The sequence below is a fragment of the Bacillus sp. LQ16 genome, from assembly GCF_057784645.1.
In genome coordinates this window covers 560,001-675,343 of the sequence record NZ_CM173491.1, presented here as the reverse complement: position 1 = coordinate 675,343, position 115,343 = coordinate 560,001, and the positions used below count along the sequence as shown (strand labels likewise).

At 34.8% G+C, this 115,343-nt stretch carries 90 protein-coding genes, 16 tRNA genes, 2 rRNA genes and 4 pseudogenes (3 of these 112 running past the window's edge); 25 read left to right on the top strand and 87 right to left on the bottom strand.

Translation table 11 applies throughout. The annotated features are described in order from the left end of the window. Positions 1 to 6 carry the 3' end of a GerAB/ArcD/ProY family transporter gene (locus tag AC3EMB_RS03360; RefSeq protein ID WP_088022957.1) on the top strand. It extends 1,101 nt beyond the left edge of the window, so 6 of the gene's 1,107 nt are visible here — the last part of the coding sequence; the start codon falls outside the window, past its left edge; the stop codon is at positions 4 to 6. Further along, a protein-coding gene (locus AC3EMB_RS03355; protein ID WP_488517461.1) for a Ger(x)C family spore germination protein crosses the window boundary here: on the top strand, positions 1 to 1,111 show its 3' portion. Its footprint begins 14 nt before the window's first position; 1,111 of the gene's 1,125 nt are visible here — the last part of the coding sequence; its start codon lies beyond the left edge, outside the window; it ends in the stop codon at positions 1,109 to 1,111. The genes AC3EMB_RS03360 and AC3EMB_RS03355 overlap by 20 nt, the downstream gene beginning before the upstream one ends. Before the next feature lie 31 nt (positions 1,112 to 1,142). On the opposite strand, the gene treC is transcribed toward AC3EMB_RS03355, so the two are convergent. From treC to treR, 3 genes are all read right to left on the bottom strand, one after another. Further along, the gene (gene treC, locus AC3EMB_RS03350) at positions 1,143 to 2,804 is read right to left on the bottom strand and encodes an alpha,alpha-phosphotrehalase (RefSeq protein ID WP_088022953.1); all 1,662 of its coding nucleotides are present in this window, start codon (positions 2,802 to 2,804) and stop codon (positions 1,143 to 1,145) included. Positions 2,805 to 2,817: 13 nt separating this feature from the next. Next, positions 2,818 to 4,245, bottom strand: a complete 1,428-nt coding sequence (gene treP / locus AC3EMB_RS03345) for a PTS system trehalose-specific EIIBC component (RefSeq protein WP_000513942.1) — start codon at positions 4,243 to 4,245, stop codon at positions 2,818 to 2,820. Positions 4,246 to 4,385: 140 nt separating this feature from the next. Continuing rightward, a complete protein-coding gene (gene treR, locus AC3EMB_RS03340; RefSeq protein WP_053565260.1) occupies positions 4,386 to 5,096 on the bottom strand; it encodes a trehalose operon repressor in 711 nt (236 codons plus the stop codon). A 449-nt stretch (positions 5,097 to 5,545) separates the two neighbouring features. Here treR and AC3EMB_RS03335 point away from each other — a divergent pair, with 449 nt between their 5' ends. Continuing rightward, positions 5,546 to 6,943: an amino acid permease gene (locus tag AC3EMB_RS03335; RefSeq protein WP_000448446.1), complete on the top strand. Its 1,398-nt coding sequence runs from the start codon at positions 5,546 to 5,548 to the stop codon at positions 6,941 to 6,943. Positions 6,944 to 6,974: 31 nt separating this feature from the next. On the opposite strand, the gene AC3EMB_RS03330 is transcribed toward AC3EMB_RS03335, so the two are convergent. Then, positions 6,975 to 8,678 carry a putative bifunctional diguanylate cyclase/phosphodiesterase gene (locus AC3EMB_RS03330; RefSeq protein ID WP_064532017.1) on the bottom strand — a complete coding sequence of 568 codons (1,704 nt, stop codon included), beginning with the start codon at positions 8,676 to 8,678 and terminating at the stop codon, positions 6,975 to 6,977. Between the two features lie 480 nt (positions 8,679 to 9,158). Then, positions 9,159 to 9,512 (bottom strand): hypothetical protein, encoded by a 354-nt coding sequence (locus tag AC3EMB_RS03325; protein WP_001106379.1) that lies wholly within the window; start codon positions 9,510 to 9,512, stop codon positions 9,159 to 9,161. A 214-nt stretch (positions 9,513 to 9,726) separates the two neighbouring features. On the opposite strand from AC3EMB_RS03325, the gene AC3EMB_RS03320 reads away from it, so the two are divergent. The 3 genes from AC3EMB_RS03320 to AC3EMB_RS03310 all read left to right on the top strand — a co-directional run bounded on the left by AC3EMB_RS03320 (position 9,727) and on the right by AC3EMB_RS03310 (position 14,164). Beyond that, on the top strand, positions 9,727 to 11,256 hold the full coding sequence (locus tag AC3EMB_RS03320) for a cardiolipin synthase (protein ID WP_023521037.1): 1,530 nt from the start codon (positions 9,727 to 9,729) through the stop codon (positions 11,254 to 11,256). A gap of 127 nt (positions 11,257 to 11,383) precedes the next feature. Further along, positions 11,384 to 12,277: an ATP-binding protein gene (locus AC3EMB_RS03315; protein WP_075718949.1), complete on the top strand. Its 894-nt coding sequence runs from the start codon at positions 11,384 to 11,386 to the stop codon at positions 12,275 to 12,277. Positions 12,278 to 12,280: 3 nt separating this feature from the next. Then, positions 12,281 to 14,164 carry a vWA domain-containing protein gene (locus tag AC3EMB_RS03310; RefSeq protein ID WP_488517460.1) on the top strand — a complete coding sequence of 628 codons (1,884 nt, stop codon included), beginning with the start codon at positions 12,281 to 12,283 and terminating at the stop codon, positions 14,162 to 14,164. Between the two features lie 37 nt (positions 14,165 to 14,201). Here AC3EMB_RS03310 and AC3EMB_RS03305 read toward each other — a convergent pair whose 3' ends face one another. From AC3EMB_RS03305 to AC3EMB_RS03295, 3 genes are read right to left on the bottom strand one after another with little or no spacing between them, the layout of a single operon-like run. After that, complete coding sequence (locus AC3EMB_RS03305) at positions 14,202 to 14,624, bottom strand: NUDIX hydrolase (protein WP_095691423.1); 423 nt, start codon at positions 14,622 to 14,624, stop codon at positions 14,202 to 14,204. A gap of 59 nt (positions 14,625 to 14,683) precedes the next feature. Further along, positions 14,684 to 15,649 (bottom strand): L-threonine 3-dehydrogenase, encoded by a 966-nt coding sequence (locus AC3EMB_RS03300; protein ID WP_000723125.1) that lies wholly within the window; start codon positions 15,647 to 15,649, stop codon positions 14,684 to 14,686. A 44-nt stretch (positions 15,650 to 15,693) separates the two neighbouring features. Next, complete coding sequence (locus AC3EMB_RS03295) at positions 15,694 to 16,884, bottom strand: glycine C-acetyltransferase (RefSeq protein ID WP_000095906.1); 1,191 nt, start codon at positions 16,882 to 16,884, stop codon at positions 15,694 to 15,696. A gap of 213 nt (positions 16,885 to 17,097) precedes the next feature. Here AC3EMB_RS03295 and AC3EMB_RS03290 point away from each other — a divergent pair, with 213 nt between their 5' ends. Next, a complete protein-coding gene (locus tag AC3EMB_RS03290) occupies positions 17,098 to 17,829 on the top strand; it encodes a class I SAM-dependent DNA methyltransferase (protein ID WP_000885974.1) in 732 nt (243 codons plus the stop codon). Positions 17,830 to 17,857: 28 nt separating this feature from the next. Here the strand turns inward: AC3EMB_RS03290 and AC3EMB_RS03285 are convergent, their stop codons facing one another. Genes AC3EMB_RS03285 through AC3EMB_RS03275 form a run of 3 tightly spaced genes read right to left on the bottom strand, consistent with a single transcriptional unit; the run spans position 17,858 to position 20,751 of the window. After that, positions 17,858 to 18,679 (bottom strand): ABC transporter ATP-binding protein, encoded by an 822-nt coding sequence (locus tag AC3EMB_RS03285; protein WP_488517459.1) that lies wholly within the window; start codon positions 18,677 to 18,679, stop codon positions 17,858 to 17,860. Positions 18,680 to 18,691: 12 nt separating this feature from the next. Further along, positions 18,692 to 19,750: a FecCD family ABC transporter permease gene (locus AC3EMB_RS03280; protein WP_000760057.1), complete on the bottom strand. Its 1,059-nt coding sequence runs from the start codon at positions 19,748 to 19,750 to the stop codon at positions 18,692 to 18,694. Further along, entirely contained in the window at positions 19,747 to 20,751 is a 1,005-nt protein-coding gene (locus tag AC3EMB_RS03275; protein WP_000925211.1) for a FecCD family ABC transporter permease, read from the bottom strand. The genes AC3EMB_RS03280 and AC3EMB_RS03275 overlap by 4 nt, the downstream gene beginning before the upstream one ends. A gap of 172 nt (positions 20,752 to 20,923) precedes the next feature. Between AC3EMB_RS03275 and AC3EMB_RS03270 the strand changes: the two genes are divergently transcribed. Next, the gene (locus AC3EMB_RS03270; protein ID WP_488517458.1) at positions 20,924 to 21,892 is read left to right on the top strand and encodes an ABC transporter substrate-binding protein; all 969 of its coding nucleotides are present in this window, start codon (positions 20,924 to 20,926) and stop codon (positions 21,890 to 21,892) included. 380 nt (positions 21,893 to 22,272) lie between these two features. Then, positions 22,273 to 23,622 (top strand): peptide MFS transporter, encoded by a 1,350-nt coding sequence (locus AC3EMB_RS03265; RefSeq protein WP_000338315.1) that lies wholly within the window; start codon positions 22,273 to 22,275, stop codon positions 23,620 to 23,622. 37 nt (positions 23,623 to 23,659) lie between these two features. Here the strand turns inward: AC3EMB_RS03265 and AC3EMB_RS03260 are convergent, their stop codons facing one another. Together AC3EMB_RS03260 and AC3EMB_RS03255 are read right to left on the bottom strand one after the other, a co-directional pair. After that, positions 23,660 to 23,839: an acid-soluble spore protein H gene (locus AC3EMB_RS03260; RefSeq protein ID WP_000382679.1), complete on the bottom strand. Its 180-nt coding sequence runs from the start codon at positions 23,837 to 23,839 to the stop codon at positions 23,660 to 23,662. Between the two features lie 191 nt (positions 23,840 to 24,030). Next, positions 24,031 to 24,318, bottom strand: coding sequence for an ArsR/SmtB family transcription factor (locus tag AC3EMB_RS03255; protein ID WP_000081428.1), 288 nt, complete (start codon positions 24,316 to 24,318; stop codon positions 24,031 to 24,033). Positions 24,319 to 25,137: 819 nt separating this feature from the next. Here AC3EMB_RS03255 and AC3EMB_RS03250 point away from each other — a divergent pair. Further along, positions 25,138 to 26,757, top strand: coding sequence for an L-lactate permease (locus tag AC3EMB_RS03250; protein WP_016083562.1), 1,620 nt, complete (start codon positions 25,138 to 25,140; stop codon positions 26,755 to 26,757). A 39-nt stretch (positions 26,758 to 26,796) separates the two neighbouring features. Here the strand turns inward: AC3EMB_RS03250 and aspA are convergent, their stop codons facing one another. The 3 genes from aspA to gloA2 form a co-directional block, all read right to left on the bottom strand. Then, on the bottom strand, positions 26,797 to 28,230 hold the full coding sequence (gene aspA, locus AC3EMB_RS03245) for an aspartate ammonia-lyase (RefSeq protein WP_064532002.1): 1,434 nt from the start codon (positions 28,228 to 28,230) through the stop codon (positions 26,797 to 26,799). Positions 28,231 to 28,403: 173 nt separating this feature from the next. Beyond that, the gene (locus AC3EMB_RS03240) at positions 28,404 to 29,702 is read right to left on the bottom strand and encodes a hemolysin family protein (protein WP_000353320.1); all 1,299 of its coding nucleotides are present in this window, start codon (positions 29,700 to 29,702) and stop codon (positions 28,404 to 28,406) included. Between the two features lie 108 nt (positions 29,703 to 29,810). Next, positions 29,811 to 30,197 (bottom strand): SMU1112c/YaeR family gloxylase I-like metalloprotein, encoded by a 387-nt coding sequence (gene gloA2 / locus AC3EMB_RS03235; RefSeq protein WP_001017676.1) that lies wholly within the window; start codon positions 30,195 to 30,197, stop codon positions 29,811 to 29,813. Positions 30,198 to 30,288: 91 nt separating this feature from the next. Here gloA2 and AC3EMB_RS03230 point away from each other — a divergent pair, with 91 nt between their 5' ends. The 3 genes from AC3EMB_RS03230 to AC3EMB_RS03220 all read left to right on the top strand — a co-directional run bounded on the left by AC3EMB_RS03230 (position 30,289) and on the right by AC3EMB_RS03220 (position 34,313). Then, a complete protein-coding gene (locus tag AC3EMB_RS03230; RefSeq protein ID WP_488517457.1) occupies positions 30,289 to 31,467 on the top strand; it encodes a NupC/NupG family nucleoside CNT transporter in 1,179 nt (392 codons plus the stop codon). Between the two features lie 332 nt (positions 31,468 to 31,799). Further along, the gene (locus AC3EMB_RS03225) at positions 31,800 to 32,816 is read left to right on the top strand and encodes an LCP family protein (protein ID WP_002153524.1); all 1,017 of its coding nucleotides are present in this window, start codon (positions 31,800 to 31,802) and stop codon (positions 32,814 to 32,816) included. Positions 32,817 to 33,050: 234 nt separating this feature from the next. Then, positions 33,051 to 34,313 (top strand): VanW family protein, encoded by a 1,263-nt coding sequence (locus AC3EMB_RS03220; protein WP_488517456.1) that lies wholly within the window; start codon positions 33,051 to 33,053, stop codon positions 34,311 to 34,313. 42 nt (positions 34,314 to 34,355) lie between these two features. On the opposite strand, the gene AC3EMB_RS03215 is transcribed toward AC3EMB_RS03220, so the two are convergent. Both AC3EMB_RS03215 and AC3EMB_RS03210 read right to left on the bottom strand, forming a co-directional pair. Continuing rightward, entirely contained in the window at positions 34,356 to 34,628 is a 273-nt protein-coding gene (locus tag AC3EMB_RS03215; protein WP_000288803.1) for a hypothetical protein, read from the bottom strand. 16 nt (positions 34,629 to 34,644) lie between these two features. Further along, positions 34,645 to 35,163 carry an RNase A-like domain-containing lipoprotein gene (locus tag AC3EMB_RS03210; RefSeq protein ID WP_000822706.1) on the bottom strand — a complete coding sequence of 173 codons (519 nt, stop codon included), beginning with the start codon at positions 35,161 to 35,163 and terminating at the stop codon, positions 34,645 to 34,647. Between the two features lie 398 nt (positions 35,164 to 35,561). Between AC3EMB_RS03210 and AC3EMB_RS03205 the strand changes: the two genes are divergently transcribed. Continuing rightward, positions 35,562 to 36,110, top strand: a complete 549-nt coding sequence (locus tag AC3EMB_RS03205) for a TVP38/TMEM64 family protein (protein ID WP_088022943.1) — start codon at positions 35,562 to 35,564, stop codon at positions 36,108 to 36,110. 63 nt (positions 36,111 to 36,173) lie between these two features. On the opposite strand, the gene AC3EMB_RS03200 is transcribed toward AC3EMB_RS03205, so the two are convergent. The 3 genes from AC3EMB_RS03200 to AC3EMB_RS03190 all read right to left on the bottom strand — a co-directional run bounded on the left by AC3EMB_RS03200 (position 36,174) and on the right by AC3EMB_RS03190 (position 39,447). Continuing rightward, positions 36,174 to 37,874 (bottom strand): M4 family metallopeptidase, encoded by a 1,701-nt coding sequence (locus tag AC3EMB_RS03200; protein ID WP_098126954.1) that lies wholly within the window; start codon positions 37,872 to 37,874, stop codon positions 36,174 to 36,176. Positions 37,875 to 38,041: 167 nt separating this feature from the next. Continuing rightward, a complete protein-coding gene (gene nprX / locus AC3EMB_RS03195) occupies positions 38,042 to 38,173 on the bottom strand; it encodes a quorum-signaling peptide NprX (protein ID WP_459245346.1) in 132 nt (43 codons plus the stop codon). Positions 38,174 to 38,175: 2 nt separating this feature from the next. Continuing rightward, a complete protein-coding gene (locus AC3EMB_RS03190) occupies positions 38,176 to 39,447 on the bottom strand; it encodes a helix-turn-helix transcriptional regulator (RefSeq protein WP_001187938.1) in 1,272 nt (423 codons plus the stop codon). Positions 39,448 to 39,645: 198 nt separating this feature from the next. On the opposite strand from AC3EMB_RS03190, the gene AC3EMB_RS03185 reads away from it, so the two are divergent. Beyond that, positions 39,646 to 41,109 (top strand): nicotinate phosphoribosyltransferase, encoded by a 1,464-nt coding sequence (locus AC3EMB_RS03185; RefSeq protein WP_000150179.1) that lies wholly within the window; start codon positions 39,646 to 39,648, stop codon positions 41,107 to 41,109. Positions 41,110 to 41,311: 202 nt separating this feature from the next. Here AC3EMB_RS03185 and AC3EMB_RS03180 read toward each other — a convergent pair whose 3' ends face one another. From AC3EMB_RS03180 to fdhF, 7 genes are all read right to left on the bottom strand, one after another. After that, complete coding sequence (locus AC3EMB_RS03180; protein WP_488517455.1) at positions 41,312 to 43,678, bottom strand: heavy metal translocating P-type ATPase; 2,367 nt, start codon at positions 43,676 to 43,678, stop codon at positions 41,312 to 41,314. A gap of 23 nt (positions 43,679 to 43,701) precedes the next feature. Next, positions 43,702 to 44,079 (bottom strand): ArsR/SmtB family transcription factor, encoded by a 378-nt coding sequence (locus tag AC3EMB_RS03175; protein WP_000918378.1) that lies wholly within the window; start codon positions 44,077 to 44,079, stop codon positions 43,702 to 43,704. A 315-nt stretch (positions 44,080 to 44,394) separates the two neighbouring features. Then, positions 44,395 to 45,810: an amino acid permease gene (locus AC3EMB_RS03170; protein WP_001284897.1), complete on the bottom strand. Its 1,416-nt coding sequence runs from the start codon at positions 45,808 to 45,810 to the stop codon at positions 44,395 to 44,397. Positions 45,811 to 45,913: 103 nt separating this feature from the next. Continuing rightward, positions 45,914 to 47,047, bottom strand: a complete 1,134-nt coding sequence (gene ald, locus AC3EMB_RS03165) for an alanine dehydrogenase (RefSeq protein WP_001219741.1) — start codon at positions 47,045 to 47,047, stop codon at positions 45,914 to 45,916. Positions 47,048 to 47,415: 368 nt separating this feature from the next. After that, positions 47,416 to 49,287: a glycerophosphoryl diester phosphodiesterase membrane domain-containing protein gene (locus tag AC3EMB_RS03160; protein ID WP_488517454.1), complete on the bottom strand. Its 1,872-nt coding sequence runs from the start codon at positions 49,285 to 49,287 to the stop codon at positions 47,416 to 47,418. 155 nt (positions 49,288 to 49,442) lie between these two features. Then, the gene (locus AC3EMB_RS03155) at positions 49,443 to 49,925 is read right to left on the bottom strand and encodes a helical membrane plugin domain-containing protein (RefSeq protein ID WP_001040540.1); all 483 of its coding nucleotides are present in this window, start codon (positions 49,923 to 49,925) and stop codon (positions 49,443 to 49,445) included. Positions 49,926 to 49,937: 12 nt separating this feature from the next. Further along, the gene (gene fdhF / locus AC3EMB_RS03150; protein WP_488517453.1) at positions 49,938 to 52,874 is read right to left on the bottom strand and encodes a formate dehydrogenase subunit alpha; all 2,937 of its coding nucleotides are present in this window, start codon (positions 52,872 to 52,874) and stop codon (positions 49,938 to 49,940) included. A 300-nt stretch (positions 52,875 to 53,174) separates the two neighbouring features. Between fdhF and fdhD the strand changes: the two genes are divergently transcribed. Both fdhD and AC3EMB_RS03140 read left to right on the top strand, forming a co-directional pair. Next, positions 53,175 to 53,981: a formate dehydrogenase accessory sulfurtransferase FdhD gene (gene fdhD / locus AC3EMB_RS03145; RefSeq protein WP_095691433.1), complete on the top strand. Its 807-nt coding sequence runs from the start codon at positions 53,175 to 53,177 to the stop codon at positions 53,979 to 53,981. Between the two features lie 226 nt (positions 53,982 to 54,207). Continuing rightward, entirely contained in the window at positions 54,208 to 54,714 is a 507-nt protein-coding gene (locus AC3EMB_RS03140) for a GNAT family N-acetyltransferase (RefSeq protein WP_000405868.1), read from the top strand. 357 nt (positions 54,715 to 55,071) lie between these two features. On the opposite strand, the gene AC3EMB_RS03135 is transcribed toward AC3EMB_RS03140, so the two are convergent. Further along, positions 55,072 to 55,194, bottom strand: coding sequence for a hypothetical protein (locus tag AC3EMB_RS03135; RefSeq protein WP_001085006.1), 123 nt, complete (start codon positions 55,192 to 55,194; stop codon positions 55,072 to 55,074). Between the two features lie 330 nt (positions 55,195 to 55,524). Between AC3EMB_RS03135 and AC3EMB_RS03130 the strand changes: the two genes are divergently transcribed. From AC3EMB_RS03130 to AC3EMB_RS03120, 3 genes are all read left to right on the top strand, one after another. Next, on the top strand, positions 55,525 to 56,196 hold the full coding sequence (locus AC3EMB_RS03130; RefSeq protein ID WP_063245908.1) for a response regulator transcription factor: 672 nt from the start codon (positions 55,525 to 55,527) through the stop codon (positions 56,194 to 56,196). A gap of 65 nt (positions 56,197 to 56,261) precedes the next feature. Further along, positions 56,262 to 57,707, top strand: coding sequence for a HAMP domain-containing sensor histidine kinase (locus AC3EMB_RS03125; RefSeq protein WP_095691434.1), 1,446 nt, complete (start codon positions 56,262 to 56,264; stop codon positions 57,705 to 57,707). Positions 57,708 to 57,852: 145 nt separating this feature from the next. Further along, the gene (locus AC3EMB_RS03120) at positions 57,853 to 58,365 is read left to right on the top strand and encodes a GNAT family N-acetyltransferase (RefSeq protein ID WP_000351212.1); all 513 of its coding nucleotides are present in this window, start codon (positions 57,853 to 57,855) and stop codon (positions 58,363 to 58,365) included. Between the two features lie 32 nt (positions 58,366 to 58,397). Here the strand turns inward: AC3EMB_RS03120 and pdxR are convergent, their stop codons facing one another. Next, the gene (gene pdxR, locus AC3EMB_RS03115; RefSeq protein ID WP_089170391.1) at positions 58,398 to 59,798 is read right to left on the bottom strand and encodes a MocR-like pyridoxine biosynthesis transcription factor PdxR; all 1,401 of its coding nucleotides are present in this window, start codon (positions 59,796 to 59,798) and stop codon (positions 58,398 to 58,400) included. Between the two features lie 120 nt (positions 59,799 to 59,918). Between pdxR and AC3EMB_RS03110 the strand changes: the two genes are divergently transcribed. Together AC3EMB_RS03110 and AC3EMB_RS03105 are read left to right on the top strand one after the other, a co-directional pair. Next, positions 59,919 to 60,845, top strand: a complete 927-nt coding sequence (locus tag AC3EMB_RS03110) for a DMT family transporter (protein ID WP_001059057.1) — start codon at positions 59,919 to 59,921, stop codon at positions 60,843 to 60,845. Between the two features lie 187 nt (positions 60,846 to 61,032). Continuing rightward, complete coding sequence (locus AC3EMB_RS03105) at positions 61,033 to 61,557, top strand: DUF4871 domain-containing protein (RefSeq protein ID WP_089170390.1); 525 nt, start codon at positions 61,033 to 61,035, stop codon at positions 61,555 to 61,557. Positions 61,558 to 61,842: 285 nt separating this feature from the next. On the opposite strand, the gene AC3EMB_RS03100 is transcribed toward AC3EMB_RS03105, so the two are convergent. The 20 genes and pseudogenes from AC3EMB_RS03100 to AC3EMB_RS03005 all read right to left on the bottom strand — a co-directional run bounded on the left by AC3EMB_RS03100 (position 61,843) and on the right by AC3EMB_RS03005 (position 82,310). Next, on the bottom strand, positions 61,843 to 63,042 hold the full coding sequence (locus AC3EMB_RS03100; RefSeq protein ID WP_000880781.1) for an NAD(P)-dependent malic enzyme: 1,200 nt from the start codon (positions 63,040 to 63,042) through the stop codon (positions 61,843 to 61,845). A gap of 59 nt (positions 63,043 to 63,101) precedes the next feature. Then, complete coding sequence (locus AC3EMB_RS03095; protein ID WP_000512722.1) at positions 63,102 to 64,448, bottom strand: 2-hydroxycarboxylate transporter family protein; 1,347 nt, start codon at positions 64,446 to 64,448, stop codon at positions 63,102 to 63,104. Positions 64,449 to 64,570: 122 nt separating this feature from the next. After that, a complete protein-coding gene (locus tag AC3EMB_RS03090; protein WP_000598666.1) occupies positions 64,571 to 65,278 on the bottom strand; it encodes a response regulator in 708 nt (235 codons plus the stop codon). Further along, positions 65,275 to 66,879, bottom strand: coding sequence for a sensor histidine kinase (locus AC3EMB_RS03085; RefSeq protein ID WP_488517452.1), 1,605 nt, complete (start codon positions 66,877 to 66,879; stop codon positions 65,275 to 65,277). The genes AC3EMB_RS03090 and AC3EMB_RS03085 overlap by 4 nt, the downstream gene beginning before the upstream one ends. Before the next feature lie 78 nt (positions 66,880 to 66,957). Beyond that, positions 66,958 to 67,776, bottom strand: a complete 819-nt coding sequence (locus AC3EMB_RS03080; RefSeq protein WP_432804035.1) for a methyl-accepting chemotaxis protein — start codon at positions 67,774 to 67,776, stop codon at positions 66,958 to 66,960. Positions 67,777 to 67,896: 120 nt separating this feature from the next. Then, positions 67,897 to 68,799: pseudogene (locus AC3EMB_RS03075) on the bottom strand (cache domain-containing protein); the annotation flags it as partial. A gap of 422 nt (positions 68,800 to 69,221) precedes the next feature. Beyond that, positions 69,222 to 69,971, bottom strand: a complete 750-nt coding sequence (locus AC3EMB_RS03070) for a C39 family peptidase (RefSeq protein WP_372587753.1) — start codon at positions 69,969 to 69,971, stop codon at positions 69,222 to 69,224. A gap of 13 nt (positions 69,972 to 69,984) precedes the next feature. Beyond that, on the bottom strand, positions 69,985 to 70,806 hold the full coding sequence (locus AC3EMB_RS03065) for a transporter (RefSeq protein ID WP_095691438.1): 822 nt from the start codon (positions 70,804 to 70,806) through the stop codon (positions 69,985 to 69,987). 233 nt (positions 70,807 to 71,039) lie between these two features. Further along, positions 71,040 to 72,290, bottom strand: coding sequence for a sensor histidine kinase (locus AC3EMB_RS03060; RefSeq protein WP_488517451.1), 1,251 nt, complete (start codon positions 72,288 to 72,290; stop codon positions 71,040 to 71,042). Continuing rightward, complete coding sequence (locus AC3EMB_RS03055; RefSeq protein ID WP_064532092.1) at positions 72,287 to 72,958, bottom strand: response regulator transcription factor; 672 nt, start codon at positions 72,956 to 72,958, stop codon at positions 72,287 to 72,289. Before AC3EMB_RS03055 ends, AC3EMB_RS03060 begins: the two co-directional genes overlap by 4 nt. A gap of 195 nt (positions 72,959 to 73,153) precedes the next feature. Next, positions 73,154 to 73,858, bottom strand: a complete 705-nt coding sequence (locus AC3EMB_RS03050; protein WP_488517450.1) for a metallophosphoesterase family protein — start codon at positions 73,856 to 73,858, stop codon at positions 73,154 to 73,156. A 453-nt stretch (positions 73,859 to 74,311) separates the two neighbouring features. Continuing rightward, positions 74,312 to 75,688 (bottom strand): ABC transporter substrate-binding protein, encoded by a 1,377-nt coding sequence (locus tag AC3EMB_RS03045; protein WP_488517449.1) that lies wholly within the window; start codon positions 75,686 to 75,688, stop codon positions 74,312 to 74,314. A gap of 21 nt (positions 75,689 to 75,709) precedes the next feature. Further along, on the bottom strand, positions 75,710 to 76,531 hold the full coding sequence (locus AC3EMB_RS03040; protein ID WP_340784812.1) for a carbohydrate ABC transporter permease: 822 nt from the start codon (positions 76,529 to 76,531) through the stop codon (positions 75,710 to 75,712). Continuing rightward, positions 76,528 to 77,460 (bottom strand): carbohydrate ABC transporter permease, encoded by a 933-nt coding sequence (locus AC3EMB_RS03035; RefSeq protein WP_064531968.1) that lies wholly within the window; start codon positions 77,458 to 77,460, stop codon positions 76,528 to 76,530. Before AC3EMB_RS03035 ends, AC3EMB_RS03040 begins: the two co-directional genes overlap by 4 nt. Continuing rightward, on the bottom strand, positions 77,460 to 78,557 hold the full coding sequence (locus AC3EMB_RS03030; RefSeq protein WP_000571382.1) for an ABC transporter ATP-binding protein: 1,098 nt from the start codon (positions 78,555 to 78,557) through the stop codon (positions 77,460 to 77,462). Before AC3EMB_RS03030 ends, AC3EMB_RS03035 begins: the two co-directional genes overlap by 1 nt. Then, a complete protein-coding gene (locus AC3EMB_RS03025; protein WP_064531964.1) occupies positions 78,554 to 79,120 on the bottom strand; it encodes a glycerol-3-phosphate responsive antiterminator in 567 nt (188 codons plus the stop codon). The genes AC3EMB_RS03030 and AC3EMB_RS03025 overlap by 4 nt, the downstream gene beginning before the upstream one ends. Before the next feature lie 308 nt (positions 79,121 to 79,428). Then, positions 79,429 to 80,109 (bottom strand): GNAT family N-acetyltransferase, encoded by a 681-nt coding sequence (locus AC3EMB_RS03020; RefSeq protein WP_095691441.1) that lies wholly within the window; start codon positions 80,107 to 80,109, stop codon positions 79,429 to 79,431. Between the two features lie 151 nt (positions 80,110 to 80,260). Beyond that, entirely contained in the window at positions 80,261 to 81,130 is an 870-nt protein-coding gene (locus tag AC3EMB_RS03015; RefSeq protein ID WP_000287335.1) for an ankyrin repeat domain-containing protein, read from the bottom strand. A 286-nt stretch (positions 81,131 to 81,416) separates the two neighbouring features. Next, the gene (locus AC3EMB_RS03010) at positions 81,417 to 81,920 is read right to left on the bottom strand and encodes a nitrous oxide reductase accessory protein NosL (RefSeq protein WP_098127423.1); all 504 of its coding nucleotides are present in this window, start codon (positions 81,918 to 81,920) and stop codon (positions 81,417 to 81,419) included. A 135-nt stretch (positions 81,921 to 82,055) separates the two neighbouring features. Next, on the bottom strand, positions 82,056 to 82,310 hold the full coding sequence (locus AC3EMB_RS03005; RefSeq protein ID WP_000857376.1) for a hypothetical protein: 255 nt from the start codon (positions 82,308 to 82,310) through the stop codon (positions 82,056 to 82,058). A gap of 254 nt (positions 82,311 to 82,564) precedes the next feature. Between AC3EMB_RS03005 and AC3EMB_RS03000 the strand changes: the two genes are divergently transcribed. Beyond that, a complete protein-coding gene (locus AC3EMB_RS03000) occupies positions 82,565 to 83,869 on the top strand; it encodes a CitMHS family transporter (protein ID WP_053565293.1) in 1,305 nt (434 codons plus the stop codon). A 46-nt stretch (positions 83,870 to 83,915) separates the two neighbouring features. Here the strand turns inward: AC3EMB_RS03000 and AC3EMB_RS02995 are convergent, their stop codons facing one another. From AC3EMB_RS02995 to colA, 7 genes and pseudogenes are all read right to left on the bottom strand, one after another. Continuing rightward, the gene (locus AC3EMB_RS02995; protein ID WP_000503468.1) at positions 83,916 to 84,608 is read right to left on the bottom strand and encodes a response regulator; all 693 of its coding nucleotides are present in this window, start codon (positions 84,606 to 84,608) and stop codon (positions 83,916 to 83,918) included. Positions 84,609 to 84,610: 2 nt separating this feature from the next. After that, a complete protein-coding gene (locus AC3EMB_RS02990; RefSeq protein ID WP_098126479.1) occupies positions 84,611 to 86,218 on the bottom strand; it encodes an ATP-binding protein in 1,608 nt (535 codons plus the stop codon). Between the two features lie 144 nt (positions 86,219 to 86,362). Continuing rightward, positions 86,363 to 87,223 carry a methyl-accepting chemotaxis protein gene (locus tag AC3EMB_RS02985; RefSeq protein ID WP_488517770.1) on the bottom strand — a complete coding sequence of 287 codons (861 nt, stop codon included), beginning with the start codon at positions 87,221 to 87,223 and terminating at the stop codon, positions 86,363 to 86,365. 81 nt (positions 87,224 to 87,304) lie between these two features. Further along, positions 87,305 to 88,339 (bottom strand): annotated as a pseudogene (locus AC3EMB_RS02980) (HAMP domain-containing protein); the annotation flags it as partial. A 249-nt stretch (positions 88,340 to 88,588) separates the two neighbouring features. Further along, positions 88,589 to 90,163 (bottom strand): flotillin lipid rafts scaffold protein FloT, encoded by a 1,575-nt coding sequence (gene floT / locus AC3EMB_RS02975; protein WP_000154999.1) that lies wholly within the window; start codon positions 90,161 to 90,163, stop codon positions 88,589 to 88,591. A gap of 12 nt (positions 90,164 to 90,175) precedes the next feature. Continuing rightward, entirely contained in the window at positions 90,176 to 90,724 is a 549-nt protein-coding gene (locus AC3EMB_RS02970) for an NfeD family protein (protein WP_098126481.1), read from the bottom strand. Positions 90,725 to 90,970: 246 nt separating this feature from the next. After that, positions 90,971 to 93,868, bottom strand: coding sequence for a collagenase ColA (gene colA, locus AC3EMB_RS02965; protein WP_488517448.1), 2,898 nt, complete (start codon positions 93,866 to 93,868; stop codon positions 90,971 to 90,973). Positions 93,869 to 94,114: 246 nt separating this feature from the next. On the opposite strand from colA, the gene opuD reads away from it, so the two are divergent. Continuing rightward, positions 94,115 to 95,665, top strand: a complete 1,551-nt coding sequence (opuD, locus tag AC3EMB_RS02960; RefSeq protein ID WP_488517447.1) for a glycine betaine transporter OpuD — start codon at positions 94,115 to 94,117, stop codon at positions 95,663 to 95,665. A 101-nt stretch (positions 95,666 to 95,766) separates the two neighbouring features. Here the strand turns inward: opuD and AC3EMB_RS02955 are convergent, their stop codons facing one another. The 13 genes and pseudogenes from AC3EMB_RS02955 to AC3EMB_RS02895 all read right to left on the bottom strand — a co-directional run bounded on the left by AC3EMB_RS02955 (position 95,767) and on the right by AC3EMB_RS02895 (position 112,542). Next, on the bottom strand, positions 95,767 to 96,630 hold the full coding sequence (locus tag AC3EMB_RS02955) for a GNAT family N-acetyltransferase (protein ID WP_000289531.1): 864 nt from the start codon (positions 96,628 to 96,630) through the stop codon (positions 95,767 to 95,769). Positions 96,631 to 96,787: 157 nt separating this feature from the next. After that, entirely contained in the window at positions 96,788 to 99,862 is a 3,075-nt protein-coding gene (locus tag AC3EMB_RS02950; protein ID WP_488517446.1) for an NEAT domain-containing protein, read from the bottom strand. A gap of 128 nt (positions 99,863 to 99,990) precedes the next feature. Then, the gene (gene yhbH / locus AC3EMB_RS02945) at positions 99,991 to 101,166 is read right to left on the bottom strand and encodes a sporulation protein YhbH (RefSeq protein ID WP_000503516.1); all 1,176 of its coding nucleotides are present in this window, start codon (positions 101,164 to 101,166) and stop codon (positions 99,991 to 99,993) included. 452 nt (positions 101,167 to 101,618) lie between these two features. Next, positions 101,619 to 103,514: a PrkA family serine protein kinase gene (locus tag AC3EMB_RS02940; protein ID WP_000353273.1), complete on the bottom strand. Its 1,896-nt coding sequence runs from the start codon at positions 103,512 to 103,514 to the stop codon at positions 101,619 to 101,621. A 391-nt stretch (positions 103,515 to 103,905) separates the two neighbouring features. Continuing rightward, a pseudogene (locus AC3EMB_RS02935) lies at positions 103,906 to 105,974 on the bottom strand (sensor domain-containing protein). A gap of 127 nt (positions 105,975 to 106,101) precedes the next feature. After that, positions 106,102 to 106,590 carry a tRNA (uridine(34)/cytosine(34)/5-carboxymethylaminomethyluridine(34)-2'-O)-methyltransferase TrmL gene (trmL, locus tag AC3EMB_RS02930; protein WP_000538147.1) on the bottom strand — a complete coding sequence of 163 codons (489 nt, stop codon included), beginning with the start codon at positions 106,588 to 106,590 and terminating at the stop codon, positions 106,102 to 106,104. A gap of 58 nt (positions 106,591 to 106,648) precedes the next feature. Further along, the gene (locus AC3EMB_RS02925) at positions 106,649 to 107,536 is read right to left on the bottom strand and encodes an amidase domain-containing protein (RefSeq protein WP_098630224.1); all 888 of its coding nucleotides are present in this window, start codon (positions 107,534 to 107,536) and stop codon (positions 106,649 to 106,651) included. Positions 107,537 to 107,580: 44 nt separating this feature from the next. Continuing rightward, on the bottom strand, positions 107,581 to 108,723 hold the full coding sequence (queG, locus tag AC3EMB_RS02920) for a tRNA epoxyqueuosine(34) reductase QueG (protein ID WP_050842518.1): 1,143 nt from the start codon (positions 108,721 to 108,723) through the stop codon (positions 107,581 to 107,583). A 202-nt stretch (positions 108,724 to 108,925) separates the two neighbouring features. Then, positions 108,926 to 108,999: transfer RNA gene (locus tag AC3EMB_RS02915), tRNA-Gly, on the bottom strand. Between the two features lie 115 nt (positions 109,000 to 109,114). Beyond that, positions 109,115 to 109,765, bottom strand: coding sequence for a DsbA family protein (locus AC3EMB_RS02910; RefSeq protein ID WP_000841308.1), 651 nt, complete (start codon positions 109,763 to 109,765; stop codon positions 109,115 to 109,117). Positions 109,766 to 109,952: 187 nt separating this feature from the next. Next, a complete protein-coding gene (locus AC3EMB_RS02905; protein WP_000664716.1) occupies positions 109,953 to 110,729 on the bottom strand; it encodes a transglycosylase domain-containing protein in 777 nt (258 codons plus the stop codon). 483 nt (positions 110,730 to 111,212) lie between these two features. Beyond that, on the bottom strand, positions 111,213 to 111,674 hold the full coding sequence (locus AC3EMB_RS02900; protein WP_000400463.1) for an NUDIX hydrolase: 462 nt from the start codon (positions 111,672 to 111,674) through the stop codon (positions 111,213 to 111,215). Between the two features lie 148 nt (positions 111,675 to 111,822). Beyond that, a complete protein-coding gene (locus tag AC3EMB_RS02895; RefSeq protein ID WP_000532949.1) occupies positions 111,823 to 112,542 on the bottom strand; it encodes a YebC/PmpR family DNA-binding transcriptional regulator in 720 nt (239 codons plus the stop codon). Positions 112,543 to 112,894: 352 nt separating this feature from the next. On the opposite strand from AC3EMB_RS02895, the pseudogene AC3EMB_RS02890 reads away from it, so the two are divergent. Beyond that, positions 112,895 to 113,215, top strand: a pseudogene (locus AC3EMB_RS02890) (DUF3884 family protein). Positions 113,216 to 113,375: 160 nt separating this feature from the next. Here the strand turns inward: AC3EMB_RS02890 and AC3EMB_RS02885 are convergent. The 17 genes from AC3EMB_RS02885 to AC3EMB_RS02805 form a co-directional block, all read right to left on the bottom strand. Beyond that, positions 113,376 to 113,457 (bottom strand) — tRNA-Leu (locus tag AC3EMB_RS02885). A gap of 10 nt (positions 113,458 to 113,467) precedes the next feature. Further along, positions 113,468 to 113,538 (bottom strand) — tRNA-Cys (locus AC3EMB_RS02880). A 14-nt stretch (positions 113,539 to 113,552) separates the two neighbouring features. Beyond that, positions 113,553 to 113,627: transfer RNA gene (locus tag AC3EMB_RS02875), tRNA-Gly, on the bottom strand. A 5-nt stretch (positions 113,628 to 113,632) separates the two neighbouring features. Next, a tRNA-Gln gene (locus AC3EMB_RS02870) sits at positions 113,633 to 113,707 on the bottom strand. 63 nt (positions 113,708 to 113,770) lie between these two features. Then, positions 113,771 to 113,846: transfer RNA gene (locus tag AC3EMB_RS02865), tRNA-His, on the bottom strand. 19 nt (positions 113,847 to 113,865) lie between these two features. Continuing rightward, positions 113,866 to 113,939: transfer RNA gene (locus tag AC3EMB_RS02860), tRNA-Trp, on the bottom strand. Between the two features lie 7 nt (positions 113,940 to 113,946). Next, a tRNA-Tyr gene (locus tag AC3EMB_RS02855) sits at positions 113,947 to 114,030 on the bottom strand. A 10-nt stretch (positions 114,031 to 114,040) separates the two neighbouring features. Beyond that, a tRNA-Thr gene (locus tag AC3EMB_RS02850) sits at positions 114,041 to 114,116 on the bottom strand. Positions 114,117 to 114,134: 18 nt separating this feature from the next. Then, positions 114,135 to 114,210 (bottom strand) — tRNA-Phe (locus tag AC3EMB_RS02845). A gap of 9 nt (positions 114,211 to 114,219) precedes the next feature. Next, positions 114,220 to 114,295: transfer RNA gene (locus AC3EMB_RS02840), tRNA-Asp, on the bottom strand. Positions 114,296 to 114,298: 3 nt separating this feature from the next. Next, positions 114,299 to 114,375: transfer RNA gene (locus AC3EMB_RS02835), tRNA-Met, on the bottom strand. A gap of 26 nt (positions 114,376 to 114,401) precedes the next feature. Next, positions 114,402 to 114,477 (bottom strand) — tRNA-Val (locus tag AC3EMB_RS02830). Positions 114,478 to 114,481: 4 nt separating this feature from the next. Then, a tRNA-Glu gene (locus AC3EMB_RS02825) sits at positions 114,482 to 114,556 on the bottom strand. Positions 114,557 to 114,573: 17 nt separating this feature from the next. Beyond that, positions 114,574 to 114,665, bottom strand: a tRNA-Ser gene (locus tag AC3EMB_RS02820). Between the two features lie 2 nt (positions 114,666 to 114,667). Further along, positions 114,668 to 114,742: transfer RNA gene (locus AC3EMB_RS02815), tRNA-Asn, on the bottom strand. A gap of 8 nt (positions 114,743 to 114,750) precedes the next feature. Beyond that, positions 114,751 to 114,866 (bottom strand): 5S ribosomal RNA (rrf, locus tag AC3EMB_RS02810). A 101-nt stretch (positions 114,867 to 114,967) separates the two neighbouring features. Next, positions 114,968 to 115,343 (bottom strand): 23S ribosomal RNA (locus AC3EMB_RS02805) (it continues 2,546 nt past the right edge of the window).

The following is a 115,343-nucleotide window of genomic DNA, read 5'->3' as shown; positions in this document are numbered from 1 at the left end:
AATTAAATTATGTAGCATATTGTGCGCTAGCTCACTTCTTTCTGGCTGTTGGGATCAAGAACCTTTAAGAGATGCGAGATTAGCTTATAGTATTGGCTTTGATATTACAGAAGAAAATAAACTGCAGCAAACCATTGAGCTCGTAAAGAGTTCGAGTGGGGATCAATCTTCATTTAAAAATGAAGTAAATTCAGCAACTGGCTATAACATACGTGATACAAGTGATTCTTTGAGAAAAAACGTTACTGGTAATATTCGTTATTTTAAATATGGAGTAGAACTATTGGGAACGAAAATCCAAAAGAAAGGCATACTCCCTTATTTAGACGTTGGATTTAGAGACCCAACAAATCCAACCGCATTAGTAAAACTTATATCAGTAGATGGGGAAACGGATAAAATACTTGCCCAAAAGAAGGTAGGAAATTTATTAATTGGAGACTTTTTAAAGAAAAAAGTACAGAGTTTAGAAGACATGAGTATATTTCCAGAGGAAACTTTAGAAACGGCCGCTACAAAAATGTTAGATCCTGGAAAAGATTTCACCCTCCCATCTATAAAGCTAAAAGGAAAAGAAGTTGTAACCAATGGGATAGCTTTATTTAACAAGGATAAATTAACTGGACTTTTACCTTTACGCCAATCGGTACTCTTCGTATTACTAACTGATAAAATGGGGAAAAGCGCTCGCATAACCCAAAAACTTACAAATAACGATTCATCTAGTACATCTGACTATCTTACAATTGAAGTAAGCAATCGAAAGTTAAAACGAGACTTAAAAATAACAACAGATAAAAAAGGAAATGTTTATGCTCACATTAAGCTCCAACTAAAAGTTATAGCGCTTGAAGCTCCGAGAGATAATCTTTACAAAATGGATGAAAGAAAAAAACTAAATAAAGAATTGTCTAAACAACTTACGAAAGAAGCTAAAAAGATAACGAAAAAGTTACAAAAAGCAAACTGTGATGCTTTCGGTATCGGCAGACACCTTATCGCCTATCACCCTGACTTATGGAAGAAGAAAAATTGGAATAAAGATTATGCAAAAGTAAAATTCAAACCTGAGGTAGAGGTAAACATTTTGTACAGTGGTGTCCTAAAATAAAAGGTTGTATGCCCATGCGGCATACAACCTTTTATTTCGTATATCGATACACAATTGATTCATATGGTCTTAAGTTAAGTTTTGCAATATCCTTGCTAGCATCTTTATAATTCGACAGTAGTACTTCTTGTTTCATTCCTTCTAATTGAACGTGCGCTGGTACAGAGTACGTTATTTCTTCTCCATAGAAGTTATTTATAACAAGTAGTACTTCACTTCCTGTAGTACGAGTATATGCCCAAATTTTAGGATCATTTTTATCCAAAATAGCATATTCTCCTTCTGTAATTACATCATATGTTTTTCTAAGTTGTATTAACTTTTTATAATGATAAAATACGGACTCTTTATCTTCTAATGCCTTCTCTACGTTTATTTCTTTAAAGTTTTCAGCCGCTGAAATCCAAGGTGTACTTGTTGTAAAACCACTGTTCATCTTTTCATTCCACTGCATTGGAGTGCGAGAGTTGTCACGAGATTTTTGCTTTAAAATCCCTACAATCTCTTCTTTTGATAGCCCTTCTTTTAGCTTTATATCGTATATATTTAACGATTCCACATCACGATATTGCTCGATGGACTCAAATTTAGGATTCGTCATACCGATTTCTTCCCCTTGATAAATATAAGGCGTTCCTTGCAGCATGTGCATGGCTGTCGCTAACATTTTTGCAGATTCGTTTCGGTACTTTCCATCATCACCAAAGCGTGACACGATGCGAGGCTGGTCATGATTACACCAAAATAACGCATTCCATCCTCCGCCTTTTTGCATTTCAATTTGCCAGTTAGACATAATCTCTTTTAATTTAATAAAATCAAACTCTGCTTTCGTCCATTTATCACCATTCGGATAATCTACTTTTAAATGATGGAAACTAAACGTCATGCTTAATTCATTACGCTCAGGATTAGAATATTTAATACAATTATCAATTGTCGTAGATGACATTTCTCCAACTGTAATTACATCTTTTCCTGCAAAAACATTTCGGTTCATCTCTTGTAAATATTCATGAACACGCGGACCATCTGTATAATACTTGCGTCCATCACTTGTCGCAGTACTACCTTCATCGTTTAAGAAGCATTGGTCTTTTGAAATTAAGTTAATGACATCTAATCGAAATCCTGTTACTCCTTTATCCAGCCAAAAACGCATCATATCATATACTTCTTCACGAAGTTTTTCATTTTCCCAATTTAAATCAGCTTGTGTTTCATCAAATAAATGTAAATAATATTGCTCCGTCTTCTCATCATATTTCCAAGCAGATCCACCAAACTTAGACTGCCAATTATTTTTTTCATCACGCCAAATATAGTAATTACGATATGGACTATTTTTATCTTCCTTCGCTTCTTTAAACCACTTATGTTCAGTCGAACTATGATTTACAACAATATCAAGCATAATCTCAATGTTACGTACTTTCGCTTCTGCTAAAAGTTCTTCAAACTCTTCCATCGTTCCGTAAGATGGATCAATGCTGTAGTAATCACTTACATCATATCCATTATCATTTTGTGGTGATTGGTATATCGGTGTTAACCATATATAATCCACTCCGAGTTCTTTTAAATAATCTAGTTTCTCTGTAACACCTTTTATATCCCCGGTTTCTCTATTGTAATAACTATTAAAGCTCTTCGGATAAATTTGATAGACTACACTTTTATGCCAATCCTTCATGTTTAACTTCCTCCTACTTCTGTTTGACTCTTTTTGCAAATAACCATGTTAAAGTAAATGGGATTACAACTGCAATAATCATTCCTACAATAAACATTGGAATCGATTTCGGAATGATAGAAATAAATGCTGGCAATCCGCCAATTCCGATAGCAGGTGCTAATACACCATTTAATGTAATGAATATCGCTGCCACAGCAGACCCTATAATCGCTGCATAGAACGGGAACTTATTTCGTAAATTCACACCAAACATCGCTGGTTCTGTAATACCGAAGTATGCTGAAATGGCTGATGTTGATGCCATACTTTTATCATTTTGATTTTTAGAAATCCAGAACATCGCAAGTGCCGCACTACCTTGCGCAATGTTAGAAAGAGCGATCATCGGCCAAATAAATGTACCGCCATGTTGTGCAATCAATTGTAAATCAATTGCAATAAACATATGATGCATACCTGTAATTACGAGCGGTGCATATAACGCTCCAAATAATACTGCTCCAACTACTGGTACTGTTTCATATACACCTACTAATCCTACTGTTAATAAATCTCCAATATGACGTGTAACCGGACCGATAATTCCTAATGCTAACACACCTGTCACAACGATTGTTGTAATTGGTACAACTAATAATTGAATTGCATTTGGTACATGTTTCTTTAAGAAAATTTCCACTTTACTTAATACAAATGCTGCTACTAAAACAGGTAAAATTTGTCCTTGATATCCTACCTTCTCAATTTGGAACAGTCCTAAAATGTTGAAGTACTCAATCTTTTGACCCTCTAAACCAGTCGCTGCTTTTCCATAGTCCCAAGCGTTTAATAAGGCCGGGTGCACAAGCATTAATCCCATAACAATCCCTAGTATTGGACTACCACCAAAACGCTTCGTTGCTGACCACCCGACAAGTGCTGGTAAGAATACGAATGCTGTATTGGCCATCATATTAATTAAATCCCAAAGCCCGCCTAAGTTCGGATAAACATCTAATAAATTTTTCCCATCAAAAAATAAGTCCTTTGCCCCTAATAAATTGTTAATACCCATTAGTAAACCAGCTGTTACGATCGCTGGTAATATCGGCATAAATACATCCGAAAATATTTTTACAAACTTTTGAGCTGGATTTAACTTCTGATTTCCAGAGTCTTTTACGTCAGCTACAGTCGATTCTTTCATACCTGCAAGCGTTATCAATTCAGCGTAAACACGATCTACATCCCCTGGACCAATTACAACTTGAAATATACCAGCGTTATGAAACGCTCCTTTCACTAATGAAACAGACTGTAATTTATCATTATCTATTTTACTTTCATCTTTTAAAGCGATACGGAGCCTCGTCACACAATGTGCAGCTTGTTCAATATTGTCTTTCCCACCAATATACTGCAACACTTCCTCTGCTGTTTTACGATAGTCTTTCCCCATATTCCCGTCCCTCTTTTCTTTTTTTGATACCGTTTACAATTACATATTAACTCGTATATATAAGTTAGTCAACACTCGTATATACGAGTTTGTGTTTTTTTTATAAAAAAAGAGATGAAACAATATTTTGTTCCACCTCTTTACTTCCTACGTGCCACATCCGAAAAGTGAAAAATATCTAAACGGTGGCGTGATTCTGTATATTCAAACTGACTTCCATCATACAAATGTGTAAAGTTTTTCACAACGACAACATAGTCTGTTCCATTTAAATCTAAATACTTTCTGTCATCCTCTGTACATGGCTGTACTTCAATTACCCTCTGCGAATAACTAATGTGTAGCCCAAGCTCTTTCTCGATGTATTTATAAATCGATGCTGTTGCAATTTCTTTCGTTAATCCTGGAATAAACTCAGATACAAAATGATTTATATCTAAAATTACTTTTTCTCCATCAATATTTCGTACACGTTTAATATGGTCAATCTCTGTTTTTTCTTTTACATTTAATAATTTCGCAATTTCTTTTGTGGCTTTTTCTTTGCCCATTTCCACAACTTCTGTAATACAATGACGTCCTAAACGTTCATTTTCTTCTTGGAAACTTACAATACCGCCAAAATTAAATTCAATATTCTTTCGCTTTAAAACAAAAACACCTTTTCCATGAATTTTTTGCACATATCCACGCTCTTGCAGTAAATCTACCGCTTTTCTTACCGTTCCTCGGCTTGCCTCATACTGCTTCATTAATTCTGTTTCTGATGGGATTTTGCATCCCTCTTTTAATTGTTTATTATCAATAGATTTACTGATTTCTGTATAAATTTGTTCATACTTACTCATCATCTACAATAGCCCCTTGTCACCTTCTAATTCTATATGTATTATAACATGCTTCACTCTTCTGCCAATCTCTCACTTATTTTCCAGTACAAGAAAAATATAGGTAAATATTTAATCTTTAAAACGTATTTTTATAAAAATTTTTATATTTTTCTTTTCATTCAAAAAAACATGTAGTATACTAACTTCAAAATCAGAGGAGAAAGGGAGCAAAGAACTATGCTTACTTATACAACAACTGTAGTTACATTTGCACAAAAACATCATCATCATACGTAACCCTTGAAACCTAGCGGAAAAATTACGCGTAGGTACAAGGGTTATTCCCGTTGTACCTACGTTAGGCAAAGAGCCATGTAGGTATTTTTTATCTACATGGCTCTTTTTTTATTGTCAAAAAGCTAGTAAAAAATGATGTTTAAGCAAAACTTACTACAAAGGAGTTAACAAAAATGGAAACGAAAAAATGGGGATTATGGGTTTTAACAGCATTTGTTATCGGGAATATGGTTGGCGGTGGCGTATTTATGCTTCCAGCAAATTTAGCACAAGTATCAGGGCCAATGGGTTCTACACTCGCATGGAGTATTACAGGCCTTGGCGTATTTATGATTGCACTTGTATTTGGAAATTTAGCGATTCGGAAACCAGAATTAAAAGCTGGACCACAAAGCTATGCTCAAGCGATGTTTCCTTCAAAAAAAGCTGGTAAAGTTGCAGGATATAGTATGGCATGGGGATATTGGGCTGCTAACTGGGCTGCAACAGCATCTGTTATTATTTCCTTTGCTGGATATTTATCAACATTCTTTCCAGTTTTACAAAGTAAGCAAATTCTTTTTTCAATAAATGGATTTTCACTGGAACTCGGAAAAGGGTTAACTTTCCTCGTATGTAGCCTTATGCTGTGGGGAATTCAATATATTCTTTCTCAAAATATTGATCGAGCTGGAAACATGAATCTACTTGCTACCATTGCAAAAATTATCGGATTTACAATGTTTATTGTAATTACATTATTCATTTTCAACGCCTCTAATTTCGGAGATGGTCAAACCTTTATGAATGAAGCTGGACAATCAATCTCATTAGGTGGACAAATCAATTCAGCTGCTATTGCAACACTCTGGGCATTTATCGGTATTGAATCAGCAGTTATGCTTTCTAATCGTGCAAAATCACAGCGCGATGTAAAAAAAGCTACGATTTTCGGATTAATTATCGCTCTTCTTATTTACATGTCAATTACTTTACTTACAATGGGAGCTCTTCCGCAAGATGCTTTAAAAGAGTCTCAAAAACCTTTAGTAGACGCATTAAATTTAGCAATTGGAAATAAAGGTGCATATATAATGGCTTTACTCGCTCTTATATCTTTATTTGGATCTACAGTTGGCTGGATTGTTGTTAGTTCAGAAGTACCTTACCAGGCAGCAAAGAATGGACTTTTCCCTAAGTTTTTCGGGAAAACAAATAAAAAAGGTAGTCCTTCAAAATCATTATTGATTACAAATGTAATGACGCAAATCTTCTTATTTTCAACGATTTCTGGTACTGTTTCAGAAGCGTATAGTTTCGCTATCGTCGTAGCAACATTAGCCTATTTAATTCCATACCTTGTTTCTACTCTGTACCAATTCAAACTGGTTATTACAGGAGAAACGTATGATATAATGCCTGGTTCTCGAATAAAGGACGGGATCATCACTACATTAGCATTTGTATACTCAATTTGGGTTATCAAAACAGGAACTGCTGACTTAAAAACGTTCTTCTTAGGAATTGGATTGTTCGTATTAGGTCTTATTCTTTATCCTGTACTAATGAAAGACTCACAAAAAACGGATTAAATAAAGAGAAGCTGCTGGCTTCTCTTTTTTATTAAAAATCTGTAATTAACTTTTCTTTTAGCTCTCCTACAGATAAAGGTTTCGCATAATAAAATCCCTGTACATAATCACAGCTCATTGATTGTAACAAACTCTCTTGCTCTACTGTTTCTACCCCTTCAGCAACTACTGCTAAATTTAAACTATGAGCAATTTCAATAACGGATTTTACAATCGTTCGTTCTGGTTGTGCGTGATCATAATGAAATTCACGAATAAAATTACGATCAATTTTTACAATATCCAGTGGTAGTTGTTTTAAATAATATAAGGAAGAATAGCCAGTTCCGAAATCATCCAAAGCAATTAAAACACCCATATTTCTTAATTCTTGTAATGTAGCAATAATATAATCAAAATGGCGAACTGCAATACTTTCCGTTATTTCTAATATTAAACGGTTCGGAGGAAAACCAGTCCTCTTTAAAATGCTACGTACAGACAAAATAAAACGTTTCTGCATTAATTGTTGTATAGATAAATTCACAGATAACTTTAGTCCTTCTTGGTAATTTGGCAATGTTTTAAACAATCGGCATGACTTTTCTAATACCCAGTCTCCTAGCTTTATAATAAGTCCAGACTCTTCAGCAACAGGGATAAATTCGCTTGGTGAAATAGGTCCGTCTTCTGTCATACAACGTACTAGAGCTTCTATACCAGAATATCTCTTCGTTTTCAAATCAATAATAGGCTGCAATGCTACATCTAACTCTTCATCACGAATTGCCTTTTGCAAAGCAAACTCAACTTTCATTCTACGATTTATTTTCGCGCGTAGCTCATCTGTAAAGAAACATGCAGCGTTTCTCCCCTGTTCTTTTGCACTATACATAGCTAAGTCAGAGTTTTTCAATAAAGTTTCCACATCTTGTCCGTCTTGTGGATAAGAACAAAGTCCTAGACTAGCTGAAATGTATACTTCATGGCCTTCAAGTATAAATGGTGCCTGGAAACATGACAACACAGATGTCGCTAACTGACTCATATCATCTTGTCTATGATTTTTTGTTAACAGCACAAATTCGTCGCCACCTAGCCTAGCCAGAACATCTTTCTCTCCTAGTACATAATGCAACCTTGAAGCAACTTCGCTTAAAAGTAAATCTCCTATCATATGACCTAACGTATCATTTACTAATTTAAAACGGTCCAAATCAAAGTAAATCATACCAAATTCTTTTTTATCTGCAATCAATTTATTAACGGTCGTTATTAATTGTAAACGGTTAGGCAAACTCGTTAAAGCATCGTGATAGGCAAGTTCCCTATAACGACTTTCACTTAGCCGTAATCTATGTTCCGCTTCTTTTCTACTACTAATATCATTTCGAATTGCGATAAACTGGTATGGCTCTCCTTTTTCATTTAAAAATGGAACAATTGTTGTTTTGACCCAATAATATGTACCATCTTTTGCTCGATTCCGAATCTCACCTGTCCATACTTTCCCATTCAAAATACGTTTCCATAAGTCTTGAAAAAAGGTTTTTGGATGATGTCCTGAATTTAAAATACGGTGATCTTTTCCAATTAATTCTTCTCTTTTGTATTTAGAGATTTCACAAAATTTATCATTTACATATGTAATAAGACCTTTTCGATCTGTAATTGCAACAATTGAAGACTCATCTAATGCTAACTTTAAATCTCGCAATGAAGAGTCATATAATGCATGACCTCTCTGTTCTAGCATGCGCATCTCTCCTTGCTTCTATCTGACTAAAACACAACCTGTTTCTCTTCATAGAAATAGAGATATTTCATTTTCTAATACTAGCCCATTACATAAATTATCTTTTTAAATAGACCGATTAAAATAACATAATATTATTTGTAATAAAAAGCAATATTATACCGTTCCAATTATAACTAGTAGCTTCTCATCTCCCTAATTATTTCGCGCCTTATTATACTGCAATCCCTTTAAGTGGCTCTATGCAAGCCTTGTTTCCAACTAATACCACTCACATCTGATCTCTTTGTTTTTAATAACGAAATAGAAATTAGAACATACTACATAACTATTCACGAATAATAATATAAAACTCTACATCAATGTATATGTTTTTGAATTACAATAACAAAATATTAACATATTTTCACCTTAATTTTGGAAGTATTTTATAAATAAATACCGTATTAAACTAAAAAAGAGGATAGCCTCTTTTTTAGTTTAATACGAATATGGTATTTGCTGATAACCTGGGTATGGCATTGGATACGTTACAGGGTATGGTGATGGATAAGCTACTGGATATGGAGCCGGATAATATCCTCCACTTGTTGCACCTGTTAATGCACCCGCTGTCAGTCCGCCTAATACTCCTCCTGCAAAGCTTCCAGGGAAAAATCCGCCTCCCCATGAACTACCACCACCCCAGCCCCATCCGCCTCCGTGATGATGATGGTGATCATAGTGATTGTGTCCTCCATGGTGATGATGTCCGCCGTTATGATTGTGCCCACCATGATTGTGTCCTCCATGATGATTCCGATAGTACAATCCATTATTTTCTATATAATTCATGTTTCTCCGCTCCTTTTCGATTTTTTCATTTTCATATGCGTTAAGAGTGAGATAAAAAATGGGATAGTACACTGTATGTAGGACAAATGCGGAAAGTATAGGTGAAATGTCTATATTTTGTAAAAAAAGCAAAACACCTTATAATAAAGATGTCATATTACATCTTCTATTTAAGAAGTCTATATTGAAAAAAGATTAGGGGAATTATATAGAAATGAAGAAGCCTATCGTTCAATTACTATTAATATTTACAATTGTATCTATCGTTCTGTTCCTATTAAATACATCGTATATCTCGTTATATACATTTGTCGGTGCTCTATGGTCCATCACAATCGTAGGAATTTCATTCGTTATTTTTATAGAAAATAGATCTCCACAAAGTACATTAGCATGGTTTTTAGTATTAGCACTTCTTCCTATTATAGGTGTGCTTTTATACGCTATTTTCGGACGCAGCCGCTGGAGAAGAAAAAAACATCTCCATCGTTCAGAAGAACAAAGAAAATTATTCCGTGAAATATTAGAAGGAAGAAGACTAGAGTTATTACTCACAGTCCCACTAAATGAACGTTCCTTACATTTAACAGAAGTCATACAAAAATTTGGAGGCGGTCCTGCCGCAGATAAAACAACTACAAAACTTTTAACAAACGGAGATCAAACATTTTCAGAAATTTTGCGAGCTATAGAGCAGGCAAAACATCATATACATATTCAATACTACATTTATAAATCTGATGAAATTGGTACAAAAGTTCGAGATGCTTTAATACAAAAAGCAAAAGATGGTGTTATTGTACGCTTCCTTTATGATGGCCTTGGAAGTAATACGTTAAGAAGACGATTTTTACAACCTATGAAAGAAGCTGGGATTGAAATTGTAGAATTTGACCCTATTTTTTCAGCTTGGTTACTTGAAACTGTCAATTATCGTAACCATCGAAAAATTGTTATTGTAGATGGAGAAATTGGTTTTACCGGAGGACTCAATGTCGGTGATGAATATCTTGGCCGTTCAAAGAAATTTCCTGTTTGGCGTGATAGTCATTTAAAAATAGAAGGAAAAGCATTATATAAATTACAAGCAATCTTTCTAGAAGACTGGCTCTATGCCTCTAGTGGTTTAAATACTTATTCCTGGGATCAATTCATGAATAGACAATACTTCCCAGGTAAAGAGATTTCAAATGCAGAAGGTGCTGTTCAAATCGTAGCCAGCGGACCAAGCTCCGATGATAAAAGTATTCGTAATACATTATTAGCTGTTATGGGCTCTGCAAAAAAATCAATTTGGATTGCTACACCCTACTTTATTCCAGATCAAGAAACTTTAACATTATTACGCTTAAGTGCAATTGCCGGAATAGATGTACGGATTTTATATCCAGGTAAAAGTGATAGCATCATTAGTGATCAAGCATCTCAATCCTATTTCACTCCGCTTTTAAAAGCTGGTGCTTCTATTTACAGTTATAAAGATGGTTTTATGCATGCAAAAATTGTACTCGTTGATGATACAATTGCAACTATTGGAACAGCAAACATGGATGTACGTAGCTTTGAATTGAATTACGAAATTATTAGCGTACTTTATGAATCAAAAACAGTTCACGATATTAAACGTGATTTTGAAGAAGACTTTAAACATTCAACTGAAATTAAATGGAACTCTTTCCAAAAAAGAAGTATAAAAAAACGCATATTGGAGTCTTTCATGAGGCTCATTTCTCCTTTACTGTAAGCAATCAACTTCATCTTGATTGCTTTTTCTTTTCCCTTTATCCTCCTTCCTTTTCTTTGCATACCATATTAAAACAAGTTATCATAAGATGTATTACTTTATGAAAATAATGTTAGGTGGGAAATACATGTTAGAACAATTTCATATACATTCTGATTTAAAACAACAGCTTTCTACGATTCATGAAAAGAATAAACAACAAGCTGGTGAAAATGCACATTTAATCGGAACGAAAATATATAAAGCGTCTGATAATAGCATTATTGAAGATGCGATTACAGCACTTCTTCTTGGCAAGAACATTCTATTAAAAGGACCGACTGGTAGTGGTAAAACAGTACTAGCGGAAACTCTTTCTTCTTTATTCCAAAAACCAATGCATAGCATTAACTGCTCTGTCGACTTAGATGTAGAAGGTATTTTAGGATACAACACACTACAAACGAAAGATGGTGCATCTGAAGTTTCATTCGTTAACGGTCCTCTTATGAAAGCAATGAAGAACGGTCACTTCCTATATATTGACGAAATCAATATGGCAAAACCTGAAACTTTACCGCTACTTCACGGCGCATTAGATTACCGTAAAATGATCACAAACCCATTTACACAAGAGGTTGTATACGGGGATGACGAATACCGTGTAATTGCTGCGATTAACGAAGGTTACGTTGGAACAAGTGAACTAAATGAAGCATTAAAAAACCGTTTCGTTATTATTGAAGTTCCTTACATTCAAGGTGACACATTAAAAGAACTATTATTAGCAGAATCAAAATTAAATGATGTTGCAACAATTGAAAAGTTTGTTGCATTTGCAAGCGACCTTATGCCTTTAGCTCGCGATGGACGTGTAAGTGAAGAAGCAGCAAGTATTCGTGGTATTATCGACGCATGTGATTTAGGTGTATATATTCCTGTTATGCGAGCGATTGAACGAAGCATAATTGCAAAACTTAATGATGAAACAGAACAAATGACTGTCCGTGAATTAGCAGAAAGTTATTTCTTTGAGGGATAATTTATGAGACAAATTTTTAGTGACAAAAAAATTGATGCGTCGCTGTTTCTACAAATGGAAAATTTAATGTATGCCCTTCTAAAAGAAGACGATGCCTATCTTGAATATGGCTATAAAGCATACTACGACGAAATTGAAAAGAAAGTTGTCATTAGTCACTTTTGGGATGATCGAAAAGAAGAAGATACAGTAATCGGATTAAAAAGCGAAGTGTTCTTAAAAGCACTTGGTAATAAACATTACTCGGACATGACTTTAATTCGTTCGTATGCGATTGAATTGCAAGAATCGCCCCTAAAAAAGTTTTTAACACAATTATTTGTTCTATTAGAAGATTTACGCGTTGAGGAAATCGTAAAGAACTTACGTCCTGGCACGAAGCATGTTTTTAAACGCCGAAAAGAAATGTACCGCAACTATTTCGGCTCTCAAAATGAAATAAACCGCGTTCGTAATTATCACGGTGATCGTCTATTTTGCCTATGCTATCTTTCATTAACGAGCGATAAATATGAAATGTTTAATAATGAATATTTTGAGCAAATTGAAGCGATTTTACATGAAACATTCCAAGCACGTAATACAGAAGATATTATGTATATCGTTGAGAAAATTCGCTATCGCTTAGAGGCGCTTCTTGAAAGTGATATGCTTAACAACTATTTCGGACATGCTCCACTTTACTTATCTGTCCTTGCAGACGAAAAGAACTGTCGCGTCGAAGATTTAGCAAATGATGATACGCAGCTTATAGACGACGATGAAAATAAAAACAAAATGGATGAAAGTTTCTCCACATGGCATCGTGAAAATAAAAATAACGAAAACGAGAACTTTTTACGCTTTGAATTAGAAAGCGGAACAAAAACAAACATGATGGGCGATACTGCTCGTGAATCAGAAGATGGCGACCAAGCACTTGGTTCTGTACAAGGTACTTCTCAAAAAAGTACACAATCCAACTTTGATGGCGCTGATACAGAAGAAGCAAGGGCTTCACACGCTTCTAGCCATCCCGACGGTGCATACGGTAAGTATAATGTAGGTGCTTCTCATACATTTAAAGAAGCTCGCAAAGCAAATATCGATGAGAAAAAAGATTACCAAGCTATCAAATCATTCGTCAATAAAGATGTAAAAGAATTAAAGAAAATTATCGAAAAAACGATTGAAAATAAAACGAATGCGAATAGTGATAAATATTACGGAAGACTTCGTAAGAAATTCCTTCGTATTTATACCGAAAAACAACCGCGTATGTTTTATAAAAAAGGACAAGAGTCACAAGAACTCGATGTTGCATTCCAACTGTTAGTTGACTGTTCTGGTTCTATGTATAACAAAATGGAAGAAACGAAGAAGAGTGTTGTACTATTCCATGAAGCTTTAAAATCTTTAAAAATCCCGCACGCTATTAGCGGATTTTGGGAAGATGCCTCTAGCGCTATACCTGAAGATAAGCCGAACGTTATCCATGAAGTTGTAAATTATAAAAACTCAACGTTACCAAACGTTGGTCCAGAAATTATGCAACTTCGTGAAGAAGAAGATAACCGCGACGGATATATTATTCGTATCGTTTCTGAAAAGCTTGCCAAAAGACCTGAGAAACATAAATTCTTACTAGTCTTCACAGACGGTGAGCCTTCTGCGCTAGACTATCAACAAGACGGAATTTTAGATACGCATGAAGCTGTTAAACTCGCGCGTAAAAGTGGTATGGAAGTAATCGGTATCTTCATCGAAGAAGGCGAAGCGAAAGAAGCAACTTATCAATTGATGAAAAACATTTATAACCATCACTTCTTAGTTGCAAATCACGCTGAAGATTTACGTCTAAAGATTAAACCACTATTGAAAAAATTATTACTGAAGACGATTGAATAGAAAATAGGAGCCTTGTGGCTCCTGTTTTTTCGTTCAATTACTTTGTTTCTGGTTGAAACTTGTATGGAATGGCTACTTCTAACAAAGATTCAAATCCTCCGTCATAGTATGAGAAGCGCTCATTCGCAATTGTTCGATCCACCCACTCTATTGCAGAAATTTCACCTTCATCTTCCGCAATAAGTTCACCTTTTACTACATTCACTCGGAATGTAAAAAATAGCGCATGATTCCCTGATTCTTCAAAGAATTTTTCATTAATCGCAACAAGTCCAGCTAACGCAGCAGTTAAACCTGTCTCTTCTTTCACTTCTCTTATTAGTGCTTCCTCTAATATTTCACCTTTTTCCACAGCCCCGCCTGGCAATGACCAAACGTTTTGTTCTACATTATGTACCATTAATATTTTATCTGTTTCTTCGTCATGTATTAGTGCATATACGACATCAACTCTCTGCATAAGGCTTCTCTCCCTCCAAAAATGATGAAGAGTCGATTCCTAAGAATCGACTCTTCCTATTAATTCATCACTAACTCAGCTGTGAGCTTTTTTTTTAACTTAGCCAGCATGTCAGTTGTCATTTTATCTAAATCGTATTCTGCTTTGAAGCCCCACTCTTTCATTGCTGCTGTTGCATCAATAGAGTTTGGCCAGCTATCAGCGATTGTTTGACGAGCTGGATCTACTGCATAATCCATTGTAAACGTCGGAATGTGTTTACGAATTGACGCTGCAATTTGCTCTGGCTCGAAGCTCATTGCTGTAATGTTAAATGCATTTCTATGCACTAGCTTACTTGGATCAGCTTCCATTAATGAAATGATCGCTTGTAAAGCATCAGGCATATACATCATGTCCATGTACGTTCCTTCAGCAATGTATGAGGTGTATGCACCTTTTTTAATCGCCTCATAATAAATTTCAACTGCATAATCAGTTGTTCCGCCTCCTGGAGGAGCTACGTAAGAAATTAAACCTGGGAAACGGACACCGCGCGTATCTACGCCAAATTTTTGATGATAATAATCACATAGTAATTCTCCTGCTACTTTGTTTACCCCATACATCGTAGTAGGACGCTGAATTGTATCTTGCGGTGTATTATCTTTTGGCGTCGATGGACCGAATGCACCGATAGAACTTGGCGTGAAGAACTTACAGTTTAATTCACGAGCTGCTTCTAGAGCATTTACAAGTCCACCCATATTTAAATTCCATGCAAATAACGGATTTTTTTCTGCTGTTGCTGAAAGTAAAGCTGCTAAATGAATAATTGTATCTACTTCATTACGCTTTGCGATATCATGTAGTTTTTGTCCATCTGTTACATCTAACGTTTCAAATGGACCAGACGTTACTACTTCACTGTCTGTTTCACGAATATCTGTTGCAATAACATTTGATGCGCCGTATACATCACGAAGTTTCATTACTAGTTCAGAACCAATTTGCCCTAAAGAACCGGTTACTAGAATTTTTTTCATTTTCCCCACTCCTCATTTGCAAGCTATTCAAAAGATGTCGTTACTTAAATGATGCCCATTTCTTTCCCTACTTTTTCATACTTACGAATTGCTTCATCTAACATTTCTTTCGTATGAGCTGCTGTAGGCATATTACGAACACGACCTGTTCCTTTTGCTACAGTTGGGAACACGATAGATTTTGCGTATACGCCTTCTTCATTTAGACGTTTACTAAATTCTTGTGTTAATACTTCGTCCCCAATAATACAAGGTGTAATTGGCGTTTCACTTTCCCCAATGTTAAAGCCAAGTTCTTTTAACCCTTGTTTTAAATAGCGACCATTTTCCCATAGACGATCATGTAACTCTGTGCTTTCCATTAAGATTTCAATTGATCTCATGCAAGCTGCCGCATCAGCTGGTGTTAATGCTGTAGAGAATAAGAATGGACGTGAACGAACTTTTAACCAGTCAATTAAGTTTTGTTTCCCTGCTACATATCCACCAATTACCCCAATTGCTTTTGATAATGTACCAATTTGGAAATCAACTTTATCAGAAAGACCGAAGTGCTTTACAGTTCCTGCACCTTTTCCAAGTACACCTGAACCGTGTGCATCATCTACGTATGTCATTAAATCTAACTCTTCTGCAATCTCAACAATTTCTGGTAGTTTTGCAACATCTCCATCCATTGAGAAAACACCGTCTGTAATTACCATTAATTTATTATAAAGACCTGATTCTTTCGCCGCGATTGCTTTTTGGCGTAAATCTTCCATATCAGAATGTTTATAAACAATAATTTTTGCTTTTGATAGACGACTACCGTCAATAATAGATGCATGATTTAATTCGTCTGAAAGAATCGCATCATTTTTATCCATAACAGCTGAAATCGCTGCCATATTACAGTTAAATCCTGATTGATAAGCAATCGCTGCTTCTGTATGTTTAAACTTTGCAATTGTTTCTTCTAACTTAATATGCAAATCTAAAGTACCGTTAATTGTACGAACAGCCCCTGCTCCAACACCGTACTTATGAATAGCACCAATTGCTGCTTCTTGCAAACGGCTATCTGTTGCTAATCCAAGATAGTTGTTTGAAGATAAGTTAATATATTCTTTTCCGCCAATTGTAATGATTGGTCCATTCGAACTCTCAAGCGGATCAATTACGTTATAAAGCCCCTTTGATTTTAAATCCTCTAAATTTTCTTCTAAAAATTTCGCAAGTGTTTTACTAGACATTGTGAAGCCTCCCATCGTTCATGTAAGCGGATTATTGTCTTAATAGTTCTAATAATCCCTCTACTAGCTTAACACGTTTTCAGAATTTATTATAGAAAAATAGTTTAAAGTAACCGCTTACAATTCTAGATTATATATGATTCATTACAATAAATCTATCATTTACTTTTCATATTTGATAGAATTAAAAAAATATTTAGGGAGGCTTCAAACATGGCATTTACAGAATCTGATGTATACAATAACACAGCATTTTTCGAACAATATATGAAACGAAGATACCGAGAAAATAGCCCAAATGAATCCATTGAAAAACCAGTATTCTTTCAGCTCATTGGTCATGTGCAAGGAAAACAAATTCTCGATTTAGGCTGTGGTGATGCTAAGTTTGGTGCGGAATTATTAGAGAAGGGATGCTACTCTTACACCGGCATTGAAGGCTCCGAGCTTATGTATGGAAAAGCTAAAAAACAACTAGAAAATAAAAATGGATCTGTTCATTTTTTAAACCTCAAAGATTATACCTATCCCTCTTCCACTTTTGATTTAGTAACCTCTAGACTTGCCTTACATTATATTGAACATCTTGATATCATTTTTCAAAATGTGTTTCAAACTTTAAAAACAAATGGCACCTTTACCTTTAGTGTTCAACATCCCGTTATTACTTCTTCATTTGAAAGCTTACAAACAAGTGGTAAAAGAACGAGTTGGCTCGTCGATGATTATTTTAAACTAGGCAAACGGGTTGAACCATGGATTGACCAAGAAGTTATTAAATATCATCGTACAACGGAAGAGTATTTCACATTATTACAGCAAGCCGGATTTACCATTACATCATTAAAAGAAGCTACACCAAATCCAACCTATTTTCAAGATGAAGAAGAGTATAAACGTCGCTTACGTATTCCTCTCTTCCTGTTATTTTCTTGTACCAAATAAAAAAAACGATGACTCACTCATCGTTTTTTTATCTCATTGCCTGAGCAACTTCTTTAATTACACGTCTTCCTCTTCCGTGAGGGATACAAAGCGGTGTTCCAAACAACGGATCCGTACTAATTTGACACTCCATTCGGAATACATCACGTACTAGTTTCTCATCTACCACTTCTTCAGGTTTACCTTGTGCATATATTTGTTTATCTTGAATTGCTACAATGTTATCTGCATAGCGGCATGCTAAATTCAGATCATGTAATACCATAACAATTGTTCTTTGTTCTGTTTCATTTAATTCGAATAATAAATCTAGCACTTCAATTTGGTGAGTCATATCTAAGTATGTAGTTGGCTCATCCAGTAAAATGATATCTGTATCTTGTGCAAGTGTCATTGCGATCCAAGCACGTTGACGCTGCCCACCTGAAAGAGCATGCACATCACGCTCAGCAAATTCTGTCATACCTGTTGCTGCAAGTGCCTTCTGTACCATTTCCTCGTCTTTTTCTGACCATTGCTTCAGCCATGTTTGATATGGATAACGCCCTTGCTTTACAAGTTGTAATACTGTAAGTCCTTCTGGTGCTTGTGGCCCTTGCGGTAAAATCGCCATTTGACGAGCAATTTGCTTCGTTTGCATACTTTGAATTGCTTGATTATCTAACAAAATATCACCATTTGTTGGCTTTAATAATCTGGCTAGTGAACGTAATAAAGTTGATTTCCCGCAACCGTTAGAACCAATAAAAATTGTAATTTCTCCTTTTGGAATTTCTAAGTTCAGCTCATCAATAATAATTGTTTCACCATAAGACAACGTCAAGCGTTTCGTCTCCAATGCTTTTTGCATATTCATCTCCCTTTATGAATTCCGACTTTTATAAAGTAAATAAATGAAATAAGGTGCACCAATTGCTGATGTAAATACCCCTGCTGGAATTTCAAGTGGTGTGAAAATTGTACGCCCTATTAAATCTGCAGCAAGTACTAGAATTGCACCGACAATAGCTGCAACTGGGAGTAATGCACCGTATAAAGAACCAACTAATCTTCGTGAAATATGAGGTGCCATTAAACCGACAAATCCAATCCCTCCGGCAAAAGCTACCGCACCACCAATTAAAGCTGTACTAAGTAATAACATAAATACACGCGACTTCGTTAAAGGAACCCCAAGTCCTACCGCTATATCATCCCCTAGCTCTTGTGCATTTAAATGCCTAGCTGCGATAAATGATATTACTGTTAAAATGAGAACCCAAGGCGCAAGTACCATAACATTTTGCCAAGAAGAGCCGTAAACGGTACCCGTAATCCATACATTCGCTTGGCTCGCTTGATAAATTGGTGCTAGCAACATAAATAACGTTGTCGCCGCCTTCGTTAATGCCCAAAATCCAACACCAATTAAAACGAGACTAATTGGTGATAATCCATCATTTTTCCATGCAAATAAGTATACAAAAACCGCTACAATCGTTGCTCCTGCAAAAGCTGCGAGCGGCATATAATGAATACTTACCGTTAGTGCATTATTTTTATCACTAAATAGCGCTAAAAATAATACAACTGCGACACTTGCCCCGCCCGTAATCCCGATGATATCAGGAGAAGCAAGTGGATTTCGAACGAGCCCTTGTAAAATACAGCCCGCTACCGCAAGCGCAATTCCTACGAGGATAGCAATTAAAATACGCGGCATACGAAACTTATTTACAACCATATTTGACATTGCATCGCCATTTCCGGTAATTGCTTGCCATACGTCATAAGGAGCAATTTTCATGTCTCCCATACCTGCGCTCGCAAAGAATAATCCTATTAAAACAACTAGTAAACTTAACAAGACGAGACAAGCTCGTTTATACATTAAAAACGAGAGCTCGCCTTTTCCTATACGAAACGGAATATATTTCTTCATTTGCTAAGCCCTCTCTTACGTGCAATATAAATAAAGAACGGTGCTCCAATAAATGCTGTCATAACTCCTACTGGTACTTCTTGTGGCATAATGACATATCTTGCTGCTATATCAGCCAATATTAGTAGTATTGCACCTAACAATCCGCTATAGGGCACTCTCCATCTGTGGTCAACTCCAACAAGAAATCTAGCAAAGTGCGGAGTAATAATTCCAATAAATCCAATTGGGCCAGCAACTGCAACTGAACCACCAGACAACAGTACAATAATAAGTAACACGAATGATTTCATTAAAATTGTTCGTTGTCCAAGTCCTTTCGCCACGTCTTCTCCCATCATCAATGTATTTACTTTCCCTGCCATCATAAGAGACGCAATCCATCCTATTAATAAATATGGGAATACAGATTGTAAAATTTCTAACTTTCTCCCTTGCACAGATCCGGCAAGCCAAAATAATACCTCTTCAAGTGCTTTTTCATTTAACACAAGTAATCCTTGTGTTAATGATGAAAATAACGCACTAATTGCGACCCCTGCTAACGTTAACTTCAGAGGAGTAGTCCCTTCTTTTCCTAAAGAACTAGAAGCAAATACAAGTACAGCGGCAACCGCCGCTCCTAAAAAGGCAATCCATGTGAAAGCTGATAATGATGTTACTGAAAAGATTACAATTGCTACAACTATGAAGAACGCAGCACCTGAATTTAATCCAATAAAATCTGGAGAAGCAAGTGGATTCTTAGTTAAAGTTTGCATAAGACAACCCGCGATGGCTAAACTAGCACCAACACTTGCTGCTATAAGTGCCCTTGGAAGGCGCACATTTTGAATAATAATATGTTCATTAGAACCATTAAAATGGAAAAAAGCATCTAGCGCTAATTTCCAGCTCGTATTTGTATATCCGAAAATAATACTTCCCCAAATACAAATAACGACTGCAATGATTCCAACAAATAATCCAATCCATTTTGCTTGATTTGTTTTTAATAACATGCAGCGTTTCCCCTTCAATGTATAATGATACGTTGTAAGTGTATTTCAACTTAATTCTTATTGTCAACGGAAATGAGAATTATTTTCAACCATATGTATTGACAATCAAAAGATAAAGGCTTAATATCATGCTTGCTATTGAAAAATATTCTCAACATGTAGGGGGTACATAATGAATTTCATGCGGAAGAAATCGTTTACAGTATTTGTATTTTTACTAGCATTTTCAATGCTTTTAAGCGCTTGTGGAAAATCAAATAACAAAGAAGAATCTACAAAAGAAGATAATAAAAAAGAAGTGGTTACTGTAGAACATGCAATGGGTAAAACAGAAGTTCCTGCTAATCCAAAACGTGTAGTTATCTTAACAAATGAAGGAACTGAAGCTTTACTTGAATTAGGTGTGAAACCAGTTGGTGCTGTAAAGTCTTGGACTGGTGACCCATGGTATCCACATATTAAGGATAAAATGAAAGATGTAAAAGTTGTTGGTGATGAAGGACAAGTTAACGTTGAAACAATTGCTTCTTTAAAACCAGACTTAATTATCGGTAACAAAATGCGCCACGAAAAAGTGTACGAACAACTAAAAGCAATTGCACCTACTGTATTCTCTGAAACATTACGTGGTGAATGGAAAGATAACTTCAAATTTTATGCAAAAGCATTAAATAAAGAAAAAGAAGGTCAAAAAGTTATATCTGATTACGAATCACGTATGAAAGATTTAAAAGGCAAACTTGGCGATAAAGTAAATCAAGAAATCTCTATGGTTCGTTTCATGCCTGGTGATGTTCGTATTTATCATGGTGATACATTCTCTGGTGTTATTTTAAAAGAGCTTGGATTTAAACGCCCTGGCGATCAAAATAAAGACGACTTTGCAGAGCGTAACGTATCTAAAGAACGTATTTCTGCAATGGATGGCGACGTATTATTCTACTTCACATTCGATAAAGGAAATGAGAAAAAAGGCTCTGAATTAGAAAAAGAATACATAAACGATCCTCTATTTAAAAATTTAAATGCCGTAAAAAATGGTAAAGCATACAAAGTCGACGATGTTATTTGGAATACAGCTGGCGGTGTAATGGCTGCTAACCTATTACTAGATGATATCGAAAAACGCTTTGTTAAATAATTTTATTCTAACCAGCTCTCTCTTTGATGGAGCTGGTTTTTTCATTTCACTGAAGTGTCACATTATTTCATTTTGTATTTTTATTCCCAATATGTTATATTATAAAAGTAAATAGAATATATTTTCTTTATATCAGAATAGATTTTTTAATCTAAATTTTCTGATTAATCACTATTTTATTTTCTTTTAGAATTCAATTATTACATTTGAAAACGCTTATCATCTCGTTTTCAGGGCAAAATACAGTAACGGTTGAAGAAAAATAGAACTTTTTTAGAAATTTTCTTTCTATTTCCATATAATTCTATTGACTTCTAAATATTTTGTAAATTAAAATGATTACATAAATATCCGTTATACAGGATTAGGGGGAAACAAACATGGATGCAGCTTTAAAATTAGACAAAGCTGGAGAGCAACAATCACCAAAAAAACATCCACCAGGGTTATACTTGTTGTTCTTTACAGAGGCATGGGAAAGATTTAGTTATTACGGAATGCGTGGCTTATTAGTTCTTTATTTAACAACGAGCTTAGTAAGCGGCGGTTTAGGATTTGATAAAGCAGTTGCAGTTCAAATTTACGGTATTTTCACAATGCTTGTATATTTCACACCTATTATTGGTGGTTGGTTAACTGACCATTTCATTACGAAGCGACATGCCATTACTATTGGTGGTATCATTATGGCGCTTGGTAACTTCGTACTATTTTCAATGAATACGAAAACTGGACTATTTTTAGGATTAGGATTATTAGTTATCGGTAACGGATTCTTCAAACCGAATATTTCGACTTTATTAGGTCAATTATATAGCGACAACGATTCTCGTCGTGATAGTGCCTTCACTATCTTCTACATGGGGATTAACTTAGGAGCTCTTATCGCTCCATTCATTTGCGGGTACTTCGCAGATTATAGATACGGTTTCTTAACAGCTTGTATCGGTATGATTATTGGACAGATTGCATTTAACTTATTAGCACCTCGTTACTTAGGATCAGCTGGAACAACAGTTGTGGGTAAAAAATCTAAAGAACAAAATGCAAAAGCTGTTGAGAAAAAACCTTTAACACCACAAGAGAAAAAACGTACTGTTGCAATTTTAATTTTAACTTGTTTCGTTGTATTCTTCTGGGCAGGCTTTGAACAAGCTGGTAGTTCTTTAACACTTTACACAGATAAGTTCGTAGATCGTACAATTGGTGGATTTACAATTCCAACACCTTGGTTCCAATCTGTAAACCCACTATTCATTATCTTACTAGCATTACCTGTTTCTGCGTTATGGATTAAGCTTTCAAAAACAAAAAATGGTGATTTAAAAATCCCAACAAAAATGGCATTAGGTATGATTTTACTAGGGATTGGATATTTAGTTCTAACTTTAGCTGTTTTAAAAACTGGTAGCGATGAAGGTAACATTACAATGAAAGCAAACTTACTATTCATTGTATTCACTTACATGTTCCACACAATCGGTGAGTTATTCTTATCACCAATCGGATTATCTATGGTAAGTGCAATCGCTCCTGTTAAATTAGCATCATTATTAATGGGTGTATGGTTAGCTGGTACTGGCTTCGCAAACTTATTAGCAGGACAATTAGCCGCTTTCACTCAATCTTTAGGATATTTAGAAGTATTCGCAAGCATCGGTATTATCGTAATTGTACTGGGATTAGTACTTCTTATGTTCTCTAAGAAAATTGCACATATGATGGAATAACAAAAAGACGCTTCTAAAATTAGAAGCGTCTTTTTTATTATTTCTCCTCTAAAGCTGTCACGTCCACATGAACGCTCTCACCAGGATTAGATACATCATACACTTGAGCACTCCCCTTCTGCTCATCACAGCTCTCAATCCATACTGGTACGCCCTCATATGTAACGTCAATTCTACTTGAAGAAGATAAGATTTGTTTCACACGTTTCACATCCATACTAATATCCCTCCTTCTGCTTACTACACTCCTTTCTATTTTTTCTTTTCTTTTTAGAATATATTCCGTAAAGCAGCATGTTGATTGATAGTCATTTCTTCCTCACATGCTAATATTTACTCTCTCGCTACCTTTCTGACAAATAAAAAAAGACGTATATTCTACACGTCTTTTTCCATAATATTCAAATTTTAAGAAAATAATGTTTTTACTACCGCACTTACTTTATCATTATGGATTTGGTAATACACTTCTAATCCTCGTCTTTCAAAGCGCACTACTTTATTTTGCTTTAACTTCGTTAAATGTTGTGAAACCGTTGATTGCGGAATTTCTAATACTTCCTGTAGTTGTGTTACATTACATGTTCCTCTTTGCATAAGTTCCATTACTAGACGTAGACGAAGTGGGTGAGCTAACGCTCTTAACATTTGTACATCTTCTTCTGAAATACGACATTCGAATTGATTTTGGCTCATAAAGTTCCCCTCATTTTCGTTTTTATTTGCGTTTTTATGTTCTTTTTATTTATTTATATATCTGTTCTTATATTTCCTGTTACGACATAACTTTATCAACCTATAAAGCCGAAAAATTTTTCCATTTTCATCAACAAAAATTCAGGAAAAAATCCTTGTTGATTTTGAATATTATACTATATGATATAACGAAAAAGCAAAATAATGGCCTACGAATACTTTGCTTGCAAACGTTGTTTTATCAGGCTTTTTGTTATATTTTCACCTCATTGAAATGCACAGTAACGGTATTGTAAAATACCGTCTATAATTGATAACCTATCGTAATGTAGCTGAACTATACTTAACCTCTTTGTTACGCTAAAAGGAATTTTCAGTAAAAAGAGATGATGTGGTATTAAAAATTTGTTTCTAATTTTTTATTCGTATTGCAAGCGGTTGGACTGTTGTGCAAAACTTCCTATTAAATCCACTCACCATTCCTCCCTCACTAGATTAAACAGGACAAATCAGTTCATATATCAAACTTTATACTCGATATAAAAGATGGCATCTAATATACACCTATAAGGAACATGCCATCTGAATAAGCAAAATAATATGCAAATAACTTATACAGCACACTTAAATTCATTTGAGTGTGTTTTTTGTCTACTTTATGAACAAAGCTTTTCTTTTAACACTATTATGGAATAATTATACTTTTTTACGTTGACAATAGTGTTGAAGGAGAATATACTAAGCATGTAAGTTGATTGTGAATATTTTCACAAATAATGTGAATTTCTTCACATATAATAGATAGGAGTTGTCATTATTATGAGTACTTGGACACAAATTTATGACCCATTAAACAATATTTGGTTATCTGCACTAATCGCAGCACTTCCAATCTTTTGTTTCATCATTTGTTTAATGGGATTCAAAATGAAAAGTTACATGGCTGGTCTTTATAGTGTGATTGTCGCTATTATCCTTGCAATATTTGTTTATAAAATGCCAGCAACAGTAGCTGTAGCATCTGCCGGATTCGGTGTTTTATCTGGATTTTATCCAATTTGTACTATCGTTATCGCCGCAATTTTCCTTTACAAATTAACTGTTAAAACAGAGCAATTCAATATTATTCGCGATAGTATTTCAAGCATTACAAATGATCAACGTTTACAAGTATTATTAATCGCTTATTCTTTCGGTGCTTTCTTAGAAGGCGCAGCTGGTCTAGGGGTTCCAGTTGCTATTACAGCTGCACTACTTGTAGGTATGGGATTTAACCCATTAAAAGCAGCAGGTATTTGTTTAGTAGCTAATATCGCTGGTGGTGCTATGGGTGCTATGGGTATTCCAGTTACAGTACCAGCACAATTAACTGAACTTGACGCATTAACTATCGGTCGTCAAACTGTTCTTATTTTACCTTTCATTAGTATCATCTTACCTTTCTTACTTGTTTCAATGGTCGATGGAATTAAAGGTATTAAAGAAACTTGGCAAGGTATTCTTGTAAGTGGTGTTTCTTTCGCAATTACTCAGTTCCTTGTAACTTACTTCTTAGGTGCAGAACTTACTAACATTTTCGCAGCCGTTGTAAGTATGATTGCTCTTGCATTATTCTTACGTGTTTGGCAACCAAAATCTTCTACTAAAGAAGAAAAACAAGAAACTAAAGTATCACATACATTCAATCAAATTTTATATGCTTGGTCTCCATTCGTATTCTTAACTGCATTTGTAACAATCTTTAACTTAAAACCGATTAAAGCTTTATTTGCTCCAGATGGTGCGTTAGCAAACTTAGTATTTAACATTCAGTTCCCTGGTCTTCATAATGCTGTTATGAAAACTACACCAATTACAAAAGCTGATACACCTTTCGCAGCTGTTTTCAAATTCGATGTATTCTCTTCTACAACTACTGCGATTGTACTAGCAATTATCGTTTCACTTATCGTTTACCGCGTAAAAGGTAAAATGGTTAAAGAATTAATGATTGAAACAATGAAAGAATTAAAAGCTCCAGTATATACAATTTGTAGCGTTATCGCTTTAGCTTACGTAGAGAACTACTCTGGTATGTCATCTACACTTGGACTTGCATTCTCTTCTACTGGTAATGCATTCCCAGTTCTTTCTCCAATCTTAGGATGGATTGGCGTATTCATTACAGGTTCAGTAGTTTCAAGTGGTTCTTTATTTGCACCACTTCAAGCAGTAACAGCAGACCAGTTAAACATCGTTCCTTCTACACTCGTTGCCTTAAATGTAGTAGGTGGTACAATGGCAAAAATGGTTTCACCACAATCTGTAGCAGTTGCTTGTGCCGCAGTTGGACTAGTTGGTAAAGAATCTGCTCTATTTAAAACAGCAATGAAATACAGTTTAATTTTCTTAGCTGTTATTAGCTTACTTCAATTAAACGCTGTATTTAATATCTTTTAAAAATAAAACACCGATCCAAATGGATCGGTGTTTTTCACATTACATTTTTTTATTTTTTAATAAAGAAGCTCCAGCAATTTCAGGGTGAGTCATTTCGAATGGATCTAAAATAATATCCAATTCCTCTTCTGTCAGTACACCATGTTCTAAACATAACTCCCTAACAGATTTTCCTGTTTCAATTGCTTCACGTGCAATACGAGATGCTGCTTCATAACCAATATGAGGATTAACTGCTGTAATAATTCCAACACTTTTCTCAACATATTGCTTCAGCAATTCTTCATTTGCTGTAATTCCTTCAATACAATATTCACGGAATACACGGAATCCATTATTCATAATACTTATAGATTGAATTAAATTAAATACAAGCACAGGCTCCATTACGTTTAACTCTAATTGTCCTGCTTCTGATGCTAAGCAAATTGTATGATCATTTCCGATTACTTGGAATGCGACTTGGTTAATCACTTCTGCCATAACTGGATTTACTTTACCTGGCATAATCGATGAACCCGGCTGACGTGCTGGCAATTGAATTTCAGCTAACCCAACACGTGGCCCAGACGCCATAATACGAAGATCGTTTGCAATTTTAGACATGTTCATCATACATACTTTGAGTGCTGCAGATACTTCTGTGTATGCATCTGTATTTTGCGTTGCATCAACTAAATGCTCTGCACCAACAAGTGGGAATCCACTAAACGTTCTTAAATGTTTTACCACTTGTTCAATATACGTAGGATTTGCATTTAATCCTGTACCAACAGCTGTCGCCCCCATATTCACTTCATATAAATGTTGACGAGACTGTTTAATTCTTTTTATATCACGCTCAAGCACTCGGCTATACGCTTCAAATTCTTGTCCAAGGCGAATTGGAACTGCATCTTGTAAATGTGTGCGTCCCATTTTAATAACGTGATCAAACTCTTTTGCTTTTTTACGAAAAGCAGAATGAAGTTCTTCCATTGTAATAAGAAGCTTTTCTAACATCATAAGAGTTGCAATATGAATCCCTGTTGGAAACGCATCGTTCGTTGATTGGGCCATGTTCACATGAGTGTTTGGGCTAATTTTCGCATACGCCCCTTTTTCATATCCCATACGTTCTAACGCTCTATTCGCAATTACTTCATTTGTATTCATATTAATAGAAGTTCCGGCTCCGCCTTGAATAGGATCCACGATAAATTGATCATGAAACTTTCCATCAACAATTTCTTGCGCTGCTTCTGCAATTTCATATCCAATGTCTTTAGCTAAGTAACCAGTATCTATATTCGCAAGCGCCGCCGCTTTTTTCACAATTGCCATTGCTGTAATGAGTGATGGATGAATGCGATATCCTGTAATTGGGAAGTTTTCTACGGCACGTAATGTTTGTACACCATAATAAGCTGCACTTGGTACTTCTTTTTCACCTAAAAAATCTTTTTCTATACGTATATCCTTCGTTGCTATCATTTTTATCACCTATACTTTTTCATTCTAAATCCTTATCCAAAAAATCCGCCCTCTAAAAACACGAGTATCATTCAGAAGAATTTTTCAGTATCCACCTTCACTATATAGCACCTTTTTTGAAAGCGCAAACATTTATTTTTCTGTATATCCTTTTTATTAAAGTTTATAGAAAATCATTCTTCTACTTTCCTTATTTCCACTCGTTTAATTTGATGCATATCCTTTTCAAGGACTTTAAAATAAAAACCGTGTTTCTCAATAACATCTCCTTCAGCAACGATTTGTTTTTGTACCATAATCCAGCCACCAATTGTATCTACATCATCAGCAATTAAATGTATGCCAAGCAAATCATTTACTTCACTAATAAGCACTTTTCCCTCTACGATTTTATACCCTTCACTTACATGCTCTATAGGTGGATTCTCATCTTCATCGTATTCATCTCGAATTTCTCCAACAATTTCTTCTAAAATATCTTCTAGTGTAACAATCCCTGCTGTACCACCATATTCATCATACAATACAGCTAATGGTATGTGTTTTCTTTGCATTTGTAATAGTAAATCATGAATTGGAATATTTTCTAGCACTTCAATAACTGGCCTTGTATATGGCATAATCGAGCACTCCTCGTCCCGATTCCCATCCATATAACGAATAAATAAATCTTTTACATTAACCATCCCAATAATTTCATCTTTATCTTCACCAAATACAGGATATCTCGTGTATTTTTCTTGTGCTATTACTTTAATATGTGTTTCAAATGGTTCGTCCTCATATAAGCCTACAACTTCCGTACGAGGTACCATAATTTCTTTTGCTACTCTATTATCAAATTCAAAAATATTATTTACATATTTAAATTCCCTTTGGTTAATCTCTCCGCTCTCATAGCTCTCAGATAAGATTAACCTTAATTCTTCTTCTGAATGAGCTACTTCATGTTCAGAAGCTGGATGTAATCCGAATAAACCAGTTACAACCCTCGCTGAACCATTCAAAGCCCAAATAAACGGATACATAACTCGGTAAAAATAAATAAGTGGTTTCGATAACAATAAGCTAACTTGTTCTGCTTTTTGTATAGCAAATGTCTTTGGAGCAAGTTCCCCAATGACAACATGTAAAAATGTAATTACTGCAAAGGCAATAATAAATGAAACTGTACTGGAAATTGCAGGTGAGAATTGTAATTTTAAAAACAACGGCTCGAGTAAGTGTTTAATAGTTGGTTCCCCTAACCACCCGAGCCCTAAAGCAGTAATTGTAATACCTAGCTGGCAGGCCGATAAATATTCATCTAAATTTGACGTTACCTTTTTAGCTGCCAGTGCACCTCGTCTTTTTTCGCTAACGAGTTGATCAATACGACTGCTACGTACCTTAATAATTGCAAACTCAACAGCCACAAAAAATGCTGTTAACCCAATAAGAATGACTACCATCAATAATTTTAAAATATCCACATATGTCCTTTAGCTTTCTTAGCTAAAGTTACACCTCCTTTTAAAAAGAAGTTTCACTTTAGTTTCTTCAATTATTGGAAAGCAACTCTATATAAAATCCACCAATTTTCAAACCTCATACAATTCTAAAGGTAAACCATCGGGATCTTGGAAAAAGACGAATTTCTTCTCCGTTATTTCATCAATACGGATCGATTCTGTCTCAACACCACATTGATTTAAATGCTTCACAGCTTCTTCTATATTTGTAACAGCAAATGCTAAATGTCTAAGACCTGCTGCTTCTGGAAAACTTTTGCGCTCAGGCGGATTTGGAAATGAAAATAATTCGATTTGATACTCTTCTCCTACACATAAATCTAATTTATAAGAATCTCGTTCCTTTCTATATACTTCATTCAGTTCTTTAAATCCTAATATCCTAGTATAAAAATCCTTTGACGTCTCATAATTCGAACAAATAATTGCAACGTGATGCACTCTACATATATTCATACTCTCTCTATTCCTTTCTTTACCAAAGATGCATATTCTCTCTTGAAATGAAAAACATATATAGCAGAATATCTCTTTTAGGGGGCTTATCATGAAATTCATTACTTTTTTCGTCGGACTAATTGTTGTTTTCTTGCTCGCTTATATTGCTAGCAATAATAAGAAGCATATTAAATTTAAACCAATTTTTATCATGCTTATTATACAGTTAATTTTAACCTATTTACTACTAAATACAGAAGTCGGCCTCATACTAATTAGAATCATTTCCAGTTTGTTTACCAAGCTACTCGAGTATGCTGCTGATGGAATAAATTTCGTATTTGGTGGTCTTGCAAATAAAGGTGAAATGCCATTTTTCCTTAATGTATTATTACCAATCGTCTTTATTTCTGTTTTAATTGGCATATTACAACATTTCAAAATACTACCATTTTTTATTCATTGGATCGGGTACTTTCTTAGTAAAATAAATGGTCTTGGGAAATTAGAATCTTACAACGCTATCGCCTCTGCCATTGTCGGCCAATCAGAAGTTTTTATTACAGTGAAAAAGCAATTAGCTCAAATTCCAAAACACCGTCTTTATACACTTTGTGCCTCTGCTATGTCAACCGTATCTATGTCTATCGTAGGTGCCTATATGACAATGATTGAACCTAAATATGTAGTAACTGCACTCGTTCTCAATTTATTTAGCGGTTTTATTATCGTACTCATCATTAACCCTTACGACGTTAAAGATGACGAAGATATTTTAGAAATCAAAGGTGAAAAACAGAGCTTTTTTGAAATGCTTGGAGAATACATTCTTGATGGTTTTCGTGTAGCCATTGTTGTCGGCGCTATGCTCATCGGATTCGTCGCATTAATTAGTTGTATTAATGACCTGTTCCTCATTATATTCGGTATTACGTTCCAACAATTAATCGGCTATGTATTTGCACCTACCGCATTCCTTATCGGTGTACCAAGTTCTGAAATTGTCGCAGCTGGCAGCATTATGGCAACGAAGCTTGTAACGAATGAATTTGTTGCAATGATGGACCTCAGTAAAATTTCTAATAGCCTTTCTCCCCGTACAGTTGGTATTATTTCTGTTTTCCTTGTGTCTTTTGCCAATTTCTCTTCCATTGGTATTATTTCAGGTGCGGTAAAAGGACTAAACGAGGAACAAGGAAACGTTGTCGCGAGGTTTGGCCTTAAATTACTATATGGAGCTACTCTCGTTAGCATTTTATCTGCAATTATCGTAAGCATTATGTTGTAATTAGGTAAAATTTTATCATTTTCTTATCCCTATCTTTTGTATACAATAACGAATAGATGTCTTATAAAGTGAAACTTTACTCAGAGGGGGCTATCCCCCTCTGAGTATTAGCCTTCACCAATCGGGCTTTTACGGGCAGTTAACTCCCACCTAACTTCCTTGCATTCGCTGGGCTTTGAGGTGGGAGTTTTACTGCCCGTTAATGCGGGATAAATAATCAAGACATCTATTTTTTATACATGTACAATCGCTTTTATTTAGCGTAAAATATTTTTTATGTGTTTGAATACACTTCTAAATGTATACACTTTGATAGTTTTAAAGGAGAAAAAATGATGAAATCCGACACGAACAACAATACGCGAGCCAAAAAAGGACGCTCAAAGAAAAAACGCCTACTTTGGTTCCTTCTTATTCCATTACTAATTGTAGCACTTGGAGCAGGAGGCTACTCCTTCCATATATACAGTAAAGCAAAGTCCGTCTTAAATAATGCTTATGCTGAACTAGGTCGAGGAGATAAGTCCAGCAAACGTGAAAAAGCTGTTAAACCTATGACCGACAACATTTCCGTACTTATTATGGGTGTTGATGAAAGTGAAATTAGGGAAAAAGGTTATGGAAAAGCGACTCGAACAGATGCGTTATTACTTGCAACAATTAATAAAAACGATAAATCCGTTAAACTTGTAAGCATTCCACGTGACTCACGCGTCTACATTAAATCACGTGATAAATACGATAAAATTACACATGCGCACGTATTCGGTGGTGTAGACAGCACAATTGATACGGTAGAGAACTTTTTAGATGTTCCAGTTGATTACTATGTAAAATTCAACTTTAAATCCTTTATTAAAATTGTTGATTCTCTTGGTGGTATTACTGTAGACGTTCCAGTTGAGTTCACAGAGCAAAATAGTAAAGATGAAGCAGATGCAATTCATCTTAAAAAAGGACGTCAACATTTAAATGGAGAAGAAGCATTGGCGCTAGCTAGAACTCGTCATATCGATAGTGATTATATGCGTGGCCAACGACAACAGCTTGTATTAGAGGCCATTGCTGAAAAGGCACTATCTCTTAATTCCATTAATAAAATCGGTGGCCTACTAGACGCTGTCGATAAGGATTTAAAAACCAATTTAACGTTTGATGATATGATGACAATTACAAAAAATTCAATGGATTCAAATTTAAAGATGGAAAAAATGCAAGTAGAAGGTACAGATAAATATATAGGTGGTATTTATTATTACGTTCCAAATGAAAAAAGCGTCGACACTATTTCAACTACCCTTCAAAAACATCTCGGTGTTACGAATAAAAATGAACATAAAAAATTATAATAAAAAGGCTGCTAGATCTTTCTAGACAGCCTTTTTATTATATTTTTCAACATATTTTTCATACACATTGTGACAAGAAGTGACAATTATTACAGCGATGTAACATTTTTTATGAAAACATTACACACACAGTGAAAATAATAGTATACTAGTACGTACATAATGTTATTTTCATCATTTTTATACAAAAAATGTAATACATATATTTATACATAAATTTCTGGGGGGAAATAAATGAAGCTAAGTAAAATACTGATTGGTTCTGCAATTGCTGGGGGCATATTACTTTGTGTAGGCGGTGTTGGGGGATATAAATATGTATCCAAATTAAATAATCAATTAGATACTACTGCATTACCAAATACTACATTTGAAGGTATTTCTCTCGAAGGAAAAAATAAGAAAGATATTCAAGCAATTATTAATCAAAAGGTAACTGAGTTAGATCAAAAATCCCTTACCTACATATTCCAAAACGATAAACAAACTTACACATGGAAAGATTTAGGGATAAATTATAAAGAAAAAGATATTATTGACAAAATCTTCAAAGAACAAGAAGGAAACGTAATGAATCGTTACAAAATGCGTAAGCAAGCTGAAAACGGTGAATTAAAACGTGACTATAAATTAACACCACAATTAAATGCAACAGCTTATGAAACCTTTATAAAAGATAAATATAATGAAACATTAAAAAATCCTGTTAATGCAGAATTGAGTATTGAAGGCTCAACAGTAAATGTTAGTCAAAGCCAAAACGGAGAAAAAATTGATAAAGGGAAACTAAACGGTTTAACAAACGAAGCTATTACTACTGGTAAATCAGATGTTACATTGCCAGTTACATTTATAAAACCAGAACGTTCTACAGAAGACATACAGGAAATGGGTATTAAAGAAGTCATTGCTGAATATTCTACGCCAATGGCTGGCCGTAACGGAAATCAATCATTTAACGTAAATAAGTCAGCCAATACTTTAAGTGGGGTTATTGTCGCACCTGATGAAACATTTAGTTTTAATGGCCGCGTTGGCGTAACTGATGCTGCACATGGTTATAAATCTGCAGCAGTATATTCACAAGGTAAAGTAATACAAAGTGCAGGCGGAGGAGTTTGCCAAGTCAGTAGTACTTTATACAGCGCAGCTTTAAGGGCAGATTTAGGCATTGTTTCTCGAAGCAATCATTCTATGCCGGTAAATTATTTACCACTTGGGCAAGATGCAGCAGTAGCAGATTATGGTCCAGATTTAAAATTTAAAAATAATACGGGCAATCATATTTATATTCAAGCATTTTCAAATGGAGGTAGTATTACTACACGCATTTTCGGTACAAATACTGGTAAAAATGTTGAAGTTTCTTCTCAAGTAATTAGTAGGACTAGTGATAAAATCACAGCGGTTACGTATAAAAAAGTAACACAAAACGGGGCAGTAATATCAAATGGACAAATTTCAAAAAGCGTATATAAAAGCGCTCCAAAAGAATAGATAATATCAACCGAATAGCATAAAGAAAAAGGCGTGATTTAATCACGCCTTTTTCTTTTGCAGTAATAGTAAAAAAGTTTCAAGATGGTCTTTCGTTTCTTCTAAAGACCACATACGATTGCCTTGCTTCGCAGCTAATACACACGCCTCTTCCCACGCGTTCTTTTTCTTCATATTTATTAATTCATCACGTAATTTCAAAACAATTTCTTCGTCTTCTTGTTCAATAAACTCTTCCATCACGCTTACTATTTCATCCTCATGAATACTTAACGTACAGTACGATTTAAGAAAGTATTGTAATGTCGTATACATAATGTACTCCCCCTTCTTATTTATCAGATGGATAAGAAGTAATAATCTTAAACCCTAATTCTCCTGACTTATCTCTTGCTAAAACAGTAACAGTTTTTACCAACTTGTCTTTTACACTCATATTTTTCTTTATTACCGTTTTTCCAACCGGGAATGAATGTGTTGTATTTAATACGAGACGAGCCTCTTTAGAATTTTTTAACCAGTCTTGAATTTCCTTATCATGCTGCTTCAAACTATCTTTTACAGCTTTCGTTGCTGTTTCCTTGTCATAGTATGTACTTGCTGCTGATACTTTATCTGTCTTCAAGCGATTCTTCAAATCTTCTTCTGATTTGCCTACATGTCTTTCAATCGTATGACCATTTTTAGGTGGCCCTTCCATTTCATCTAAAATATTATCACTAATTTTTTCTACTGATGTCGATTGATTCCCTGTTTGTTTCTCTGTTTTTTGTTCTTTTCCTGCACATCCACTTAAGATCAGCATTAGTGCCAATAAACCACTCAAGAAAAGACTACTTATTCGTTTCATCATATCACCTCTTTCATGATTATTATCGCAACTTCACTAAAAGTCAATTTCACAACGAAAAAATCTATCAGTTTTCATTTTTTCCATCTATTTTTCCATATTTACCCTCGCAATTTCATCAACCCTCTATTTTTCTACTTTTATAATATATACCCCCTATATTTTATGATTATTTCCCAGATGAAAACACTGATAATATAACTATAGAACTCTTTTATATAAAGGTTTTTATAGTATTTTTCAAAATAATTTAAAATACCCCTGTTTTTATATACCCAATACCTATATAAGGTATAAAGACCCCTTCTTATCAACGTTTTTCTACATTATGTAAATTTACCCTTGCCTATACAAACGAAATATGGTGTAATGCAAAAAAAGATAAAGGATTTTAAACAATGGCTGAAACGATTCAAAATTTCTTAACAGAATACTATTCAATCGCAATTCCACTTAGTATCTTAATTAACATCATCATTAGTCTTTTAGGCGTTATTCCTAGCATCTTTTTAACCGCCATTAATATACAGCTCTTCGGTGTAACAAATGGCACAATCATTTCGATCGCAGGTGAGGCCTTAGGGGCTATTATCTCGTTTTATATTTACCGAATAGGCCTTCAAAAGTTCACTCACGATAAAGTAAATAAGTACCCAAAGGTAGAGCGTCTTCTTTATGTACAAGGTAGAGAGGCCTTTCTACTCGTTCTATCGTTTCGATTGATACCTTTCATCCCATCAAGTATCGTGACTTTATTTGCAGCTCTAGGGAAAATGTCATTACTCTCCTTCAGTATTGCCAGTACAATAGGTAAAATACCGGCATTATTGATTGAAGTATATTCGGCATACCAAGTCATGAACGGAACAAATGAAGCGAAGTGGATTGTGACAATCGCAGGTTGCATTGGATTGTTCTATTTGTGGAAAAAATGGAGAAAAAAATAAAGAAGGAGCCTATGCTCCTTCTTTATTTTTGAGGTATCTTATTAATAGCTATCCTTTAAATCCTTAGTTAATACCAACAGCACTAAATGATTGCTTAACTGCTGCTACTTCAGCAGAATTTGCACCATATAAGTCTGCAGCAGCTTGTACTGCACCAGCACGAGCTTGACTAAATGTAGTAGATTGCGTGAAATACTGTGTATTTGCACGGTAGTAAATCGCACCTAATTTATCTTTACCGATACCAGTTACAGTTACACCGTAATGCGTACCACCATTTGCTAATAAATAAGCTTGTTTATTAATAATGCCGCTGTTTGTATGAACGCCACCGTTATCACTTGAACCAGTGTAACGCTTAGAATAATGGTCTGGATCACCATACTTCGTAGGATCACTCATAGAACGAAGGGCATCTCCTGCTTTACCAGGCGTGTAAATATCTTCACCAATCTCCCAATCTGGGTTACGGTTATCATAGAATTCTACTAAAGTACCAAAGATATCAGAAATCGCTTCATTTAAAGCCCCTGATTCATTTTGATAAATTAAATTTGAACTATTTTCCGTAACAGCATGCGTTAACTCGTGACCAATTACATCAATTCCACCAGATAATGAAGTAAACGTTACACCATCACCATCTCCGTATACCATCTGTGAACCGTTCCAGAATGCATTATTATAATTACTTCCGTAATGAACTGTTGATTTTAACGGAGCTCCTGCATCATTAATAGAATTTCTATTAAATGTAGCTTTATAGTAATCATATGTTTTACCTGCATAATAATGAGCATCTACCGCTGCTGCATCATACGCTGCATTGAAAACATTATCTGCATCTGCCCATAAAGTTCCTGGTAATGTTGAACGGTTTTTCGCATCATATGTGAAAATCGTTGCCCCGCGCGTATTATCTTGTAAGTAGTAAGATGATCCAGATAACGTTGTATTAAGCGACTTCGTATCTCCTAATACACCTTTACCAGTCCCTACTTTATTCGTTCCTGTAACAGGCTTTACAACAGCTTTCGCATCCTGTTTAGGAGCCTCTTGCTTAACTGGTGACTTATCATCATTCGTCACATGATCAATTGTATTAAACTTATTTAATACTTTACCGCTTTCTGCCTCAATGAAATAGTAGTAGTTTCCTGGGCTTGGATCTAAGAAGTTTAGATTTACAACATATGCATATGTTGTTTCCTCACCGTTTTGATATACATATAAGTCCGCTTTTGGTTCTACCTCATATTTCGGTGTTACCCCTAAATCTTGCTGCGCGATTTCAATCGCTTTTGCGCCTTCAATCTTATTTTTATTTTTCAACTTTTCCTTTTTGTCTAAATCAGGTGCAACTGTTCCAGACAATACTTTTAAAGAACCGTCTTTACTTACGTGAGCTACTTGAGTAGAACCCCATACAGGCACTCCTTCGTAAACTTGTTGCATACGTACTACTGTTGAATCAGTTACAGCATCTTTCTTCACTTGTTTCACTTTGAAAGAATCTTGCGCACTCTTTTCCCCTAGCTTGTAATCACCTTTTGCTGCGTTTAAGTAATCAAACACAACAGATTCTGCTTTCTTACCAGTCGCTCCAGTTAGATCACCAGAAATAAACTCAGGTGACTGCACCGTCTCATTGTACTTCTTCGTAGAGAGTACATTTTTAGAATCCGCAAATGCAGAGCCTGTCCCTCCAAACGTTGTAACTGCCATTCCTGTCGCTAACACTAATGCTAAACTCTTCTTTTTCATATAACCTTCCCCCTAATAAAAAATTTTTTTGAAAAAGAGTAGTTTCATATTAGCATTATGTTTCCACTATTAATATACTAAAAATTCAAATAATTTTTTTCTCAAGTTTTGTAGAATTTTGAGGAACAAATATTGAAAAAACCCTTTCCGATTGGAAAGGGTGGAGATTATAAATTAAATTGTTCAACAGTTTTAGCTTGTTGACCAACAATATCAGGTTTACTGCTATATTGATGTATTCCTCCAGCAACTGTAAGAGTCAATATAAACGCCAATACTCCAAATACCATCTTTTTCATGTTTATTCCTCCTTATTATCATTCATTAAATCAATAACTAACCTATAATATCGATTACTTTCTTCAAATCTCGATAAACTGGAAAAATGTTCTGCTAGTTCAACGTATACTTTCTTTAATTCTATTTTATTTCCTGCAGATTTATACAACGGGATAGCCTCATTTTCCAAAAATGCTTTATAATCTTTTGCTTCTTCAAAATATTTATATCTAAGCATTAAAAGCAAATATAATTTTGCATTAAATCTCTCTTCCTGTTTTGCTGCATCAATTCCCTTATCAATTAATGTCCTTGCCTCTTCCAATTCTTCTAATTTAATGCATACTAATGCCATTTCGTATATTGTATCTAAATAGTTTAAATCTATTTGTTTTTGAAGTTGTAGACTATCTAAATAATATTTTTTCGCTTGCTGATATTTGCCTTTTTTATAATAGATACTTCCCATATTACTTAAAGTAATAGCTAATAGTACATCCTTATCAGCAAAAGATGTGGCCTCTCTCAATATACTCTCATACATTTTTAAAGCTTCTTCATACTGACCTTTTTCTGTATAACTTACCGCAATAAGGATTTGGCAATTAATTATGTTTCTAAACTTATATTCACTACGAAATCCTTCTAATGCCATATTTACAAAATGAATTGCAAGATGATGAATATCTAAATGAGTATATGCAAGCGCTATATTATAATACAAGCCTGTTTCATGATACCCTTGTTCTTTGGCCATTACTTCTGTTTTTAATAAGTAATCTAGCCCATCCTTCCATCTATACTGTAAACAGCACAATAATCCTCTACTATACATATATAACAACTTCTGAAATGGAGAATATTTTTTATATACCTTCTTCAACTTATCTAATTCTTCTTCGAGTGCAGAAATATCCCTTTTCATAATTAAATAACGTGTATACAGCAGTTTATAATAATTTATAATTTCAAAATCCAACACATGCTTCATTTCACCTTGCAACTCTTCATATATACGTTCTACTTGTTGCTTGTCCAAATGAACTAGTGCATTCAACCATTCATCCAGCTTCCCCTTCACATCTTCTTCTACATCTCTCAAATCCGTCACAGCAATTTCTAGTCTTGCGCAGAGCAATTGTAGAATTTCTTCTGATGCTTCGATCTTTCCATTTTCGATCTTACTTAAGTATGAGACAGAACAAATGCCCTGACATAGTTCTTCTTGTGTCATTTTTTGCTGAAGCCGTTTGTAAAAGACTTGTTTGCCTATTTTTTCTAATGTTTGTTGCATTGTCCTCCTCCATTCTCATTACCCCATTACTCTAATAATACATAAAATTTGGAGAAATATAAATTGATAAATATAAATTTTCTAAAAAATATGCATAATTTCATTTTTTTCTCTCTTGACTTCACTTCAATATCTCTTCTTTGCTACGAATGGTGAAAAATTGGTATACTATAACCAAATTATGGAGGTGTTCTCGCGATGACTCATTATAAAGACGATAGTTATGCCTTACATACAGACCTATATCAAATCAACATGGCTTATACATATTGGAAAGATGGTATTCATAATCGCCGTTCCGTGTTTGATTTATACTTTCGAAAGCTTCCATTCGAGAACGGTTATGCTGTTTTTGCTGGCCTTGAGAAAATTGTAGAGTACATAGAAAATTTCAGCTTTACTGAAAGCGATATCGCTTATTTAGCAGAATTACAATTTGAAGAAGAATTCCTTCATTATTTACAAAATATGAAATTCACTGGGACGATTCGTAGTATGCAAGAAGGTGAAGTTGTATTTAATAACGAGCCTTTATTACGCGTTGATGCACCACTCGGTGAAGCACAAATTATTGAAACCGCTCTCTTAAATATTGTGAACTACCAAACATTAATTGCAACAAAAGCAGCCCGTATGAAACATGCTGCAAATAATGATGAGCTTTTAGAGTTCGGCACAAGACGTGCCCACGAGTTCGACGCTGCCCTTTGGGGGACGCGTGCTGCCTTTATTGGTGGTTTCTCCTCTACAAGCAATGTTCGTGCTGGGAAACGCTTTGGGATCCCTGTAGCTGGCACACATGCGCACTCGTTCGTTCAAGCATATCGCGATGAATACGTCGCATTTAAGAAATACGCTGAAACTCATAAAAAGTGCGTCTTTCTCGTTGATACATATGACACATTGAAATCTGGTGTTCCAAATGCAATTCGTGTTGCAAAAGAATTTGGGGATCGTATTGATTTCTATGGTATACGTCTTGATAGTGGTGATATGGCTTATTTATCGAAAAAGGCACGAAAACTACTAGATGAATCAGGGTTTACAAATACAAAAATTATCGCTTCTAGCGATTTAGATGAATACACAATTATGCACCTTAAATCTCAAGGAGCAAAAATTGACGTATGGGGCGTTGGGACGAAATTAATTACGTCCTTTGAGCAACCTGCATTAGGGGCTGTTTACAAACTAGTTGCGATTGAAGATACTGACGGAAAATTAAATGATACGATTAAAATTTCATCTAATCCTGAAAAAATTACCACTCCAGGACTGAAACGAATTTATCGTATTATCAATCGGGTTAACGATCATGCAGAAGGCGATTATATTGCGTTAGATTCTGAAGAACCTGAAAAAGAAGAGCGCTTAAAAATGTTCCATCCAGTTCACACATATATAAGTAAATTTGTAACAAACTTTGAAGCCCGTGAACTCCATAAAGACATTTTCGTTAACGGTGAAAGAACATATGAACTACCAAGTATATTAGATATTCAACAATATAATGAACAGAGTCTCGCTCTATTTTGGGAAGAATACATGCGAACTTTAAATCCCGAAGAGTATCCTGTCGATTTAAGCCAAGAATGTTGGGATCATAAAATGAATTACATTCAAACTGTTCGAGAACAAGTTGAAAAAAACATACAAAAGTAAACAGAGAAGTTTCTCCTTCTCTGTTTTTTTCAATACTATATGGATATTTGTAAAAATATATTAAAATAATAAGACGAATGTTTTTTATTTGTAAATTTTAATATTATACTATTTAAAAGTAAAATAATATTTGATATTATTTTATTGAATCAATTTCAACAAAATCACTAATAAAAAAGAGGACGCAGGTTGCGTCCTCTTTTTATAAATCCTTCACTCGTAATACACGCATTGCATTTAACACTGCAAGTAGTGTCACACCAACATCTGAGAAAACAGCTTCCCACATTGTTGCAATACCAAAGGCACCAAGTAATAGAACGATCCCTTTTACACCTAAAGCAAAGATGATATTTTGCCATACTATACTTCTTGTGCGTTTTGCAATTTTTACAGCTGTCGCAATTTTCGAAGGCTCATCAGTCATAATAACGATGTCTGCCGCTTCAATTGCTGCATCTGATCCTAAACCACCCATCGCAATACCAACGTCTGCACGGGCTAATACTGGTGTATCATTAATACCGTCACCAACGAAGGCAATTTTTTCTTTTCCGTGCTTCGCTGCATCAATTTTTTCAATCTCTTCTACTTTTTGTTGCGGTAGTAATTCCGCATGAACTTCATCTAAGCCTAATTCTTTACCGACAGCTTCACCAACTGTTTTTGCATCACCAGTTAACATTACTGTCTTTTTAATACCTAGTTCTTTTAACTTTTGAATCGCTTGTTTCGAATCCTCTTTCACCTCATCAGAGATAACAATATAACCTGCATATTTTCCATCTACAGCAACGTGAACTAATGTACCTACTGTTTCTGGTTGTTTAAATTCAATATTTTCTTTTCTCATTAATTTTGCATTACCTGCAAAAATTTCTTTTCCTTGTACTTTTACAACTGTACCGTGACCAGAAATTTCGTTATAATCATCGATTATTTTTTCATCAATTGATTTTCCATATGCCTTTCGAATAGATTGGGCAATCGGATGGTTAGAATACACTTCAGCAAATGCCGCATACTCTAATAACTCTTCGCTTGTAGTACCTTCACTCGGTTCCATTTTTGTAACTTTGAAAACACCTTTTGTTAATGTTCCTGTTTTGTCAAAAACAATATATTTTACATCATTTAAAGCTTCTAAATAGTTACTACCTTTTACTAACACACCACTTTTAGATGCACCACCGATACCTCCAAAGAATCCAAGAGGAATGGATACAACTAACGCACATGGACAAGAGATTACTAAGAACACTAAAGCTCTATAAATCCACTCAGAGAATGTAGCCCCTTCTAAAATAAGCGGTGGAATAAACGCCATGATCGCCGCTGTAATAACTACAACTGGAGTGTAGTAACGCGCAAACTTCGTAATAAAGTTTTCTGTTGGTGCTTTTTTACTGCTTGCATTTTGAACTAAATCTAAAATTTTCGATACAGTTGATTCACCAAACTCTTTTGTAACTTCAATTGTTAATACACCGTTTTGGTTCACAAAGCCACTTAATACATCATTTCCAACTTCAACTTCACGTGGTACAGATTCACCAGTTAATGCTGAAGTATCTACCATTGATGTTCCTTCAATTACTTTTCCGTCTAATGGTACTTTCTCACCTGGCTTAACGATAATATAATCGCCAATTTGTACATCTTCTGGTGATACTTGTTTCGTTTCATTCCCAATCTTTACATTCGCATAATCAGGACGAATATCCATTAATGAAGTAATTGATTTTCGAGAGCGGTTTACCGCAATGCTTTGGAATAGTTCTCCTACTTGATAAAATAGCATTACTGCTACGGCTTCTGAATATTGCTGAATTGCAAAGGCTCCTACAGTTGCAATTGCCATTAAGAAGTTTTCATCAAATACTTGGCCGCGAGTTATGTTTCTTACCGCTCTCCAAACGATATCTCCACCTATTAATAAATAAGCAAGGACGAATAACGGAATTGTTACCATTTGTGGTAAGCTCGCTAATGCAGCAATTGCTGTCAAAATTCCGCCGACCACTAATCTCCCTACCATCTTTTTCACGTTTGCTTCACCATGATCGTGACTATGTCCGTGGTCATGACCGTTCTTCTCTTCACGAACAACTTTCACATCTGGCTCTAACTTTTGAACGACATTTGTTATATTTGCTACAGTTGCTTCTAGTTCTCTTTTATTCGCAACTTCTACTCGTAGTTTCTTCGATACGAAATCAACAGTTGCTTCTGAGACATCTGGCATTTCCTTCACTTTATTTTCAATTTTCATTGCACAGTTCGCGCAATCTAAACCTTCTAATATAAATACTTCTTTAGCAATTTTATTTTTTTGTTCTTCTTGCACTTTAATATGCGGTTCTAATTTTGTAACGAGTTGTTTTGCTTCCGTAACAACTTCGTTTTCTTTATTTTGTGCTGTTTCTAAGATCATTGTCTTTGTTGCGAAGTTTACAGAGCAAGAATTTACTCCTTCTATATTCCCAACACCTTTTTCAATTTTCATTGCACAATTCGCACAATCTAAACCTTCTAACATCAGTTTCTTTTTCACTAACGCTTCAGCCATCGTTCTCCCTCCTCGCGTTCTTTTTATTCTTCTTCGTTTACGTGTTCAAACGCTTGCTCGAAGATATGAATTACGTGCTGGTCAGCTAACGAATAATAAACAACCTTTCCTTCTTTACGATTCTTCACAAGTTTCGCTTGCTTTAACACACGAAGCTGATGCGAAATAGATGATTGTGTCATTCCTAATAAATAAGCTAAATCACAAACGCACATTTCAGCTTCAAATAGCGCATGTAATATTCTCGTACGTGTACGGTCACCTAATACTTTAAATAGTTCTGCTACTTTACTTAAACTTTCATCAGTTGGAATTGTTTGTTTTACTTGCTCAACAACTTCTTCATGAATTATCGTTTGAGAACATGTCTCTTGTGGTGTTTCTACTTTATTTCCAGCCATTATAGCTCACCTCTTTAATTGAACATATGAACAATCATTCATATATCTTATACTCTTATTATATGAGCGCCTACTCATATGTGTCAATGAAATCTGAATTTTTTTATGAACATTTCGTTCACATTTTAGTAAGGCATATACATATTTTCCGCATCCTCCATATTCTCATACAAAAAAGGATGTACAATTCGCACACCCTTTTTTCATATTCCGACATAAAAATTCAACAAAGTAATATATGTTCCCTTTATTTCAACAAAAGAAAAAGCCTTGCGCGCTCCCTAGACGCACAAGGCTTACTGTGTTTATATCCCTTTAATTAGCTTGTTCTAAATTATCCTGCGAACTTCCATCGTCTTTTAAATGACTATGTTTTTTCGAATAAACAAAGTATACAACTACTCCAATCGCTAACCAAATACCAAAGTATATCCATGTTGTTAACGGTAAATTTACCATTAAGAATAGACAACATGCAATTGAAATAATCGGTAAGATCGGTACAAGTGGTACCATAAATCCACGTTGTAATTTCGGATGCGTTTTACGAAGAATGATAACAGTTACACCAACCATGGCGAATGTTAATAACGCTCCAATATTCGCTAAATTCGACAATTCTTTTAAATCGATAAATCCAGCAATTAAAGCACTACCAATTCCTGTTAACCAAACTGAAAATGTTGGCGCTTCAGTCTTCTTGTTAATTTTCGCAAAAGATTTTGGTAATAAACCGTCACGACTCATTGCGAAGAATACACGTGTTGTCGCATAAATGTAAGCGAAAATTACAGCCATAATACCGATTACAGCTCCAATAGCAATTACACCAGCCACTTTATCTTGTCCTACAACCTCTAACACATATGCCATCGCTTCCGGTACATCTAGCTCTTTATAAGAAACCATACCCGTCATAACGAGACAAACTACAACATAAATGATTGTACAAATAACTAACGAAGCAATAATACCAATTGGTAGATCACGTTGCGGATTTTTTACTTCTTCAGCAGAAGTTGCTAATGCATCAAATCCTAAGAAAGCAAAGAATACTGCTGCTCCCCCTGCGAACACTCCACTTAAACCGTAAGGTGCAAATGGTATCCAGTTTTCTGGTTTCACGTAGAATACACCAACTGCAATGAATAAAACAACAATACCAATTTTAATTAATACCATTATGTTATTCACACGCTTACTTTCTTTCGTACCTCGTGATAATAACCAAGTTATCACTAACGTAACGATAACTGCTGGTAAGTTTACCATACCACCTTGCGCTGGAATTGTTAGCAACGCTTTCGGAATTTCAAGTCCCAGTCCACTCACTAAATTATTGAAATAACCAGTCCATCCGCCAGCTACTGCGGCAGTCGTTACGACATATACGGATAACAATGTCCATCCCATTAAATGAGCAACAAACTCACCAATTGTTGCATACGAATATGTGTACACACTACCTGAAACAGGAAGTGTAGACGCAACTTCTGCATAACATAATGCTGCAAATCCACAAACAATTGCTGCAATCATAAATGAAAAAATAACTGCTGGACCAGCATCTCTTGCTGCTACTAATCCAGTTAATACTAGAACTCCTGTACCAATTATCGCACCAATCCCTAGCATTGTTAGGTCAAATGCCCCTAGCGTTTTCGTTAAAGTTTTACTTTTACTTTCCCCTAACAATTGCGTAACGGATTTCTTTTTAAATAGGTTGGCCACGATGTATGCCCCCTTTTACTAAGAAGAGCTAAGAGGTATTATCTCTTAGCTCTTATCATGTTGTATTATATATTGTTCGATTTTGTTTTGTATAATGCTTCTATTAGCAAGATACTGTTTCTGCTTCTAATAATTCTTTAGCACCTTTGTACTCTACACCGTGAGCTTCTGCAACTGCTTCAAATGTTACATAGCCATCTAATGTATTAATACCTTTTAATAATGCAGAGTTGCCTAGGCAAGCTTCTTTGTAGCCTTTGTTAGCAATTTGTACTGCATATGGTACTGTTACGTTTGTTAATGCAAGAGTTGATGTACGTGGAACCGCACCTGGCATGTTTGCAACTGCATAATGAACAACGCCGTGTTTTTCGTAAGTTGGGTTATCATGAGTTGTAATACGGTCAGTTGTTTCGAAAATACCACCTTGGTCAATCGCGATATCTACAACAACAGAACCTGGTTCCATTGATTTAATCATTTCTTCTGTTACAAGTTTTGGAGCTTTTGCACCTGGGATTAATACTGCACCGATTACAAGATCAGACTCTTTTACAGCTTCTGCAATATTGTAAGGATTAGACATTAAAGTTTTTACTTGATTTCCGAAAATGTCATCTAATTGACGAAGACGTTCTGCGCTTAAGTCGATGATTGTTACATCCGCACCTAGTCCAACTGCAATTTTAGCAGCATTTGTACCAGCTTGTCCACCACCGATGATTGTTACTTTACCACGTTTAACTCCTGGAACACCTGCAAGTAAGATACCTTTACCGCCTTTGTTTTTCTCAAGGAATTGCGCACCAATTTGTGCAGCCATACGACCAGCTACTTCACTCATAGGTGCAAGTAATGGTAGAGAACGGTTTTCTAATTGTACTGTTTCATATGCAATCGCAACAACTTTCTTCTCAATTAACGCTTTTGTTAATTCTGGCTCTGGAGCTAAGTGTAAGTATGTGAATAAGATTAAGCCTTCACTGAAATGTTTGTATTCGCTTTCAATTGGTTCTTTAACTTTCATAACCATTTCCATGTTCCAAGCTTCTTCAGCTGTATCAACAATTTTTGCTCCCGCTTCAACATACTGAGCGTCTGTGAAACCAGATCCTAAACCTGCACCCTTTTGAATGAATACTTCGTGATTGTTACGAATTAAATGTACAACACCTGCTGGTGTCATTGCCACACGGTTTTCGTTGTTTTTAATTTCTGCTGGTACCCCAATACGCATAATGAAATGCCCCCTTATAATTAACAGAAAAAAGAGATTCTTTTTTCTTTTTGTAATAATTAATAACTTATGTCCTTATTCTAGCATAACTTAAAAGTTATGAAAACGCTAACATATCATTTTTCTAAAGTTTATATATTTAGAATAGTGTAAATATATAAAACATTGATTCTATTAGGGGTTTCGTGACATTCCATTATCTTTCACTCGATTTTTATTATACTTCTTCAAAATAAACAGTAATCATTTATTATTTGACAATAATGTAACAATGTAAAAAACTAAGCGATAACGTATACATATACAGTTATTACTTTACTTAATACTTTAGAGATATATTCTTTTCACAAAAAAACAGCTGCTAGCATTTAGCTAGCAGCTGGGTAACTTATAAATAATTTTAAAAACAAATCATCTGTCGTTTCAGTAATTTTATCAAACAAATCACTCTCTTCCGCTTCTTGCTCTTTTAACATCTTAATTGTTTCACGTGCGTCTTCAGGGTAATCGGTTATGATACCATCTACGTTCAACTTATAATATGCCTTTAAATTTTCCATATCATTTACTGTCCATACGTAAATTGGTTTGTTTAACTTCCTTGCTTCTTTTACTAATTTCTTATTTAACATATATTCTTCTGCTACGTAAAAGTCAGCCTTCACATTCTTTAAGTTAGCTCTACTTGCATACAATATATACCCTACTTTTATATCTGGATTTGCACGCTTAAACTCTTTAATAAGTGGATAGTGTAACGTTTGAATTACACATTGCTTCTCAAATTCATTATCTTTAATCGTTTTTAAGACTTTGTTTACAAAATCTTTTTCGCCCCCATGAAGCTTCACTTCTATATTAAGTTTGATTTTGCCATTTGCTAGCTTAATGATTTCATCAAGTGTACTTATTTGTCCTGAAAGTCCATCTTGACTAAGGGTAAGTTGCCTTAACTCCGCCATCGTTAAATCTGACACATGCACATTGGCATTTGCGAGACGTTTCAGCTTCAAATCATGTATAACCGCTAGTTCACCGTCTTTCGTTTGTAATACATCTATTTCAGCGTAGTCTGCTTTTGCATCAATAGCACCTTGCACAGCTTCTTTCGTATTTTCTACGCCTTTTGATATATACCCGCGGTGCGCCATAATAATCGGTTCTTTATACGAATTTGAAATAAACGTTACAATGAAGGCAACGACCATTCCGGCAGTAATAATTCCTACAATGTATACGCCAATGAATTTCCAACGATGTTTTTGGAAGAAACATTTATCTGCTTTCGTTTTCGAATAATCTAATCCTTCTTCTAATAAAACATCTTCAACCGGTACCTTTTGTAAGTATAATCGCGTAATCGCCATAATATAAAATGGCGTCACGATAAAACTAAATAAATACAACGTACTCGTTAAAAATACAGAAATCGTTGATTCAGCTAATAATGCAAATGTTCCTTTCGGGTTTGTAAATTCATAAACACCCCATAGGCACAATAAATATATTCCCAAAAATACGACATATACAATTCCAATTGAAATAAAAAATCCTACTAAAAAGAGTAGTACTTTAAAAAAGCTTTCCTTTACTAAATTTGCACTTTTACGTGCTGCCACGCGAAATGATTTTTGCTCTAAAACAACAATAGGTAGAACGAAAATCCATCGAAGATTCAAATACGCGACTACAGCAAAGAACGTGTAATAACCAACTTGCCCCATCGTTGTCTTAAACAGTTCTCCTGTAATAAAGTTAGGAATTTGAATTTGCGGGATTAATGCCGTTTCATATCCCATATTTAAAAGAGGCAACAATACGACAGCATATAAAATAAACCCTGGTAAGCAATATGTGAAAAGAGTAGGTAAATACGTTACCGTTTTATATAAAATCGGACGTAATTTCACCTTCTGTCTTTTATGAGCGAAATACGAAATAATAATAAGCACCGCAAATTCTGTAAAGATAAGAAACAGTGCTAACAATGATAAAATTACGATTGCTAAGATCCCATAAGGCGTCTTTAAAAACGCTAATAATTCATCATTTGTCGCATTTGCATAACCACCAAAATACAATAACTTATTAAAAATGATTCCAAATAGTGGAACAAACACAATCGCTGCTAATAATTTATAAGCAAGTTGAAAAGTTAATACATTCCAAAAAGCAAATTTAACTGTTTGAAAGGAATGTCCTATTACTCCTGGTATAGATAGTTTTTTACGGTGTTGCATATATTCCTCCACATTCTAAAACGATATTTGAGATGGATTCCATATTTCCAGTTCTAATCCATCTTTTTAATAATAATATATTCCGCTTAACATGAACACTCTTATACATATAATGAAAAAAGTGATGGCTACTTCCCATCACTTTTTCATTTATTCTATTTTTTCTCTAGCCCTTGTCCAAATGCTTTCAAGAAGCTAAAACCGAATGTAATAGCTCTATTGATATCTGGATCTTTTAATACTTTAAAGAAATCCATCACTTTTGTTTTTTTACCACTATTTAATTCATCTGTTGCAAATTGCAATCCTGTAACTAAACTGGACGTAATTTGCTTCGTTATTTCTGGGTCAACTGAAGATAACGCTTCTCCTGCCCCCATCATATTGTTGAGTGCATTTTTAACTGGTTCACGATTTAATTGCTCCACAGCGATTTTTGAAACATCTTCCTTCGCAGCAAGTAAACTAATTGCCGCATCTAATATACCAGCCTTCTGCAACTGTGCTAAAAGCTGCATCGTTTCTTCTACTGCTTCACGATTATTAGATAGCTCATTTAGAAGTTCATCTGCTACTTGCTGTTTCTGTTCTTCCTCTGTTACAACTTTCTTTTTAATTACAGTAATTTCTTTCGCCACTATCTCCGCCCCCTAGTCCACAAGTGATACGTATTGTTTTCTTTGCCATTTTTGCTGGATTTCAACACCGTTTTGCGGATTACGCTTTTTATCTCTCGGGTTTGAAGATGGTAACGGACGATTCCCTTTTTCACGTAGTACACGCATCTTTACCATCGTTTGTTTGTACGCTGGTGTACACGTATAAAGATCTGTCGCCGTTCCAGTTAAAATATTGATTGCCTCTTCATTTACCGTTGCATGCATCGGTAAATATAGCTCTTTCCCCGTTACACGATCTGTAACAAGTGCCTGTACTTTAATTTTCCCAAATGGTGATGCTAATTCTACAAGACCACCATCTTTCACATTGCGCTCTAGGGCAAGTTCAGGCGAGATTTCAACGAACACTTCAGATACTTTAGATAAAATACCAGCCGATTTATTCGTCATATTCCCTTCATGGAAATGTTCTAACATACGACCATTATTTAAAAGTAAATCATACTCATCTGGCGCTACAACTGGTGGTACCCATTCATCTAATGATAGACGAGCTAGTTTATCTGGGAAGTTAAATCCGTCCACATATAATAGTGGTGTATCGCTGCCATCATGGCTACCCCAACATAAACTATTCCATCCTTCTAAACGATCGTATGTTGCCTGAGAATATAAAGGTGCAAGCGATGCAATTTCATCCATGATTTCACTTGGACTTTCATAATTCCAGTCCCCGCCAAGTGCACGAGCTACTTTTTGTAAAATCCACCAGTCTGGCTTTGAATTACCAAGCGGCTTCAATACTTCATATAATCTTTGGATACGGCGCTCTGTATTCGTAAATGTTCCCTCTTTTTCTAAGCTTGGTGCTGCCGGTAAAATAACATCAGCAAAACGAGCTGTTTTCGACAAGAACATATCTTGAACAACAAGGAAATCTAAATTCGCTAAAATATGTTGTACATGGTTGGCATTCGAATCTACTAAAGCCATTTCTTCACCCATAACATACATACCACGCAGTTTTCCTTCATCTGCCGCAAGTAACATTGCAATATTATTTAACCCTGGTGCTTTCGGAATTGTAGTACCGTATGCAGTTTCAAATTTCGCACGGAGCGCATCATCTGAAACTGCTTGGTAACCTGGAAGCCAGTTTGGTAATGTTGCCATATCACAAGCACCTTGTACGTTATTATGTCCGCGTAATGGATATGCTCCTGCACCAGGACGACGATAGTTACCCGTAACAAGCAATAGATTTGAAATTGCTGCTGAAGTTGTACTTCCTCCAGTATTTTGCGTTACACCCATTCCCCAAAGTACACAAGTACCATCTGCTTCATATACCATACGAGCCATTTCTTTCAGATTTTCTTTCGAAATCCCCGTAATTTCTTCTGTATAATCAAGCGTATACTTTTCTACCATTTTGCTATATTCATCAAAATTCTTCACATTTTCAGCTATGAACTTTTTATCGTGCCAATCTTGATCAATAATATATTTCGTAATACCAGCGAGCCATACATAATCAGTTCCTTGGCGCGGATGAATGAATAAATCCGCACGCTCTGCCATTTCATGTTTACGAAGGTCCGCCACAATTAATTTTTGGTCATGTAATTTATGAGCACGTTTTACACGCGTTGCAAGTACAGGATGTCCTTCTGTTGGATTTGCTCCAACGATAATGACAAGGCCTGCTTCGGCAATATCCTTCACTGTTCCAGCGTCCCCTCCCATACCGACAGTTTTAAATAAACCATCAGTTGCTGGAGATTGACAATAACGGGAACAGTTGTCTACATTATTCGTTCCATATATTTGACGGGCTAGTTTTTGCATAAGATAATTTTCTTCATTCGTTACTTTCGAAGAAGAAATAAATCCAAATGCATCACTTCCATATTCTGATTTAATATGCTGCATATTGGATGCAACAACTTCAAGAGCCTCTTCCCATGAAGCTTCAACAAACATATCTCCTTGGCGAATTAATGGCTTTGTAATACGATCTTCACTGTTTACAAAATCCCATCCGAATTTTCCTTTTACACATGTGGAAATACCGTTAACCGGCGCATCTGAAACAGGCTGTACTTTCAAAATGTGGCGGTCTTTCGTCCATACTTCAAATGAACAACCTACACCACAAAATGTACAAACTGTTTTTGTTTTATTCACTTTCGTCTTACGCATCGCAGCCTCTACTTCTGAAACTGCTAAAATACTACTATATCCAGGCTCTACATCCTTTACAAAATCAATCATCGGATCTAACACATCCGGTTTCAATCCAGTCATGAATCCGGCTTCACCCAGCATTGTTTTTTCCATTAACGCATTACATGGACATACTGTTACACACTGTCCACAACTTACACAAGATGAGTCATTTATACTTACACCATTGTCCCATATAACACGTGGACGGTCTAAGCTCCAATCAATCGATATAGTTTCATTCACTTGTAAGTTTTGACATACTTCTACACACTGCCCACAAGCAATACATTGATTTGGATCATATCGATAAAATGGATGTGACATATCCACTTCACACGCACTTACTTTTGGCTCATACGGATATTTCTGTTCCTCAATTCCCATCATATGTACTGTATTATGGACTTTACAGTTACCATTATTGTTATCACAAACGGTACAATACAGTAGATGATTCTCTAATATTCGATCCATTGCCTCAGTCTGTGCCTCTTTTGCACGCTGGGACTGTCTTTCGATATGCATACCGTTCTCTAATTTCGTTGAACAAGCACGCAATAACTTTCCATTTACTTCTACAATACACGTATCACAAGTTTGAATTGGTTCTACTTCTGGTACATGACAAATTTGAGGATGTTCCAAATTACTCTCGTTAAATAATTGTAGTATCGTCTTTTCACCTGATGCAGAAAATTCTTTACCATCGACGGTTACACGGACTGTCTGTTCTGCCATAGTTTCCCCTCTCCTTACAACCAACTGTACAACACAATTATGAATCCGTTTTCAAAATCGCATTACTGTACATATTTTTGAAACGCTCTACCCAAATACTTTCTTATGAAGTCGATTCTAGATGTTATAAGGTATAACTACGAAAGCTTGAAAATATCACTATTCTACAGTTCTATTATATCGTACATATACAATAATAACCAAAATAATCTGTGATCTTCTTGTTAATAGGTGTTTTTATTTTTTCCATTGTTTTATGATAAATGTGGGAGAGAAATACATATAAAAGGGGAATGAAATATGGGGCCTACGCAAGAGACTTATACAATTGTACGTTATCAATCTGGTACATTTTCAAAACAACTTGATGAGATTGTTACAGAATCTCCTATTACTATTAAATTGAATGGTGAAGAATATGTAACAGTCGTATGCACACCAAATTATATTGAAGATATGGTAATTGGTTTTTTAATTTCTGAGGGGATTATTTCTTCCTATAAAGATGTTGAAGAACTATGGGTTCAAAAAGATAACGGAATTGTCCATGTAAAATCATCAAAAGTGAATCCGCTCTATCAAACTTTATATAATAAACGATACATCACTTCTTGCTGCGGAAAAGGTAGACAAGGTTTTATTTTCGTAAACGATGCAGCAAAAGCAAAAGACTTACATGATATACATGTAAAAATTACTCCTGAAGAATGTTTTTACTTAATGAATACTTTACAACAATCTTCCACTACCTTTCGCCAAACTGGTGGTGTTCACAATACCGCGCTATGTGATCGAAATAATATCCTTCTATCAAGAATGGATATCGGAAGACATAATGCATTAGACAAAATATACGGTCATTGTTTACGCAATGATATATCTGTTAAAGGAAAAATTATCGCATTTAGCGGACGTATTTCATCCGAAATTTTACTCAAAGTTTCAAAAATCGGATGTGAAATTGTTCTATCTAAATCTGCCCCAACAAAACTAGCATTGCAACTCGCTCACGATTTAGGCATTACAGTCGTAGGATTTATCAGAAATGAATCCTGCAATATTTACACACATCCACATCGAATTGATGGTTATCAATCGAATAACTAAAATAACTCCTCAATTGAGGAGTTATTTTAGTTATGAAAATGTAATATATTAAAGACTTGAATAGTTAATAAAGTTAATATATAATTTCATTACATATTAAAAAACAAAACATTGTAGCATATATCTTTTCATTCTTTTACAAATTAAAAGAGACTGCTAACAAAACACATACACAATCTTATAAAAGTAATGGATTTATTTGAAATCCACCAGGGAGGTTACAACTATGGAAATTCGCTTATTAACAACAGAAGACGCAGAAATATATTTAAAAGTTTGTATGGAAGGTTTAACGAAGAATCCGGAAGCTTTTAGCTCTTCTTATGAAGATGTTCTTAAACATGAAGATCCTGTGGCTGCTATGGCAAAACGATTAAGCAATCCGGATAAGTATACTCTAGGGGTCTTCAAAGATGATGATTTAATCGGCATTGCTACTTTAGAAACAAAGCCTTTTATTAAACAAGAACATAAAGCAAAAATCGGTTCCGTTTTCGTTTCCCCAAAAGCGCGTGGCCTTGGAGCAGGACGAGCTCTTATTAAAGCAATTATTGAAAATGCCGATAAATTACATGTAGAACAACTTATGCTCGATGTTGTAGTTGGTAACGCTGGTGCCAAAAAATTATATGAATCATTAGGTTTCCAAACTTACGGCGTACAAGAGCGTTCATTAAAACATAACGGTCAATATTGGGACGAGGAACATATGGTTCTGTTCTTAAATGATTAATACTTCAATATAGTTTTCCAAAAGCATCTTTTTATTAAGAAAGATGCTTTTTTCATTACAACAATGTAATCTTCATGTCACCTTTATCGATCGTACCAAACCTTTCCATTCATTATACTAAAAATATAAAGTGAAACTTTACTCAGTGGGGAACTACATCCCACGTTAATCGCATGTACTTGATATGTAGAGGAGAATGTGACATGAAACAAAACAAACGAGCTATGCTTTTAATATTTACTACAGCAATTATAACTTCTGGATTAGCAATTTTACCTTGGTTTATTATATAGAAATACTCCCCCTAACAACGAAAAAAGCTGATTGCTTCTTAAGAAGCAATCAGCTTTTTTTATATTATAAAATCCCCAAAATTTTATTTACGCAACTTATAATAATAACCATAGATACGGCAACGCACATGACAACCGTATTACGATCTTGCTTTTCTTTTTTTGAAATTTCTTCTTTTGAATTCATGTGTATGATCTCCTTTTTAAAAAAGTGTGAGATAGGAAATTTTTCTTATCCGATGCGAGGTGAATACGAAAACCCTCTCTATCTCACATACACAATAGAATGGAATTGTCATTTTATAAATAAAATGACATGACGTTATGTCGCAACATAGGGTATTTTGTGTCGCTACGTTTTCTATTATAAAAAATAGTTGTGCAAAACTAGTGCATTTTTTATGTCAATTACTCTGAGCGAAAAAATCAGCCCTCCATTCAATCACATAAAAAGAGTTTTTTATTATTTTCATGTAAACTATACAAGTAGAATGAACAGTTTGGGGTGCACAAGATTATGGTAAAAATTTTATTAGTAGACGATGAAGAACGTATGTTACGATTATTAGATCTGTTCTTAAGCCCTCGCGGCTATTTTTGTATGAAAGCTACCTCTGGCCTTGAAGCACTAAAATTAATCGAACAAAAAGAATTCGATATTATTTTATTAGATGTTATGATGCCAAATATGGATGGATGGGATACTTGCTATCAAATTCGTCAAATTTCCAACGTTCCTATCATTATGTTAACAGCTCGCAACCAAAACTACGATATGGTGAAAGGCCTCACGATGGGCGCAGATGATTATATTACAAAACCATTTGATGAGCATGTATTAGTCGCGCGAATCGAGGCTATATTACGCCGTACAAAAAAAGATGGATTTGTTAGTTTTAATGGTATTGAGTGGGATAAAACGAAACATACCGTCACAGTGTACGATGAAAAAATCTCGCTAACTCCCATCGAATTTTCGTTACTCGGACTATTTTTGCAAAATACAAACCGTGCTTATAGCCGAGATGATTTAATCGAAAAAATTTGGGGCTATGAAACAGATATCGAATATAGAACAATTGATTCACACATTCGTAACATCCGTGATAAACTACGCAAAAAAGGATTTCCAATTGAAAATTACCTAGAAACGGTCTATAAAGTCGGATATAAATGGAAAAGTGAATAATTACTTCGGTCAGTGGGAAATCGTATACCACTGACTCTTTATTATGAATAAGGTATGGTGAAAAAATGAGTAAACTTTCCCTTAAAATTGGGACATACTTTTTAATATTAGCTTTATGTATTGAAACAATTGCTTTCGTATCTTTTTATAAGAGCCTTTCAACAATGCGTGTTAAAGAAGAAACCGATGCTCTATTAGAAAAAGGTAATCGGTATCGTGATAAGATTGTAAACCGTGCAAGATGGAATGAACATTCTAAACAACAGCAATACATAGAACGTCCTAAACACCCTCGGTATCAGGATTTCACTATCGAGCATGCAGCTGAAGATTTAATCGGTTCCGAATTAATTGCTAATACTGATATCACAATCGTTATAACTGACAATAAAGGCAAAATTATTTCTAACTCCGAACCAGTAACGAAAGAAATGAAAAAACAACTTACTTGCAAAACAGAATTTATCCCAAAAAGCGGGTTAATTGTAGAAAGAAACTGGAAAAAATCAAAATTCATTTCAACAGTAAGTCCACTTGAAATTCAAGGATTTCAAGGTAATTTATATATGTTATTAAAGACGTCTTTCTTAGAAAAGATGTTACTTAAACTACTGCATCAATTTCTTATCATTAGTATTTTGACGATTATTTTAACAACTATTTCTGTCTTTGTTTTTTCTAAAGTTATTACAGATCCTCTTATAAAAATGAAAAGAGCGACAGAAAAAATGTCAAAATTAAACAAGCCAATTCAATTAGGTATTAAACGGAATGATGAACTCGGAAGTTTAGCAAAAACAATTGAAGATTTATCAAGCGAACTTACGTATATGAAAAAAGAGCGCAATGAATTTCTCGCTAGTGTCGCTCATGAACTATTAACTCCATTGACCTATATGAAAGGTTATGCGAAGGTAGCAAAGAGAGACTCTTTAACAAAAGAGGAGCGAGAAGAATACTTACAAATCATTGAGGATGAAACGGATAGTGTAACAGATCTCGTCCAAGATTTATTTATGCTTGTACAATTAGAACAACACCAATTTGTTATAAAAAAACAAAAAGTGCTTCTTCAGCCATTTTTAGAACGAATGGTAGAAAAAACAAAAACAACATTAACAAATAAGCAAATGCAACTTCATGTATATTGCAAAGATGATTTAGAAGTTTGTATAGACGAAAGACGTATGGAACAAGTTATGTTAAATTTATTACACAACGCTTATCAACATTCGCCAGAAAACACAGCCATTACGATACGTGTACTTACAAAAACAGATTCTTTTACAATAAGTGTACAAGATGAAGGTGAAGGTATCCCTGAAGAAGATATCCCGCATATATTTGACCGTTTTTATCGTGTCGATAAATCTAGAACACGAGCTACAGGCGGAAAAGGTATCGGGCTAGCTGTTGCAAAGGAAATTGTAGAATTGCATAATGGTTCTATTCTAGTAACAAGCCAATTAGGTGCGGGAACAAACTTTATAATCGAGCTACCTTTTGAATAATATGCGTGTGAAAACACCAGTAGTAGTAAACACTACTGGTGTTATTTTGTTCATAAAAACAGCTCACATAAGCTAAGCTTTTGAAATTATTCTTATTTCAATATAAAATAAAGGTACATTTGCAAAGATTTGGAGGGTGATATAATTGGATATCCATGTATTAACAAAAGACGAAGCAGAAATTTACTTAGAACTTCGCGTAGAAGGATTAAAGCAAAACCCTGAAGCATTCAGCTCTTCTTATGAAGATATTATTAATAAAGAGTGTGCGATTGAATATAAAGCACAAAAATTAGCACAAGATGAAAACTATACGCTAGGTGCATTTAAAGATGGAAAATTAATCGGGGTTGCAACACTGGAAACGAAACCATATGTAAAACAAGAACATAAAGCTAAAATCGGTTCTGTATATGTATCTCCAAAAGCGCGCGGACTTGGAGCAGGAAAAGCACTTATTAAAGAATGTCTTGAGCTTGCTAAATCTTTAGAAGTAGAACAAGTTATGCTTGATGTTGTTGTTGGCAACGATGGAGCGAAAAAACTTTATGAATCATTAGGTTTTAAAACATTCGGTGTACAAGAACGTTCATTAAAATATAACGGACAATATTGGGACGAAGAGCATATGGTCTTATTCTTAGATGAAAATAAATAATAAAAAACATCCTCATGTTTGGAGGATGTTTTTTACTTTCTTGTAAACCATGCCGTGTGTAATAATTGAATCGCTTTCGCAATTTCTTCCTCTGATAATATCGCAAACCCAAGTAAAACTACATTCTCAGGCGCCGTACCGTCTTTATAGTACGTAGACACAGGATATATTTTGATACTATGTTTCGCAGCTTCTTGAATTAATTCTTCTTCCCGCATTCCATTATACACTTTTAATAAAATGTGTAATCCCGAATCTTCTCCTATCACTTCAACACGATTAGAGAAATACTTCTCTATTTCAAAAACAAGTCGATCTCTCTTCTTTCGGTAGACAACACGCATTTTATGAATATGTTTTTCCCAATATCCTTCATTTAAAAATCTTCTAATCACTTCTTGATCTATTCTTGAAACACTTTGTGTATAAAATAAATATTGCTGTTGATACTTTTTAATTAATTTCTTCGGCAACACCATATAGCTCATCCGTAGCGATGGCAATAATGCTTTAGATAGCGTCCCCATATAAATAACTTTCCCCTCTGTATCTAACCCTTGCAGCGCCGGTATAGGCTTTCCAGAATAGCGAAATTCACTATCATAATCATCTTCAATAATATACCTGCTCTCTTCTTTCTTCGCCCATTGTAAAAGCTGCGTCCTTCTCGTAATAGGCATAATCATTCCATATGGGAATTGATGAGAGGGAGTTACAAATACAACATTTGCATCGCTATTTTCTAAATCTGCAATACAAATTCCATCTCTATCTAAAGATAACATTTTGACTCTTGCTTCTCCCTGTTCAAAAACAACCATCTTCCTATGATACCCTGGGTTTTCAACTGCATAATTGCTTCCCTTTAACAACTGAAACAATAGTTTCACTAATATTTGTGTTCCCGCTCCTAATACAATTTGACTAGCTGAACAACGTACACCTCTAGATTCATACAAATAATTCGTAATCTCTTCTCTTAAGCTCGCTTCCCCTTGAGGGTGTCCTAGAAAGAGAAGTTCGTTATTATGTGGCTGCCATACTTCATTTACAATTTTCCGATACATATTGAATGGAAAAGCATTCGTATCAATTCCTGTTTGTGTAAAGTCAAATTTATAACTCTTCTCCTGAAACAGTACTTCTTCTATTCTCTCTCCGCTATCCTCTACATGAACCATTTGCTCAATCTTGCATACAAAATAACCTTTTCTCGATATCGACTCAATATAACCTTCTGCAAGTAATTGTTCGTACGCTGCCTCTACTGTATTTTTACTTACTTGTAAATGTATCGCTAACTTTCGCTTAGCCGGTAATTTCGTAAAAGGGACAATCGATCCATCTTTAATCTCTTTTTTTATATACTCATACAATTGCACATACAATGCCTTTTTACTATTCATATTTAAATTAGGCGTTAATTCTAACATAATATCTGACCCCTTAATAAAACTAAAATCTGATACTTTTTACAGTACCAGATTTTATATATAATTCCTTGTATCATGTCACACATAAAAAATCAAATACCGGAGAGGAGAAACATGATAATGAACAATGGTAGACGTATCGGACTCATTATGATTATTACAGGGGCTACATTATGGGGATTATCTGGTCCAATGATTCAGTGGCTATTTCAACATACTAATGTATCCTCAATTGATTTTTTAACAATTCGATTGTTGCTTGCAGGAATATTTATTTTGTCTTTCTTACTTATAAAGAAACAAAACATATTTCAAATTTGGAAACACCCTAGATATTCTATACAACTTATTATTTTTTCTATTCTCGGCATGCTTGGTGCGCAATACGCCTTTATCGAAACAGTTCATATTAGTAACGCGGTCACAGCAACACTATTTCAATTTCTAGGTCCTGTTCTTATAACCATGTATGTTGCATTTGAACAAAGAAAATTCCCTGCTTCCATGCAACTATTCGCAATTATAGCCGCGCTAATAGGAACATACTTTATTATTACAAATGGCTCAATTGAAAATGTTGTTTTATCTAAAGAAGCTATTATTTTTGGACTATTAACAGCAATTGGATTTGCATTTTATACCCTTCATCCGGCTTCTCTCATTAAAGAATGCGGGACAACTGTAGTAATTGGTTGGGGGATGTTAATCGGAGGAATTGCACTACTTATTTATAATCGTTCATTCGGGTGGAATCACTTTTCACAAACCCTTACACTAAAAACTTTTTCTATGCTTATTCTTATCATTATTAGTGGTACCCTTTCTTTCCTTCTATATATCGGTAGTCTTAAATATTTAGCAGCAACAGAAACAAGCATTTTATCTAGCATTGAACCCCTTGTAGCTGCCATCGTTTCAATTACTTGGCTAAATGAATCTTTTGGAACATATCAATTATTAGGCGGCGTATGTATCGTTCTGTCCGTTATTTTTTTGACGATGCCTCAAAAAGAAACCGAACCAACCTATACAACTGAACAAGTATAAAGTGAAACTTTAATTAGTGGGGCTATCTCCCACTGATTATTAACCTACACCAATCGGACTTTTACGGGATAAAAAATGTCAAAAGAGGTCGTACAAAACTTACGACCTCTTTTTATACTTTAAAGGAATTGTCCCGCCTTCTAGCAAATACAATTACACTAACAATAAAAACTAGGAGTGTGGCACCATGAAAAAAATCGGAACTATGCTACTTCTCTCCTTCCTCATCACTGGATGCACACCAGCACAACCTGATTCAAAAGCATCTAAAACTGAAGCTGTCGCAACGTCATCCAATCAAGTGAACGCACCTTCCTTCTTTCATCTTAGTGTTTTAAAAGATGTAAATTGGGAAGAAACACCTTCTTTCGTAGAAGGAAAAATGCCTTTAAAAGGCATCGAAGGTAAAGTCGCAATGGCTGATAGTCCCATTATCGCAAATGAACAAAATGAAATAATGTGGCACTTTCTAGATTCTAAGATGCCAACTGGAAAATTGTCTATTATTGCGCTAAAACAAGGATCTGTAACTCCAACACCAGTACTCTTTCAAAAAGAAACTTCCAAACAAACTTGGACTACTTCAAATACAATCGATTCTACTACAAACGAACTCCCTCTCGCTATGTCACTACCTTCATCTGGATTATGGTTATTAAATATATATGTGAATGAAAAATATTATGATCAGTTTATAATCACTGCTGAGTAAAGTGACAAAAATAAACCACTTTCTTACAACAATGTAATTTCTACGTCATGTACTTCGATAGTTGAATTATCTCTCTTCTCTTATACTTAAAGTAAGAAATGAAAAGAGGAGAGATGAAAAAAATGATAGAAGTGATCGTAGCAGTAACTGAGGTTTTAGTGAATGGTAAACAAGTTGCAATGGAATTAAATAAATAGTGAAGAAACATAAATAATTCTACACTTCTTCATTATTTTGATTTCTTATCTCAAAAAAGCAGTGCCTTTTAGGCACTGCTTTTAGCTATTAATAACTTGGTATTTTCGTAATTTGCGCCACGCCTGAATCAATAGCTGCTTTCGCTACTGCTTCTGCAACACTTGGAACAACTCTTTTATCTAATGGATTCGGGATTACATAATTCGCATTACGTTCTTCGTCAGTAATGATGTTAGCGATCCCATATGCTGCCGCTAATTTCATCTCTTCTGTAATATCAGTTGCGCGCACATCTAACGCACCGCGGAATATTCCGGGAAACGCCAATACATTATTTACTTGATTCGCATAATCCGAGCGCCCAGTTCCTACTACAGCTGCCCCAGCCTCTAATGCATCCTCAGGGAAGATTTCTGGAATTGGATTCGCCATTGCAAACACAATTGCTTTCTCATTCATCGTCTGTACAAGTTCTTTCGTTAATACGTTAGGAGCAGATACGCCAATAAAAATATCAGCTTGGTGAATCGCTTCTTTTAACGTTCCACGCACATGTTCACGATTTGTCTTTTTTGAAACTTCAATTTGTGCTTCGTTCATCCATGTTTCACCTTCACAAACAATACCTTCTAGGCTAACTAGCGTAATGTGCTTTGCACCAGCCTTTAATAATAATTTTCCAATTGCAATTCCTGCCGAACCCGCACCGTTAATAACGATTTTCACATTATCCATTTGTTTGCTAACAACTTTTAATGCATTAATAACAGCTGCTAAAACGACAATAGCTGTTCCATGTTGATCATCATGGAATACAGGAATATTCGTTTCTTCTTTTAATCGTTTTTCAATTTCAAAACAACGCGGTGCTGCAATATCTTCTAAATTAATCCCTGCAAATGTAGGCTCTAAATTTTTTACAAGGGTAACGATTTCATCTACATCCGTTGTGCCTAAACATAATGGGAAAGCATCTACATTCGCAAACTTCTTAAACAAAATACTTTTTCCTTCCATAACAGGCATAGCCGCTTTCGGTCCAATGTTTCCTAAACCAAGTACCGCTGTTCCATCTGAAACAACTGCCACCATATTACCACGTGCTGTATAGTCATACACCGTTTCTTCATCTGCCGCAATTGCTTTACAAGACTCCGCTACACCTGGCGTATACGTCAGGCTTAAATCATCTGCTGAATTTACCTCCACTTTACTTGTAATTTCAATTTTCCCTACTAATTCTTTATGCAATAACAATGATCTTTCATTAATTTGATTTGCTAACATACTTATAATCTCCCCTTAATTTGACAAGCTAGCTATATGAATATAGCTAGCTTGTTTGATCATGAAAACATTTTTAATAATATTGTCGCTGTTACAACCATTGCCGCTCCGCCTAAACGAGTAGAAATTTGCGCGAACGGCATTAATTCCATACGATTTGAAGCCGATAAAATAGCAACATCTCCAGTTCCGCCTAAACCGCTATGACATCCAGTTACAATCGCCGATTCAACTGGATACATTTTCATCACTTTCCCTACAAGAAAACCTGATGCTACCATTGTAAGAACAACCGATGCGCACACAACAACATATCCTACTGAAAGAACTGCTGCTACGTCTTTTAACGGAATATATAGCAATCCTAATCCAACCATTAAAGGCCAAGTTAAATTCTTCGAAATAAATTTATATAAATGGAATGCTCCTTGCTCCATTTTTGCTGGCATTAATTTAAAGTATTTCACAAGTGCTGCTGAGAAAATCATAATGATTGCCCCCGGAATACCGATGAACTTAGAAGCAAATCCTCCGAAGATGAAGAACGTACACGCAATTAATAAACCTGCTCCCATTAATGAGAAGTCAATTGGCTTCTCTGTATTTTGTTCTTTTAATAATTCTGCTTGATTGTCTGTTTTCACTAATACACCGTTACCACTAAGCTCCGGTTTCTTCTCACCTAAACGCTTCATATACCCTGCACTTACAATTGCGAACATATTTCCAATAATAGCTGCTGGAATAAGCTGTGATACAAACGTTGCTGACGATTCATTTAAAATATCACTATAAGCTAGCGACAATGGTAAAATCCCTTCCCCGATACCACCACTCACAATTGGTACGATGATAAAGAAGAATGTGTGCTTCATTTCAAATCCAAATAATGAACCGACCAATAACCCTACTGCTACAGAAGCTAACGTCCCTACTACTAAAGGAATAAACATGCGAACGAAACCTTGTACTAACACTTTACGGTTCATTCCTAAAATACTTCCGACTACTAAACAAGAAATATATAAATATAAAAAGTTCGATTTTTTCATTAACATAGTCGCAGCTTCCATTGAAGCTGGATTCATCCAGTTAAAAAATACAAGTAATGATGGAATAAATAACGAAAGTATTGCTGGACCGCCGATATTTTTTAAAATTGGAATTCTCATCCCAATATCGCCTAAGAAAATCCCCATGATCATAATAACTGCAAATCCACCAATCATATCTGCTGGCAATTTATTATATACAGATGCCCCATAAATAATAGCAGCCAATACTACATATAACGGTAAAGGTATAACACCGATTTTTACATTCATAATTTTAGAAGCGAAAGATTCTCTTTGTACTTCATTTCCTTCAGAAAATGATACCGCTTCCACATTCTTTTGAATTCCCATATGGCACCCCCTCGTTTTCTTAATAACAATATTAAAACGCTTTCAATAGTAAAAATAGTTTTTGTAAGTTTTGTAATTGATTTTGTAATTAAAAAAAGTATAAGCGACTTATACTAAGTCGCTTATACGTAAAACTCTATTTTCTTTTGATCAACACATCTTAATTTACTTACAGGTCTTCCCACATGTTGGTACATCATTTCGTTTTCTAACACCCCAATGTCAGTCAAAAACATTACATATTTTCGAATAGAAACTCTTGAAATTCCAACTAATTGTGCCATTTCATCTGTTGTAAACACCCTTCCATTCAACGACTCGATCTTCTGCCAAATTAATTGCAACGTTTGCTTCGTTAACCCTTTCGGAAGCTCTTTCGTGACAGTAGGCTCCCTTTTTTCTTTTTGTAAAATTAACGAATCTAATTCCGATTGACTAATTTTTTGTTGTTCTTTCATGAAAGTAAGTTTTTCTCGATATATAGTTAATGCCTCTTTAAATCGTTCAAATGTAAATGGTTTAATTAAATAATCTACTACGCCATATTGTAATGCTTTTTTAATACTTCCCATATCATGTACAGCTGAAATCATTATAATATCGATTTCTTTTTCTTGGTTCCGGATATACATTAAAAGCTCAAACCCAGTCTCTTCAGGCATAAAAATATCAAGTAATACTAAATCTACTCGTGATTTCTCTAATATTTCTATCGCCGACTTTACTGAGTTAACTGCTTGAACAAGCTCAAACCCTCCTACTTGCTCTAAATAATGCGTATTTAACATTGCTACCATCGGGTCATCTTCTACAATTAAAACTTTAATCATATTTGCCTCTCATCCCTACCTTTAGGTATTTCAATTGTTATCGCTGTTCCCTTTCCTACTAATGAATGAATATGAATTTCCCCATTTATTCGCTGTATACTTTCTCTTACAAGATACAAACCATAACCGCGGTTATCTCCCTTTGTGGAATAACCTTTCGTAAATAATTCCTCTATTTCTTTTTCTTGTATACCTTTTCCCGTATCTTGTACTGTAATAGTTAATATATCCCCATGTTGTATCTTAACTTCAACTTGCTTCTTTTCACAATTCGTAACTGCCTCTAATGCATTATTAATTAAATTTCCGACAATCGTAATAAGTTCATGAGCAATACTTTCATCATCTATTTCCGGCATATAAGAATCTTCACTTATAATTAATTTTATATTTTTCTCTCTAGCATAACTGAGCTTACCTAGTAAAAAACCAGCAAATACTGGACTTTTTATTCTTTTCATAACTCCACCAATTTCATATTGATGCTCTGATACCATGCCGCTTATATACTTCTGTAATTCTTCATACTGTTTCATATGTGTAAGCCCTAATACGACATGCATCTTATTCATAAACTCATGAGATTGTGCCCGTAATGCTTCTGCATATAGTCTAATACCAGTTAGTTCCTCTGCTAGTTTTCTAATCTCTGTTTTATCACGAAATGTTGCAATTGCACCAACTATTTCTCCTTTTACATATAAAGGAACTCGATTCGTCACAATCGTAATTCCGTAAATATTTTGTTCTTCGTTTAATTGTACTTCTCCCGTTTGCAATACTTCTTTTATACGTGAATTTGGCATATACAACTCAACATCTTTACCGATAAAATCTTCTTCAAGTCCGCTTTTTTTAAATAGACGTTTCGCTTCATTATTAATTAACGTTACTCTAGCCTCTCTATCTACAGCAATAATACCTTCCTTTACAGATTGTAGCATCGTATTTCTTTCTTCAAGAATTTTTGCTATCCTGTGCGGCTCAAGACCGAATAAGCTTTTCTTTATATGTCTAGCTAGCAATATTGCTCCTATAATTCCGACTAATACACCAACTCCGACACCAATATAAATGATATGTCTACTTTCCTTAACTCTCTCTTTTACATTATCTGCTGAAATACCAACAGCCACTGCTCCAAGTTGTTCACCTGTTTCGGAAAATATTGGTACAAACACTCGCATGGAAATACCTAAAGTTCCTTCTGCTAACGATACATGTTCTTTTCCTTTCAATACAGGCCCTTCATCCCCGCCAATAAAATGATGACCTATTTTTTGAGGATCTGGATGAGATTTTCTTATTCCATCCATGTCCATAACTACAATAAATTGAACACCTGTGTTTTTTAATATCCTATTTGTATACGTTTGGATTGCAGAGGTATCTGCTTTCCCAACCAAGCCATCGATTACAATCGAATCATTCGCCACAATGTGTGCAATTGTTTTTGCTTTCTCTGCTTGGCTATCCTCCGTCGTCCGTTCTACATTATGACTAATTAATATATCTGTCACAAGTAAAGAAAAAATTACAACTGTACAAACTAACAATGTAATCGTTTTCCACAAATTCCATAGTCTTTTTCTTTTGTTCATCCCGTTAATGACTCCCCTAATTGCTGAATAGAAAAATAAGTAAGGTGATATTATTTTCACCTTACTTATCTGCTATTATTATACTTTAAATTTACTAGTCATCGCTTGTAGTTCTTCGGCCATCTCAGCTAAGTTTTGCGAAGCTGAACTAATTTCTTCCATGGAATTAACCTGTTCTTCTGTTGAAGCTGCAACACTTTGCATACTAGCTGTATTTTCTTCTGCAGCAGCTGCAATTTCATCAATAGCATTTGTCACTTCATTTGCATCTCCAGCAATTCTCTTCGTTGTTTCTACCATTTGATTAACTTGAGAAACAATATGTGTAGTAGAACTTAAAATTTCCGTAAAACTTACTTTCGTTTTTGTTACAACATCAAGGCCTTGTTGAACTTCTCCATTCACATTATCCATTGCCTTAACAGTATGTTCAATATCCGCCTTAATTTCTGCGATTAAATTTGCAATCTCTCCAGATGACTCTCCTGATTGCTCTGCTAATTTTCTAACCTCATCTGCTACAATAGCAAATCCTCGTCCCTGTTCACCTGCTCTTGCTGCTTCAATAGCCGCATTCAAAGCTAATAAGTTCGTTTGAGTAGCGATGTTTTGAATTGCTTCAGAAATAGCCCCTACCTGCTTTGATTTCTCATCAAGAAGTTTAATAATAGCATCTGACTCGGATACCGATCTAGAAATAGACTGCATTTGTTTTGCGGTTTGTTCAACTAAATCTTCTCCCTCTTCTGCTCTTTCTCGCGCATGTAATGAGGAAATAGAAATTGACTCTGCGCTTCCAGTTACATCTTGAATTGCTGTATTTACTTGTTGCAATGTAGCCGCACCTTCTTCAACACCTTGACTTTGTGATTCGGCCCCACCTGATACTTGTTCCATTGCAATTGTAATTTGGTCTGTCGCATCATTTGCTTGCTGTACGCTTGCTGTTAACTCTTCTGCCGATGCTGCAACATGTTCTGCTGAAAAGCTAATTTGGGTAATAACATCTTGTAAAGACGTAGACATTTCATTAAATGAATTCCCTAATTTTCCTATGTCATCCTTGGAATGGATTGTAATTTTCTCTGTTAAATCTCCGTTACTAATTTTATATGCCGATTCAGCTATTTTTCGTAATGGCCTTGTAATAGACTTTGTAATGAAATAAATTAATACACTACCAAATGCAATAGCAATAGCAATGACAATCAAAGTCTTATAAAACACTGGACTGGCAGCTTGGGTAATTTCTTCATCGAACATAACGCCAACTACTTTCCAGCCCGTTTTCTCATTTGTTGCAAAGATTAAATTCTTTTTATCATCTTGTTCTGTATAAGACACATTTCCTTGTTTATCTTCATAAATTGGTTTAATCCAAGGATCAGTAACTTTTGCACCTGGTTTTCTAGATGGATGACTAACAATTTGCTTATTTTGATCTAAAATAACTGCATAACCTTTTTCACCAATGTTAATCATTTTGGAAATTTTTAAGATGTTATCTAAGTTTAAATTAATTCCTATAACACCTTTACCATCTTTTACTTCTTTCGCAATTGTCACTACCATATTTTTTGTAGATGCTGACTGATATGGCGCAGTAACAATTACTTTCCCTTTATTTTCATGTGCTTCTTTATACCAAGATCTATCTGTTGGATTATACCCATCAGCCATTTGGATAAATGGTTCTCTTATAAACTTTCCCGTCTCTGTTCCAATATAAATACCTTCTACTTCTGGATGAAGCTTTATATATTGTGCTAACTTCGTTCTTACTATTTCTTCTTGTCCATTTGGATATGTATCCTCTGTTAAGATGTCTGCAAAGTACGTCGCATCAACAAATTTCTCTTCTATATTTTGAGAAATAACAGTATTTAAAATCGAAATATTCTCCTTTGCTTTATCTGTCATTTGATGTTCAAAATTTGTTTTGGCAGTTTGATATGAAACACCACCGATAATAATTCCTGGTATAGTTAAAATAATAAAAAATGAAATGATTAATTTTTTATTGATACTCATACATTTAACCCAGTTAAATATTTTTTGCATAATAAGCCTCCTTTATGTAATGTGGATACTTGTGTCATTTTATACAATTAACATATATAAAACAATATATAATGATAAAATGTAATTTTTTCTTCAATTATGCATTTTTGCATATTCATTCCTTATACGTATTTTAATCATAAAAATAAGAGAACTTTAGCATTATATATGCTAAAGTTCTCTTATTTCTTAACAGCGTCTACTCTATAGAACTTCTCTTATAATCCTCAAATGTTTATCCTTCACCTTATAGTCATATTACTAAAAATCTTCGTCCTAATTTATTTAGCGCTCTTTACATAACTAATCGCCTGACTTCCCATTTGTACCCATGCCTGTTCAAAGGTTTCTCTCGGTACTTTTACATCTAAGCTATCCTCAAGTGGATCTCGAATATATACAGATTCCTGATCATACCCAATAAGTACAACACAATGTTCATTATACGTAATAGAAACATCTCCACTATTTGTTTCCCATGTAGTAAATTCATCTTCATCTAATGGTGCAAATGTTGCATTTGTGATCATGACTACAGGTTGCCCTGCTTTTACACTCTTATAAATTTCTTCTATATTCTTCCCTGTTAAGTCTACAGCTTTATTAGGTAAATATTTTTCCGCTAACTGAAAAAGTGGCCCATGATATACACCGTATCCTGATTCAGAGAATGTATAAATATTACCTACAAATCCTTCATTCGGATTCCCGCGCACACCATCTTCTATAAAATTAACTTTTTTTATTTCATTTGCTAACGTCATCTTATCTACTGAAACACCAGCGTATTGTAACATCATCGCTAAGCTTGTCACTTCACAGCCTCTATCTAGCTCTGGTAGTTGCTGAATTAATGGTACACCTGATAAAATGGCCTTTTCATCATTATTACTAAATTCCGGTTCTTTTCCATTTTGTATATTGAAGAATGTCAACTTCTCCACATACTTTGTAATTCCATTTGTATATACACTCCATACAGCTATAGCTAGTAATGCTATACATATATACCACTTAAACCTCCGTATCACTCTCACGCCCTTTTTAGTTCGTTAAATAAGAATAAAATGCGTCAGCATCCGTTCGAATCACTGGTACAAAATTTAGTTCTTTTTCTCTCTCAGGTTGATTTTTTTTTATTTTTTCTGTTAGCTCTTGAATATTCATGTTCGCTTTGTCTATATTAAGCTCATCTGCCAATTGTAGCACCTTTTGTTCATTAATTTCTCTTAACACTTGATATATATCTTTACCGTACAAATCAATATGATATTTTTTTGCTTCTTCCTGTACTTTTTGTTCGTACACTTCTTGTGCTAACTCTTCGATTTCCTTCCCTTTTTGCGAAATGTCTAACTTCCCTGCTTCTTCTCTTACTTTCGTTCCGTAGATTTCTTCCGCAATGTCTTCGATTTCTTTTCCATTTGTTGAAATACCTAATTTATCCGCTTCATTTTTAATTTTAATCGTATTAATTTGATTAATTAAATCTACAATTGATGTATTCTCTATCGATATGCCTAGCTTTAAGGCTTCTTGCTTCACTTTTGTTTCATAGATTTCTTCAGACAGAGTTCCAACATCTTTTCCTTCAATCGAGATGCCTAACTGCTCTGCTTCTCTTCCTACTTCTGTTTCATGAATTTCTTTTTCTAGCGTAATTTGTTCTTTTCCTTCCGTTTCAATACCTAGTTTCTCCGCTTTTTCTTCTGTATTCACCGCATGTATCTTTCCATTGTTTAATTGTTCTTTACTGCGCTGTGTGTAATCTGTCTTTCCTTTTGATGTTTCAGAAGGAGAGGCACCCCCTAATATGCTTAAACTCATTACTCCAATAGTGAATACCGTCATCATTTTCTTTTTCAAAATTAATTCCTCCCTCTTACACTTTCTTTTCCATCATTCCCATAATTTTTTTAATACTATACATACATCTCATCGCTGCTTGAGATATAACATTATGATTGATAAAACTCACTCACATACACCTAGTCCCTTCTTCATATAACGAACTTTCTTTATGCCATACATAATATAAATAGTTTCTTAACTTTATCTTAAAAAAAGACGACCTTGTAAAAACAAGATCGTCTTCTTACTTATATTCTTTGATTTTTAGGGAATATCACTTCAAAGCAAGTTCCATCTCCCCATTTGCTCTCTACTGATATTTTTCCATAATGCTTTTCTACAATCCAATTTGCGATTGAAAGACCTAATCCAGCTCCTTCTGACGTACTTCTTGCTTTATCCCCTTGATAAAAACGATCAAATAATTTCGGAATATCTTCTTCTTTCACTCCTATCCCGTTATCCTTCACCTGTATACGAATTGCACTACTCGTTTGCGTGCAATCAATTTGAATATGCCCGCCTTCGTTTGTATACTTCATCGCATTATCTAACAGTATGACCATCATTTGATGAATCCGCTCTCTATCCCCCATAAAAGATACACCACGTTCTACTTTTAGCATCATTTCTTTTTCTTGATAAGAAGCAATCTCCTTATATGGAGCTACTATTTCTTCTAACAATTTATCAAGTTCAAATGTTTTCTTATCCATCTCAATTTGATTAGAATCAGAACGTGCTAGCAATAATAAATTACTAACGAGTTTCGATAACCGCCTACATTCTTTTGAAATTGTAGAAATATCCATCGCTTTTTCTTCTATCGTAGCGGATGGTGACTGGAATAAAACATCCGTTTTTGATTGAATAACTGCAAGTGGTGTCCTGAGTTCATGTGATGCATCAGAAACGAATTGCTGCTGTTTCTCCCATGAATTTTGAATAGGTACGAGTGCTCTACCAGCTAGGAAAAAGCCGATACCTATCGCACAGAGGCTTCCTATGCTACAACCTATAACAAGGATTAAAAATAAAGTATTTAACATTCTTTCTTCCGCTGTTATATCTCGCACGATTTGAACTATTTCTCCATCTTTTTGAAGCGAAAATACTCTAAAATATCGTCCTTGTACTTCAATATCTTGTAACTCCTCTAAATTTTTTGGAGAAAACTTTTCCAAATTCTCTTCAAAAATAGAACGGAATTTACGGTTATCGCCCTCTATTTTCACTATTTTTCCATTCCAAGTTATTCTAGTTACTCGCGGATCTCCAATTTGGATATTCTCTATGCGTTTTCTTGGTGGTATTTTAACATCTAATTTTTCTCTATACTGAGCCATCATTTTTATAGATTGATCCACTTCATTATAAATACGCTTATATGTGTATGAATAAATAATACTACCTAATATACCTATTAATAGGATAAATACTAATGAATTCACTATAGTCAAACGAATGCGTGTCTTTTGAAACATACTTCCCTTTTTCATTGTTCTTTTAATATATATCCAATACCTCGAACGGTTTGAATATCTTTCTGATAACTGAATGGTTCTAATTTTTTACGTAAATGATGCACATACACTTCTACAATCGCTACTGTCGTATCTGAATCAAATCCCCAAACACGATCAAAAATTTGTTCACGCATTAAAATCTTCCCGCTATTTTGAATGAGGTACTCTAGTAGCTCATATTGTTTCAATGTCAACTTAATACTTTTTCCATCTACTTGAACGTCTTTATCTTTTCCGAACAATTCAATCCCTTTATAACGAATCGTTTGCTGCGTTGTTAAACTACCACTTCTGCGTAGTAAAGCGCGAATTCTCGCTTTTAATTCAGGGGCCTGAAATGGCTTAACGATATAGTCATCTCCACCAAAGTCCAATCCCTTCACCCGATCTTCTAAAGAATCTCTCGCTGTCAAAAACAGGACTGGTGTTTCAATCTTTTCATCACGTATTTTTTGAATCACTTCAAATCCGTCCATCCCTGGCATCATCACATCCAGCAAAATTGCATCATATATATTTTGAAGCGCTAAAAACAATCCATCTTCTCCATTTATTGCCGTATCTACTTCAAATTCATCACGCAAAATTTGTACGATAGACTCTAATAACGAAGCATTATCTTCTACTACAAGTAAACGCATGCTCTCACCTTCCATCAAATAGTTCAATTCTATTTATTATTACATTTCTTCTCTTCATAACAAAAGAATGTAGTTGCATTACGTAATTTCATTTTTAACTATTTCCTTCTAAAATTTTGAAGTTTTATTATAAAAACTTTGTCTTAAATTTAGCTTAATAAAAAATTGAAAGAAATAAGATTCCTCTTATCTCTTTCAATTTTTTATTACATATACCTTTTTACTCGGCAACTCTAAACAATTTAGCTGACCGCCATACACAGCCCCGCCATCAATTCCAATAATACGATTACTACCAAAATACACTCCGCACTCCTCACTACCATGAAGCGTTTTTGTTTCCGTATGCCCAAATACAACAACCTTTTCACCGCTATATCCATTATGAAATTCATTACGGATCCACATTAACGTATATGGTTCAGATTCAGAAACTCGTTTCATCGGTTCAACCCCAGCATGTACAAATATATACTCTTCTGTTTCAATATAATGATCTAATTCTTGAATAAACTTTATATGTTCCTCTAATACACGAGAGTGTAAAATTGGTTTTTTGAAGTCTTTCTCATTAACCACAATATCTTCTTCTACAAATCCATAGCTATATAATGTCTTATCTCCACCATTTCTTTTTACCCAATGGTTCCATGAACGTTCCTCATTTGTCGTTAACGCCTTAATCATCATATCTTCATGATTTCCCTTTAAAATGAGTGCTCCCTCTTCTTTCAATTCTCTTACCTTTTCAATTACAGCACGCGCATTTGGACCACGATCTACATAATCTCCCAGTAAGATTAATTGATCCTGTTTCGCATCATATTGAGCTTCTTCCAATAACTGTTCAAACTTTTCTATCTCTCCATGAATATCACTAATAACAAGAATTCTTTTCATATTATCCCCCCTCTTTCTAATTATAGTTCAAAACAACGGAAAATTCCGAATCTTAACCTTGAATCATATTTATCCCGCATTAACGGACCGTAAGACCCCCACTGATTAAATTTTCACTTTATTACAAACTAAACTATTATCCTTACAACAATGTAAGTCTCTTGTCATCCAATTCGATAGTTGTAATTACTGTATTTCCTTATACTGAAAGTAAGAAATGAAACAAAAAACAAGGAGAGATGAGAGATGAAAAAAGTAATGGAAGTTGTAGTAGCGGTAGTAGAGGTTTTCGTAAATGGTAAACAAGTCGCAATGGAGTTAAATAAATAATGAAAAGGACAACATTCACTCTAGACCCTTTACTCATATAAAAGAGATAAGACTTCATCATTTCTTTGATCCCTTATCTCCCTATAGAGAAAGCCGTATCCCTTTTAAGGATACGGCTTTCTCTTATTTTTGACTCGTACGAGCTGAAATACTAATTGCTCTATCTGTTGCTTTGGCAGCTTCATCTAACGCTTCTTTACTATTCTTCCCGTCATACATTGCTTCTAATGCTTTTACAACTGCATCTCGTGATTCTGGGAATACACTAATTAAAGCCCCTTGTGTTGCTGGAGATTGCTTTGTCGCTTGCAGTTGATCTACTGTTACTTTTAACTGTGGATATTTTTCATATTGCTCTTTTACTAATGGCTCATTATATGCATCTGGATTAATTGAGAAATAACCTGTTGCCGTATGCCATTTTGCTTGTACGTCTGGCTTCGTTAAATATTTCATAAAGTCCCAAGCACCTTGTTGCGTTTCTTCTGAAACCATATTCGTCATCCATAATGATGCGCCTCCAATGACAACACCATTTTGTTTCGAATCCTCTGGATATGGAATATATGAAACACCTACATTAAACTTAGATGCATCAATTAAATCACGAACACCTGCTGAAGAATCTAAATACATAGCAACTTGTCCAGACTGGAACGCAGCACGAATATCATCCCAACTTGCTCCATACTTTCCAAGTGCGCCAGCTTTATTTAAATCATCTAACATTCCAAATACTTTCTGTCCTTCTTTACCGTTAAATACCGCCTTCTTTGCAGCATCTTTACGGCCGTTTTCGTTATCTACATATAAAGCACCTTGTGTCGCTAACAATTCTTCAAAGAACCAACCGTAGTTAAGCATGGAGAATCCATATTGTTTTACATTTCCGCCTTCTTTAATCGTTAACTTTTTCGCTGCTTCTTGTAATTCCGCATATGTTTTCGGAGCTTTCTCTGGATCTAAGCCCGCCTTTGCAAAAGCATCTTTATTATAAATTAATACTGGTGTAGATGAATTAAATGGCATAGAATACATTTTTCCATCAACTGAATAATAATTTGTAATTGCTTTTTCTAATTTTGACGTATCGTACTTATCTTTTTTTATCCAGCTATCAATTGGTGTGATTTTTTTGCTATCAATCATATATTTCGTTGTAATTTCACTCGATTGAACAAGAGCTGGTGCTTCTTTCGTTGCAGACATCGTTCTAAATTTTGTTAAAGACTCTTCATATGTTCCTTGGAACTCTGCCTTTATCTCGTATTTATTTTGTGACTTATTATAGTCTGCAACAAGACCATCTAGTACCCCTTGTGTTTTTCCACCCATCGCATGCCAGAACCGAATTACAGTTTTATCACCATTTTTTTCAACTGGTGCTACTTTTGCCTGCGCTTCAGGTTTTACCTCTGTTTTACTATTTGAACAAGCGGCACTAGATAATGCCATTGTTGCTACCATTAATAGAGCAGCACCTTTTTTTACTAAACTCATTTTAAGCTCACCTTCTCTTAGTTATTTAATTGCACCTTTTGTTAATCCTTGTTGTAATTGCTTTTGCCCTAAAAATAGTAAAATCAATGTTGGAATAACGATAACCGTAACACCGGCCATTACGCTTCCCCAATCAGTTGCAACTTCTTGAGACTGAAGCTGCTTCACACCGATTTGCACTGTTCTTACTTTTTCATCAGTGGTCACTAAAAGTGGCCATAAATACATATTCCATGTTGTTAAAAAGCTATATACTCCAAGCGTAATAAAACTCGTTTTACAATACGGTATTACAACGCTAAATAAAAACCTTACATTTCCAATCCCTTCAATAAAAGCAGCTTCTTTCAGTTCATTCGGGAGTGTCATAAAATGTTGACGTAACAAGAAAATACCGAAAGCTGTTGCAAAAAACGGCACTGTCATCCCGGCGAAACTATTGATCCAGCCAAAGTTTTGAATCGTTAAAAAGTTAGGCACCATCGTTGCTTCCCACGGAATAAGCATCGTTGAAATAAACAGGAAGAAAATTAAGTTTCTCCCTTTAAACTGAAGAAAAACAAAAGCATAAGCTGCTAAACTTGATACGATAAGTTGTCCAATCATAACGACTGTCGATACAATTAAACTGTTATATAAGTATGTAAAAAGCGGTACTTTTTGAAAAATATTAATGAAATTATCAAAAGTAAACTTGGTCGGAAATAACCTTCTCATTTGAATATCGTCTGGTGTCATAAAGCTTATTAAAAACGCATACAGTACAGGAAAAAATACCATTACTGCACTAATTATGAGCAGCATGTATAATAGGAAATTTTGCTTCCACTGTTTAACAATCATTTATAATGCACCTTTCTCTCAGCAAACTTAAATTGAAGTAATGTAGCAACGAAAATGAAAACAAATAATACCATCGCTTGTGCACTTGCTGTTCCAAATTGATGATTCACAAACGCCTCTTTGTAAATCGAGTACACAATTAAATTCGTTGCATCATTCGGTCCACCGTGCGTTAAAATATCAATTTGTCCAAAGCTTTGGAACGCACTAATTAATGTTACTGTTACAATAAAGAATAAAGTTGGCGATAGCATCGGTAATGTAACACGGCGAAGCTTATATAAATAACTAGCACCATCTATAGATGCACTCTCATATAAAGACGTATCAATATTTTGTAAACCACCTAATATAACTAAAAATGCAAAACCTGTATTCACCCAAACTGTTGTAACTGATACAGAGAATAGTGCCCAGTCCGGACTCGTTAACCATGCGATTGCAGGAAGGTTCATAGAGGCTAATATATTATTAAATAATCCTACACTTGGATGAAATAAAAATAGCCAAATCACTGCACTAGCAGCTACTGATATTCCCATCGTCGAAGAAAACAGAACTCGGAATAACCCAATACCTCTTACCTTTCCATTTGCAATCAATGCAAGAAACAAAGCAAATATAATACTCGTAGGAACTGTATATAAAACAAATAATAAAGTTGATTTTATACTTTTGTAGAAGGCTGGATCAGAGAATAAATATTGATAATTTTCTAAGCCAACGAAAAGATTAGCTTCTCCATGTATATCGGTTAAATAAAAACTATAATAAATCGTCCTAAACAATGGATAGAACAGAAAAATCGAAAATAGCAAAATAGATGGCGCCAAAAACAATAATCCTATTCTTAAATCTTTCGTTCTCCCCCATATTTTTTTCTTTTTTGACACCTTTGTTTGAACTGGTAACTTACTTACTTCGATCATTATTTCGCCACCACTTTCAACTCTTCTTCAGCTACCACTTTTAAGCGTTCATTCGTGTTTTCGTTAAAGAAGCATAACTTTTCTTGTGAGAATAATAATTTTACTTTGTCACCTTTGTTCAAGAGTAACTGTCCGATGACTTTCGCACTCCAAGTTGTTCCATTTACCGCAAAGTTTAATATAGATTCATTCCCTAATACTTCTACAGATTGCAGCGTCACTTCTTGCCCTTCCTCAGACAGTGCAATATGCTCAGGACGCATGCCTATACGAATTATTCCTTCTGGTAATTGCTTTAACTGTCCAATAGATAATGGAATTTGCAATTTCCCTATATGTAATACACCTTTTTCTTTATCCACTTCTCCATCATTTATATTCATAGAAGGAGAACCTATAAAGCTTGCAACAAATTCGTTTGCTGGTTCGTTATATATGTCAAGTGGTGTTCCAACTTGCTGTATACTTCCTTTATTTAAAACCATGATACGATCTCCCATAGTCATCGCTTCTATTTGATCGTGGGTAACGTAAATCATCGTAATTCCTAATCGCTGCTGAATTTCTCTAATTTCAATTCTCATTTGCGCACGTAATTTCGCATCTAAATTCGAAAGTGGTTCATCCATTAAACAGATTGGTGCTTGACTCACGATCGCCCTAGCAAGCGCAACACGCTGTCTTTGTCCGCCTGATAATTGACCTGGTTTCATTTTCACATACTCTTTCAGTCCTACCATTTCAATAGCTTCCATTAGTCGCTTTTGTCGCTCTTCTTTTTGTACTTTTCTTACCTTAAGTCCAAATAAAATATTTTCTTCTACAGATAAGTGTGGATATAATGCATAATTTTGAAATACCATTGATAGATTACGGTCTTTCGGCTCTAGATCATTTGCAACACGTTCATTAATAATTAAATCTCCCGAAGAAATCTCTTCTAAGCCAGCGATCATTCGTAATAATGTGCTTTTCCCGCATCCCGAAGGTCCAACTAAAACAAAAAATTCGCCCTTCTTAATATGAACCGATACGCCTTTAACCGCTGTCTCTTCTGCATTTTTATATACCTTTGAAACATTTTTCAATTCAATCACAAAGTTGCACTCCTTTTTTCTTCATGTATCCATACTTCATAATGACTTGTTGAAATCGCACTTGCTCCTGCACGAATTGCAATTTCCGCATCTTCTCGCGTTTGAATCAACCCGCCTGCAATAATAGGAAACTCTATTTCCTCTACTAGCTGTTTAATTATAGAAGGCATAATCCCCGGCATAATCTCTACTGCATTTGGTCTAGTCGTTTTACAATTTTCAATTGATTTAGTAAGAGATAAAGTATCTACAATAAAAATACGTTGAATTGTTTTCAATCCAATTTTATTAGCATTTCGAATTGTCGAACCCTTTGTTGAAATAATACCTTGTGCCCCGATAACATCTTGAATATACAAAAGCGCTTCCTCTGTATTCGTATTTAAACCTTGTATAAAATCACAATGAAGAAATACATCATGTCCATGTTTCTGCAATTCATATACACGCTCTGGTAATTCCAACATTGAACCAGTCATAAGAAAAACTGTTTTCGGCAATTTTTTGTATGCTTTGTATCCTTTCCAATCCTTTATCATCGCAATATAAGGTTCTTTAAACATTTATTCCACCTAACTGTTCTATTTTTATCCAAACTAAAAACACCTACTTACATAGAACGCCTTTCTCCTTATTTGAACTCTAGGGAATAGAGCACACCTAAGAAAGTGGCACATTATATGTAAGTGGGTGTTCTCAAATGTTCTCTACCCTAGTTATTTTGTTACCTTTACTATATTACGCATTTATTAAGTCAGTTTTGATAGATTGTTAATTAGGTGTTAACCGAATGTTAATATTCACCATATCACCATTTACATTAATCTATATATTTAAATGCAAACAAATAGAACAAAACAATACTTAAAATTCAATCAATATGTAAATTCATTCCATAGTTAATAAGTTTTAGTTTGCTTGCCACTGCTTGCGAAGCAAAGTTATCCCAAGCAGTACTATAAAGTGGAATGCGCTTTTCCTCTTGTATTGATAAGGCCCAGGCTGTAACAACATCAGTACCATATCCATTCCCTTGAAATTCCGCTAAAGTTTCCACACTTGCCTCAGCAGCTACGGGCGTACTTCTAGCACTGCAACAAACAGAAACTACCTTTTCATTTTTTACAATTGCAAAATAAGGTTTCCTCCATTCCATCTGTTCTATTAGATTAGGAAAATTTTCTCGCAAAAGCTCTCTATTCTTCTCAGTTATTTGTATTGCTCTAGTCGGCTTATGTAAATTACTATGAAACATGAAAGCAGGACCCATCCAAATATTTTCCACTGTTCTTTCTTCATTTAATATATTAATAATCTTTGCTATCTCTATATGCTTTGAAGGTTCTCGAATTAACTTCTCAATCTTACTTACCGTTTCATCATCCACATTACAATGATATCTCGTTATACTCCCTTCACGAGTTCTGCCAAGAAAAAAACGTGGTGCTTTCGGATTTCCTTGTTCATTTACATATTTCATTTTTCCTACTTGATTATGAACAAATAAAACCTCTGCCTGAATTACTATTAAATCAAGTTTTGAGAGCCTCATTTTTATCCTCCTTATTTACTCCATATACCATCCATTCATAATCTATTTTTCATGTTCAAAATAAAAATCCCATTTAAATACACATTACTGAATCCATCATACTAACTGATTTCTTCATTCTGTCTATCTAAATGGGATTATTTTTCGTTTTTTACTCTACTGGTTGTTGTGGCTGTACTACTTCATTCGCTCCAGCTAACCTCAACATATTTACAATATCTTTAAAACCTCTTTTTTCAGCGTATTGCAGTGGCGTCAGATGTTCCTTGTTAGCCATGTTTACATCTGCACCGTGATCAATAAGCAATTGAATTACTTTCTTATGGTTTTCACTACCATTTCCTAATACAATTGCTTCTAATAGCGCTGTTCCACCACGTTCATTTTTATAATTCACATCAATATCTGTATGCTCTAATAATTCTTTAACAACCTCTACATGGCCACGTTCAGATGCAGAAATAAGTGCTGTCCCACCTGACCTAGTCGTTTCTTTCGTATTAACTCCTGCATTAATTAATACTTTTACAATATCCGTATATCCTTCTCTACTTGCATAAAGAAGTGGATTACTTTTTTTCTCATCTTTAATTTCAATATTAGCACCTGCACCAATTAATGCTTTAACTGTCTCTACATGATTTTGGTACGTCGCTGCAAGGACAGGCGTTTCTCCGTTGTCACCTTCTACGTTTATATTCGCTCCATCCTGAATCAACTTCATAGCTGTCTCTGTGTCTCCAAGAGTAGCTGAAAGTAACAACTGTTTGTCCATTAAATTTATACTTTTCTCTTCTTTAGATTCTTCCTGTTCTTTATGCTTCTCTTTTTTCTTTTCATTTTTCACATGAACCGGTTTCGATTCTGGTTCTTCTTGCTTATCGCAAGCCACTACCGTCATTAAAAGTCCTAATAAAATACATAATAAAATTTTTTGTTTTCTCACAACTACAGCTCCTATGAAAGATAATGTTTTCTTAACCATTCCTCCATCACATACAATAACTCTTCTTGAGTACATTTATCCATAAGCCCTTTAGATTCCTTCTTTAATCGGATTATCTTAAGCTTATACTATGTTTCTCAACCTATTGAAATGATACGCCTGATGGCCCCATCATTAACATTATGAAGCAATTAGTTTAGCACGTTTTTACCGCATTTGTATACATTTCTAAAAAGTACATAAATGATTGCTTTAGGTTACTATATTCCATTGTAACCGTTCTGCTAAAAATTTTACACCTTTTCTATATTTGCACCTGAGTAATAATAGAAAAAGACAACTACATAGTTGTCTTTTTCTATTAATGATGTCCACCATGATTTCCTGCTTTCGGTTTCCCCATCATCTCTTTATTCATTTCCCATTTATGCTCTGCTAGCTCTTTATACGAAAGAACTTTCCCCTTATAGTTAGATACAAAGCTCTCTGCATCTTTTTTATTTTTAAATGAAATGACATTATAAGCCATCGGTGTCGTTATTGTTTTATCATATACGTAAGTAGCGTCTTCTAACGAAATCCAATCTTTCGAATCATAATCTCGGACAAATTTCTCTTTCGTCTTTTCATCTGAGTTGATCTCCATCCATTTATACATACAACCGATATCATCAAACTTTAACGCTTTTCCATTTTCTAAAATAATTTCTGTTGCAAATTGATTATCTGTTACCCCAATTTGGCAAATATCACATTTATCATGTTTCTCATCAATGGCAATAGCTGCTGTTTCCTTTTTTCCACACCCGACTACTGTAAATACGAAACATAAACATATAACAAGTACGACATATTTTACTTTCATCAATATTCCTCCCTAGAAACCGTATACTCCACGAAAAGAATACCAAAAGGTTGTGTGAGATTTGTGAAAAAACAATGTGCTTTTTGTAATATAGGAAACAAAAAAAGATGTGTAGTTCTTTCTACACATCTCTCATCACTCACAACCTGTAATTAATAAATCATCTTCTAATTTAACTAATAATGTATCCGCACTAATTTCCTGTCCAACTTCTACATTTACCAATCTTATATTTCCACTAATCCCGACTGCAATTTTTTTTAGCTCACCGTCATTTTTTCGGATCATCAGTAATTTTTCCCATTCATATACGTAAGAAGATTCATTAATAAAAATCTCCTCTACTTTTCCTTCATAAGAGCTATAAATCTCTTCTATTCTCGTTTTCATATAACATCTACTCCCTATTTCACACTTCACTATTTTCATCTTATTCTACCATTCTTACGAGGAGTGGCTTACTTTTTAAAAATTCAAATTAACTACCGTGAACAAAATGAACAAAATAAAAATTATGCTTCTAATGATGTTATTTTTCAAATTATTTACCATTTGAATAGATGCTTTTATTATAAATAAAAAACCTTTTTCTGAATTTTTATTCTATTTTGAAAGCGCAATCATTCTTTTGAGGGGGAAATTACATGTTAGCACTACTTGGATTTGCGATGGTATTTGTCTTTATGTTTTTAATTATGACGAAACGTATGTCAGCACTAGTAGCCTTAATATTAATTCCGAGTGTTTTTGCAGTAATTGGCGGATTCTATGCCAATATGGGGCCTATGATGTTAGAGGGGATTCAAAAATTAGCACCTACTGGTATTATGCTTATGTTCGCTATTTTATATTTTGGGATTATGATTGATAGCGGTTTATTTGATCCTGTCATTAGTAAGATTTTAAAATTTGTAAAAGGAGATCCTTTAAAAATCGTTGTCGGAACGGCTATATTGACTATTATCGTTTCTCTAGATGGTGATGGTACAACAACATACATGATTACAGTTTCCGCAATGTATCCACTATATAAGCGCCTTGGAATGAACCCCCTCATATTAGCTGGAGTTGTTATGTTAGGGGCGGGGGTAACAAATCTTACACCTTGGGGTGGACCCACAGCTCGTGTTATGAGCGCACTTGGACTTGAGGCTTCCGAATTATTTACACCTCTTATTCCAGGAATGATTGCTGGTGCAATTTGGGTTGTTTTCGTTGCCTACTATCTTGGAAAAAAAGAAAGAAAACGTTTAGGAATTATGGATGTACAGTATTTAAAACAAATGCAAACAATGGATGAGCAAGCTGCAACTGTTGAAGCTGCAGCGCATAAACGCCCTAAACTTCTATGGATTAACTTTTTATTAACCGCTGCATTACTTGTTTGTCTCATACTAGAAGTTATGCCGTTACCTGTTTTATTTACAGTCGCTTTTGCTATTGCTGTTATGATTAACTATCCAAACTTAGAGCAACAGAAAGAACGTATTGCTTCTCATGCAGGGAATGTATTAGCAGTTGTTTCTCTCGTATTTGCTGCCGGTATTTTCACTGGTATTTTATCTGGAACAAAAATGGTAGATGCAATGGCTAACAGTGTAGTAACTCTTATACCAGATGCACTTGGACCACAACTACCAATTATTACAGCACTTCTCAGTATGCCATTCACATTTTTCATGTCTAATGATGCATTTTACTTCGGGGTATTACCTATTTTGACGAAAGCTGCTGCTACTTACGGAATTAGTGCAGCTGAAATGGGACGCGCTTCCTTACTTGGGCAACCCGTTCACTTATTAAGTCCTCTTGTCGCTTCCACTTATTTATTGGTCGGAATGGCCAAAGTTGATTTCGGTGAACATCAACGCTTCACTTTATTGTGGGCCGTTGGAACGACAATGGTTATGTTAATTACCGGAATTGTAATTGGGATTATTCCAATATAAGATGCAAAAAAACAGTAGAAGAAATAAAATCCTCTACTGTTTTTTATTATGAAGAAGCAAGAAAATAACGTCTCTCCGGTCTCCCAACACTTCCATATATTAGCTCTGCGTGGACTTTCTTCCCAGATATTAAATACTCTAAATAGCGCCTTGCCGTTGATCGGCTTACTCCAATCATTGAGCTTAACATTTCTGCTGTAATCCCTTCTTCATTAACTGTTAACATATGCTTTTTTACTTTCGCTAAAGTATAAGGATCTATCCCTTTCGGGGCATATTCTATTTGATCTCCCTTCACGCCTCTTTGAGACCATAAATATTCAATTTGTTCCGTAGATAATTGATTGTTCTTCTTTAACTGTATAATCTTTTTTTGATAGCCTTCTAGACTTGCTTTAAATCGATCAAACATTAGTGGCTTTACGATATAATCTGTTACTCCGCCCCGTAGGGCGTGCCTCACTACATCTGTTTCCGATGCCGCTGTAATCATAATGATATCTGTATCGTGCAAATGATTCCTAATATATGTGACAAGTTCCGTTCCTTGCATATCAGGTAAGTACACATCTAATAACACGAGCTGTGGCTTCACAAGCTCTAGCCATTCTTTCGCTTGTTCTCCAGTCGTTGCCGTTCCAATTACTTTAAATCCCTCAATTTTTTCAGTAAAACGACGATGAATGTCAGCAATCCGAATATCATCTTCTACAATTAATACTTCAATCTCCTCACCCATTACTATTCGCCTCTCTCTTTCGGTAGTGCAATAATAAATAACGCACCCCCTAAATCCCCTTTTTCTATTGCAATACTTCCATTTAAATCTTCTACTAACTCTTTCACTTTTGCTAATCCATACCCTCGCTCTCCTCCTTCTTTCGTCGAAAAGCCTTTATAGAATATGCTAGTAATTATTTCATCATGAATCCCTTGCCCTGAATCTTCCACTTCAATTAATATTTCTTCTCCAATATCAGTTACAAACATCCTTACTTTCTTATCATTCTCTTCATTTTTTTCAATTGCTTCAAATGCATTCGTAATTAAATTCCCTAAAATAGAAACGACATAATTACTCTCAATATGTGGACTTAATTTGTCTAAACCACTTTCTCTATCTAGCATAAAATCAATCTTCAACTCTCGTGCTCTATTATAAAATCCAATTAAAATTCCACCTAGCCATGGATTTTGAATCCGCTTCATAATAAATTGAACAAAATCTTGATATACCGCTGTTTCCTTATGAATAAGCTCTAAAGCATCTTCGTATGATTCTAATTGGATAAGACCTGAAAGCGTATACAATAAATTGTTATATTCGTGCGTTTGCGCTCGTAATGCCTCTGTATATTGCTTCGTCTGAGATAATTCTGCTGTTAACTGATCCATTTCAGATTTCAAACGTATGCTCGATACAACGCCAGTTACTTTATTCTTTACTTTAATAGGTAGACGGTTCGCAATAACAGCCTGTCCTTTTATATTTAATTGACGATCAAACTGTTCTTCACCAGTTTGAAGTACATCTAGTATCGTTGAATTAGGAATTACATTTAAAATAAATTCCCCAATAATATTTTGTTGCTTATCTAGCGAAAGAATATCATAAGCTGCTTGATTGACTAAACTAATCATGCCATTTTTATCGATTACAATAATCCCTTCACGTACAGATTGAATCACTGTACTATGCTCTTCATATAAAGATGAAATTTCTTCTGGTTCCATCCCGAACATCATTCTTTTTATACTTGCCGCTAAATATATAGAGCCGATTATCCCAATTAAAAGACCTATTATTGTAATCCAAAATACACGCTTTCCATACACTTCTACCGCTCCATGAATATCAGCCATTGAAAACCCAACAGACACCACACCAATAATTTCATTTTCCTGGTTACGGACTGGGACTTTCCCACGCAACGAAGGGCCTAATGATCCATTAGCTTTAGAAACATAAGATTTCCCTTCTAATAAAACGCCTTTATTATCTCCGCCAACCATTTTTTCTCCTATTTTATCTCGCTCAGGATGTGCATAACGAATCCCCTCTTTGTTTCCAACTACAATAAAGTCAGCCTCTGTATCAATTCGAATTTTTTCTGCGATTGGCTGAATAATAGAAGCTGGATTTTCTTTTTGAAAAGCTTCCTGAATTTCTGGTATCGCGGCAACTGTTTTCGCAACATGCAAAGCTCGTTTACCAATTTGCTCTTCTACCGTTTCAGATAATATGTAATAAAATAAATAACTCGTTAGCATAAGTACAACTAAAATAAGTGTACTAATAGTTAATGTAATTCTCGGTTGGAGTTTTAATTTTTTAAATTTCAAAACCATTCCCCTAACATGATTAAAGATAGAATTTAAAGAAAATACAGTTTTTTATTATCATAACACGGTTACTATATATTTCTTTCTTTTTTATCTTCATAAAAAAAGAAACGAAGCATAAGTACTACTTCGTTTCTTAACAGTTTTTTATTATATTTTAAACTTACCAATCATCTCTTGTAATTCTTCTGCCATTTGTGATAAATGGACTGCTGCTGCATTTATTTCATCTACTGAAGCTAATTGTTCCTCAGAGGAACCAGCAATATTTTGAACACTTGCGGCATTTTCTTCAATCGTAGCTGTAATTTCATTAATAGATGCACTTACTTGTTTTGCATCTACCGTCATTTGTTTTGCTACATCTACCATGCTATCAATTTGTACAACTGTATCATTTGTAGACTTCAATATTTCGACAAAGCTTTGCTTCGTTTCATTTGCAACTACAAGTCCTGATTGTACTTCTGCTCCAACTTGATTCATAGAGCTTACTGTTTCTTTTATATCAAATTGAATCTCTTTCACTAGTTTCCCAATTTCCGTAGAAGACTGTCCTGATTGTTCTGCTAGCTTTCGCACTTCATCTGCTACAATTGCAAACCCTCTTCCTTGCTCTCCAGCTCTCGCAGCCTCAATTGCCGCATTTAACGCTAATAAATTTGTCTGTTCTGCAATATGTTGAATCACTTCAAGGATTGCTCCAATTTGTTTCGACTTATCGTCTAACAAACCAATGATTTTGTCTGACTGTAAAACAGACTCATGAATTAATTGCATTTGATTCACAGTTTGTTCAACTAACTTCCCACCATTTTCAGCTTTTTTCTTCGTATACATAGAGGCTGTAGATACTAATGAAGAACTATCTGCAACACGCTGAATTCCTTCTGTAACTTCTTCTAACAATGTTGCTCCTTCTTCAACTTCTTTCGTTTGTATTTCTGCACCACTTGATACTTGCTCTATCGCCTGTGTAATTTGTTCCGTTGCTTCGCTTGTCTGCTTCATACTAGCTGTTAATTCTTCTGAAGATGCCGCTACATGACTTGCTGAAGTGTTTATATTGGAAATGACACTTTGTAACGATGCAGCCATCTCGTTAAAACTTTCTCCTAGCTGTCCAATTTCATCTTTAGAATGAACTGTAATTGATTCTGTTAAATCACCTTCACTAATCTTCTTCGATGATATGACAAGTTGTTTTAACGGTTTAATAATAGACGCAATTATGAAGTAAATTACAATCCCACCGATTATTAGTGAAATTCCAAGAACAGTTATTGTTTTATAGAAAATAGGTTCAGCCGCTTGGATAATTTCTTTGGAAGGCATAATTCCTGCTATTTTCCATCCAGTTTTCTTATTCGTTTTAAAAGTGATATTGCGATCTTCACCATCTAATGAATAATGAAAATCCCCAGCTTCCTGTTTATACAATTCTTTACTAAGTTTCTCTTCTAATTTCTCTCCTGGCTTCATTTTCGGGTGCGCTACTACATTTTTATCTTGATCAAATATCGCTACATATCCTTCCTTACCGATATTAACCATCTTGGAAGTAGTAACAATATTATTAATGATTAAGTCAATCCCAAGAACTCCACTTTTATCCTCGTTTTGTTTTGCTAGTGTAATAACAATATTCCCTGTCGTTTTTGACTTATATGGAGCAGTTACAATTACTTCTCCGCTTTTCTTCACGGCCTCTTTATACCAATCTCTTTCTGTAGGATTATATCCATCTGGCATCTGAATAGCTGGTGATTGAATGAACTGTCCATTACTAGATCCTGTATAGATTGCTTCCATTTCTGGATGCAGTTTATTGTATTCTTCTAGTTTATTTTGTATGTTTTGAATTTGATCTGCTTGGTAACTTGATTGTGTGAATAATTTCGTAAAATAAGTTGCATCTACTTTTTTACTATCCAATTCTTTATTAATTACATTATCCAAAATTTTTATATTATCTTTCGCCGAGTTTAAAATCGTTTCATTAAAATTCGTCTTCGCCTGTTGATAAGACGTCCAACCAATTACAATACTTGGAAGAATTAAAATAATAATAAATGATACAAGTAACTTTGTTTTTAAACTACTACTCCTTACTTTCCCTTGAAACATACTTCTACCCCTCCATACCGTTTTAAATGTAATTAATTAACATTTAATCTTTCTATAAAAATAATACGATTTAAATGTATCGATGAGACTCTCTATCTTTTTCTACATCATAAAGAATTGATACATATCTTTTTCATTCTATATAAATTAAATAATTAAAACAATGTATAAAAATGTATATTATTCGAAATATTATAATTCACAGAAGAACCTCTAGTATTTCACTTACTAGAGGTTCTTTCCACCTTACTATTCTTTATCTTTTTCTACTTCTTTTTTCTCATCTTCTACTACAGATACAACAGGTTTATCACTTGATAATTGTTGTACCGCTCCTTTTCCTGCAAATCCTTCTAATAGCTCTTTTAAGTCAATTCCAGAAGAAGCTTTTAACGTTTCTTGCATCGTTGCCATTAAATCAGTCGCATAACCCGCAACTTTTCCGGCCCCGCTATTTTTACCACCGCCGCCTGTATCGACAACTGTAATTTTATCAATGTTACTAAGCGGACTTGCAAGTTCCTTCGCATAACTTGGAAGCATTTTAAGAACCATATCCATAATTGCCGCTTGACCATATAATTCAAATGCTTCTGCGATTTTTTGTTTCGCTTCTGCTTCTGCTAAACCTTTTAATCTAATAACATCTGCTTCCGCCGTACCTTGTGCTTTTTGTACTTCCGCTTTCGCTTGACCTTGCGCTTTTTCGATTTCCGCCTTCGCTAAACCTTCCACACGTACTTCTTCCGCACGAGCTCTCGCTTCAGCTTCAATCTTATATTGATCCGCATCTGCCTTTTTAATTTGTTTTACTTTTTCTGCTTCTGCTGATTGCTCAACAGCATAGCGATCTGCATCTGCTTTTTTCTTAACTTCTGCATCGTATTGCTTTTCACGACGCGCAATCTCTTTTTCTTCTAACTCGATTTGCTTTTCACGCTCAATGATTTTAACGCGCATTTGCTCTTCTGTAACACCTTGTTGTGCTTTCGCTTGTTGTAATTCGTAAGAAAGATCAGCGTCTGCACGTGCTTGTTCTTGTTCCCTCTTATAGGACTGTACTTTTAATTCTTTATGTTTTTCAGCTTCAGCGATTTGTGCATCACGTTGATATTCTGCTTCTTTTGCCTCTTTTTCAGCACGTGCTTTTTCAATACGTGCTTCTTTTTCACGCTCTGCGTTCGCAATTGTTGCATCACGCTTAACGGTCGCAATTTGCGGCTGACCAAGCGCATCTAAATATCCGTTTTTATCCATTATTTCTTTAATTGTGAAAGAAACAATGCGAAGTCCCATCTTCTTTAAATCTGTAGAAGCTACTTCATGTACCTTTTGAGCAAATTGCTCTCTATTACTATACGCATCTTCTACTGTCATAGAAGATAAGATAGCACGGAGATGCCCTTCTAAAACTTCTTTTGCTTCTATTTTTAACTCTTCTGTTTCTTTTCCTAAATATTGTTCAGCTGCTGTGGAAACTTCTTCAATTGTTGATCCCACTTTAATAATAGAAACACCGTTTACTGTGATCGGTACACCTTGTTTCGTATACGTATCACGTGTACCAACTTCTAATTTATAGTTTAATAAGCTTAAAGGCTCTGCTCTTTGCATAATTGGAACTACGAAAGTACCGCCCCCGCGAATAATCTTAATCTTCTTTCCATCATCAGTGGTAACTACATTCTTTCCTCCACCAAGCCAGTTCCCTGTAACAATTAACGCTTCATCCGGACCAACCGTACGATACTTCGTAATAAATACTAAAATGAGTAGAATTAAAATTGCGAGTAAAACTCCACCGATAATTAATGGAATCGTCATGTAAATTCCCCCTTATAATTTTGGTTTCTTTAAAGAATAAACGATGTTTTGTACAAGTAAAACACCATCTTGGACTCCCTCGATAATAACCTCTGTTCCTTGCGAAATATCTTTTTTTCCAACAGTTTTAGCTGGGATTGCATTACTTCCAAATTGGGATGAAATTAATACTTCACCAAATCCTTCTGTAGGAATTGTCGTAATGACTTCTCCTTTGCAACCGATAAATTCATCCATACGTTGCATCGTATTTTGTTCTGCTTCTGCAATCGGTTTTAAAATTAGTATTTTCATGATGAAAACACCGATAAAAGATATAGCAAATGCAGCCCCGAAAATAGTAATACTATTAAAGGAGAATAAGTACTCTCCTATATAACTAAGCCCACATAACATGGCGAAAAAACTAAGTAATAAAGTAACAACGGATACAGATCCGCCCCCAAAACTAAATATCGATTCAAATATATCTCCAAAAAAGATATAAATAACAGTGAGTATAGTAGCAATAATAAATCCATATAAATAAATTGTTTCAAGTGGATAACCAAACAAAGCCATTTCTTATCCCCCTCTCTTAAACAATCCCTTTTTTGTTATGTGTATGCCCCACCTCTTTCAAAGATTATTGTTCTTAATTTTCAGTTATTTACCTTTTAAATAAAAGCCTGTAAGACAGGCCTCTACAAAAGAACAGGAGAAACCTATTGTGACAGGCTCCTCCTAGAAAATAACCGATATATTATATATCTATATAATATACTATTTTCCACAAAAAGTAAAGTTAAACATACATTGGAAAAGCACTTATTTTACTGACAATTCGTATGTTCCATCGCCATTATCATATTTATATACATACAAGTAATACTTACCTGGTTTTGCATTAAATTTTGCTTCTATATGATTCCCATTAGCTTGACCGTAAGCCGCATAATTTTGCATATCTGATTCATGGTGAAGTACCCATGTCATCCCAATTCCATACTCATTTAAAACAGAAATGTCGATATCTTTCGCTGATGCTACATTAAATGTATAAACATCAGTGTGGTCCCCGCCAATAAGACTACCTTTTATAGTACTATTTAGCCCGATACGATTTGCTTCCTCTGGACGATTATTTGGTTCTGATTCTGTTAAACTTCCATCTTTAATCGTAACAGTTGTTTCGCTTCTGCTCTCTTTTCCCTTATCATCTTTTACTCTTAACGATACTTTATAAGAACCTTCTCTTTCATATACATGTACTGGATTCACTTCTGCACTTGTGCTTCCATCTCCAAATTCCCATAAATAAGAAGCAATTTTTCCATCTTCATCGTTTGAGCCATCACTTTTAAATTGAATTCCCTCTTTTACAAGACCACTATAAGGGCCATTTATATTAACCGTTGGAGCTTTATTTTCTCCATCATCTTTTGCGATTCCATGGAAGACTACATCATATTCAAATTCATTTGAGCTATTCACACGATAATTGACAAAGTATGCTGTAACAGTTTTGTAGCCACTCCATTCTTTTTGCGCCAATTGTTCTAAAGATTCATTTACTCTTTTACTCATTTCTTTCCAATCTTCTGATTCACCTTTTGTGACACTACCTGTATACGTACCTTCTAATGTAAATGTATTAAAGAATTGAGAATTATGTTTTGTCATTTTTGTATCTTTCATAGGCAACGTATCACTAATTTCTTTCTTCACCGCTGCTAATGACTTCGTTGCATGTTCAGCTAAATAATCATCAGCTACTTCTGGTACAGTGTATGTATCTTGATTATCAATTAACTGCTGCATATACTCTTGATACTCTTTATTTAACTTAGGATCTTTACTTAGATTTTCACGATATGCATCATAATTTTTCACGTCATTCGCACGAATCAAATCTTGAATTTTATCAAATGTTTCAAACTGATGCGTATATAAATAAGACTGCAATGCGAACGAGTAATTATAGAAATCCCAAGAACCGTATTTAGCAAATAGTGTACGCTCTGCTGTATAACGGCTTGCAGGATCAGATGATAATCCGCTAATTATACTCTTTCTTGGTACAACGTTATTCGTACGAGTAGATCCTGCGAAAAACTCTGCATTTCCTTCTTGGAACCAAGTTAGCCTTTCATTTTGATACATATCTCCTCTTCCAAATAAACCAGGAACTTCATATCTCCCTTGCAGATAATGAGTAAATTCATGACGGAATAACTCTTCTAAACTATAAATACTTTGCTCCGGCGTACGCTCATATGTAAAGAATGTTCCTGTCTCTTCAATATAAATTCCACCGTTGTTTGTTTCATATCCATACAATTGTCTATTTAACTGATATTCATCTGGACTATTATAAATTACGATCGTTAATACATCATCCGCATTTCCTGGCTCTAACGCTTTGTCATTTCCAATTACACGGTGATACTGTGCCTTTACTTCCTTCGCAGCCCAATATAGTCTCTTAATTTTTTCTTCTGATACTTTATCTCCTGTTTTGAACACAATTGATCCATCGTCGAATGTATACGTTTTTGGTAAGTATTGCTCTTTTCCGTCTTTACGTATTTTCTCTAAATCTACTGTATTCCCGCTATAATCTTTACCATTATAATTTGTTGTAATTTGTTCTACCGCAACAAAATACGGTTCACTTAAGCGCGGGTACATATGCATCGCTTGTGTAACAACCTCTAATCCTTTATTTGGATTGCTATGAAACTTCCCTAAACGGCTTGCAAAATAAATTCCATTATTAACGAGCCATTTATTTTCTGACGTTACTTCATTTAGAAGAGCAATACGATTTATTTCATTAATAAACCCATCTACTTTTCCATACCACATCGTTTCATTCGCTTCTTTACGAGCCTCAGTTAAGTAAGACTGTATATCATAGTCAATACCTTGCATAATATCGTATATTGCTTGTCCCTTCATTCGATCATTTACATAAGTAGTATAATTATCATTGTATTGCTTTAAAATATTCGATGCGTATTGAACCGTTTCAACATCGCTTGAAGCATTACTAATTAATTTACCGTATGCAGATACGACTGTATCTTGTTCAACTGTACCAAGCTTAAAGTTTGGATTTTTTGCGATTGCTTTTAAAGCAGGTAAACATTTATCCTGGAAGCTTCTTTCATTTAAGTCGCTTAATTCACTATTATAAAATGCAAGATAAAAAGCTGAACGCAACACTTCAGTAAACGTTTGAATTCCTTTTGAATCATCTTTCGTAAATGTACTACCTCTATGAGCTAATTCATCTATAATGACTTGCATTTTTCCTTTATCTTTATAAAAAGCCTTTGCATCTTCATTAAACTGGAATAAGTCTGTAATTTGGTGCCACTTAATACTGCCTAACGTTTCAACTAATTCTTGATCATTCATTTTGTTTAAATCAGCCATTGAATAGCTTTCTTTAACTTGCTTTACTGCAGTTTTCTTCGTAATAGATGCTGGTCGCTGTGAAAAATCTCCTACTTTTAAACGTTCTTGAAATGATAAAGTTTCATCAACTTTTGAAATATGTCCAACTTCATCTACCGACTTTTCAATTCCAACCGGTTTCGTTTTCAACACGTTATACGGTACTTTTTCTTCCGCTGCTGCATGAGTTTGAAGTGCCCCTAACGATAACGCCATTGTACTAATGCTAAGCATCACTTTATTGATCTTTGATTTCTTGTTCATATCCTTGCCCCCTATTTTAATATTCCATTCAAGAATTTAACATAAAATCTGGATGTAACAATATAAAATGCAATATTTCATATTATTTCTTCCTATAATTTGTACATATCGTGAACGCATTTCTCTTTACCTCCCTAGAACAAATTACATCCTTTCATGTTACATAAAGGGAATTTTTTGACAATTAAAAACTTAATTGTTATGATTATTATAATTGTTAACTTTATTAAATAAGGGTGGGATTCTATGATAAAAAAAGAAAACAGTGTATTTTATATCTCCTTCTTGCTAACAACATTATTCATTATATGGGGAATTACCCCAGCAAGTTGGATACAAGGCTACGATTTACAAAGTGTTACATCTTCTTTAAACTCATTTATCCTCAATAAATTTGGGTGGTTTTACTCTCTACTTATGACTACAATGATTATTTTGGCTGCTTATTTAGCATTTTCTAAGTACGGTTCTATTCGTCTTGGTAAAGATGGAGAAAAGCCAAAATATAATTATCCATCTTGGCTATCCATGTTGTTTGGGGCAGGAATGGGAATTGGACTCCTCTTTTATGGAATCGCTGAACCGATTTCACATTTTACAGCTCCATTAACAGGAAAAGCAGGTACAGAAGAAAGCGCCAAACTCGCTATGCAATATTCATTTTTCCACTGGGGACTCTTTCCGTGGTCACTATACGCAATGGTCGCTTTAACAATTGCATATTTCACATTCCGCAAACAAAAAGGTAGCACTATCGGGGCTACAGTTACTCCATTATTTAATCGATCGAAAAATTCTCGTATCGGAAAAACAGTTGATATTTTAGCTGTTTTAGCCACAGTGTTTGGCATTGTACCATCTGTTGGGATTGGTGCTCAACAAATTGCTGGAGGATTAAGCTATTTATTCCCTTCCATTCATAACACTTTACTTACCCAGCTCGTACTTATAGCTATCTTCGCTGTTTTATATTTAACAAGTGCACAAACTGGCTTAGATCGTGGGATTAAATATTTGAGTAACTTGAATTTCTCTCTTGCAGGTATTTTACTCATCTCTTTCTTACTTTTAGGGCCAACCGTATTTATTATGAAATATTTCACATCTACACTCGGTTCTTATATTGGAGCTTTGCCTAGTATGGGATTAAATTTAGGAGCATTTAATGAAAAATCTTCTTCTTGGATTGAAAACTGGACTATTTTCTATTGGGGATGGTGGATTTCTTGGTCTCCATTCGTCGGCACATTTATCGCACGTATTTCTAAAGGGCGTACAATAAAAGAATTTATTTTTGGAGTTGTATTAGTCCCAACTCTTATCTGTACATTTTGGTTTGCAGTATTTGGTGGTACCGCAATTCATATGGAAATGTTCCAATCGCTTGGAATAGCTGATGAAATTGCAAAAAATGGTACAGAGATTGGATTATTTGCTGTTATTTCACATCTACCATTCTCTACATTTTTAACGATTATCGGGTTAATTTTAGTAGCCACATTTTTCGTTACTTCTGCTGATTCAGCAACATTTGTTGTTTCCATGCAAACGAGTAACGGAAGCTTATCACCGAAAAATAGTTTAAAACTTATATGGGGATTAACAATCGCGATAATTGCCGCTATTTTATTACAAGCTGGAGGATTAAATGCACTACAAATCGCAGCTATCATCGCAGCACTACCATTTTCTATCGTAGTCGTTCTTATGGTCATTTCGCTCTTTAAGGAGCTGCGAAAAGAAGATGTTAATTTGCAAACAAAAGAAGTATCTCCAAAAATAAAAAAGGTTATGTAACGATTAGCACCTCAAATTACTTCTGAATCCGTAACAACTGAGGGAGAAGTAGATTAATAAAACCCATTCGTATGAAATATAATTTTCATACGAATGGGTTTTCACTCTATTATATAGTGTTGTAAACATGCCTTCTCCTCAAATCCTACTTTCTTGTACAATTTCATCGCACGATCATTATTCGTATTCAAACATAATTCTATCTCCTTCATTCCTTGGAAGGAAATAATATACTGAATTGCCTTTTGTAATAACCGCTCTCCGACACCTTTTCTTCTACTATTTTCAGCGGTTGCAATAAATTCGATATTCGCTTCTTGAAACTCTGGATTTACTTCCACATATACATAACCTTCTAACTTATCATTCTTCATACTTACAAATAATTTATTCGTATTACTTAAACGTTCAATAATTTCGTTTCCGTCATAATACGTATTAGAAAACACATGATTGTGTAAAGCGATAAACTGCTCAAACACTTGTGGTAAAGCCTCTTCTACATTACATATAATACGGTGCTCCACAATATTATTTAAAACGAGAATACTATGTCGACCTTGTTCTTTTGCATGTAAATTCCTCATTAAACGGGCACAATTATTATTTTCCACATGATAAAAACCATAAAATCTCTCAATATGAAAAGGCACCTTTTCTATAAGTTCCTTCCACATATGTAAAGCAACTTCTTCCCAATTCTCTGCGATAATAAACGGCCCCCATATCTCTGCACATTTCTTTACTTCATCCACATCAAATCCTAATAAACCTATTAAATTATTATTCTCATAAGTAGCAACAAAAGATTGTTCCCAGCCTATATCTGAAAAATCATGAATAATTGTCTGTAACAACTCCTCTTTCTCATCTCCACAATAGCCAACATGATGAGTAGCATCTTTATTCATATTCGCAATAAATGCTGCCACCTCTTCAATTTTCAAAATAGAACTGACATACATAACCTCTCCTCCTTCACTAATATATTCACACCTTTTCCATTTATATCCTTCTAAAAAAAGACATCACCATAAGCATATTTCAAAATGAAATCGCCATGATAATGTCTTCTCAAAAACTCATATAATCATCTTACGTTATAATAAGATAAAACGTTTTTTATTTCTTAAATAATCTCTTTCTAAATACAAACATACTCAGTGCTGAAAGAACTAACGCTATGCCTGAAAGTAATGTTGATGTATTCTCTTGTCCACCTGTTGCTCCTAATGATTTCTTACTTTCTTCTTGCTTATTAACAGCTGGTTTATTTTCTTTCACAACTTGATTATTCACGTTTTGTTCTTGGACTACTGCTGATTGATTTACCGCGTCTTTTGAACCTTCAATTTCTTTTCCTGTTTCTTTTACCTCCGCTTTCGATCCTTCAACTCCTGTTGTTGGCTCGTCCACTTCCTCTTTCGCTTCTTCAACTTCTTTCGTTGGCTCTTTTACTTCCTCTTTTACTTCTTTTACCGGTTCTTTCACTTCTTCTTTTGTACCTTCAACTTCTTTTATCGGTTCTTTCACTTCTTCTTTTGTACCTTCAACTTCTTTTACCGGCTCTTTTTCTTCTTCTTTTGTTTCTTCAACTTCTTTTACCGGTTCTTTTACTTCTTCTTTTGCTTCTTCAACCTCTTTTATTGGCTCTTTTATTTCTTCTTTCGCTTCTTCAATTTCTTTTGTCGGCTCTTTTACTTCTTCTTTTGCTTCTTCAACTTCTTTCGTTGGTTCTTTTACTTCTTCTTTTGTTTCTTCAACTTCTTTCGTTGGTTCTTTTACTTCTTCTTTTGTTTCTTCAACTTCTTTCGTTGGTTCTTTTACCTCTTCAACTTCTTTTGTTGGCTCTTTCTCATCTTCTTTTCCCACTATATTCTGTATAACTGTTCCGTTAAATCTTATACTAATTTCATCAGAATCTAAATCAAATTTATACACCTTTTCACCTGGGGTACTCCATTTTATTACTCCGTTATTAAACGTCCCTCCCTCACTTACCAATTGAATATTTTCAATACTTTCTCCTTCTAAATCATATACAGGAACTTGAATTTCTTCGTTTATTTTTGCATCATTTAAAATGATATTTTGTCTTCCAACATCAATTGTAAACCACTGACCTAATTGTATTAACGGCCTTACATCACGAATCTCATTTCCAGCTAAATTTAAGCTAAATAAGTTTAGCATGGAACCAATAACCGTTACATCTTTAATATGATTGTCCGCAAGATTTAACCACTGTAAATTTTCCAATGAAGATAGTGGTGTTATATCTTCAATTTGATTATGAGATACATTCACATTATTCAATTGTTTCAAGTTTGAGATAAACTCAATATTTTTCAGGCCTACTCCTTCTAAAGTGAGTTTTTCTAAGTTCGTCATGTATTCTAAACCTGTTATATCTTTTACCTCATTTCCTTTTTCTTTAAGTATCTCTAATTTTTTAATCTGTAATAAATCTTCTTTTGTGATAGGAGCGTTTACATTCTCTCTACCTAAATTCTCTTTATTAATATGTTGTTGTAAAGTTTTATCGAGAATTACATTTTCCTTTTGTTCATTATTCTCTTTTATTGTTTCCTTGATTTCGTCTAATCTTTCAACAACATTTTGAATTACTGTTCCATTAAACTTAATACGATTCTCTTCTGGATTTATATCCAACATAAATTCATATGTTTTTTCACCGGTAGCCCCCCATTTAACAGAACCATTATTAACGATCCCACCTTCACTCTTCAATTGAATAGTATCAAGTGGCTCTCCTTGTAAATTATAGATAGGTATTTTAACTTCCTTATCTTTTTCTACATCATCTAAAAAAATTTTTTGTCTTTGAATATCGATATACATTCTTTTTCCTAGTTCTTGAACTGGTCTAACATCACGAATTTCATTTGAACCTAGTTTTAAATCATATAAACGTGTTAATTGACTAAGTGGCGTTATATCTGAAATATAGTTTTCTTCTAGATTTAATTTCTGTAACCCTGACAATTTTGATAATGGCGTAAGATCTACTAATTCATTTTTGGAAAGCCCTAATTCAATTAATTTATTCATTCCATTAATATGTTCAACATTACTCAATCCATTATTGCTTATTTCAAATGTCTTTAAATTCTTTAATTGGTGAACTCCTTCAAGACCTGCATTACTAATTTGATTATTTGCTACAGTCAAAGTCCTTAAAGATTTCACTGTAAATAATGGTTTAATATCTTTTATATAATTACTATTTAAATCTAGCATTTTAATCTTCTTCATTTGGCTTAATGGGCTTAAATCTGAGATTTTATTGTTTCTCAAAGTTAAAAACTCAATATGCTCTAACTTAGCCAAAGGTCCAATATCTTCAAGTTCACCATAGGTTATACTTAATGATTTCAATTGTCTCAAGTCCGAGATAAATTTTATATTTTTTAACTTAACTTCTTCCAACGTTAAGTTTTCTAAGTTCGTCATATATTCTAGACCACTTACGTCTTTTATTCCTTTACTTTTAGCTTCAACGACTATTAAGGATTTAACTTTTAATAAATCTTCCTTAGTTATTGGATTATCTAGATTCTCTCTATTCAAGTTATATTTATTAATATGCCTTTGTAATTGCTTATCTACTATTACATTCGCAACTTGTTGATCCACTTTATCCTCTTTATTTTCCTTTTGTGCTTCTGGAACATCTTTATCTAAATTCAATGTATTTACTTCAAACTGTACTTGGTACTTATTATCATAGGCCATTGTTGGAATATAAATATGCATTCGCATATTATACCTTTTTCCTAATTCCCCTACTTCAAACTGAATCACTTTCGTTCCATTTTTCTTTTTATCTTCTGATATTACTTTCACATCATGAAACACACCTGGAGTATGAATATCCTCAGTTTTCAAGTATTGAAAGAAATCACTATCACTTAATGTTGCTGTTACAATTTTCTTTCCATTCTCAATTGTTAATTTCGGATCCTTTATATAAACAGCTGCCATAGACTCTTCATTGGTTTTATCTTTATACGCTTTAATAACAGCGTCATATGTACCATCTTCTAAACCTTGTCCAGTTTTATTCGCCTCAATTGCTACTGCCGCTAAAGCAGGTGTCGAATACACAGCAAACGGAAGTGATAACGCCGCCGCTATAATCATTGCATTTATACGTTTTCTTTTATTTTGTTTCAACTTTACATCTCCTCTGAAATATATAATTCGAAATGTAATCATTTCTCGAATAAATGATAATGATTTTCATTATCATTGTCAACTAAAAAAATAAAAAGTTTACAAAAAAAGAACCTCTTTAAAAGAGGTTATGCCATTTTCTCACCTGATTCTTCTCTAAAAAAGCTTTTCATCGCATGAAATACGTCTGCTTTTTGCTTTAAAATATAGTATCTAAAGTTTTCATCTTTAATATTTTTATAGGCTGACATGAGTGTACTGTGGCGATTGTATTGGTTCACTTCCCCATATCCAAACATATTACATTTCTTCATTAATTCTTCCACAAGCTTTACACATCTAGCATTATCTGATGTTAAATTATCACCATCTGAAAAATGGAATGGATAAATATTATAGCGGTCTGGTGAATATTTATTATCGATTAGCTCGAGTGCTTTTTTGTATACGGAGGAGCAGATTGTTCCACCACTTTCTCCTTTTGAAAAGAATTCTTCTTCTGTAACGACTTTCGCTTCTGTATGATGAGCAATAAATTCAATATCAACTGTTTCATACTTTGTGCGTAAAAATCTTGTCATCCAGAAAAAGAAGCTACGTGCCATATACTTCTCCCACATTCCCATCGATCCACTCGTATCCATCATCGCTAAGACAACAGCCTTTGAATCTGGCTTTAATACTTCATTCCAAGTACGGAACTTTAAATCTTCTTGATGAATTGGATGGAAAGATGCTTTACCACGCATCGCATTTCGTTTATATGCGGATATCATTGTTCGTTTCTTATCGATATTTCCCCATAATCCTGTTTTTCTAATGTCATTAAATTCAACATGTTCAATCCGGTTTTCATCTATTTCTTTTCTCTTTAAATTAGGCAGCTCTAACTCTCTGAAAAACGCTTGCTCTAATTCTAAAATAGAGACTTCAGCTTCATAGTAATCTTCCCCAGCTGCATCTCCTGCTCCTTGCCCTTTTCCTGGCCCTTTTTGTTTTTGACCACCTGATCCATCTCTCGCAACGACATCACCAACTTTGCTGTCACCGTTTCCTTGCCCTACATGTTTATTTTTATCATAATTGTATCTAATCTTATATTCATCTAGAGAACGAATTGGTATTTTTACAACATCCTTGCCATTAGACATAACTATACTTTCTTCTGTTACAAGATCGGGTAAATTATTCTTAATTGCCTCTTGTACTTTTTCTTGATGGCGCTGTTGGTCGTCATATCCTTTGCGATGGAGGGACCAGTTTTCCTGTGAAATCGTATAATTTGGTTGATTTTCTTCGCCCATTCCTTTCCCTCCTTACTGTAATTGTCTTCCTGTATGAACAGCAAGCTACAAATTTTGTTCTGTAATGTGCAAGCTAGAATATTTGAAAGGTAACTGCCCATAGAAAATCATCCCATAAACATTTATAACGTTTTTCATACAATACCCCGAGCATCCTAAACAAAATTTTGCCACTCACATAATAGAAAGAAATATTCAGCCACTGATAAGAAAGAAACACAATGCATTGTTGCACACATTTTTACTTTGCAACATATTGTATTGTGTTGGCTTTTTTCGTATGAATGGTTGGTTACTCTATCATATGCATATTGTAAAAATAATTGACAATAAATTCATCAAATTGCATCTTAATTTATTACATTTGGACAAGGTATGACACTTTACACACATATGAACGGATAATAAAACGCTGTCCCGCAAAATACAAGAGACAGCGTTTTGTTATCAAACTATCGGTTTAACAAGCTACCTACATAGCGTAGTAATTCATTTGCTGAAGAAGAATTATAGCCATGCTCATCAATTAAACGCGCAACAACATCATTGATTTTCTTAAGCTGATTTTCGTCCGGTGTTTTCGTTGATGTTGTAATTTTCACTATATCTTTTAAATCAGCAAATAGTTTTTTCTGAATCGCTTCACGAAGACGTTCATGTGAATTATAATCAAAGCGTTTTCCTTTACGGGCATAAGCAGAAATGCGAATTAAAATCTCTTCACGGAATGCTTTCTTAGCATTTTCTGAAATTCCAATTTGCTCTTCAATTGAGCGCATTAATTTTTCATCTGGACTCATTTCTTCCCCTGTTAACGGATCACGTAATTTCGATTTATTGCAGTACGCCTCGACGTTATCTAAGTAATTATCCATAAGCGTCTTAGCTGATTCTTCATATGAATAAACAAACGCTTTTTGTACTTCTTTCTTCGCGATTTCATCGTATTCTTTTCTCGCTAATGAGATGAAATTCATATAACGTTCACGGTCTTCATTACTAATCGATGGATGCTGATCCAGCCCATCTTTTAAAGATCTAAGTACATCTAACGCGTTAATAGATGGTACCTCTTTTCGAATGATTGTAGACGAAATTCGGTTAATGACATAACGAGGATCAATACCCTTCATACCTTCATCTTGATATTCGCGTTGTAATTCTTCTACATCAATCGCATTATAACCTTCTACCGTTTCTCCATCATACAAACGCATCTTTTTAATTAAATCAATATCCGGACGCTTCGGATCTTTTAAACGAGTTAAAATAGTGAACATTGCTGCAACGCGAAGTGTATGTGGTGCAATGTGAACATTCGACACATCACTTTCACGAATCATTTTTTCATAAATATGTTCTTCTTCACTTACTCGTAAATTATAAGGAACTGGCATTACAATAATTCTTGAGTGTAATGCTTCATTTTTCTTATTTGCTATAAATGAGCGATACTCTGTTTCATTCGTATGCGCTACAATTAATTCATCTGCTGAAATAAGCGCAAATCTTCCCGCTTTGAAATTCCCTTCTTGCGTAAGCGATAATAAGTGCCATAAAAACTTCTCATCGCATTTTAACATCTCTTGGAACTCCATCATTCCTCGGTTTGCCTTATTTAATTCTCCATCAAATCGATACGCACGCGGATCTGATTCTGAACCATATTCTGCAATCGTAGAAAAGTCCAGACTACCTGTTAAATCTGCAATATCCTGTGATTTTGGATCAGACGGGCTAAATGTACCAATCCCTGTACGGCGATCTTCAGAGAAGAAAATACGCTCTACAACTACATCCTCAATTCTTGATCCGTATTCTTGCTCTAAACGCATGACATTTAGTGGTGATAAATTCCCTTCAATTCTAACTCCATACTCATCAAAGAAATCATCTCGTAAATGATGTGGAATTAAATGCAGTGGATCCTCATGCATTGGGCATCCTTTAATTGCAAAAATTGCTCCGCGATCTGTTCTTGAATATGTTTCTAATCCTCGTTTCAACATCGTAACTAACGTTGATTTCCCTCCACTAACAGGACCCATTAATAATAAAATTCTTTTTCTAACATCTAATCGTTTTGCAGATGGATGAAAATATTCCTCTACAAGACGTTCTAGAGCATCCTCTAATCCAAAGAGCTGATTACTAAAGAAGTTATACTTTCTTCTACCATCAACTTCTTCAATTCCGGCATCTTTTATCATATTGTAAATGCGAGAGTGTGCTGTTTGAGCCACCCATGGTCTTTCTTTCACAAGCTCCAAATACTCCGCAAACGTACCTTCCCATTGTAAACGTTCTTCTGCTGCTCGATGCTGTTCAATCTTTTTTAGAATATCCATTATAGCTCCTCCCCCATCTCCTTGTTCAATCGGATTATTATAAAAGGTATGCTAGGATGTCCTTAAACATTCTTTAAATCAAAACGAAATATATAATAGCACGCTAAAATTCTCTCCAAAATTCAAAGAAAATTCTGTATAATATAGGTATTAACGTTTTTACACTGCTATTCATTATAAATAAATTCTTTTCTTCTAAGAACCTTACATACATTTTGGGTAATAAATAAAACTCGTGAACCGAAAAAAGTAAGGAGGATATTAGTATGAAATTATTATTAATTTTAGGTGTATCACTCACATTTCTTACAGCTATTTTTACATCCGGTTACAATGACAAACCAGGTACACATAAAAAATGATGTGCTTTTAGCACATCATTTTTTATGCATTATTTATAATACATATTTTCCATATCATATTTGGATAGTGGTCGGCTATAATAATAACCTTGTACAAGCTTCACATTCTTTTCTTTCAAAAACTGTATTTGCTCCTTTTTTCTACTCCCTCTGCAATTACATTCAATTCTAAAGTATGAGCTAAATGAATAATTGCAGCTGTAATATTCGTATCACGTTCATCTATATGTATACCTTCCATAAAAGAACGATCAATTTTTAAAGTATCAATTGGATATGTTTTTAAGTAACTTAAAGATGAATAGCCTGTTCCAAAATCATCTAAATGAATCTTTAAATTTTGTTCTTTTAATTGTAGTAACACTCTCTTCGATATATCTTTATGTATAAGAGCTCCTTCTGTAACCTCTATCGCTAATAAATGAGCTGGTACATTGTACTTATTTAAAGCCCGTGTAATCATCTCTATTAATGTAATAGAGCGAAAGTGTCTAGCTGAAATATTAACTGCGATTGGGACCACTTCATATCCTTTATTTAACCATTCGCGCAGTTGCTGACACACTTGATTTACTACCCATTCATCGAGCTTAATAATAAATCCTGTTCTTTCTGCCAACGGAATAAATTGGTTTGGAGAAACAAATCCTAATTCCTTATTCTCCCACCTTATTAAAGCTTCCATACTAGCTATTTTTTTCGTCTCAATATTAATTTGTGGCTGATAATATAAGAAAAATTCATTTTTTTCTATAGCACGATGTAACTGGTTTTCTATTATAAACCTTTGTTCACGCTCACAGTCTAATCCACTACAATAAAAATGATAATGTCCTTTTCCTTTTTCTTTTGCTTTTTCTAAAGCAGCATCGACCCTCTGAAATAGTATTTTTTCATCTTCTCCATCTGCTGGAGCCATTACAATTCCAATTGACGCACTTAAATATACATCTTCTTCTTCGATTACAAAATATTCACTAATATTTTTCAGTATGCTTTTTGCAACTTCCTCTACACATTCTTTCGTTATATTTTCTATTAACATAACAAATTGATCATCGTGTTCTCTAAATAAGTGCATACCTTCTATTTTTAGATTGCTTAAACATTCTGTAACTTTTTGTAATACTTTATCTCCCTCTTTATGACCAAATGTATCATTAATACGATGAAACTCATCTAAATCTATAAATACAAGCGCAAAATTTATACTCTCATTTAAAAAAGTATTTAACTTATTTGCACATGAAATTCTATTCATTAATCCCGTTAACTGGTCATAGTAAGCTAAATATTCTGTTCGCATTTCGTTTAATACTTGCCTTGTAACATCTCTCGTAACAATATACACTCCAACAATTTCACCGTTCACAATAATCGGGATAGTTCTCAAAGAAATATATAGCTCGTACCCTTCTTTATGAACATATTTCTTTGAAACAATTTGTTTTGCTTTTCCTTGCATCGATCCCTTAAATATAATTTGAAAATCTTTTTCATATTCTTTATTAATAAATTCAAAAATAAATTTATTATTTAATTCCTCATACCGGTATCCAAATATTTCATACGTTGCCGGGTTTGCATATGTAACTCTCCCTATAGAATCTATAGATATAATTGAGTCATTATTATATTCCAGTAACGACTTAAATAACATTTGTTTTTCCTCTATCTCTGTCTTCTCCTCAATTTGAGCTGTAATATCTCTTGTAATACAAATAACAAATTGACATATTCCTTCTTCATCGCAGACAGGATTAAGTGAAGATTCATAATGTATCTCACCTTTTGGTAATTTGACTACATCACAAAAAGTGTGTGCTTTTGCTTCTCTCACTACTTTTTCATATTGCCTTTGCAATATCCCCGCTATATCTTTTGGTAATACTTCTGCAAAAGTTTTTCCATAGCACTCTTCGCTTAACCTAGCATAATCCATTCCTATTTTATTCACATACATATATTTAAACGTTTCATCATCAATAACTTTCAATATAAATACTAAATCTTGAATAGCATGTAATAACCCTTGTCTAATTAAATCCATATCTATCATACTTAAAAAGGTATTTTGATTACTATATTCTTCCTTCATATTTATCTCAACCCGTCTTATCTATTTTTAATCATATATCCCATTCTATATGATTATGTCCTCTCTTTTAAACGTATGATCACATATTATTTTTATTTTATAAAAAAAAGTCGCCATATGGCGACTTTTAATAAACGATTTCTAAATCTAATCCAGGATAATTTTGTTGACGGAATGCTTCATAAATTAAAATTGCTGCTGTATTAGATAAATTTAATGAACGTACTTTATCTGTCATTGGAATACGTAAACAATGATCAAAGTTTTCTTCGATTACATTAGCTGGTAAGCCGTTTGTTTCTCTTCCAAATACAAAATAGTAATCCTTCTCGCGCTTGCTATAGTCAAACGCTGTATGAGCTTTCTCGCCATACTTCGTTAAATAGAAGAATTCACCATCTTTATTTTTTTCATAAAATTCTTCAATTGAATCATAATACGTAATTTTCACGTGCTGCCAATAATCTAATCCGGCACGCTTTAACATTTTATCATCCGTTGAAAATCCAAGCGGTCTAATCAAATGTAATTCTGTTCCAGTTGCTGCACAAGTACGAGCAATATTTCCTGTATTTGCTGGAATTTCTGGCTGATATAAAACAACATGTACTCCCACGCGATATTCACCTCTGTTTTTTGTCTACTACGTATTATACCACTTGAGCGAAAAATCTCTACCCATTAATAATATGAAAGAATTTATATTTCATTTGTGGTGTATATTTACTAGAGTCTTCATAGTTCCAATAACGTCGACGACTATTCGCTGAATGTGCATTTACAAGCGGCATACCATCTGCATCTTTTGCTACTACAATCGTCGTATGATTCCATCTTCCGTCATCCTCGAAATCATAAGCAATAACATCTCCAAGAATAAGTTCTTCTGGCCTCTCTACCGCCTCTGCTCGAAGTCCTGTTGTAGCACCTGACAAATACCAATAAAAAGAATGTGCAACAGCCCAGCTCCAACTCCACTGATTCTCCCTTTGCCACCATCCTTTACGAATATTAGGATATCCGTTCATAGGTACTTCTCCAGTATGAAGACATTGAGAAATGAAATTCGTGCAATTATCAGGGAAATTACGATACATAGGATTTCGGTCATCCCACCAACGCTCTGCATATTTCACTGCCTCTAAACGATTATATTGATAAGAACCGTACTTCTCTTTCGTAATTTCCCTTTCTAATGTCTCAACCATTCTAATTTCTTCTGACACTTCAATATCATAATCGCCTATAATCCGACTATTATTTAAACAAACTCTTCGTTTTAATTGTTCCTCTTCAATATAAAATAATTCTTTATGCTTAATTAAATATTTAAAATGTATTTGATAATCAATTTCTTGATGGTCATTACTATTTAATTGCCTAATGAAAGAAACATCCGCAGTTGCTTTCACTATATGTGCACTACGCCTTTGAAACAATTGTTTCTTTCTCTGTGCCATTTGTAGTAAATCCTCAGCAATACCATCCACGTCTGTTCGTTTCTCTGTGATATATGCTAAAAACTGTTGTACTTGCTTTTCAATATTCATTTTTACAGCCATTTCGTTTCCCTCCCATATTACAATATGAAAAAGGGAAATATTATCTACTCTTTTTTCTGTGCTAACAATTCAAGCCCGCGATCCATTTCATGAAGCACTTCTTCATCTTTCTCACGTTCCATCGCTTTCTCAATCGCTTCGCCTACTCCATCTCCCCCAATTTTCCCAAGTGCCCATGCTGCCGTTCCGCGCAATACCGGTCTTGGGTCATCTTTCATAACACCAATTAAATCAGGAATTGCCGATGCTTCTTTAAAATGTGCTAATGCTAAAATCGCATTTCTTTGCAGTGGCTTTTTCCCTCTCCATGACCCTGACATAATCCCATATTTCTCTTTAAAATCACGATTACTAATTGTTAAAAGTGGCGTTAATAATGGTTTAACTAGCTCAGGATCCGGCTCCATCTCAGGATGATTATGAAAATCCATTCCTTTATTTTTCGGACAAACAGTCTGACACGTATCACATCCATATATACGATTTCCTATTTTATCGCGATATTCTTCAGGTAGGAATCCTTTCGTCTGTGTTAAAAACGCAATGCACTTCTTCGAATCTAACTGTCCCCCCTGTATTAAAGCACCTGTAGGACAAATATCGATACATTTCGTACAGCCCCCGCATTGATCTTCTATCGGCTTATCTGGCGGGAATGGAACATTTGTAATCATTTCCCCTAAGTATACGTAAGAACCAAATTCAGGTGTAATAATAGCACAGTTTTTCCCACTCCAGCCAATGCCTGCACGCTCTGATACAGCTCGATCACTTAATTCACCTGTATCAACCATGGACTTCACTTCTATATCTGGAAGTTTTTCAATTAAATATGCTTCTAATTTTTGCAAACGATCTCGTAAAACAAGATGATAATCTTGTCCCCAAGAAGCACGGCAAAAAATTCCACGGCGTTCTCCACGCTTACTTAATGGTGCATTTTTTAATTTTGAAGGATATGCTAAAGCAATCGCAATAATTGATTTAGCACCCGGTAATAAAAGTTGCGGATTCGTTCTCTTCTCTATATCAGGCTCTTCAAATCCAGATTGATAATTTAATTGTTGTTGCTGGATTAAGCGCTGCTTTAATTCCTCAAAAGGAGAAGCACTTGCAAAGCCTATTTTATCTATGCCAATTGTTTTACTATACGCAATTACATCTTGCTTTAATTGTTCAAAATCCACTCTTAATCGCCTCCTCAGATGAATCCATCATCCCTTATGTAACGACTTTATTGGTTAGTAATTCACTTTTGGAATACTATTATTTACTTCTATTTTCGCATGTAATTATATTTTTCAAACATTAAAAAACGCAATGCCTCGTTTATCTCGGAAACGAAACACTGCGTTGATCACAATTTATAGAAAAACATTTAATAAAATTTGGAGCGGGTGAAGAGAATCGAACTCTCGACCAGAGCTTGGAAGGCTCTTGTTTTACCACTAAACTACACCCGCAAATATGAATTACATATAAGATATTAGAATAACTTATGTAAAGTAGTATAGCATGTTAAAAAAATAGAGGCAAGAATTTTATCGAAAAAAGTCGAAAAAGTGATGAGAGACCTCATCACTTTTTCAATTCTTTATCAATGGCCTTCTTCATACTATCGAAATCAGGGTTTGCAAGATTTCCGTTTACATATACTGAAGGAGCACCTTGAACTTTTAATTTTTGAGCACGATCTGAATCTTTACGTACTTTTTCTGTAATTTCTTTACTGTGTAAATCTTTCTTAAATTGCTCTACATCAACTTTTGGAAGTTTCTCTTTCACAATGCTAAGAAGCAAATCTTCTGTAATCCATTCTTCCGTATCTTTCTTTTGATTTTGATAAATCTCATCATAGAAAATCCAGAATGAATCTTTATCTTGTTTATAAATTGCTTCACCAGCTGCTGCACCTAAATCCGAGTCTTTTCCGATAAATGGGAAGTTAATAAAATATAACTGCACTTTGCCTTTATCAATATACTCTTCTTTTAATCGAGGTAATACTGTTACATCCCAAGTACGACAAGCAGGACATTTAAAGTCTCCAAATTCAACTACCTTAACTGGAGCATCATCTTTCCCTAAAGATTGTTGCGTAGAATAAGCAAACATCTCATTTCCTTTATCTTTTTTGTCATTTATGATGCTATACGCAATTGTTCCAATTACAATCAATACTGCGATAGAAAAAACTATACCAAGAGCCATGAGTTTATTTGATTTCATATACATTCCTCTTTAATTTCATATTCTGTATACAGCATTGTACACAATACACATAATATCAACACTTATATACGTCACGCAATGAACACGCTCACATAAATTACAAAAACACAATAATTGTGACGATATTGTGTCACAATTTGTCACAATTTATTCAAAAAAAGAAGCTCCTCTTTAGGAACTTCTCTTAACTTACTGCTTTTTTACGCGCACTATTTAACATCGACTGCTCTATTTTTATATCATGACGAATTACTAATTTCTCACTAACTGCTTGAACATACTCATCATGGCTTATATAGCCTTCTTTCTCCATTAGTCTCAAAACGACATTTCGTCTCTCTACTGCTTTATCATAATTTTGGGCAGGTGAGTAATAAGCAGGTGCTTTTACTACAGCAGCCATCATTGCACTTTCAGCCAACGTTAATTGGTTCACCTTTTTACCGAAGTAAAGGTTTGCTGCTTTTTCAATTCCCCATGCTCCTTCACCATAATAAATGTTACTTACATATAATTTTAAAATTTCATCCTTCGTAAATGTGCGTTCAATTTTTTTCGTATAAAAAATCTCTTTCCACTTACGAGAAAATGTACGCTCATTCGTTAAAAAAGCATTTTTAGATAGCTGCTGTGTAATCGTGCTTCCTCCTTGCACGACACCACCAGCCTTTATATTCTCAACAGAGGCCCTAATAATTGCTATATAATCTAAACCGTTATGATGATAAAATCTTTTATCTTCTGTCGCAATAAATGCATGTGTTAATGATTCTGGCACCTCTAAATTAGCCGGTACATGTAATTTACTAATGTCACTTTTCTCAATCATTACATTTCCAATGAATAATAACGTACAACTTAACAATAATAATAATATAATGGCTTTATAAAAAAGTTTAGTCATTGGATTTAATGCAACTTTTTGATGATAGTTCACCCTAGATAATACTCGTTCTTTCATCTTGAACACCTCTTTTCCACACAGCATATAACTCTTACTTTAAGAATACATTGTTGTAAAAAAATATCCCATCGATTTCTCTTACACGTACCTTACATCATTGTAAGGTATAAAGTGAAACTTTAATCAGCCCTCACCAATCACGTTCCCGGCAAATAGCGGGGTAAAAAAGTATTGTATCACAGACCTTTTTTATCTACTATTCATCTGAAATATTGAATATAGATTATATTCAATCACGAATAACCAATAACAGAGTAAGCCTTAAGGCTATTATATTTTCACTTTACACTTTAATTATATCATCTACAAATATATATACTTTTGACTATCTAGTAATCTTAATGTATATAACATATATATTATAAAGAACAAACGTTCTATAAATCAATACTAACACTATTATTATTTTGACCTTTTTCTTAAACAGTATACAAAAAAGAGTAGTGATTTGAATGTATCTCAAATCAGCTACTCTTTTCTTTACAATCTTCCTATTAAATTATATGGCTGTACTTCCCACGTTTCATATGGAATACAATGTGTTGCTCTCATTGCATCAAGTGTTCTGGATTTCATATGAGGACGCGTTATATACTCATCTATGTTCTCTTCATTTAAATCAACAAATTTAGCCTCTTGTATTTCTTCAGGTTGAATTTTTATTTCGCCACTCACATATGCTACTTTAAAAACAACAGCTAGAATGTGCATAGAGGCATTATAATAAACCCCGGTAATTCCGATAGGCTTCACCGTTAACCCTGTTTCCTCTTTTATTTCCCTACAGACAGCTTGATCGAGTGCTTCTCCTTCTTCTACCTGTCCTCCTGGCATTTCCCACGTATCAGCTCGCCAGTGTACCTTTGTTAATAACACTTCATTTTTCTCATTTGTTAAATAACCTGCTACGGCAACTATATGCTTTGGTGTCTTATGTTCCATACTGAGCCTCCTAGAAATAATGGTTATTTCATATATCCCTATAAGCATATTCCCTATCTACACCAAAATACCTTTAATAATTCATCACCTTAATTAACTTCATAAAAAAAAGCCCCTATTCGTTAAGCGAACAGGGGCTTTCATCGTATTACTCTCCTAAGTCTACGTTGTGGTAAACTTGTTGTACATCTTCTAAATCTTCTAATGCATCCACCATTTTCTCAAATTGTACTTGAGCATCTTCAGGAAGTGTAACATCACTTTGTGCAAGCATTGTTAATTCTGCAACTGTAAATTCTTCAACACCAGCACCTTTAAGTGCAGATTGTACTGAATGGAATTGATCTGGTTCAGCATACACGATAACAGCATCTTCTTCTTCTAGAATGTCACGTGCATCTACATCTGCTTCCATTAAAATTTCAAGAACTTCATCTGATGTTTTACCTTCAAGGCCGATAACAGCTGTCGCATCAAACATGTAAGCTACAGAACCGTTTACACCCATGTTACCACTGTTTTTGCTAAATGCAGCTCGTACATCTGCTGCAGTACGGTTTACGTTATTTGTAAGTGTATCTACAATAACCATAGCTCCATTTGGTCCAAATCCTTCATAACGAAGCTCGTCATAATTTTCCTCTGAACCGCCTTTTGCTTTTTCAACTGCACGATCAATAATTGTTCTTGGTACATTGTATGTTTTCGCACGTTCTAATACGACTCTAAGCGCTTGGTTTGATTCTGGATCTGGCTCGCCTTGTTTTGCCGCCACATAAATTTCACGTCCAAATTTCGCGTATATACGGCTTGTATTTGCATCTTTTGATGCTTTTTTGTCTTTAATATTGTTCCATTTACGGCCCATACTTTCCACTCTCTTTCTCGTTTTAAATCTACATAAAAATATTAATATGAAATATAATGTGTGTTCAACACATTTTTAAAAGAAATATAAAAAGTTCATTTTTGATTCATATTACAGACATAATATAAATCACTATCATTTTGTTCTTTCGACAAGTTATATTATACATGAATTCCTAAGTTTATTACGAATTTTAGCATCACATAATATAATTTAACAAAAAAGACTCTAACATTTCTGTTAGAGTCTTTTTATATTGCCAATACCTATTTCCATAATATTCCTATAATTACTTTCTATTGTTGTATAATAAAAATAGGAAAAAATTTGAAGAAAAGATGAAGGGAGAATTATGACACATTCAAACGAAAAAAACACACATACTCTTAAAGGAATAGGAGAGAAGTTAAACCCAACTATCTATCAAGTAAGATTCATGAAATAAGATGAACCAATCCAATTTGAGGCGTTTCCTGAATTGAAGGAATTAGGGGACTGGTTAAGTACTTCAACGCAAATGTGGGCGTGCCACTCAACAATGTATAAGTACAACAGAGAAGAGTTTAAAAAGAAGTTTTTAGAAATTACAAACTTAACCGTTGATAATGTACTAATATCTACTGGTGGTGTCGGATTTAACTTCATGTCACCAGGGTGGAGAAATTCTCTCTAAATACCGCAATTAAAAGGATAAAATTGAATGTTTGTTTTTATCCTTTTAATGTTTCGCAGTTTACTCACCGTACACTTTTTGTGCTTATTTTGTCATGTAATGAAAAGAAAACAAAAAAAACTCTATACTAATTGTATAGAGTTTTTTACGACGTTCATGATACCGATGGTCGGGGTCGAACCGACACTCCCGAAGGAACACGATTTTGAGTCGTGCGCGTCTGCCAATTCCGCCACATCGGCACAAAAGAAAAGGCGGCAACCGGATTTGAACCGGTGATAAAGGTTTTGCAGACCTCTGCCTTACCACTTGGCTATGCCGCCATATTAAATTTTATTGGAGCGGAAGACGGGATTCGAACCCGCGACCCCAACCTTGGCAAGGTTGTATTCTACCACTGAACTACTTCCGCAAAAATGGCTGGGCTAGCTGGATTCGAACCAGCGCATGACGGAGTCAAAGTCCGTTGCCTTACCGCTTGGCTATAGCCCATCGAATTCTTACTTAATTATATGTAAGTATCAATTAAATTATTTGTAATTTTTAAAATAAAAATGGGGCGACTGATGGGAATCGAACCCACGAATGCCGGAGCCACAATCCGGTGCGTTAACCACTTCGCCACAACCGCCATGTTGTGTAAATATATTTGGCAGGGGCAGTAGGAATCGAACCCACACTGGAGGTTTTGGAGACCTCAGTTCTACCTTTAAACTATGCCCCTATGTAAATGGTGGAGGGGGGCAGATTCGAACTGCCGAACCCGAAGGAGCGGATTTACAGTCCGCCGCGTTTAGCCACTTCGCTACCCCTCCGAAACTTACATGGTGCCGGCTAGAGGACTTGAACCCCCAACCTACTGATTACAAGTCAGTTGCTCTACCAATTGAGCTAAGCCGGCGTATTTTATTGAAATAAATGGTGGCTCGGGACGGAATCGAACCGCCGACACGAGGATTTTCAGTCCTCTGCTCTACCGACTGAGCTACCGAGCCTTATTAAAATGGCGGTCCCGACCGGGGTCGAACCGGCGATCTCCTGCGTGACAGGCAGGCATGTTAACCACTACACCACGGGACCATTTGGTTGCGGGGACAGGATTTGAACCTGCGACCTTCGGGTTATGAGCCCGACGAGCTACCGTGCTGCTCCACCCCGCGATAATACTATTCATATAAAATTTATATGGTGGAGGATGACGGGATCGAACCGCCGACCCCCTGCTTGTAAGGCAGGTGCTCTCCCAGCTGAGCTAATCCTCCAAAGTGGTGACCCGTACGGGATTCGAACCCGTGTTACCGCCGTGAAAGGGCGGTGTCTTAACCACTTGACCAACGGGCCAAATATTATAAATCCTATGGCGGAGAGCAAGGGATTCGAACCCTTGATACGCTTGTGACGTATACACGATTTCCAATCGTGCTCCTTCGGCCAACTCGGACAGCTCTCCAATGGCTCCGCAGGTAGGAATCGAACCTACGACCGATCGGTTAACAGCCGATAGCTCTACCGCTGAGCTACTGCGGAATAATATTGCCTGGCAACGTCCTACTCTCACAGGGACAAGGTCCCAACTACCATCGGCGCTAGAGAGCTTAACTTCCGTGTTCGGTATGGGAACGGGTGTGACCTCTCTGCCATCATTACCAGACATTATTCTTTTGAGACAATCATTATTATAACTTATTTACTTTAAAAGTCAACAAGTTTTTTATATTCTCTCAAAACTAGATAACATTTGCTACATATTATATGGTTAAGTCCTCGATCTATTAGTATTCGTCAGCTCCACATGTCACCATGCTTCCACCTCGAACCTATCAACCTGATCATCTTTCAGGGATCTTACTAGCTTACGCTATGGGAAATCTCATCTTGAGGGGGGCTTCATGCTTAGATGCTTTCAGCACTTATCCCTTCCGCACATAGCTACCCAGCTATGCCCTTGGCAGAACAACTGGTACACCAGCGGTGCGTCCATCCCGGTCCTCTCGTACTAAGGACAGCTCCTCTCAAATTTCCTACGCCCACGACGGATAGGGACCGAACTGTCTCACGACGTTCTGAACCCAGCTCGCGTACCGCTTTAATGGGCGAACAGCCCAACCCTTGGGACCGACTACAGCCC

Excerpts from the sequence above, each read along its gene's own strand:
- treC (WP_088022953.1), bottom strand. The coding sequence starts at position 2,804 with ATGAAGGATTGGCATAAAAGTGTAGTCTATCAAATTTATCCGAAGAGC.
- treP (WP_000513942.1), bottom strand. The coding sequence starts at position 4,245 with ATGGGGAAAGACTATCGTAAAACAGCAGAGGAAGTGTTGCAGTATATT.
- treR (WP_053565260.1), bottom strand. The coding sequence starts at position 5,096 with ATGATGAGTAAGTATGAACAAATTTATACAGAAATCAGTAAATCTATT.
- AC3EMB_RS03335 (WP_000448446.1), top strand. The coding sequence starts at position 5,546 with ATGGAAACGAAAAAATGGGGATTATGGGTTTTAACAGCATTTGTTATC.
- AC3EMB_RS03330 (WP_064532017.1), bottom strand. The coding sequence starts at position 8,678 with ATGCTAGAACAGAGAGGTCATGCATTATATGACTCTTCATTGCGAGAT.
- AC3EMB_RS03325 (WP_001106379.1), bottom strand. The coding sequence starts at position 9,512 with ATGAATTATATAGAAAATAATGGATTGTACTATCGGAATCATCATGGA.
- AC3EMB_RS03320 (WP_023521037.1), top strand. The coding sequence starts at position 9,727 with ATGAAGAAGCCTATCGTTCAATTACTATTAATATTTACAATTGTATCT.
- AC3EMB_RS03315 (WP_075718949.1), top strand. The coding sequence starts at position 11,384 with ATGTTAGAACAATTTCATATACATTCTGATTTAAAACAACAGCTTTCT.
- AC3EMB_RS03310 (WP_488517460.1), top strand. The coding sequence starts at position 12,281 with ATGAGACAAATTTTTAGTGACAAAAAAATTGATGCGTCGCTGTTTCTA.
- AC3EMB_RS03305 (WP_095691423.1), bottom strand. The coding sequence starts at position 14,624 with ATGCAGAGAGTTGATGTCGTATATGCACTAATACATGACGAAGAAACA.
- AC3EMB_RS03300 (WP_000723125.1), bottom strand. The coding sequence starts at position 15,649 with ATGAAAAAAATTCTAGTAACCGGTTCTTTAGGGCAAATTGGTTCTGAA.
- AC3EMB_RS03295 (WP_000095906.1), bottom strand. The coding sequence starts at position 16,884 with ATGTCTAGTAAAACACTTGCGAAATTTTTAGAAGAAAATTTAGAGGAT.
- AC3EMB_RS03290 (WP_000885974.1), top strand. The coding sequence starts at position 17,098 with ATGGCATTTACAGAATCTGATGTATACAATAACACAGCATTTTTCGAA.
- AC3EMB_RS03285 (WP_488517459.1), bottom strand. The coding sequence starts at position 18,679 with ATGCAAAAAGCATTGGAGACGAAACGCTTGACGTTGTCTTATGGTGAA.
- AC3EMB_RS03280 (WP_000760057.1), bottom strand. The coding sequence starts at position 19,750 with ATGAAGAAATATATTCCGTTTCGTATAGGAAAAGGCGAGCTCTCGTTT.
- AC3EMB_RS03275 (WP_000925211.1), bottom strand. The coding sequence starts at position 20,751 with ATGTTATTAAAAACAAATCAAGCAAAATGGATTGGATTATTTGTTGGA.
- AC3EMB_RS03270 (WP_488517458.1), top strand. The coding sequence starts at position 20,924 with ATGAATTTCATGCGGAAGAAATCGTTTACAGTATTTGTATTTTTACTA.
- AC3EMB_RS03265 (WP_000338315.1), top strand. The coding sequence starts at position 22,273 with ATGGATGCAGCTTTAAAATTAGACAAAGCTGGAGAGCAACAATCACCA.
- AC3EMB_RS03260 (WP_000382679.1), bottom strand. The coding sequence starts at position 23,839 with ATGGATGTGAAACGTGTGAAACAAATCTTATCTTCTTCAAGTAGAATT.
- AC3EMB_RS03255 (WP_000081428.1), bottom strand. The coding sequence starts at position 24,318 with ATGAGCCAAAATCAATTCGAATGTCGTATTTCAGAAGAAGATGTACAA.
- AC3EMB_RS03250 (WP_016083562.1), top strand. The coding sequence starts at position 25,138 with ATGAGTACTTGGACACAAATTTATGACCCATTAAACAATATTTGGTTA.
- aspA (WP_064532002.1), bottom strand. The coding sequence starts at position 28,230 with ATGATAGCAACGAAGGATATACGTATAGAAAAAGATTTTTTAGGTGAA.
- gloA2 (WP_001017676.1), bottom strand. The coding sequence starts at position 30,197 with ATGAATATATGTAGAGTGCATCACGTTGCAATTATTTGTTCGAATTAT.
- AC3EMB_RS03230 (WP_488517457.1), top strand. The coding sequence starts at position 30,289 with ATGAAATTCATTACTTTTTTCGTCGGACTAATTGTTGTTTTCTTGCTC.
- AC3EMB_RS03225 (WP_002153524.1), top strand. The coding sequence starts at position 31,800 with ATGATGAAATCCGACACGAACAACAATACGCGAGCCAAAAAAGGACGC.
- AC3EMB_RS03220 (WP_488517456.1), top strand. The coding sequence starts at position 33,051 with ATGAAGCTAAGTAAAATACTGATTGGTTCTGCAATTGCTGGGGGCATA.
- AC3EMB_RS03215 (WP_000288803.1), bottom strand. The coding sequence starts at position 34,628 with ATGTATACGACATTACAATACTTTCTTAAATCGTACTGTACGTTAAGT.
- AC3EMB_RS03210 (WP_000822706.1), bottom strand. The coding sequence starts at position 35,163 with ATGAAACGAATAAGTAGTCTTTTCTTGAGTGGTTTATTGGCACTAATG.
- AC3EMB_RS03205 (WP_088022943.1), top strand. The coding sequence starts at position 35,562 with ATGGCTGAAACGATTCAAAATTTCTTAACAGAATACTATTCAATCGCA.
- AC3EMB_RS03200 (WP_098126954.1), bottom strand. The coding sequence starts at position 37,874 with ATGAAAAAGAAGAGTTTAGCATTAGTGTTAGCGACAGGAATGGCAGTT.
- nprX (WP_459245346.1), bottom strand. The coding sequence starts at position 38,173 with ATGAAAAAGATGGTATTTGGAGTATTGGCGTTTATATTGACTCTTACA.
- AC3EMB_RS03190 (WP_001187938.1), bottom strand. The coding sequence starts at position 39,447 with ATGCAACAAACATTAGAAAAAATAGGCAAACAAGTCTTTTACAAACGG.
- AC3EMB_RS03185 (WP_000150179.1), top strand. The coding sequence starts at position 39,646 with ATGACTCATTATAAAGACGATAGTTATGCCTTACATACAGACCTATAT.
- AC3EMB_RS03180 (WP_488517455.1), bottom strand. The coding sequence starts at position 43,678 with ATGGCTGAAGCGTTAGTGAAAAAGAAACTGATGTTAGAAGGTTTAGAT.
- AC3EMB_RS03175 (WP_000918378.1), bottom strand. The coding sequence starts at position 44,079 with ATGGCTGGAAATAAAGTAGAAACACCACAAGAGACATGTTCTCAAACG.
- ald (WP_001219741.1), bottom strand. The coding sequence starts at position 47,047 with ATGCGTATTGGGGTACCAGCAGAAATTAAAAACAACGAAAACCGTGTG.
- AC3EMB_RS03160 (WP_488517454.1), bottom strand. The coding sequence starts at position 49,287 with ATGCAACACCGTAAAAAACTATCTATACCAGGAGTAATAGGACATTCC.
- fdhF (WP_488517453.1), bottom strand. The coding sequence starts at position 52,874 with ATGGCAGAACAGACAGTCCGTGTAACCGTCGATGGTAAAGAATTTTCT.
- fdhD (WP_095691433.1), top strand. The coding sequence starts at position 53,175 with ATGGGGCCTACGCAAGAGACTTATACAATTGTACGTTATCAATCTGGT.
- AC3EMB_RS03140 (WP_000405868.1), top strand. The coding sequence starts at position 54,208 with ATGGAAATTCGCTTATTAACAACAGAAGACGCAGAAATATATTTAAAA.
- AC3EMB_RS03135 (WP_001085006.1), bottom strand. The coding sequence starts at position 55,194 with ATGAATTCAAAAGAAGAAATTTCAAAAAAAGAAAAGCAAGATCGTAAT.
- AC3EMB_RS03130 (WP_063245908.1), top strand. The coding sequence starts at position 55,525 with ATGGTAAAAATTTTATTAGTAGACGATGAAGAACGTATGTTACGATTA.
- AC3EMB_RS03125 (WP_095691434.1), top strand. The coding sequence starts at position 56,262 with ATGAGTAAACTTTCCCTTAAAATTGGGACATACTTTTTAATATTAGCT.
- pdxR (WP_089170391.1), bottom strand. The coding sequence starts at position 59,798 with ATGTTAGAATTAACGCCTAATTTAAATATGAATAGTAAAAAGGCATTG.
- AC3EMB_RS03110 (WP_001059057.1), top strand. The coding sequence starts at position 59,919 with ATGAACAATGGTAGACGTATCGGACTCATTATGATTATTACAGGGGCT.
- AC3EMB_RS03105 (WP_089170390.1), top strand. The coding sequence starts at position 61,033 with ATGAAAAAAATCGGAACTATGCTACTTCTCTCCTTCCTCATCACTGGA.
- AC3EMB_RS03100 (WP_000880781.1), bottom strand. The coding sequence starts at position 63,042 with ATGTTAGCAAATCAAATTAATGAAAGATCATTGTTATTGCATAAAGAA.
- AC3EMB_RS03095 (WP_000512722.1), bottom strand. The coding sequence starts at position 64,448 with ATGGGAATTCAAAAGAATGTGGAAGCGGTATCATTTTCTGAAGGAAAT.
- AC3EMB_RS03090 (WP_000598666.1), bottom strand. The coding sequence starts at position 65,278 with ATGATTAAAGTTTTAATTGTAGAAGATGACCCGATGGTAGCAATGTTA.
- AC3EMB_RS03085 (WP_488517452.1), bottom strand. The coding sequence starts at position 66,879 with ATGAACAAAAGAAAAAGACTATGGAATTTGTGGAAAACGATTACATTG.
- AC3EMB_RS03080 (WP_432804035.1), bottom strand. The coding sequence starts at position 67,776 with ATGGAACAAGTATCAGGTGGGGCCGAATCACAAAGTCAAGGTGTTGAA.
- AC3EMB_RS03060 (WP_488517451.1), bottom strand. The coding sequence starts at position 72,290 with ATGAAAAAGGGAAGTATGTTTCAAAAGACACGCATTCGTTTGACTATA.
- AC3EMB_RS03055 (WP_064532092.1), bottom strand. The coding sequence starts at position 72,958 with ATGCGTTTACTTGTAGTAGAAGATAATGCTTCGTTATTAGAGTCTATC.
- AC3EMB_RS03050 (WP_488517450.1), bottom strand. The coding sequence starts at position 73,858 with ATGAAAAGAATTCTTGTTATTAGTGATATTCATGGAGAGATAGAAAAG.
- AC3EMB_RS03045 (WP_488517449.1), bottom strand. The coding sequence starts at position 75,688 with ATGAGTTTAGTAAAAAAAGGTGCTGCTCTATTAATGGTAGCAACAATG.
- AC3EMB_RS03040 (WP_340784812.1), bottom strand. The coding sequence starts at position 76,531 with ATGATTGTTAAACAGTGGAAGCAAAATTTCCTATTATACATGCTGCTC.
- AC3EMB_RS03035 (WP_064531968.1), bottom strand. The coding sequence starts at position 77,460 with ATGATCGAAGTAAGTAAGTTACCAGTTCAAACAAAGGTGTCAAAAAAG.
- AC3EMB_RS03025 (WP_064531964.1), bottom strand. The coding sequence starts at position 79,120 with ATGTTTAAAGAACCTTATATTGCGATGATAAAGGATTGGAAAGGATAC.
- AC3EMB_RS03020 (WP_095691441.1), bottom strand. The coding sequence starts at position 80,109 with ATGAGGCTCTCAAAACTTGATTTAATAGTAATTCAGGCAGAGGTTTTA.
- AC3EMB_RS03015 (WP_000287335.1), bottom strand. The coding sequence starts at position 81,130 with ATGTACTCAAGAAGAGTTATTGTATGTGATGGAGGAATGGTTAAGAAA.
- AC3EMB_RS03010 (WP_098127423.1), bottom strand. The coding sequence starts at position 81,920 with ATGAAAGTAAAATATGTCGTACTTGTTATATGTTTATGTTTCGTATTT.
- AC3EMB_RS03005 (WP_000857376.1), bottom strand. The coding sequence starts at position 82,310 with ATGAAAACGAGAATAGAAGAGATTTATAGCTCTTATGAAGGAAAAGTA.
- AC3EMB_RS03000 (WP_053565293.1), top strand. The coding sequence starts at position 82,565 with ATGTTAGCACTACTTGGATTTGCGATGGTATTTGTCTTTATGTTTTTA.
- AC3EMB_RS02995 (WP_000503468.1), bottom strand. The coding sequence starts at position 84,608 with ATGGGTGAGGAGATTGAAGTATTAATTGTAGAAGATGATATTCGGATT.
- AC3EMB_RS02990 (WP_098126479.1), bottom strand. The coding sequence starts at position 86,218 with ATGGTTTTGAAATTTAAAAAATTAAAACTCCAACCGAGAATTACATTA.
- AC3EMB_RS02985 (WP_488517770.1), bottom strand. The coding sequence starts at position 87,223 with ATGAAGCAGACAAGCGAAGCAACGGAACAAATTACACAGGCGATAGAG.
- floT (WP_000154999.1), bottom strand. The coding sequence starts at position 90,163 with ATGACGATTCCATTAATTATCGGTGGAGTTTTACTCGCAATTTTAATT.
- AC3EMB_RS02970 (WP_098126481.1), bottom strand. The coding sequence starts at position 90,724 with ATGGCTTTGTTTGGTTATCCACTTGAAACAATTTATTTATATGGATTT.
- colA (WP_488517448.1), bottom strand. The coding sequence starts at position 93,868 with ATGAACAAGAAATCAAAGATCAATAAAGTGATGCTTAGCATTAGTACA.
- opuD (WP_488517447.1), top strand. The coding sequence starts at position 94,115 with ATGATAAAAAAAGAAAACAGTGTATTTTATATCTCCTTCTTGCTAACA.
- AC3EMB_RS02955 (WP_000289531.1), bottom strand. The coding sequence starts at position 96,630 with ATGTATGTCAGTTCTATTTTGAAAATTGAAGAGGTGGCAGCATTTATT.
- yhbH (WP_000503516.1), bottom strand. The coding sequence starts at position 101,166 with ATGGGCGAAGAAAATCAACCAAATTATACGATTTCACAGGAAAACTGG.
- AC3EMB_RS02940 (WP_000353273.1), bottom strand. The coding sequence starts at position 103,514 with ATGGATATTCTAAAAAAGATTGAACAGCATCGAGCAGCAGAAGAACGT.
- AC3EMB_RS02925 (WP_098630224.1), bottom strand. The coding sequence starts at position 107,536 with ATGGCTGTAAAAATGAATATTGAAAAGCAAGTACAACAGTTTTTAGCA.
- AC3EMB_RS02910 (WP_000841308.1), bottom strand. The coding sequence starts at position 109,765 with ATGAAATCAAATAAACTCATGGCTCTTGGTATAGTTTTTTCTATCGCA.
- AC3EMB_RS02905 (WP_000664716.1), bottom strand. The coding sequence starts at position 110,729 with ATGAAAGAACGAGTATTATCTAGGGTGAACTATCATCAAAAAGTTGCA.
- AC3EMB_RS02900 (WP_000400463.1), bottom strand. The coding sequence starts at position 111,674 with ATGGAACATAAGACACCAAAGCATATAGTTGCCGTAGCAGGTTATTTA.
- AC3EMB_RS02895 (WP_000532949.1), bottom strand. The coding sequence starts at position 112,542 with ATGGGCCGTAAATGGAACAATATTAAAGACAAAAAAGCATCAAAAGAT.